The organism is Sorangium sp. So ce124 (genome assembly GCF_051525235.1).
In the GTDB taxonomy this organism is placed as follows: domain Bacteria; phylum Myxococcota_A; class Polyangia; order Polyangiales; family Polyangiaceae; genus Sorangium; species Sorangium atrum.
Genome location: NZ_CP150312.1, coordinates 4285640 through 4400982, shown reverse-complemented (window position 1 = coordinate 4400982; position 115343 = coordinate 4285640). Strand labels below are relative to the sequence as shown.

At 72.0% G+C, this 115343-nt stretch carries 79 protein-coding genes and 2 tRNA genes (2 of these 81 running past the window's edge); 29 read left to right on the top strand and 52 right to left on the bottom strand.

Annotated elements, in window-relative coordinates; genetic code table 11:
- From WMF19_RS16610 to WMF19_RS16590, 5 genes are all read right to left on the bottom strand, one after another.
- Positions 1-1331, bottom strand: the 5' portion of a protein-coding gene (locus tag WMF19_RS16610; protein WP_437900019.1) for an ATP-binding protein. 1033 nt of this gene lie to the left of the window's left edge; the window shows 1331 of its 2364 coding nt (coding positions 1-1331); it begins with the start codon at positions 1329-1331; its stop codon lies off the left edge, out of view.
- Between the two features lie 209 nt (positions 1332-1540).
- On the bottom strand, positions 1541-3511 hold the full coding sequence (locus WMF19_RS16605; protein ID WP_437900018.1) for a S8/S53 family peptidase: 1971 nt from the start codon (positions 3509-3511) through the stop codon (positions 1541-1543).
- Complete coding sequence (locus WMF19_RS16600) at positions 3508-4611, bottom strand: hypothetical protein (protein WP_437900017.1); 1104 nt, start codon at positions 4609-4611, stop codon at positions 3508-3510. The genes WMF19_RS16605 and WMF19_RS16600 overlap by 4 nt, the downstream gene beginning before the upstream one ends.
- A 156-nt stretch (positions 4612-4767) precedes the next feature.
- Positions 4768-5076 carry a hypothetical protein gene (locus WMF19_RS16595; protein ID WP_272097998.1) on the bottom strand — a complete coding sequence of 103 codons (309 nt, stop codon included), beginning with the start codon at positions 5074-5076 and terminating at the stop codon, positions 4768-4770.
- Between the two features lie 310 nt (positions 5077-5386).
- Entirely contained in the window at positions 5387-6859 is a 1473-nt protein-coding gene (locus WMF19_RS16590; RefSeq protein WP_437900016.1) for a DUF4178 domain-containing protein, read from the bottom strand.
- A 231-nt stretch (positions 6860-7090) separates the two neighbouring features.
- On the opposite strand from WMF19_RS16590, the gene WMF19_RS16585 reads away from it, so the two are divergent.
- From WMF19_RS16585 to WMF19_RS16575, 3 genes are all read left to right on the top strand, one after another.
- Positions 7091-8695 carry a polyamine aminopropyltransferase gene (locus WMF19_RS16585; RefSeq protein ID WP_437900015.1) on the top strand — a complete coding sequence of 535 codons (1605 nt, stop codon included), beginning with the start codon at positions 7091-7093 and terminating at the stop codon, positions 8693-8695.
- Between the two features lie 4 nt (positions 8696-8699).
- Entirely contained in the window at positions 8700-10337 is a 1638-nt protein-coding gene (locus WMF19_RS16580; protein ID WP_437900014.1) for an FAD-dependent oxidoreductase, read from the top strand.
- Positions 10338-10573: 236 nt separating this feature from the next.
- The gene (locus WMF19_RS16575) at positions 10574-11392 is read left to right on the top strand and encodes a PP2C family protein-serine/threonine phosphatase (RefSeq protein ID WP_012235416.1); all 819 of its coding nucleotides are present in this window, start codon (positions 10574-10576) and stop codon (positions 11390-11392) included.
- Between the two features lie 353 nt (positions 11393-11745).
- On the opposite strand, the gene WMF19_RS16570 is transcribed toward WMF19_RS16575, so the two are convergent.
- From WMF19_RS16570 to groES, 4 genes are all read right to left on the bottom strand, one after another.
- On the bottom strand, positions 11746-12513 hold the full coding sequence (locus tag WMF19_RS16570) for an MBL fold metallo-hydrolase (RefSeq protein WP_272097994.1): 768 nt from the start codon (positions 12511-12513) through the stop codon (positions 11746-11748).
- 4 nt (positions 12514-12517) lie between these two features.
- Positions 12518-13174, bottom strand: coding sequence for a Crp/Fnr family transcriptional regulator (locus tag WMF19_RS16565; protein WP_437329555.1), 657 nt, complete (start codon positions 13172-13174; stop codon positions 12518-12520).
- Between the two features lie 197 nt (positions 13175-13371).
- Positions 13372-15060 carry a chaperonin GroEL gene (gene groL / locus WMF19_RS16560; RefSeq protein WP_437900013.1) on the bottom strand — a complete coding sequence of 563 codons (1689 nt, stop codon included), beginning with the start codon at positions 15058-15060 and terminating at the stop codon, positions 13372-13374.
- A 68-nt stretch (positions 15061-15128) separates the two neighbouring features.
- Entirely contained in the window at positions 15129-15428 is a 300-nt protein-coding gene (gene groES, locus WMF19_RS16555) for a co-chaperone GroES (protein WP_437329553.1), read from the bottom strand.
- 624 nt (positions 15429-16052) lie between these two features.
- Between groES and WMF19_RS16550 the strand changes: the two genes are divergently transcribed.
- The 3 genes from WMF19_RS16550 to WMF19_RS16540 all read left to right on the top strand — a co-directional run bounded on the left by WMF19_RS16550 (position 16053) and on the right by WMF19_RS16540 (position 17102).
- Positions 16053-16126 (top strand) — tRNA-Gln (locus WMF19_RS16550).
- 39 nt (positions 16127-16165) lie between these two features.
- Positions 16166-16240, top strand: a tRNA-Glu gene (locus WMF19_RS16545).
- A gap of 151 nt (positions 16241-16391) precedes the next feature.
- Positions 16392-17102 (top strand): NUDIX hydrolase, encoded by a 711-nt coding sequence (locus WMF19_RS16540; RefSeq protein WP_437900012.1) that lies wholly within the window; start codon positions 16392-16394, stop codon positions 17100-17102.
- 32 nt (positions 17103-17134) lie between these two features.
- Here the strand turns inward: WMF19_RS16540 and WMF19_RS16535 are convergent, their stop codons facing one another.
- A complete protein-coding gene (locus WMF19_RS16535) occupies positions 17135-18106 on the bottom strand; it encodes a hypothetical protein (RefSeq protein WP_437900011.1) in 972 nt (323 codons plus the stop codon).
- Positions 18107-18681: 575 nt separating this feature from the next.
- On the opposite strand from WMF19_RS16535, the gene WMF19_RS16530 reads away from it, so the two are divergent.
- On the top strand, positions 18682-19569 hold the full coding sequence (locus tag WMF19_RS16530; RefSeq protein ID WP_437900010.1) for a DNA adenine methylase: 888 nt from the start codon (positions 18682-18684) through the stop codon (positions 19567-19569).
- A 31-nt stretch (positions 19570-19600) separates the two neighbouring features.
- Here WMF19_RS16530 and WMF19_RS16525 read toward each other — a convergent pair whose 3' ends face one another.
- The gene (locus WMF19_RS16525; protein ID WP_437329549.1) at positions 19601-19867 is read right to left on the bottom strand and encodes a hypothetical protein; all 267 of its coding nucleotides are present in this window, start codon (positions 19865-19867) and stop codon (positions 19601-19603) included.
- A 295-nt stretch (positions 19868-20162) separates the two neighbouring features.
- Here WMF19_RS16525 and WMF19_RS16520 point away from each other — a divergent pair, with 295 nt between their 5' ends.
- The 4 genes from WMF19_RS16520 (at position 20163) to WMF19_RS16505 (ending at position 28821) form a co-directional block, all read left to right on the top strand.
- Entirely contained in the window at positions 20163-24719 is a 4557-nt protein-coding gene (locus WMF19_RS16520; RefSeq protein ID WP_437900009.1) for a DUF2339 domain-containing protein, read from the top strand.
- A gap of 76 nt (positions 24720-24795) precedes the next feature.
- On the top strand, positions 24796-26034 hold the full coding sequence (locus WMF19_RS16515; RefSeq protein ID WP_437900008.1) for a choice-of-anchor L domain-containing protein: 1239 nt from the start codon (positions 24796-24798) through the stop codon (positions 26032-26034).
- 139 nt (positions 26035-26173) lie between these two features.
- Positions 26174-27067, top strand: a complete 894-nt coding sequence (locus tag WMF19_RS16510) for a LysR family transcriptional regulator (RefSeq protein WP_437900007.1) — start codon at positions 26174-26176, stop codon at positions 27065-27067.
- A 62-nt stretch (positions 27068-27129) separates the two neighbouring features.
- Positions 27130-28821, top strand: coding sequence for a right-handed parallel beta-helix repeat-containing protein (locus WMF19_RS16505; protein ID WP_437900006.1), 1692 nt, complete (start codon positions 27130-27132; stop codon positions 28819-28821).
- Positions 28822-28846: 25 nt separating this feature from the next.
- On the opposite strand, the gene WMF19_RS16500 is transcribed toward WMF19_RS16505, so the two are convergent.
- Positions 28847-29758: a helix-turn-helix domain-containing protein gene (locus WMF19_RS16500; protein ID WP_437900005.1), complete on the bottom strand. Its 912-nt coding sequence runs from the start codon at positions 29756-29758 to the stop codon at positions 28847-28849.
- A 155-nt stretch (positions 29759-29913) separates the two neighbouring features.
- Between WMF19_RS16500 and WMF19_RS16495 the strand changes: the two genes are divergently transcribed.
- Positions 29914-30969: an aldo/keto reductase gene (locus WMF19_RS16495; protein ID WP_437901640.1), complete on the top strand. Its 1056-nt coding sequence runs from the start codon at positions 29914-29916 to the stop codon at positions 30967-30969.
- 31 nt (positions 30970-31000) lie between these two features.
- Here the strand turns inward: WMF19_RS16495 and WMF19_RS16490 are convergent, their stop codons facing one another.
- From WMF19_RS16490 to WMF19_RS16480, 3 genes are all read right to left on the bottom strand, one after another.
- Positions 31001-31723 (bottom strand): type II toxin-antitoxin system RatA family toxin, encoded by a 723-nt coding sequence (locus tag WMF19_RS16490; protein WP_437900004.1) that lies wholly within the window; start codon positions 31721-31723, stop codon positions 31001-31003.
- Between the two features lie 344 nt (positions 31724-32067).
- Positions 32068-33633, bottom strand: a complete 1566-nt coding sequence (locus WMF19_RS16485; RefSeq protein WP_437900003.1) for an aminopeptidase — start codon at positions 33631-33633, stop codon at positions 32068-32070.
- A 196-nt stretch (positions 33634-33829) separates the two neighbouring features.
- Positions 33830-34942 (bottom strand): S-(hydroxymethyl)glutathione dehydrogenase/class III alcohol dehydrogenase, encoded by a 1113-nt coding sequence (locus WMF19_RS16480; RefSeq protein WP_437900002.1) that lies wholly within the window; start codon positions 34940-34942, stop codon positions 33830-33832.
- Positions 34943-35189: 247 nt separating this feature from the next.
- Between WMF19_RS16480 and WMF19_RS16475 the strand changes: the two genes are divergently transcribed.
- Positions 35190-36407: a hypothetical protein gene (locus tag WMF19_RS16475; protein WP_437900001.1), complete on the top strand. Its 1218-nt coding sequence runs from the start codon at positions 35190-35192 to the stop codon at positions 36405-36407.
- A 9-nt stretch (positions 36408-36416) separates the two neighbouring features.
- Here WMF19_RS16475 and WMF19_RS16470 read toward each other — a convergent pair whose 3' ends face one another.
- The gene (locus WMF19_RS16470; RefSeq protein WP_437901639.1) at positions 36417-37310 is read right to left on the bottom strand and encodes a serine/threonine-protein kinase; all 894 of its coding nucleotides are present in this window, start codon (positions 37308-37310) and stop codon (positions 36417-36419) included.
- A 740-nt stretch (positions 37311-38050) separates the two neighbouring features.
- Positions 38051-38497: a tellurite resistance TerB family protein gene (locus WMF19_RS16465; protein ID WP_272097975.1), complete on the bottom strand. Its 447-nt coding sequence runs from the start codon at positions 38495-38497 to the stop codon at positions 38051-38053.
- Positions 38498-38666: 169 nt separating this feature from the next.
- On the opposite strand from WMF19_RS16465, the gene WMF19_RS16460 reads away from it, so the two are divergent.
- Complete coding sequence (locus WMF19_RS16460) at positions 38667-39710, top strand: serine/threonine protein kinase (RefSeq protein WP_437900000.1); 1044 nt, start codon at positions 38667-38669, stop codon at positions 39708-39710.
- 42 nt (positions 39711-39752) lie between these two features.
- Here the strand turns inward: WMF19_RS16460 and WMF19_RS16455 are convergent, their stop codons facing one another.
- The 11 genes from WMF19_RS16455 to WMF19_RS16405 all read right to left on the bottom strand — a co-directional run bounded on the left by WMF19_RS16455 (position 39753) and on the right by WMF19_RS16405 (position 54397).
- Entirely contained in the window at positions 39753-41117 is a 1365-nt protein-coding gene (locus tag WMF19_RS16455; RefSeq protein ID WP_437899999.1) for a GNAT family N-acetyltransferase, read from the bottom strand.
- Positions 41114-42250 carry a D-alanine--D-alanine ligase family protein gene (locus WMF19_RS16450; RefSeq protein ID WP_437899998.1) on the bottom strand — a complete coding sequence of 379 codons (1137 nt, stop codon included), beginning with the start codon at positions 42248-42250 and terminating at the stop codon, positions 41114-41116. The genes WMF19_RS16455 and WMF19_RS16450 overlap by 4 nt, the downstream gene beginning before the upstream one ends.
- 536 nt (positions 42251-42786) lie before the next feature.
- Entirely contained in the window at positions 42787-44574 is a 1788-nt protein-coding gene (ftsH, locus tag WMF19_RS16445) for an ATP-dependent zinc metalloprotease FtsH (RefSeq protein WP_437899997.1), read from the bottom strand.
- 355 nt (positions 44575-44929) lie between these two features.
- The gene (locus WMF19_RS16440) at positions 44930-47311 is read right to left on the bottom strand and encodes a PAS domain-containing sensor histidine kinase (protein WP_437899996.1); all 2382 of its coding nucleotides are present in this window, start codon (positions 47309-47311) and stop codon (positions 44930-44932) included.
- 234 nt (positions 47312-47545) lie between these two features.
- Complete coding sequence (locus WMF19_RS16435; protein ID WP_437899995.1) at positions 47546-47971, bottom strand: DoxX family protein; 426 nt, start codon at positions 47969-47971, stop codon at positions 47546-47548.
- A 129-nt stretch (positions 47972-48100) separates the two neighbouring features.
- On the bottom strand, positions 48101-48949 hold the full coding sequence (locus WMF19_RS16430) for an ABC transporter ATP-binding protein (RefSeq protein WP_437899994.1): 849 nt from the start codon (positions 48947-48949) through the stop codon (positions 48101-48103).
- Positions 48946-49893, bottom strand: a complete 948-nt coding sequence (locus WMF19_RS16425) for an ABC transporter permease (RefSeq protein WP_437899993.1) — start codon at positions 49891-49893, stop codon at positions 48946-48948. Before WMF19_RS16425 ends, WMF19_RS16430 begins: the two co-directional genes overlap by 4 nt.
- Entirely contained in the window at positions 49890-51329 is a 1440-nt protein-coding gene (locus WMF19_RS16420) for an ABC transporter substrate-binding protein (RefSeq protein ID WP_437899992.1), read from the bottom strand. The genes WMF19_RS16425 and WMF19_RS16420 overlap by 4 nt, the downstream gene beginning before the upstream one ends.
- A gap of 4 nt (positions 51330-51333) precedes the next feature.
- Complete coding sequence (locus WMF19_RS16415; protein ID WP_437899990.1) at positions 51334-52317, bottom strand: HEAT repeat domain-containing protein; 984 nt, start codon at positions 52315-52317, stop codon at positions 51334-51336.
- A gap of 21 nt (positions 52318-52338) precedes the next feature.
- Positions 52339-52623, bottom strand: a complete 285-nt coding sequence (locus WMF19_RS16410; RefSeq protein WP_437329529.1) for a 4Fe-4S dicluster domain-containing protein — start codon at positions 52621-52623, stop codon at positions 52339-52341.
- Positions 52624-52663: 40 nt separating this feature from the next.
- Positions 52664-54397 (bottom strand): fumarate reductase/succinate dehydrogenase flavoprotein subunit, encoded by a 1734-nt coding sequence (locus WMF19_RS16405; protein WP_437899988.1) that lies wholly within the window; start codon positions 54395-54397, stop codon positions 52664-52666.
- A gap of 490 nt (positions 54398-54887) precedes the next feature.
- On the opposite strand from WMF19_RS16405, the gene WMF19_RS16400 reads away from it, so the two are divergent.
- Positions 54888-59372 (top strand): serine/threonine-protein kinase, encoded by a 4485-nt coding sequence (locus WMF19_RS16400; protein ID WP_437899986.1) that lies wholly within the window; start codon positions 54888-54890, stop codon positions 59370-59372.
- Entirely contained in the window at positions 59369-60655 is a 1287-nt protein-coding gene (locus WMF19_RS16395) for a patatin-like phospholipase family protein (RefSeq protein WP_437801859.1), read from the top strand. Before WMF19_RS16400 ends, WMF19_RS16395 begins: the two co-directional genes overlap by 4 nt.
- A 634-nt stretch (positions 60656-61289) precedes the next feature.
- Here the strand turns inward: WMF19_RS16395 and WMF19_RS16390 are convergent.
- The 3 genes from WMF19_RS16390 to WMF19_RS16380 all read right to left on the bottom strand — a co-directional run bounded on the left by WMF19_RS16390 (position 61290) and on the right by WMF19_RS16380 (position 64551).
- Positions 61290-61805: an HNH endonuclease gene (locus tag WMF19_RS16390; protein ID WP_437899983.1), complete on the bottom strand. Its 516-nt coding sequence runs from the start codon at positions 61803-61805 to the stop codon at positions 61290-61292.
- Between the two features lie 12 nt (positions 61806-61817).
- Positions 61818-62174 carry a hypothetical protein gene (locus WMF19_RS16385; RefSeq protein WP_012235381.1) on the bottom strand — a complete coding sequence of 119 codons (357 nt, stop codon included), beginning with the start codon at positions 62172-62174 and terminating at the stop codon, positions 61818-61820.
- Between the two features lie 64 nt (positions 62175-62238).
- Positions 62239-64551, bottom strand: a complete 2313-nt coding sequence (locus WMF19_RS16380) for a PilZ domain-containing protein (protein WP_437899981.1) — start codon at positions 64549-64551, stop codon at positions 62239-62241.
- Between the two features lie 281 nt (positions 64552-64832).
- Between WMF19_RS16380 and WMF19_RS16375 the strand changes: the two genes are divergently transcribed.
- The gene (locus tag WMF19_RS16375) at positions 64833-65189 is read left to right on the top strand and encodes a hypothetical protein (protein WP_272103839.1); all 357 of its coding nucleotides are present in this window, start codon (positions 64833-64835) and stop codon (positions 65187-65189) included.
- A 41-nt stretch (positions 65190-65230) separates the two neighbouring features.
- Here WMF19_RS16375 and WMF19_RS16370 read toward each other — a convergent pair whose 3' ends face one another.
- On the bottom strand, positions 65231-65440 hold the full coding sequence (locus WMF19_RS16370; RefSeq protein ID WP_437899979.1) for a hypothetical protein: 210 nt from the start codon (positions 65438-65440) through the stop codon (positions 65231-65233).
- Between the two features lie 143 nt (positions 65441-65583).
- Here WMF19_RS16370 and WMF19_RS16365 point away from each other — a divergent pair, with 143 nt between their 5' ends.
- Together WMF19_RS16365 and WMF19_RS16360 are read left to right on the top strand one after the other, a co-directional pair.
- Complete coding sequence (locus WMF19_RS16365; RefSeq protein ID WP_437899977.1) at positions 65584-66210, top strand: RNA polymerase sigma factor; 627 nt, start codon at positions 65584-65586, stop codon at positions 66208-66210.
- Positions 66203-67576, top strand: a complete 1374-nt coding sequence (locus WMF19_RS16360) for a FecR domain-containing protein (protein ID WP_437899975.1) — start codon at positions 66203-66205, stop codon at positions 67574-67576. The genes WMF19_RS16365 and WMF19_RS16360 overlap by 8 nt, the downstream gene beginning before the upstream one ends.
- A gap of 449 nt (positions 67577-68025) precedes the next feature.
- On the opposite strand, the gene WMF19_RS16355 is transcribed toward WMF19_RS16360, so the two are convergent.
- Positions 68026-70815 carry an RICIN domain-containing protein gene (locus WMF19_RS16355; protein WP_437899973.1) on the bottom strand — a complete coding sequence of 930 codons (2790 nt, stop codon included), beginning with the start codon at positions 70813-70815 and terminating at the stop codon, positions 68026-68028.
- A 1017-nt stretch (positions 70816-71832) separates the two neighbouring features.
- Between WMF19_RS16355 and WMF19_RS16350 the strand changes: the two genes are divergently transcribed.
- A complete protein-coding gene (locus WMF19_RS16350; RefSeq protein WP_437899971.1) occupies positions 71833-72876 on the top strand; it encodes an MBL fold metallo-hydrolase in 1044 nt (347 codons plus the stop codon).
- A gap of 57 nt (positions 72877-72933) precedes the next feature.
- On the opposite strand, the gene WMF19_RS16345 is transcribed toward WMF19_RS16350, so the two are convergent.
- A complete protein-coding gene (locus WMF19_RS16345; protein ID WP_437899969.1) occupies positions 72934-74832 on the bottom strand; it encodes a hypothetical protein in 1899 nt (632 codons plus the stop codon).
- A 274-nt stretch (positions 74833-75106) separates the two neighbouring features.
- On the opposite strand from WMF19_RS16345, the gene WMF19_RS16340 reads away from it, so the two are divergent.
- Together WMF19_RS16340 and WMF19_RS16335 are read left to right on the top strand one after the other, a co-directional pair.
- Positions 75107-76237, top strand: coding sequence for a hypothetical protein (locus WMF19_RS16340; RefSeq protein WP_437899967.1), 1131 nt, complete (start codon positions 75107-75109; stop codon positions 76235-76237).
- A gap of 156 nt (positions 76238-76393) precedes the next feature.
- Positions 76394-77986 (top strand): hypothetical protein, encoded by a 1593-nt coding sequence (locus WMF19_RS16335; protein ID WP_437899965.1) that lies wholly within the window; start codon positions 76394-76396, stop codon positions 77984-77986.
- 193 nt (positions 77987-78179) lie between these two features.
- Here WMF19_RS16335 and WMF19_RS16330 read toward each other — a convergent pair whose 3' ends face one another.
- From WMF19_RS16330 to WMF19_RS16310, 5 genes are read right to left on the bottom strand one after another with little or no spacing between them, the layout of a single operon-like run.
- Positions 78180-78758 (bottom strand): redoxin family protein, encoded by a 579-nt coding sequence (locus tag WMF19_RS16330; protein ID WP_437899963.1) that lies wholly within the window; start codon positions 78756-78758, stop codon positions 78180-78182.
- 3 nt (positions 78759-78761) lie between these two features.
- Positions 78762-81893: an efflux RND transporter permease subunit gene (locus tag WMF19_RS16325; protein WP_437899961.1), complete on the bottom strand. Its 3132-nt coding sequence runs from the start codon at positions 81891-81893 to the stop codon at positions 78762-78764.
- A 10-nt stretch (positions 81894-81903) separates the two neighbouring features.
- Positions 81904-83268 (bottom strand): efflux RND transporter periplasmic adaptor subunit, encoded by a 1365-nt coding sequence (locus WMF19_RS16320; protein ID WP_437899959.1) that lies wholly within the window; start codon positions 83266-83268, stop codon positions 81904-81906.
- Position 83269: 1 nt separating this feature from the next.
- Positions 83270-83599, bottom strand: a complete 330-nt coding sequence (locus WMF19_RS16315; protein ID WP_272103815.1) for a hypothetical protein — start codon at positions 83597-83599, stop codon at positions 83270-83272.
- A gap of 40 nt (positions 83600-83639) precedes the next feature.
- Positions 83640-84755, bottom strand: coding sequence for an STAS domain-containing protein (locus WMF19_RS16310; RefSeq protein ID WP_437899957.1), 1116 nt, complete (start codon positions 84753-84755; stop codon positions 83640-83642).
- A gap of 272 nt (positions 84756-85027) precedes the next feature.
- Here WMF19_RS16310 and WMF19_RS16305 point away from each other — a divergent pair, with 272 nt between their 5' ends.
- The 3 genes from WMF19_RS16305 (at position 85028) to WMF19_RS16295 (ending at position 90820) form a co-directional block, all read left to right on the top strand.
- Positions 85028-86323, top strand: coding sequence for a serine hydrolase domain-containing protein (locus WMF19_RS16305; RefSeq protein ID WP_437899955.1), 1296 nt, complete (start codon positions 85028-85030; stop codon positions 86321-86323).
- A gap of 415 nt (positions 86324-86738) precedes the next feature.
- Complete coding sequence (locus WMF19_RS16300; RefSeq protein ID WP_437899953.1) at positions 86739-88256, top strand: 3' terminal RNA ribose 2'-O-methyltransferase Hen1; 1518 nt, start codon at positions 86739-86741, stop codon at positions 88254-88256.
- Positions 88253-90820 (top strand): polynucleotide kinase-phosphatase, encoded by a 2568-nt coding sequence (locus tag WMF19_RS16295; protein ID WP_437899951.1) that lies wholly within the window; start codon positions 88253-88255, stop codon positions 90818-90820. Before WMF19_RS16300 ends, WMF19_RS16295 begins: the two co-directional genes overlap by 4 nt.
- A 95-nt stretch (positions 90821-90915) precedes the next feature.
- On the opposite strand, the gene WMF19_RS16290 is transcribed toward WMF19_RS16295, so the two are convergent.
- From WMF19_RS16290 to WMF19_RS16240, 11 genes are all read right to left on the bottom strand, one after another.
- The gene (locus WMF19_RS16290) at positions 90916-91671 is read right to left on the bottom strand and encodes a hypothetical protein (RefSeq protein WP_437899949.1); all 756 of its coding nucleotides are present in this window, start codon (positions 91669-91671) and stop codon (positions 90916-90918) included.
- A 475-nt stretch (positions 91672-92146) separates the two neighbouring features.
- The gene (locus WMF19_RS16285; protein WP_437899947.1) at positions 92147-93670 is read right to left on the bottom strand and encodes a cellulose binding domain-containing protein; all 1524 of its coding nucleotides are present in this window, start codon (positions 93668-93670) and stop codon (positions 92147-92149) included.
- A 979-nt stretch (positions 93671-94649) separates the two neighbouring features.
- The gene (locus tag WMF19_RS16280; protein ID WP_437329501.1) at positions 94650-96032 is read right to left on the bottom strand and encodes an MFS transporter; all 1383 of its coding nucleotides are present in this window, start codon (positions 96030-96032) and stop codon (positions 94650-94652) included.
- A gap of 320 nt (positions 96033-96352) precedes the next feature.
- Positions 96353-99361, bottom strand: a complete 3009-nt coding sequence (locus WMF19_RS16275) for an ATP-binding protein (protein WP_437899946.1) — start codon at positions 99359-99361, stop codon at positions 96353-96355.
- A complete protein-coding gene (locus WMF19_RS16270) occupies positions 99358-99633 on the bottom strand; it encodes a hypothetical protein (protein ID WP_272103784.1) in 276 nt (91 codons plus the stop codon). The genes WMF19_RS16275 and WMF19_RS16270 overlap by 4 nt, the downstream gene beginning before the upstream one ends.
- A 200-nt stretch (positions 99634-99833) precedes the next feature.
- Positions 99834-100796, bottom strand: a complete 963-nt coding sequence (locus tag WMF19_RS16265; protein ID WP_437899945.1) for a macrolide 2'-phosphotransferase — start codon at positions 100794-100796, stop codon at positions 99834-99836.
- A gap of 411 nt (positions 100797-101207) precedes the next feature.
- Complete coding sequence (locus tag WMF19_RS16260) at positions 101208-103562, bottom strand: pyridoxal-dependent decarboxylase (RefSeq protein WP_437899944.1); 2355 nt, start codon at positions 103560-103562, stop codon at positions 101208-101210.
- A gap of 167 nt (positions 103563-103729) precedes the next feature.
- Complete coding sequence (locus WMF19_RS16255) at positions 103730-104878, bottom strand: DTW domain-containing protein (protein ID WP_437899943.1); 1149 nt, start codon at positions 104876-104878, stop codon at positions 103730-103732.
- A 12-nt stretch (positions 104879-104890) separates the two neighbouring features.
- Positions 104891-105880 carry a methylmalonyl Co-A mutase-associated GTPase MeaB gene (meaB, locus tag WMF19_RS16250; RefSeq protein WP_437899941.1) on the bottom strand — a complete coding sequence of 330 codons (990 nt, stop codon included), beginning with the start codon at positions 105878-105880 and terminating at the stop codon, positions 104891-104893.
- A gap of 1 nt (position 105881) precedes the next feature.
- Complete coding sequence (gene scpA / locus WMF19_RS16245) at positions 105882-108530, bottom strand: methylmalonyl-CoA mutase (RefSeq protein WP_437899940.1); 2649 nt, start codon at positions 108528-108530, stop codon at positions 105882-105884.
- Positions 108523-108975 (bottom strand): VOC family protein, encoded by a 453-nt coding sequence (locus WMF19_RS16240; protein ID WP_437329491.1) that lies wholly within the window; start codon positions 108973-108975, stop codon positions 108523-108525. The genes scpA and WMF19_RS16240 overlap by 8 nt, the downstream gene beginning before the upstream one ends.
- A 125-nt stretch (positions 108976-109100) precedes the next feature.
- Between WMF19_RS16240 and WMF19_RS16235 the strand changes: the two genes are divergently transcribed.
- On the top strand, positions 109101-110045 hold the full coding sequence (locus WMF19_RS16235; protein WP_437899939.1) for a PAS domain-containing protein: 945 nt from the start codon (positions 109101-109103) through the stop codon (positions 110043-110045).
- Positions 110046-110064: 19 nt separating this feature from the next.
- On the opposite strand, the gene WMF19_RS16230 is transcribed toward WMF19_RS16235, so the two are convergent.
- The gene (locus tag WMF19_RS16230; protein WP_437899938.1) at positions 110065-111564 is read right to left on the bottom strand and encodes a M14 family metallopeptidase; all 1500 of its coding nucleotides are present in this window, start codon (positions 111562-111564) and stop codon (positions 110065-110067) included.
- A gap of 489 nt (positions 111565-112053) precedes the next feature.
- Here WMF19_RS16230 and WMF19_RS16225 point away from each other — a divergent pair, with 489 nt between their 5' ends.
- The 3 genes from WMF19_RS16225 (at position 112054) to WMF19_RS16215 (ending at position 114221) form a co-directional block, all read left to right on the top strand.
- Entirely contained in the window at positions 112054-112374 is a 321-nt protein-coding gene (locus WMF19_RS16225) for a hypothetical protein (protein WP_437899937.1), read from the top strand.
- Positions 112375-112525: 151 nt separating this feature from the next.
- Entirely contained in the window at positions 112526-113335 is an 810-nt protein-coding gene (locus WMF19_RS16220; RefSeq protein ID WP_437899936.1) for a class I SAM-dependent methyltransferase, read from the top strand.
- Positions 113336-113639: 304 nt separating this feature from the next.
- Positions 113640-114221 carry an RNA polymerase sigma factor gene (locus WMF19_RS16215; protein WP_437899935.1) on the top strand — a complete coding sequence of 194 codons (582 nt, stop codon included), beginning with the start codon at positions 113640-113642 and terminating at the stop codon, positions 114219-114221.
- A gap of 57 nt (positions 114222-114278) precedes the next feature.
- Here WMF19_RS16215 and WMF19_RS16210 read toward each other — a convergent pair whose 3' ends face one another.
- On the bottom strand, positions 114279-115343 hold the 3' end of the coding sequence (locus WMF19_RS16210) for a serine/threonine-protein kinase (RefSeq protein WP_437899934.1). The gene runs 3015 nt beyond the window's last position; the window shows 1065 of its 4080 coding nt (coding positions 3016-4080); its start codon lies off the right edge, out of view; the stop codon is at positions 114279-114281.

The following is a 115343-nucleotide window of genomic DNA, read 5'->3' as shown; positions in this document are numbered from 1 at the left end:
AGCCAGCGCGCCACCGTGCGCTCGACCGCGAAGGCGACCTCGTCGGGATCGGCGACGAGCGTCAGCTCCTCGCTGAGCTGCTCGACGGTGGGCTTGTACTCCGCGCGCGCCGGGAAGAGCTTCCGATCGCCCGCGCCGAGCGCGAACACGACGAGCGCCGCGCTGACGACGGCCGCTGGCGCCGCGACCTTGATCGCGCCGAGCAGCGGGAGGCCGGCGTACCCCGCGCACGCGGAGCAGAGGATCACCGTGAGCGCGACCATCATGCAGGCGATGATGACGCGCGTGAGCGGGCGCGACAGGAGCGCGCGGCTCCCCCAGAGGTCGTAGCGGATGAACGCGACGACGCTCGAGACGGGCGTGAGGGCGAGCGCGGGGATCGCGAACCACGCGAGCGTCGACGCCGGGGCGCCGAGCATGGCGAGCATGAAGCCCAGGGCGATCACCACGTGCGGCGGCGCCATCGCGAGGAGCAGCGCGCGCAGCGTGCGGCGGCGGTCGCCCTCCGCCGCGGCGAAGCGGAGGATCAGCGTGGTCGCGAAGAAGAAGAACGACGCCACGAACAGGATCGCGCAGACGCTCCGGAGCGCGACGGTGGTCCAGCCCATCGCGTGCGAGGCGAGCAGGGCGGCGGCGAGCAGGCCGCCGAGCCCGTGCGCGATCCGCGCGAAGACGGGGTAGCGCGCGATGAGCGGGACGTCGTCCGGCAGCCGCAGCGCGAGCGTGAAGAAGCTCATCGGGACGAGCGCGTAGGCGACGTGGAAGAACGGGACGAGGTGGCGCGAGCTGTGGTAGTCGAACAGCGCGAACTGGAAGAGCGCGGCGAACAGCGCGGCGCTCGCGAAGGCGCGGGCGAGCTTGCCGTGAGGGCTCGCGCTGAGGGCGATGAGCGCGGCGCCCACGTAGAGCGAGGCGACGACCATCAGCCCGCCGGCGTAGAACCACCAGGCGAGCGCGTCGAAGGGGACGAGGGAGAGCTCGACGTCGCGCAGCCCCTCCGCCGTCTCGACGCGGGCCTGCACCGAGCGATGCCCCTCGCGCGCCGCCCTCTCGACCGCCGCATCCCAGGCGCCGGCGCGGTAGCGCCCCGCGGTGCTCTCGAGGCGCCAGCCGTCGACCTCGACGACGCGATCCGGGTACCGGAGGCCCTTCTGGAAGCCCTCCCAGGACGGCAGGCCCACGCTCGAGACCACGCCGTCTGGATCGACGAGCACGCCGGGGAACGGGCGCTCGTACCAGCTCAGAGCGCTCCTCATCCCCGAGCCGCCCAGCACGAGCGCCGCGAGGACGACCACCGCGAGGAGCCAACGCCGATTCTCGATAGCGGGCATCGGGAGAGCCGACGGCGCGCAAATTGCGCCGCCAGCCACTCACGATACGCTGGAACTCCGGGTGAACCAACGGGCCTCGCGCGCCGGACGGCGTGCAACGCGCCCGGCCCCCGCGATCCTGGCGCCCCAGCAGCGCTACTACGCAATTATTATTACGTTTTCCCGCGGAGATGAGAGCGGGATCACCCCACGGCGGGACGGGAGCGCGCTCAGGCGGCGCCCTCGTGCGCGTCGCCGTCCGTGGCGTCCGCGAACACGACGTCGGCCAGCGCTCCGAAGCGAGACTCGACCTCGGCGACGGCGGCGGCGTCGGTCGCCGATCGCTCGAGCCGGTCGAGCACGGCGGTGATCTCGTCCCGCACGCGCGGCGAGGGCGGCGGCGCCGCGCGGCTCGCGGCGAGGGCGCGGACGAGGAGCGAGAGCTGCCGCAGCACGGCGCCGGCGCCGTGGGCGCGCCGGCGCCGGGGGTCGCCCGCGGTGAGGCGGGCGTGGCGCACGAGCGCGCAGACGCCGTGGCAGAGGCTCGGGTCGGCGAGCAGCGCCCGGACGGCCCAGCGCGCGAGGCGGCGCGAGTACAGGCGGCGGAGGAGCGGGCCCTCGGCGCGGGCGTCGTGCCAGATGCGCGCGGCGCCGTCCTCGCCGATGAGCACCAGCGCGAGCGCGATCGGATCTCCGGCGGCGAGGCAAGCTCGACCGGCGTCGATGCGGCCGTAGCCGTGCTTGGCGTTGTGGCCGTCGCGATCGCGCCCGTCGGGGAGCACGTCCCACGGGTCGGCGATCGGCTCGGCCGACGCGGGCGCCGCGGGAGGCACCGGGGCGAGCGTGCGCATCACGAGGGCGTCGAGCTCGGGCAGGCGGAGCGACGGGTTCTGCGACAGGATGAGGAGCAGCGAGCCCGCGGCGAGCGCCGAGGCCCCGCTCGACTCGGCGTGGCAGAGCCGCTCGAGCGCGGGGGTCGCGCTGGACGCGGACGGCAGCGGGCAGGCGAGATCGTCCCCTGGCGCGAGCCACCGCACCGCCGGGCCGCGGTTGGCGAAAGGGCGGCTCCGCCCCCGGCGGTCCCGCCAGAGGAACCACCCCTCGCCGCGGGCGCCCGGGCCGACGCAGAACACGCGCGGGTCGCTCGCGGGCTCGCCGAACCCGAGCGAGAAGCTCGCGTGCAGCGACTCGGGAGGGCTCGAGGCCTCGCGGCCGGTGGGGAACACGACGGGGCAGCCCCGGCCGCGGCGCCCGAGGCGGGCGGCGAACTCGAGCGCGTCATCGAGCATGGGCGTCGTCGAGCCCTCGACGTACGCGGCGCACACAACGACGTCGGCGCCGTCGCTGACCGCCTGGACGATCGCGACCGGCAGGGCGAGGACGCACGATCCAGGCTTCGGGATCAGGTAGAGCCGGGGCGACGCGTCCGGCGCGACGCCGCGGAACCCGCCGGGGCGACGGCCCCCGACGGCCCACGCGACCATGAACGCGCCGTGCGCCTGGCTGCGCGGCGGCTGCTCCATCATGACGAGCACCTCGCGCTCGAGGCCGAGCTCGTCGGCCGTCCAGGCGTCGTCGTCGATGACCCCGAGGCGCATCCCGGCGCCGCCCCCGCAGCGGCGGCGATCGACGCCGATCCCGCCGCCCTCGTCGCGCAGGAACCAGCGGCCAGGGGTGACGGGCTCGTCCTCGACCGACGCCCCGCGCGCTTTCCACCCCTCGGGGCGCGCCGCGGCGCCGGCGGCCGCGTCGAAGCGGGGGGCGACGGCGGCGCTCGGGCGCCGGGCCGACGCGACGTAGCGCACCGGCAGCGCCGCGGCCGAGAGCGCCGCGACGACGTCCGCGCGCCGCCCGCGATCGGGGGATCGGACGCGGAGCCAGAAGATGGGCGTCCGCTCGATGACGCGCTCGACCGCGACGCCAGACCAGCGCTCCCCGAGCGCCTCGGCGACCGCGTCGGGCGCGACGGGGCACCGCGAGGCGACGACGATGTCGAGGGGACCACCGTCGTCGTCGCCGGCGGCGGTGGGGACCGGGGCATAGCCGAAGTCCCACGGCGGGCGCCGCGGGCGCGTCCTGGGCGCGGCCGACGACGCGGGAGGCGGCGCGCTCTTGCGGCCGGGCGCCGGACGCGCGCGCGCGGACCCCTCCTCCGGAGAGCCCGCCCCCCCTCGCGCGGCCGCGCCGCGGCCGCGGCTCATGCCAGCACGGCCTTGGCCCAGGCGTTGAGCGCGTGGGCGCGGTTGGCGAAGCCGGGGCTCTCGGCCTCGCACCGCGCGAGCTCCTGGGCTTGCCCCTCCCTCCCCTCCGCCCAGGCCGCGACGCGGCGAGCGCCGAGCACGGCGGCCCGCCGCCGCGCGGCGCGGAAGCACCGGCGCTCGCCGTCGAGCATCGCCGCGAGGACGCCGGACTCGAGGACGATCCGGCGGACGGGGAGCAGGGACGAGGGCGCGTCGGGGATCGGCGGCTCGCTCTGCGCCTTCGGCGTCACCGCGATCCCCCAGGGCGGCGTGCCGAGCGGCCCGTACGCGACGGCGCCGCGGTGGCGCGGCTCCGAGGCGCGCTCCCGATCGCGCTCTTCGGCCTGGGGCTCTCCGTGCGCGCGCGATCGGAGCTCCGAGGCCAGGACGACGGCCCAGGCGCCGCCTCGCTGGTAGTCGTCCTGCCAGTCCATGACGTCGTCGTGGAGCTGCAGCCCGAGCCACACCGACGACAGCAGCCGCGCGAGCACCTCGCGCCGCTCGGCCGTCCAGCCGGCGGCGTGCGCGAGGGCGATCGACGCCGGGAAGCCGACGCTCTGCTTGCCGAGGGAGAGCGCGTAATAGCGGCTGAAGCCGGCGGGCCCGCCGCTCGCCAGGAGGCTGCGCTCGGTCTCGATGGCGAACAGCGTCGCGTCGTCCGCGCGCGCGAAATCGATGGCCGGGTCGTCGACGCCTGGCGCGACGCGGCGGAGCGCGTCGTCGCGCGCCCGCCGAGCGTGCGCCAGGATGGCCTCGAGCTGCCAGGTCGGGCGGACCTGCTTGTCCTTGATGCGATCGGTGCCGAACGCCTCGATGACGGCGAGCAGGTGCGCCAGCAGCGCGTCCTGCACCGTGGCCCCGCGGACGCCCGGCATGGCCTCCGCGAGCAGCGCGGGCGCGGCCAGCGTGATCTCGTTGCTGAACACGGCGCTCCAGGGCACGTCGCGCGACGGGGACAGGCCGAGCGTGTAGGCCAGCCCCTGCGCGTCGGCGTGCAGCATCCCGGGGAGGGTCCGCCAGAACGCCTTGTAGAGCTCGTCCACCCAGAGGGCGTCATCCATGCGCGGGCACCTCCATCGCCCCGCGCGCCGCGCCGGGCTCGGCGCTCGCGGTGCGCGGCGCGCTCCGGGCGCCGGTAGATGGCACCGGGGCAGAGCCGCGCCGGTGAGACGTACGCCGATGGCGGTGCAACCCCGCCTGTCGCCTGCGCCGCAGCATCAATAGACGTTCGACTCCTTCCAGGGCGACAGGCACACGTTGAAGCGCTCCTCGACCACGATCGCGCGCCACTGGAGCACCTGGGAGGCGCTCAGCCCATCAAAGAAGCCGCCGATCCAGGAGCGGATGCGGCCGTTGAGCTGCGCGCGGATCCTGGCCGCGTCCACCGGCTCCTCGTCTGCCTCGGGCGCGACGACGTAGAGGGCGAGCAGCTGCTTGAACTCGTCGAAGTACTCCTGGTTTCGGAGCAGCGAGATGTAGAGCGCACGCAGCTGTGCGTGCGGGTCGATCGAATTCACGGTTTGCATGGGCCTCCGCCGCCGGCCCACCGCCGGCGTCGGACGGCACATTGCACGTCACGGGCCGCCGGTGACCAGCGCGTAAGCCATTGAAATCATTCGATCGCCAGCGGCGGCCGGCGGCGGTCGATACCCGAAACCGACCATCATCTGCCCGAATCCGACCGCTCCGCTCGACGCGATGTCGCCTTTCCACGGAGGTGGACATAGACATGTCCAGTGCTGCTCGTGCCCGACACGACACCAGCCGGGATCGTAAAAGGCGCTCCGGCGCAGGCCGTTTATTTCATACACAACCGAATCGATCAGTGAAGCTGGATCACTTCCCACCGCCGAAGCTCGGGCTGCCCCCACCGCTCGGAATGAAGATGACGCCGCCGCCGCCCCCACCGCAGTCGCTGAGCGCGATGAGAATGAGGAGGACGACGATCAGGACCACGACGATGACGACGACCGTGCCGGCGCTGGCGCCCGTCCCGCCGCCGAACGAGGGGCTCGGCGGTGGCGGCAGGTGGAAGGCGGCGGCGAGCTCCTTCCCTGGAAGCCGTGAGCAGAATGACACGCTCACCTCGGTCGGGGCCTGCTCGATGCTGACCTTGCCGCCTTCGCCCTCGTACTCCGTGGCCTGCACCGCCTCGCCGATCTCGACCTTCCAGTAGAACTCGCCGATGACGTATTCCACCTCGGCGTGGACGCTCTGCTTGAGCGCATACGTCCGCCCCTGATAGCTCGCCGTCGAGCCCATCGGCTGGACCTCGCCGGGTGAGAGAGGCGTCACGAGCTGCCACGCGCCGTCCTCTTCCATGAGCCACAGGTAGCCGACGCTCGGCCCGCCGTAGAGCAGGTACTCCCGCCAGCGGTAGCGCTCGCCCTCCACCGTGCAGCCCCGGATGACGAAGCCGATGCAGAGCACGCGCGTGCCGCGGAGCTGGCCCTCGGCCCCGAGCGGGACGTACGGCTCCATGGGCGGCCGTGGGACCTGGCCGAGCGCGACGAGCGCGCCCTTCGTGAGGTCGCTCGCCGTACCGCAGTACCGGCAGACGATGCGCTCCGTGGTGCCGGGCGCGGCGAGCGGAAGGTTGCCGCCGCAGTTCGGGCAGGCGACGGCCGACACCTGCGCTGTGGGCTGGTCCACAGGGGCGCCGGTGTCGAGCTTCATCACGGCCGGGTCGATCTGCCGGCCCAGGTAGAGCTTGGGCGGGATCATCCGCCCGTCGCCGTAGTCGAGCGTCCCGAACTCGCCCCTCGGCCCAGCGATGTCGACGAAGCCCGTCACCACGCCCGGCGCGGCGACGTAGGGCATCTCTCCTTCGGCGGAGATCACGCGCCGGCTGCCGACCTCGACGACGGTGAACATGCCGTGCCCCTCGAGGTGGACACGGCCGCCCGGCTGGAGGGAGCTCCACTGCGGCAGCCCGTTCAGCGGGAGCGGCGCCTCGGTGGTGGCGTACCAGCGCCCCTGAGCGAAGGCGACCCACGTCCAGCGGCCGCTGGCCGGGAACGCGATGAAGATCTCCTGCCAGGGCGCGCCCGGCGCGCTGGCCCGATCGAGCTGGACGCGGCCGTCGACAACGAACGGCTCGTTGCCCCAGCGCCCGGTGACCCCGAGCTGGAGGGGCGTTGGTATATCGACCAAGTCGGCGACGCGCCCGACGGCGCGGAGGTCCCGATCGGTGCGCGCGACGACGAACTTGCAGTGCTTGCACACCTGCGCCATCGCGCCCGCGAAGCGAAACGTGATCGGCGCGCCGCAGGAGGGGCACGCGGCTGCTCGGTCGAAGGGCGTGCTCACGCGAGCACCATACTAGAAGCCTCGATGACGGAAGAGGAAGCGTTTCAGGTGCGCTGGTCGACGTGGCACGTGGCACGTCGCACGCAGCACGTCGTGCATGCCGCGCGTGGCCGCGCGCCGCACGCCGCACACGGCAGCTCGTCAGCGCGCGGACGCTCGCCAGAGCTCACCGGCGCGCCGACGAGCCCGAACAGGCTGTGGTCCAGCGCGAGCGGTGCTAGGACCGCGCCGATGCCGGCCACCGAGGAGAGCCCTGCGGGAGCTCGGGGCGCCCCTCCCGGGGACGCTCCGGCGCCCTTCCCTGCGGCGCAGCCGCTGCCCCGGCTCGTGCACCCGGCGCTCCTCGCGAGCGTGTTCGTCATCGCCACGTCGGGGCTCGTCTACGAGCTCATCACCGGCACGCTCGCGAGCTACGTCCTCGGCGACTCGGTGACGCAGTTCAGCTTCGTCATCGGCCTTTACCTGTTCGCGATGGGGATCGGCTCGTACCTCTCCCAGTACATCGAGAGCCGGCTCCTCGAGCGCTTCGTCGAGATCGAGCTCGGCCTCGCGCTCGTCGGGGGGCTCTCCGCGCCGATGCTCTTCCGCGTGTACACGGCGCTCGGTTCGTTCCGCGCGCTGCTCTACTCGCTCGTGCTGCTCATCGGGGTGCTCGTGGGGCTCGAGATCCCGCTGCTCATCCGGCTGCTCAACTTCTCGCTGGATCTCAAGCGGCTCGTCGCGCGCGTGCTCACGCTCGACTACATCGGCGCGCTGGCCGCGAGCCTGCTCTTCCCCTCGCTCCTCCTGCCGCGCCTCGGGATCCACCAGACGAGCCTGTTCTTCGGCATGCTCAACGCGGCCGTCGCGATCACGAGCACGTTCCTGTTCCCCCTCGATCGCGCCGTCGTCGTCCGGCTGCGGGCGCTCTGCCTGATCGTGATCGCCGGGCTCGGGGTCGCCTTCGCGCTCGTCTCGCGGTTCGTCGAGCGCTCGGAGGCGCTCTATTTCGGGGCGCCCATCGTCTACGCGGCGCAGTCGCCCTACCAGCGCCTCGTCATCACGAGGAGCCCGCGCACGACGCGCCTCTTCCTGAACGGCAACCTCCAGTTCTCGTCGGACGACGAGCACCGGTACCACGAGGTGCTCGTGCACCCGGCCGTCGCCGCGCTGGGGCGCGAGCCGCGGCGCGCGCTGATCCTCGGCGGCGGCGACGGGCTCGCAGCGCGCGAGCTGCTCCGTTACCCGTCGATCGAGCAGATCCTGCTCGTCGACCTGGACGGCGCGGTCACCGGCGCCTTCCGCGATCTGCCGCTCGCCGCGGAGCTGAACCAGGGCTCGCTCCGCGACCCGCGCGTCGCCGTCCGCAACGAGGACGCGTTCAAGTACCTCGAGGAGTCGACCGAGTCGTTCGATCTGGCGATCGTCGACTTCCCCGATCCGGGCAACTACGCCGTCGGCAAGCTGTACACGGACGCGTTCTATCACCTGCTCCGGCAGCGGCTCTCCGTGCGCGGGCTCGCCGTCGTCCAGGCGACGTCGCCTCACTACGCGCGCGAGTCGTTCTGGTGCGTCGTGACGACGCTCGAGGCGGCCGGCTTCAAGACCGCGCCGCTCCACGTCTACGTTCCGAGCTTCGGCGAGTGGGGCTTCATCCTGGCGGGCGGCGAGGGGCTCGCCGCGCCCGGCGCCCTCCGGATCGATCCGTCGAGGCTCCGCTACCTCGACTCGAGCGGCCTGCCGGAGCTCTTCCGCTTCCCTCGCGATCTCGGCCGCGTCGAGGCGCCGATCAACCGGCTGAACGACCAGAAGCTCGTCTCCGTGTACACGCGCGAGTGGGCCGAGTGGACCCGGTGATCCGGTGAACCGCCGCGGCTTCCTGAGCTCCGTGGCCGCGGGCTGGGTCGTGCACACGGCCTCGCCCGGGCGCGCGCCGCTCGCCGGCGAGATCGTGGGCGCGGCCCACGGCGCGGGCCACCTGCTCCGCGGCGGCCCGCTGCCCGCGGCGAGCGGCCCCGCCGAGCGCGCGGACGTCGTGATCGTCGGCGGCGGGGTGAGCGGGTTGTCGGCCGCGTGGCGGCTCGCCGGCGCCGGGCTCGATCTGCGGGTCCTCGAGCTCGAGCCGAGGCCGGGCGGCACGAGCGCGTGGGGCGACGACGGCGTCGTGCCGTACCCGTGGGGCGCGCACTACCTCGCCGCGCCGAACGTCGAGGCGCGCGCGACGCTGCGGCTGCTCGAGCAGATGGGCGTCGTCACCGGGTGGGACGCCGCGGGGCGCCCCACGTTCGATCCGCGGCGGCTGTGCCACGCGCCGGGCGAGCGGCTGTTCTACGAGGGCGCGTGGCACAGCGGCCTCGCGCCGCTCGACGCGCTCTCGAGCGAGGCGCTGGACGAGCTCGAGAGGTTCCATGCGTTCGAGGAGGAGCTCACGGAGCTCACCGGCAGCGACGGGCGCGCGGCGTTCCAGATCCCCCTCGATCGCTCCTCGCGCGACCCCGAGCTCCTCCAGCTCGACCGGATGAGCATGGCGGCGTGGCTCGATCGCGAGGGGTACCGCACGCCGTTCCTTCGCTGGTACGTGCGCTACGCGATGCTCGACGACTTCGGCGGCGCGCCCGAGGAGATCTCGGCCTGGGCGGGGCTGCACTACTTCGCGGGGCGCAAGGCGCGCGCGCCGGAGCTCGCGGGCAGCCGCTATCTCGTCTGGCCCGAGGGCAACGGCCGGCTCGTCAAGGCGCTGCTCGAGCGCGCGGCGCCGCGCGTGTCGCTCGGCGCGCTCGTCACGTCGGTGCGCCCGCAGCCGGGCGGCCGCGTCGAGATCGACTACGTCGACGTGCAGCGCGGCGAGGCGCGCCGTGTCGAGGCCCGCGCGGCCATCCTCGCGGCGCCGGCGTTTGTCGTGCGCCGGATCTTCGCGGGGAGCGCGGCGGGCGAGCTGCCGGAGCGGATCGCGTCGGCGTGGCTCGTGGCGAACCTGCACGTCGAGCGGCCCATCGACCCCAACCACGCGTGGGATTCCATCCTCTACGGCGCGGAGGGGCTCGGCTACGTCGACGCGCGCCACCAGCTCACCGATCTCGCGGCGGCGACGACGCAGCGATCGCGCCTCGAGACGCCGGTGCAGCGCACCGTGCTGACCTACTACCGCGCCTTCGGCGGGCCGGACGTGGCCGCCGCGCGCGCGGCGCTGCTCCGCGCGCCGTGGGAGTCGCTCGCCGACGGCGTGCTGCGCGACCTCGCGCCGGCGCACCCGCACCTGCGCGACGACGTCGAGCGGATGGACGTCATGATCTGGGGTCACGCGATGCCGCGCCCGCGCCCCGGCTTCCTCGGCCCGCGGCCGTTCGAGCCGCGTTGCGCGCTCTCCGAGCGCGTCGCCTGGGCTCACGTCGATCAGCCGGGGATGGCGCTCTTCGAGGAGGCGCACGCCTGCGGCGTGCGCGCCGCCGAGACGATCGCGGCCTCGGCGGGGATCGCGATCGGCGAGAGCTGGCTCTGAGCTCGAGCGCTCGTCGCCTCAGCGCGCCGCTCCGCGAGGAACCCCACGTCCTCTCTCATCTTTCAAGAGCAAAGTGTGTCCGGCGAACGAGCGCCTCCGGAACCGTCCTCCACCCCTGCCGCCGGCCGCTTCCGGCGGCCATGGAGCGGTCGCTGTGGGAGATCCGGCCCAGGATTTCAGCTTTGCCCTCGCCTTGAACTTGCGCTGCCCCCCTGCTCCGCGTCTACTCTCTGCCCATGTTGCGGACCCGGTTTGCCGGGATGACGGATACCGGGCTCCTCCGGGACCACAATGAGGACAACCTCCTCGTCAGCGAGGAGTACCGTGTCGTGGCCGTGGCGGATGGAATGGGCGGACACCGCTCGGGCGATGTCGCGAGCCAGCTTGCCGTGAGCACGCTCTCGGACTTCCTGTCCGTGACGGTGGGGAGGGACGCCACCTGGCCCTTCCCTGCCGACCCGAACCTGACCGAGGAGGAGAACTACGTCGTCACCGGCCTCAGGCTGGCGAACCGGCGCATCTTCGATCGCTCGCTGAAGACGCTCGCCGACTTCGGCATGGGCACGACGATCGTGGCGGCGATGTTCTCCAAGGACGCCGAGCACGTGACGGTGGGTCACGTCGGGGACAGCCGCTGCTATCGCCTGCGCGACAGCCAGATCACGCAGCTGACCCGCGACCACTCGCTCGTCAGCGACGCGGCGCACATGGCCCCGTGGATGACCGAGGAGGAGGTCCGGCAGCTTCCGGCCAACGTCATCACGCGCGCGCTCGGCATCCGCGAGGACGTCCTCGTCGATCTCGTGACGGACGAGACGCGGCACGGTGACGTGTACCTCCTGTGCTCGGACGGCCTGTCCGGGCTGGTGAGCGACGATCAGATCCTCGAGCTCGTGATGTCCAGCGGCTCGCTGGACGCTGCGTGCAAGGCGCTCATCGATCGGGCGAACTACTTCGGCGGCACCGACAACATCACGGTCGTCCTCGCCCGCGTCGAAGAGGTGCCCGACGGCAAGCGCCCCTTCAACGACGAGCCCACGCAGGAAAGCCGCTAGCCCGCGCCACCGCGCTCTCAGGGCCCCCCCACGGCGAGACGGCTGGCCCCCCACCACGTAGCGGCTCGCCCCCTCCTCGAGGCGCGCCCTCTCTCTCGGAACACCCACAGGCCCGAGGGGGCTAGCTCGCCGCGCGCGGTGCGCACGGGCTGTTGTCTGAGCCCGATTGACGCCCTGTGTCCGGCGCGCGCAGCGCGTCGGGCACAGGGCGTCCAAGGCGAGTTCAGCCCGTGCGCACCGCGCGCGGCGAGCTAGCCCCCTCGGGCCGGGCAGCTCGGCACCACGCTCCCATCGACCCCGGCGCCCCCATCCACCCCAGCGCCCTCCCTCCCGCCGAGCCGCCGATGCGTCGGCTACAGGACGAAGTGATCCATGAGCTGAAGGACCTCCAGGTTCAGCCCCTTCAGCGCGGCGCACTCCCGCTCCACCTCGGCCTGGAAGACCGGCTTGATGTGGTAGAGCATCGTCGGCAGATCCCTCGGCGCGCGGAACTTCTGGAGCTCGACGGCGAGCGTCTGCGGCGTGTGATGGCCGCTCACGGTGGCGAGGCGCTGCTCCCGGTTGGGGAAGCTGACCTCCATCAGCAGCGCGCGGAGGTCCTGCTGCTGGTTCAGCACCTCCCACAGCCGCTCCGTGGGCCCGGTGTCGCCGCTGTACGCGATCGCGCCGCCGTCCCCTTCGATCACGAACGCCGACGCGTCGATCGTGTGCGTCACGTGGACCGCCCGCACGAGCCGCCCGGCGACCGGCGTGGGGCGCTCCGGCTTGAGCTCGAGGTACTGGATGGTCGGCTGCCCGGCGCTCGGGATCACCGCGAAATCGGGCCAGAGCACGTTGTTGAAGAAGTGCTTCTTGAGCGTGCGCAGCGTCTCGCGCGTGCCCGCGATCACGAGCGGCGGGCACCCGAGCTGGCAACGGTTGTCCGCGATCGTGGCCAGGTCGCGGATGTGATCGAGGTGCGCATGGCTCACGAGGCACGCCTCGATCCGCGCCTGGTCCTTCACCTCGAGCCCGCTCGTCAGCGAGCCGGCGTCGATCGCGAGGACGTCGTCCACGACGAACGCGCACGTGCGATGCCTGGGGGTCTCACCGCCGTGGCAGCCGATGACACGCAGCTCCACTGGTTCAGCTCTCTCCGCCGAACTTCTGCGGCATGTCCAGGAACTCGATGAAATCCCGGAACCTGCGCATGTCGGTCACCATGATCGCCGCGGGTGCAGGCGGCCCGTACGAGAGGAGCCTCAGCCGGCGGAGCCGCTTCATCACCTCGTCCACCGTCTCTTGCTCGACGTCGACCTCGCGCGCGATGTCCTCGGGAGAGGAGCGGACGCGTATGCCTTCAGGCGTCTCCTCCCCGAAGGCCTCGGCGTGACGCGCGAGCGCGAGCATCACGCGCGCCTTCGGGTCACGGTGCATGAGGATCTCGACGAGCGAGTTCGCCGCGTCGAGCCGCTTCGCCAGCTTCTTGAGGAGACGGAGCGCTATCTCGACGTCGCGCTGCAGCATGACCTCCAGCTTCCGCGCGTCGATCACGAGGCAGCGGGACGGCTCGCTCACGGTGGCCGTCGCGTTCCGGGGCTTGCCGTTCAAGATCGCCATCTCGCCGACGAACTCGCCGGGCCCGAGCACGGCGAGCACCTTGTCCTCGCCGGCGACCGACTTCGTGATCCGCACGGCGCCCGACTGGATGACGAACATGACGTCGCCGGAGTCCCCCTCACGAAAGAGCACGTCGCCCGGCACGTACTCGCGGCCATAGCGGGCGAACGACGACTCCGACATTGCCCGGGAGTCTAGCGCCCCACGTGACCGCGGGTCAAAAACCCGGGCAAGAGCGCTGGCCCTCACAAAACTCGAGGGGTCCCCCCAAGCCACCATGCTTTGGAGGACCCCTCGGCCCGCTTCGTCGGGAGCAGCGCGCTCAGCGGGCCGGCGCCGCGCGGAGGCGGCGGCAGCCCGAGAGCGGCGCGGACAGGCGATCAACCCATGTCGAAGTCGCCCATGCCGCCCATGCCGCCCATACCCCCCATGCCGCCCATACCCCCCATGCCGCCCATGCCGCCGGGAGCGCCGCCGCCAGCGGCCTTCTCCTTCTTGGGCTTCTCGGCGACGAGGGCCTCGGTCGTGAGCATCAGCGCGGCGACGCTGGCCGCGTTGGAGAGCGCGTGCCGCACGACCTTGGCCGGATCGATGACGCCGCCGGCGAGCAGGTCCTCGTACGCGTCGGTCGCGGCGTTGTAGCCGAACGTCGGCGCGCCCGACCGGACCTTCTCCGCCACCACCGTGCCGTCGATCCCCGCGTTGTGGGCGATCTGGCGGAGCGGCGCCTCCACGGCGCGGCGCACGAGCCGCACGCCGACGTCGCGCTCGTCGTTGAACTTGAGCGATTCCAGCGAGGCGGCCGCCCGGAAGAGGGCCACGCCGCCGCCGACCACGATGCCTTCCTCGACGGCCGCGCGGGTCGCGTGCAGCGCGTCCTCGACGCGCGCCTTCTTCTCCTTCATCTCGGTCTCGGTCGCCGCGCCGACCTTCACCACCGCGACGCCGCCGGCGAGCTTCGCGAGCCGCTCCTGGAGCTTCTCGCGATCGTAGTCGCTCGCCGTGTCCGCGATCTGCTTGCGGATCGCCTCGATGCGGCCCTTGATGGCGCCCTTGTCGCCCTGGCCGTCGACGATGACGGTGTTGTCCTTGTCGATCTCGACGCGCTTGGCCGTCCCGAGGTCGCGCACAGTGGCGCTCTCGAGCTTCTGGCCGAGGTCCTCCATGAACGGCGTCGCGCCCGTGAGGATGGCGATGTCCTTCAGCATGTCCTTGCGGCGATCGCCGAAGCCGGGCGCCTTCACGGCGGCGACCTTGATCGTGCCGCGCAGCTTGTTCACGACGAGCGTGGCGAGCGCCTCACCCTCGACGTCCTCGGAGAGGATGAGCAGCTCGCGCCCCTGCTTCACCACCTGCTCGAGCAGCGGCAGGAGGTCGGCCATGGCCGAGATCTTCTTCTCGTGCACGAGGATGAGCGGGTTCGTGAGCACCGCGGTCATCTTCTCGGGGTCGGTCACGAAGTAGGGCGAGAGGTAGCCGCGGTCGAACTGCATGCCGTCGACGGTCTCGAGCTCCGTCGTCATGCGCTTGTTCTCCTCGACCGTGATCACGCCCTCCTTGCCGACCTTCTCCATGGCGTCGGCGAGGATCTGGCCGATCTCCTTGTCGCCGTTGGCGCTGACCGTGGCGACCTGGGCGATCTGGTCCTTGTCCTTGGTCGGCTTGGCGGCCTGCTGCACGGCCTCGATGACCTTCGCGACCGCCGCGTCGATGCCGCGCTTCAGATCCATCGGGTTGTGGCCGGCCTCGACGAGCTTGAGGCCCTCGCCGAAGATCGCCTGCGCCAGCACCGTCGCCGTCGTCGTGCCGTCGCCCGCCTTGTCGCTGGTCTTCGAGGCGACCTCGCGCACCATCTGGGCGCCCATGTTCTCGAGCTTGCCGGCGAGCTCGACCTCCTTGGCGACCGTGACGCCGTCCTTCGTCACGACCGGGGAGCCCCAGCTCTTCTCGATGACGACGTTCCGCCCCTTCGGCCCGAGGGTCACCTTGACCGCATCGGCGAGCGTGTTCACGCCCTTGAGGATCGCGGCGCGGGCGCCGCGGCTAAAAACGATCTGCTTCGCAGCCATGTCTCAATCCCCTCGCGGCCGCGCGGCCGCGTGTACAAACGCTTGCGTTCGGTTGCCTCAGGCCTGGTTCACGTCCCGGCGGACTCGGTCACGGCGAGCACGTCGTCCTCGCGGATGAGCACGTGCTCCTCGCCGTCGAGCTTCACCTCGGTGCCGCTGTACTTGCCGAACAGCACCTTGTCCCCGACCTTCACATCGAGCGGGCGAACCTTGCCGTCCTTCAGGACCTTGCCGTTGCCCACCGCGACCACGCGCCCCTCGATCGGCTTCTCCTTCGCGGCGTCGGGGATGATGATGCCCCCCTTGGTCTTCGTCTCGCTCTCGACGCGCTTGACGACAATCCGATCCTGCAGCGGCCTGATTTTCATGCTGGCTCCCTCGTCCTCGGCTTGTTGACTGACCATCGGCTCGCCGGAGGTCCCGTTCGCCCCCCCGCTGGGGCATTCCGCCCGCACGACAAGAGCTAAGTGCCCGAGATCGCAGTGTCTTGGCACTCTCCTAGGCCGGTGGCTAAACCGCGGCCGAAAGTAAATCAGTCACCCGGCGCGTCAAGGGCACGCAGCAGAGAGCCGCGACTTTTCCGGAGCCGAGAGTCCGGAGGGGCGAAGCCGAGATGTCTGGAGAAGCGACGCCGAGGGAGCGATCGCGACGTCGTGAAGCCTCCTCCAGGGACGACCCCTCCTCCGGCCAGGGACGAGCCCCCTCTCCGACATCACGCAGGGCACGCTGTAGACAACCTGGACGGATCATGGCGACAGCGCGGCGTGCGACGACGACGGACGGCATGCAACGAGGGCGGAGCGGGTTGAGCGAGGGGAGCGAGGGGGTCGAGCAGCGGGAGGCCTTGCTGAGCCCCGCGAAGCGCACGAAACGTCGGGGATTTTGGTGCCGAGCATTTTTCTTCGTCGGGTCCGATTTTGAGCGCTTGACAATCCAGGCAGCCCAAGTAGATTCCGCGGCCCGTGGCGCTGATGAACACGGCGCTGACCCCTTGGGGGATCGTCTAACGGCAGGACGCAAGATTCTGGCTCTTGCTATCAAGGTTCGAATCCTTGTCCCCCAGCCAGGCCGCTCAGCTCTGCTGTCGGTCTTCTCCACAGAACAAGGTCCCATCGTCTAGCGGTTAGGACATCGGCCTCTCACGCCGGTAACGCGGGTTCGATTCCCGCTGGGATCGCCACTTTCACACCCTTTCGCCTCGTTTCCTGCTGCTTCCGCTCGATGCTCGTGCGTCGAGCACGACGCGAAGCACAGCGTCATCTGACGAGCGCGCGAGCACGCAGAGCAGCAAAGACGTCTTGCGGCGTTCACGTTGCGCTACCCTCCGGCGCATGGCCGCGCAGGACGTAGAGGAGCTCTTCGATATCCTCGATGACGGCGGCCGGCCGCTCGGCGTGCGCAAGGCGCGCGGGCTCGTTCACCGCGACGGCGACTGGCACCGGAGCGTTCACGTGTGGGTGCTCCTCGAGCGGGGGCCCGATGGCCGGGAGCTGGACATTCGCCAGAGCGCCGCGGATCCCTGGGTGCTCTTCCAGCAGCGCAGCCCGGACAAGGACACCTGGCCCGGCGCGCTCGAGGTCGCCGTGTCGGGGCACTACCGCGCCGGAGAGGATCTCGCGGGGGCGCTGCGCGAGGCGGAGGAGGAGATTGGCCTGCCGCTCTCGCCGCGCGATGTGGTCCGGCTCGGCACGCGCCGCAGCCAGGACGATCACGCGCCCGGGATCGTCGACCGCGAGCTGCAGGACGTGCTGCTCGCGACGACCCGCCGCGCGCTCGAGGAGCTGCGTCCCGATCCGCACGAGGTGACCGCGCTGCTGTCGCTCCCGCTCGACGCGGCGCTGCGCCTCGTCCGAGGCGAGGTGCCCCGCGCGACCGGCCTCGTGCGGCGGCCGCCGGACGCCGCGGGCGCGGTGAAGGTCGAGCCGCGCGACGTGCGGCTCGATGAGTTCGTGGTCGCGCGCGACGGCTACTTCGAGCGCGCGCTCGACACGATCCGCCGGCGCCTTGCTGGCGACGCGCCGGCCCCGTGGCTCCTCGGGTAGGACGCCGGCGCTTTCTCCTCGCGTCCGTGCCGTCAGCCTGAGCCGCGGCGCGCGTCCGACGGCCGCCGGGGCTTCTCGGGAGGCAACGCCGACGCGACGAGGAACCCTTCAGCGCGGTGCGGGGCGAGCCCGCAACGCGCGTTCATGCGCTTGGCGATCTCGTCGCCGGCCCTGACGAGCGCATAGAACCACCGGATCCCGAAGCGATCGTGCCCTTCCCGGAGCGCCGCCGCCTGGAGGGGAGCCCCGAGCCCCCGTCCGCGGTGGTCCTCGCGCAGACAGGTGCAGATCGGCATGGCCGTCCACGACGGCGCCTCGTCCACGTCGGAGATCCAGAGCGGCGGGGCGCCCAGCAGCCCGAGCTGGGCGAGCGCCTCGCGGCCGCCGACCTCGGCAGGCTGCGGCCGCGTCACGACGCACAGGGTGGTGCAGCCGATCAGCGCGCCCGCGCCGTCGCGCAGCGCGAGCGTCAAGGAGCGGCCCTCGCCGCCGCGCAGGTACCACCCCGGGAGCGGCGCGTGGCCGCTCTCCGCCTGGAGCTCCTGGATCGCGCGGATCGAGGCCTCGTCGTCGTCCGGCGATACCCTGGACAGGCGCAGGCCCGGCGGGAAGGCGCGAAACCGGCCGAGCCCCTGCACGGCGGCACGCACCTCGCCGGCCGGGGCGCCCATCACCGAGAAGTCCTCGTCCACGGAGAGCCCCGCCTGGCGCAGCGACGCCGAGAGCGCGGCGAGCTCCGGACGGGGGGCGTGCAGGAGCACGCGCTCGAAGCAGCGCACGAGCGCCTCGCGCCGCTCCGGCGGCGTCCGCTGGGCGTGCAGCAGGATCAGCGAGCGCCCGTCGGTGGCGATGCCGTCCTGCTCGCCGATCCAGTCGCGGGCCGCGTACAGGATCCGCTGAGCACGGTAGTCCGCAGCTTCACCGAAACACCCCGGTCCGTCCGCCGGAGCGGGGCCGCGCTGCTGCGGGGCATCGTCGCGATCGAGGTCGAAGGCAAGCATCATGGCGGCATCCCTCCTGTCGAGAAGCAACGGCGGCTTCCACGAATGGCGGCCCTCGAGGAGCCGCCACCCGGCGCGGGACGCCCGCGCCCAGCGCCCGGGCGAGCCCTTGCCGCGCCGCGCAGGTCCACCGGCGAGATGGCCTGACGCGGCGGTGCGCGAATGCGGGAGAACTCCGCTCCACCAGCGGCTGTGCAGCCCGCGTGTCGAGACTTCAACTTATCCCTGCTCGGCGATCGCGCAAGCGGCGACATGCCATGATCCGGGCAGCGCTCCAGCCGGGACACGCCCGCTCACGCACGCTTACAAGCAATTGGAATCACTAACGAATCAGGCCAACATCCACCGTCACCCACAAGGCACCTCGCCGCCCGACGGGGCCGCGGCGTGGACATAGAACGACCTAGCCTGGAGAGACGCATGGCCCCGGGCACCCGCGCGTCGGGGGCGGACCGGCGAGGGGCGCCGGACCAGGGGGCTCGCGCTCGCTCGCCGTGGCCTTCGGTGGTTGAGGACGGTGGCCTTCGGTGGTTGAGGACGATCGCGCGCCCTGGTAGGTTGGCGTCCAGTATTGCGCGATGACCACCGCCCTTGTCACCCAACCCGACGACGACACGCCCGTGATGCCACGTCCGTTCCTCAAATGGGCGGGCGGCAAGGGCCAGCTGCTCCGACAGTTCCAGCCGCTCCTCCCCGCGTCGTACGGGCGCTACTTCGAGCCCTTCGTGGGGGGAGCCGCGCTCTTCTTCTGCCTGCAGCCGGAGCGCGCGACGCTGACGGACGTCAACGCCGAGCTCATCGACTGCTACCGGGCCGTGCGCGACAGGGTCGAGGAGGTGATCGCCGCGCTGGGCAGCCACGCCTACGAGGAGGCGCACTACTACAAGGTTCGCGACGTCGATCCCGCCTCGCTCACGCTGCCCGAGCGCGCCGCGCGGACCATCTTCCTGAACAAGACGGGGTTCAACGGGCTCTACCGGGTCAACAGCGCCGGCCGCTTCAACGTGCCTTTCGGCCGCTACGTGAAGCCGGCCATCTGCAACCCGCCCCAGCTGCGGGCCTGCTCGGCGGCGCTGCGGGGCGTCGAGCTCGAGGTCCGCGACTTCGAGCGCGTGCTCGACCACGCCCAGGAAGGCGATTTCGTGTACCTGGACCCGCCGTACTCGCCCGTCTCGTCGACCGCGAACTTCACGTCCTACAGCGCGGGCGGCTTCGGCTTCCGCGACCAGGAGCGCCTCGCTGCGCTCTTCGCCGAGCTCGACGGGCGAGGCGTCCAGGTGATGCTCTCGAACTCCGATGTTCCGGAGATCCCGCCGCTCTACAAGCGGTTCAAGATCGACCGCGTCGCGGCGCTCCGGAGCATCAACGCGAAGAGCGACGCCAGAGGCCGCGTGGGGGAGATCGTGATCCGGAACTACGGGGCCAAGCGGAGCCGCAAGGCGGCGTCCGCGGACAAGGCGGGCTGAGCCCGGCGCCGCCGCGCGGCGCGCGGCTCACTCAATCGACGGTCTTCCCCTCGTGCTTCTTCGGATCGGGGGCCGCGCGCTCCTCGGCGTACGCCATCGCCACCTCGATCTCCTCGTGGATCTCGGGCGAGGTGACCTTGTTCCCCGAGGGATCGACGGCCTCCCACACGAAGCCGCGGAGCTCACCCGGGCGCTCGGGTATCCAGCGGACCCGCAGGGTCCAGCCGTGCAACTCGGCCGTATAACCGCCTTCCTCGTGATCCCGCTGCCATGCAGAGACGGTCGGGTGCTTCACCATCGCGAGGTCTCCGGCGCAGAAGGTCGAGAGGACAGAAGAACTGTTCCCGAATGGCCGCGCTCCCCCCCCGAGCAACGCCGCCGTCCGGGAACACGGGGAAGATAGCAGGCGCCCGGCGCACGGCGATCAGGCAGGCGTGTGTTCCTCATGCGGAGGCACCTTACCCGAATCCCAGCGCGCGCCGAAAGGTCCTCGCCTTCCGATGGGGCCGTCAGCGCGAGCAGCGTGAACAGCACAGGCATCATCGCGCCGACGGGCGGCGCCTGCGACGCGCACCGCATGCTACGAAGCATGCATGGGGGCAGGAATCGTCGTCGTCTTCGGGCTCGCGCTCGTCGGCTATCTCCTGGTTGCCCCGCTCGTCGCCTTCGTGTTCGCCGTCCGGGCCAACCGGCGCAACGAGGACCTGCTGCTGCGGATCCACGCGCTGGAGCACCGGGTGGCCGAGCTCTCCGGGCATCGTGGCCGCGCAGCGCTCACCGCAGCGGCGGAGAGCCCGCGAAGCACACACGACCTGGAGCAAGAGAGGATTGCCCAGGGCGCGATCCCGCCCCCAGCGGCGGCCCGGCCCGCGCTCGACGCCGAGGGCGCAGATGCACCGCCCGCGCTCGACGCGGCGACCACCGGCGCGCCGCCCGCGCTCGACGCGGCGACCGCCGGCGCGCCGCCCGCGCTCGACGCGGCGACCGCCGGCGCCCCTCCTGGGATCGCGGATCCGATCGCCACCGCGCCCCCGGCGGTCGCGTCCACGGCGTTCGCCGCCGCTTCGACCACGGCGCCCCCGGACGTCGCGTTCCCCGGCCCCACCGCTCCTCCGCCGCCTCGCGCGGCGCGCCCCGCGGCGACGCTCGAGGCGAGCGCGTTCGGCGCTGGCTCGCCCGCGCATCGCGAAGCCCAGGAGCGACCCTCCATCGAGGAGCGGCTCGGCCTCACCTGGCTCACCCGCGCAGGCGCGACCACCTTCTTGCTCGGCGCGCTCTTCTTCTTCAAGTACGCCTCGGACAACGCCTGGATCGGGCCGTTCGGGCGCGTCGCGATCGGCGCCGCGACAGGCGCCGCGCTCCTCGCGATCGCCGAGGTGATCCACGGGCGCGCGCAGCGTCGTTTCGTCCACACGCTCATCGGCCTCGGCCTCTCGGTCCTGATCGCGTCGGTGTGGGCGAGCGCCACGCTGTACGAGCTCGTCCCGATCCCCGCCGCATTCGCGGCGGACACGGTGCTCCTCCTGCTCGGCGCCGGCCTAGCGCTCCGCCACCGCGGCGAGGCCATCCTGATCCTCAGCCTCGTCGCCGGATTCCTCAACCCCGTCGTGCTGTCGACGGGGCAGGACCGTCCGCTCGTCCTGTTCGGCTACCTCCTGCTCATGACGAGCGTCGTCCACGCCGTCGCAGCGAGGCTCGGCTTCCGCGTCGCGCCGTGGCTCGCGATCGCAGGCCACACGGCGCTGTTCTGGGGCTGGTACGCCAGGCACTTCGACGCCAGCGCCGCCCCGGCCGGCGGAGACGCGGACGCTGCGCAGTGGCTCGACTCGCCTGCGCAGGCGCTCCCGGGGCCTTACTTCGCGCTCGCCGCGCGCGCGGCGCCCCTCGCGTTCGTCGCGCTCGCCACGGCGCAGGGCATCCTGCGCGCGCTGTGGCTGCGCCGCGCGCCCGCCATGAGCCCCGACCGAAGCGTCCCGCCGACCGGGGCGGAAGCGACCGGCGTCCTCCGCGTCGCGGCGCGCGCGGACGCGACCGCGACCAGCATCGCCGCGCTCGTTCTCGCGCACGCGGGCGCGGCCGCGCTGCTCTTCGACGCGCCGCGCGCGCTCACGGCCGCCGCGATCACGCTCGCGCTCGCGGCGCTGGTCGCCCTGCGCGCGCCCGACGATGGCGCCTGGCTGCTGGCGCCGATGGGCGCAGGCTTCCTTTCCTTCGCCGCGACGTTCGCGGACGCGCCAGCCGCGCATCGCACGACGCTCGTCGCGCTGATCGCGGCCTGGACGCTCGTCTACCTCGCGGGGTGGCTCCGCGGCGGGGCCGGGCTCGCGGGCCAGCTCGATCGGAAGACCGCCATCGCGTGCTCCGCCGGCGCGGCGCTCTTCGCCTGCACGGCGGGCATGCTGCTGATCGAGGCCGACGCGGCGCTCTTCGCGCTCGCGCTCGCGCTCGCGGCCGCCCTCGCGGCGTGGACGGCCGCGCGCGCCGCGCTCCCCGCCCTGCTCCTCGCCGCGGCGATCCTCTCGGCAGGCGCGCTCGCCGCGGCGGCGCATTTCGCGATCGCGCCGGCGGACGCGGGCGCCTCGGCGTCCATCGATTCCGCCGGCGCGGTCGGCGCCGTCGACGCCGTCGACGCAAGCTTCCTCGGCGCCTCGGCGCTCGTCATGCTGGTGTTCCTCGGCGCCGCGGGCGCCTCGGCGCGGCGCCCGCGCGAGCCCGGCGCGCCGGCGCTCTCCTGGTCCGACGCGCTCGCCGCGTGCGTGGCGACGCTCGGGTTCGTCGCGGCCGCGCTCGGCGCCACGCCGGAGGACACGCCGACGCTCCGCGCGCTGCTCACCGCGGGCGCCGGCGCCCTGGACCTGGCGCTCGGCGCCGCGCTCCTCCGCGCGGGCGTGACCCGCGCCGAAGCCGCGCCCCCCGCCGATCGCATCGCCCTGCTCCTCGGACAGGCGCTCGCCCTGTTCGCCGCGTCCGCCGCGTTCGGGCTCGGCGGCGCGACGGTGACCGTGATCTGGAGCATCCTCGCGGCCGTGGCGGCCGCGATCGCGGCGCGCACCGGCGAGCGGGTCTGGCTCGCCGTCACCCTGCTGCTCTTCGCCGCCGCCCTCACGCGGGCGCTCGTCGTCGATCGGGCCGAGGCCGAGGCGCTCGTGACGACCTGGTTCGCGACGCGCGGCCGCGACGGGAGGATGGCGGTTCCCGTCCTGCTCAACGCGAGGACCTATGCGTTCGCGGGCGTGAGCGCCGCCCTGCTCGCCGCGGGGCGGCTGCTGTCGCGCGCGGCGCTCGCCCGCCCCCTCGACGCCGCACGCGCCGAGCTGCGCGGCGCCGCGGTCGCGGCGCTGGGCGCGGGGTATGCCCTGCTCATCACGACCGTCGTCCTCGAGGTAAGGAGCGCGATCACCGCGCTCCCCGCCGCCCCCCCTGCCCCGCTCGACGCGGCCGAGTTCGCCGAGCTCACCGTGCAGCACCGCGCCGCCCTGGAGGGCCAGCAAGGCAGCCTCGCGATGGCGACGACGCTCGTGCTCGCCCTCGCGGCGATCGCGCTGCTCACCGCGGGGTTCGCGGCGCGCGACGCCTTCCATCGCTACGCCGGGCTCTCCCTGTTCGCCGTCACCATCGCGAAGCTCGTGGCCTGGGACGTCTGGCACGTCGAGCGCATCTACCAGATCGCCCTCTTCACGGGCGTCGGGGCGCTGCTCGTCGGCGGAGGGTTCCTCTACGCGCGGTTCGGCCGGCGCCTCGTGACGCTCCTTCGCGCCGGATCGCGGGGCGCGGCCGGGCCGCTCGCGCTGCTCGCGGCGATGACCCTCGCGCGGCCCTCCGAGGCGCAGACCGGCGCGGCGCTCCCGATCGAGAAGCACGCGCTCGTCCGGCCCATCGAGGGCGTGGACGCCGCCGGCGATCACCGCGTCGACGTCGATCTCGACCTCTACCGCGAGAGCCGCGCAGAAGAGCTGCTCGCCGACGTCCGCATCGCCGGCCCCGACGGCGCCGAGGTGCCCTACGTGCTCCGCGAGCCAGGCGCCGCGCACTCGTCCGGGCGGATCGCGGCCACGATGCTCGATCCGGGGGTCGACGCCGCCGGCGTCGCGCAAGCGACGTGGGCGCTCGACGCGCCCGGCACGCGCCACTGCCGCGTCGAGCTCAGCGTCATCGGCGGCAGCTTCCTCCGCGAGGCGCGGGTCGAGACCGGCACGGATCCGAGGTCGCTCAGCGAGGTCGCGCGCGGCGCCTACGTGTACCGCATCCCCCAGGGATCGGAGACGGTCGAGCACCTGTCGGTCCGCTATCCCCTCTCGCGCGCCGCCCTGGTCCGGATCCGCCTTGTCCCCGAGGGCGCCCCGGCGCGCGACGCGGCCGCGGACGTCCGGATCACGGGCGGCGCCGTCTCGTGCGAGACGCAGGCCCCCGCGGAGTTCCCCGCGCTGCTGCCGCTCGCGATCGTCGAGACGCAGCGGGACAGCGAGGCGAAGACGACCCTCGTCACGCTCGACGCCGGCGCCGACGGCGCGCCGCTGGAGGCCGTCCTCCTCGACGTCTCCACGCCGGAGTTCAGCCGCCGCGTCGACGTCGCCTCGACCACGTACCGCGCCGTCTGGCCGGCCGTGGGGAGCGGCATGATCCACCGCATCCGTCCGCACGGAGAGTCAGGGCCCTCGCTCGCGTCGACGCGCATCCCGTTGAACCCCACCCGGAAGCGCTTCCTCCGGCTCACGATCCACGACGGTGACTCGGCGCCGCTCTCCCTCTCGGGCGCGCAAGGCGAGGTGCGGGCGCGCGAGGTCGTGTTCCGCGCCGCGCAGCCGGGCCCGCACCGGCTCTACGTCGGCGACGCGCTCGGCAAGCGCCCAAGCTACGACCTGGTCGACCTCCTCGACCACACCGTGCGCGAGCGTCCCCCCGCCGCGAGGCTCGGCGCCGCGGCCCCAAACCTTGCGCTCGGCGCCGCCCCTGTCGCGCGCGACCTCCCGTTCACCGAGCGGCACCGCACGGCGATCGGGGGCGCGCTGGCCGTCGGGCTGCTCGCGCTCTCGCTGTGGGCCGCGCGGCTCCTGAAGCGAGGGGAACACGAACAAGGAGGACAAGGGGCGCCGCCCGACGACCCCACGCCGCCACGGCAGCGCGCAGCAGACAGCGAGCCCAGGCCGTGATGTGCTCGCATGTTGCCGTGGGTCGCCGGGAGCACGGCGCTCCGGCGTTGGGATCGACCATCGAGGTGGATGCACCATGAGAGGCGGGCGCTTCGTCTATTTGGGTCTCTGCGCGAGCATCGGGGCGGCGCTCTGGTCCTCGGGCGCGTGCTCCGCGACGGCGCACCTCCAGCAGGCGCCTGGCGAGGGCGGCGGGGGCGCGACCAGCGCCACGACGGCGGAGGCGGGCGCCGGCGGAGCCACCGGTACGACGGGCTCCTGGGCTGATTTCGGCGACGGTGGCGCGCCGACGGAGGACGGGGCCTCACCCGACGAGGACGGCGACGGGTTCACCGTCGAGGACGGCGACTGCAACGACGGCGACCCGAACGTCAACCCAGGCGCCGTCGAGGTCGTGATCACGGAGCCTGACCAGAGCGGCGCGGTGCCCGAGCCAGTCGACGAGGACTGCGACGGCGTGATCGACAACGCGCCGACGGCCTGCGACAGGAACATCGCTCCCGCCGACTTCGACGCCATCCACGGGGCCCACGCGATCGACCTCTGCGCCAAGGCGTCGCCCGGCGACAGGAAGTGGGGCGTGCTGAGCGCGCAGTACGTGCGCGGCGACGGCTCGCCCGCGGCGCCCTCGCCCGCTGTGGGCGTGCTCGACTCCTTCGGCCCCAACGTGCGCCCGCAGGGCGGGACCCGCCTGCTCGTCCTGTCCTCGGGCCGCGCCCGGATCGCCCAGTGGCCGGGCGCGTGCAACGCGGACAGCTGCAAGAACTACGGAGCGGGCACGGCGCCGCCCGGCTTCCCGCAAGACAACCCCGCGTGCTCTCCGTCGGCGAACATCAACGACGACATCGCCCTCGAGCTCGTCATCCGCACGCCGACGAACGCGACCGGCTACGAGTTCGCGTTCAAGTTCTACACCTTCGAATACCCGGAGTTCGTCTGCGACGCCTTCAACGACCAGTTCGTCGCCCTGGCGACGCCGGCCCCGCCAGGGTCGCTCAACGGCAATCTGTCGTTCGACAGCGTGGGCAACCCCGTCAGCGTCAACATCAGCTTCTTCGAGGTCTGCGAGGACTGCCCGCTCGGGACTGACGAGCTCGAGGGCACCGGCTTCGGGCTCTGGAACGACGCCGGCGCGACCGGCTGGCTTCGGACGCAGGCCCCGGTGACCGGCGGCGAGGAGCTCAAGCTCCGGTTCATGATCTTCGACACCGGCGACGACAGGCTCGACTCGACCGCGCTCGTCGACGGCTTCAAGTGGGTCGCGAACGGCGGCACCGTCCCGCTCGAGACCGCGCCCGTCGAGGATCCCCGGTAGCGCCCCGGGGTCCGGACCACCCGAGCCCTCCGGAGCACGCGCGCCGGCCGCGCCGCGCGCCGGCCGCGCCGCGCGCCGTGGCCGGCGCGATCCCGGTTCTCTTGGTCAGGATTGTTGCGCTGGACGATACAATGCCGCCATGCTGCTCCCTTCCTTGGAGAACCTCGCCTGCTTCGAGGCCGCGGCGCGGACGCTGAACTTCCGGACCGCAGCGCGCGCCGTCGCGCTCAGCCCCGCCGCGTTCGGGCAGCGCATCCGGCAGATCGAGGAGCAGGTCGGCGCTCCGCTGTTCGAGCGCACCACGCGCCGGGTGCAGCTGACGCCGCGCGGGCTCGCCTTGCTGCCGCGCGCCCGCCAGTGCCTGGCGCTCGCCGAGGACTGCCTCCGCAGCGCGATGCGCCCCGCGCCCGCGCCGGTCGAGCTGACGCTCGGAACGCGGTTCGAGCTCGGGATGTCGTGGATCGTCCCCCAGCTCGGCACGCTGACGCGGCGGCGCCCCGAGCTGACGCTCCACCTCTATTTCGGCGCCTCCGACGACCTGCTGAGGCGCCTCCACGACCGCAGCGTCGATTGCGTCGTCACCAGCGCCCGCTGGAGCGCCACGAGCCTCGCGGCGGAGACGCTGCACGAGGAGCGCTACGCGTTCGTCGCCTCCCCCAGGCTGCTCCGGCGCGAGGCGTTCGCCCGCCCGGAGCACGCGTCGCGGCACTGCCTGCTCGACATCGACCCGACCATGCCGCTGTTCCGGTACCTCGCCGATCAGGCGGGCGGCGCCGGCTGCTTCGCGTTCGCGCGGCACCGCTGGGTGGGGCTCGGCGCCGCCATCAAGGCGCTGGTCCTCGCCGGCGAGGGCGTCGCCGTGCTGCCGCGCCACATGGTCGCCGCCGAGCTCCGCGGCGGCAAGCTGAAGCGGATCCTGCCGTCCGCGCCCCTCGCGCGCGATCATTTCCGGCTCGTCTACCGGCGCGACGACCCGCGGAGCTCGCTCTACGCGAAGCTCGCCGAGTCGCTGCGCGCGGTGCCGATCCAGTGAGGCGCGCGCTCGCCGGCGCCGCGCGGAGCAGGGTGAACGGCGTAGACTCCCGACCGAGGACCATGAGCGATCTCCCCGGCGCCAGCGCGCGCCTCCCCGCGACGCCGATCACGGCGCAGGACATCAACGGCGGACCGGACCCCGAGCGCCGCGTCCCCTTCATCATCACGGCGCCCGGCGTGTACGCCCTCGTGGAGGACGTCGACTGGGTGGCGCGGGACGCGAACGCGCGGGCCATCACGATCGCGAGCGACGACGTCACCCTCGACCTGGGCGGCAGGACGCTGCGGCAGATCGACCCACCGGCGCCCGTCATCGCCCCCGACCCGGGCGCGAGGCCTTGCCGGGGCGAGGTCGTCTCCGGGAACGTCGGCGTGTTCGCCGAGGGGAGGGCGCGGCTCGTCATCAGGAACGGCAGCGTGCTCGGGATCCAGGGGGTCGGGATCGCCGCCAGGGCGTGCAGCCAGCTGGATCTGCTCGATCTGTCGGTCCGGCGCTGCGGCGGCGACGGCGTGATCGACACGGGCTTCCTGTGCCGCAACGGCGGGATCTTCGTGATGGGCGCCCGGGACGCGGCCGGCGGCGTCGCCTTCGCGGAAGGCATCCGGATGATCAACTGCGTGTGCTCGGAGAACACGAGCCGGCTCGATTTCGTCGTGACGCTGGGCGCGCTCGTCCTGTTCTGCGACGACGTGCAGGTCAAGGAGTGCGTGTTCAACCGCACGGCGAACACCAGCGCCCAGCCGAGCGGCGTGCAGTTCAACGTCGTCGGCGTCGACTTCGTCATCTGCCGCAACGTGCTCGTGGAGGACTGCGAGGCGCACGACAACACGTCGGGCGGAGAGCCGGCCGGCTTCTTCGCGTGGGGAGAGAACTACAAGTTCCTGCGCTGCAGGGCGAACCGGAACTTCACGCTCACCGGGAACCGCGCGTGCGGGTTCAACATCTCGACCACCAGCAACCTGGAGATGGTCGAGTGCGAGGCGGACGGGAACTACAACGCGAACCCGGCCGCGTCCGCCGATGGGGTCAAGGATTTCTCCGCGCTCGGCTTTCGCATCGGCAGGGCGGTGTACCGCGGGCTGCTCGAGGGCTGCCGCGCGATCGGCAACCACGGCGCGAGCGCGAACGCGCCCGCCGGCGGCTTCGCGCTCCACTCGACCCGCCACGTGGTGCTGAGGCGCTGCGTGGCCGTGGGGAACAGGAACGCGAGCGGGACCGCCGAGGACGACGGGCTCGCGGCTGGGTTCATCGCCTCGACGCCGCTCGCGGATCCGCAGGGCGGCCTCGTGGGCGGCGAGGGCAACGCGTTCGTCGACTGCATCGCCGACGGCAACACCGTCCACCGCGCGCCCCTGTTCGTGCAGCCGCCGGCCCCCCCGGTCGACGCCGGTCCGTCGCGCGGCGACCCGCAGAAGGGCGCGGGGTTCCTGCTCGAGCGGCAGAGCGACGCGAGGATCATCGGCTGCCAGTCCGCGAACAACGACGGCAAAGGGATCTGGCTGAGGGCCTGCGCGCGCGCGCTCGTCGAGGGAAACACGCTGTCGAGGAACGCGCTCTTCGGCATCCAGAACGAGGATCCCGCAGGGCTCAGCGTCTTCACGGGCAACCGGGCGCATCTCAACGGGTCCCGGCACCGCCACAACTACGTCGGCCTGCCGCCGGGCACGCCGGTCCGCAAATGGACGCTCGGCTCCCCTCCCCTCGACGGCCCTCCGGACGGGATAGCCAACCTCAGCACCCGGCTGCCCTGAGGGGTCCTCGAGCGCCTCGCGGCGATCACCGGCCACGGGCGAGCGCGCCCGGGGTGATCCCGAACCGCCGCTTGAAGAGCCGTGTCAGGTGGCTCTGGTCGGCGAAGCCGAGCGCGCCCGCGAGCTCCCCGATCGGGCGGCCGCCGGCGAGCAGCGCCTCGCGGGCGCGGTCGAGCCGCCGCCGCGTCACGTAGGCGAGCGGCGGCTCCCCCAGCGCTCGCTTGAACTCCCGCGCCATGTGCGCGGGGCTCAGCCCGGCCACGCCGGAGAGCGCCTCCAGCCCGAAATCGTCGCCGAGGTGCGCCTCGATGTAGTCGAGCAAGCGCCGCAGCGTCGCAGGGGACAGCCCGCCCCGAGCCGGCCGCTCCGGCCGGGCCGCATGGCGGGCGCCGAGCCGCGCCGCGAGCCCGGAGAGCATCGCGTCCGCAAAGAGCGCGCCCGTGGCGCCGCCGCGCGAGACCTCGACCAGCAGCGCGCGCAGCACGTGCTCGATCTGGGCGTCCACGAGCCCCACGCGGGGCTCGAGCAGCAGCTCCCGCACCCCGGCGAGCCGCGCGAGCCGCGCTGGGTCGAGCACGAGCGCGCCATAGATCGTGGCCTCGCTCACGCGATGGGAGAAAGGCACCTCCGCGGGCTGGAGCCAGAGGCTGCCGGGCGGCATCTCCACGCGCTCGAAGCCGCGCTGGCCCTTTCGCTCGAAGCGCAGCGGCGCGTCCGCGAGGTTGATGGCGATATAATGGCCAGCGACGGCGAGGTGGTCTGTCTCCCAGGACGGGTTCACGCCTAGCTCGGCCACCATGCCGGTCCAGCGCAGCGAGCGGCTGGACGCGCGGATCTCCGCCTGCCGGAGCGCCTCGATGGGCTCGCGGGTGCCGGCGCGGACGAACGGGATGGCGCTGCGGGAGGCGCGGGAGGCGCGAGTGGCGCGGGATGCCATTGGAGAGCCGGCCCAGCATGCGCCTGCGGCGCGGGGCCGGTCAACGCAGCAGCCGGGTTCCAGGGAGCGCAGCGGCGTTCTATAGCGCCCTTCCCGCCCGCCCTAGGCTGCCCGTCGCCGGGCGACGACTGCGCCCGAGGAGGACGACCATGGAGATGCGTTACAAGCTGCTCGGCGGCAGCGGGCTCAAGGTCTCGGAGATCAGCCTTGGCACGATGACCTTCGGCGAGGACTGGGGCTTCGGCGCCTCGGCCGAGGCGTGCCGCGGCATCCTCGAGGCGTACCGCGCCCGCGGCGGCAACTTCATCGACACCGCCAACAAGTACACGAACGGCAGCGCCGAGCGGATCGTCGGGGAGCTCGTCCGCGGCGATCGCGGCGCGTGGGTCATCGCGACGAAGTACTCGCTCTCGATGAACGACGCCGATCCGAGCGCGAGCGGCAACGGCAGGAAGAACCTTGTCCAGTCCGTCGAGGCGAGCCTCAAGCGCCTGGGGACGGACTACATCGATCTGCTCTGGGTCCATGCGTGGGACTGGACGACGCCGGAGGCCGAGCTCATGCGCGCGCTCGACGACGTGGTGCGCGCGGGCAAGGTGCTCTATGTCGGCATGTCCGACGCGCCTGCCTGGGTCGTCTCCCGGGCGAACGCGATCGCCGAGCTCCGGGGCTGGTCGCAATTCATCGGCATCGAGATCGAGTACAGCCTGATCGAGCGCACGGTGGAGCGGGAGCTCGTCCCGATGGCGTCCCGGCTCGGCCTGGGCGTGCTCGCGTGGGCGCCCATGGCCGGCGGCGTGCTCACGGGCAAATACACGCGGGGTGGCGGCAAGGACGCCGCGCGCGCGGCGATGAACCAGGGGCGCCTGGACGACCGGGGCCTGCGCGTCGCGCGCGCGGTCGACGCGGTGGCCGACGAGCTCGGGTGCTCCTCGGCGCAGGTGGCGCTCGCGTGGCTCAGGTCGCGCCCGGCGCAGGTCATCCCCATCATCGGCGCCCGGAAGCCCGAGCAGATGCAGGACTGCCTGGGCTGCCTCGACGTCGTCTTGCCCGCCGCGGCCCTCGAGGGGCTCGACGCGGCGAGCCGGGTGCCGCTCGGCTTTCCTTACGAGTTCCTGGGCGACCCCGGCACCGAGCGGGTCGTCTACGGCGCCACGGCGGCGCGGCTCGACGTGCCCAACCCCGTCCGGCGGCTCGCCTCGGGCGGGTGACGCCGGCCTCGCCGCCTCGATCGCGCGCGCGTCAGCGATTCCCGTCCTGCGCCTGCTCGACGCGCGCCCGAATGGCCCCGACGGCGCGCGCCGAACCGTCCAGGTTCTCCGCGTTGAGGAGGCTCTTCGGCAGCGGCAGCTTCGGCCGGAGGAACACCTCGAGGGACAGGCGCGTCGACTGGGCGTCGATCTTCTCGAGCCGCCAGGTGGCCTGGAGATCTTGCACATTGCCGGAGATGAAGCGGGACGCGTACGTCTCGACGCCATCCTCGACGACCGGCTTCTGGATCTCGATGCGCGCCCACATCGTGACTGCGCCCGAGAGGGCCGAGACCTCCATGTAGAGATCCCACCCGCCCGCGGGCGTGCGCCCGAGCAAGCGGCACTTCTTGTAGTGCGGCATGAACTCCGGATAACGCTCGAACGAGAGCACCGCGGCGCGCACGCGCTCCAGCGAGCCCTTCACGACCACCGTCGACCGTCCACGCGCAAATCCGGTGCTTCCTATCGGGACTGCCATGCTCGTGATCCCGGTCGTATCGGGCGCCGGCTGCGCGCTCTCGGCCTGCTCGCCGTCGCTCGTGGCGGCCGGCAGGACATCGCCTCTGGCGCGCTGTGCCGGCAGGCGCGGTACATCCAGGTTGATCCCCGGTTCCCCCGTGCTGCACGCGGCGGCCGCGAGGGCGAGTCCCCCGGCGAGCGCGCGCGGGATCGGTGCGCGATGGCCGGTCGTGGTCGAGCGAGTTCTCCGCATGGAGGCCCAGCTTGCCAGCGACGTGCCGGCCGCCCCCATCGCCCGATGATACCGTGCAACACATCCGCTCGGGCCGCCCCCGTCCCTGCCACCAGGAACGGATCACCCGCCCATCGAGCGTGGAAAACACGAGCCCTCTCCCGATTCTCCACGAGAGCGCGGAGCCCCTGTCTGGTCCTTCCCGCCCTACCGATTCGTCCCGCCTCTCCCCCCCAAGCAAACGTCAGCGGGGCTCACCCGCACAGGAGACGGGCCCAGATCGGCGTTTTCGGCGCGGAAGCGTACTCTTGTACGCTGAGCACCGAAAACGTCGAGGTGGGCCCGTATCCGAAGCGGGTGAGCCCCTACGACTCGCCGGAGAGATAGGCTGTTAGGCTCGGAATGGGGACGCCTGTCGGGCGGCCGAACTGCCAGTCCGCCGACTCGACCCCGACGCCGCCGATGTCGAGGTGGATGAACGGCAGCGCCCCCCCCTTGAGCCCCGAGGCGATGTCGAGGAACGCGAAGGGGAACTGGTGCCCGCGCGGCGTGTTCACCGAGGCGAGGCGGTTCGAGGAGACCACGTCCTCGGCGCTCGACCGGGGCGCCACGAACGTGTAGTCCTCGCGCCGCGGCCGGACGCGCTCCATCGGCTCGCCCCAGCGCTCCGCGAGGACGTCGAGCCGATCGAGCTCCTCGCGCGCGGCGGAGTTGCCGATCGCGCCGGTATAAGGCCCATGGGCGCGGTAGACGTGCCCGGTCAGCGTCGCGACCGAGAACACGATAGGGTCCGCCGCGCCGCTCATGGCGAGCTCCCGCGAGAGCGCGAGCAGGTCAGCCAGGATGAGGCGCCCCTCGGCGTCGGTGTTGCCGATCCGCACGCGCACGCCGGCGCGGCTGCGGATGATCTCGTCGCTCACATAAGACTCCTCGCCGATGCTGTTGCGCACGAGCCCGAGGAGCCCGACGATGCGCACGCCCTCCAGGCCGAGCGCCGCGGCCGCGCGCACGAGGCCGGCGACCGCGCCGGCGCCGCCCTTGTCCCGGGACATCCCGGCCATGTGCCCGTCGGTCTTCAGATCGACGCCGCCCGTGTCGTAGGTGACGCCCTTGCCCGCGAGCAGCACCGTTCGCCGGATCTCCCCGCGAGGCCTGTAGTCGAGCCGCACGACGCACGGCCGGTGCCGCTCGACGACCCGCGACGCCCGCGAGACCGCGCTGATGAGCGGATAGTCATCGACGTTGCGCTCGATCTTGACGAGCACCCCCGTCCTGGCGAATGCCGCCTCGCACATCTCGGCGACGCGGCGGGGCGCCATCCGCTCCGGCTCGGTGCCCGTGATGTCGCGGCAGAGCGCCCGACCGACCTCGATGGCCGCGATCTCGCGGGCGCGCGCCTCCGACAGCCCGAGCACCGCGACCGACTCGGCCGAGCGCGGGGCCATCTCGGCCTCGCGCGCCTCGAGCGGCGTCCACTGGCTCCCGAGCGCGGCGAGCGCGCCCACCTCCACGGCCCGCGCGAACCGCGGCGCAGCGCCCACCGGAGCGCGCACGACGAGCAGCGGCCGGCTCGCCCCCGCGTCCACCGCCCGCGCGAAGCCGGCCGCCGCCGCCTCCGCGACGGAGCGGACGTCATCGACGTCTTCCGAGAGCGGCCCCATCGGCGCGAGCACCAGGCGCCCGCCAGGCACCCCCGGCGCCGGCAGGACGAGCGGAGCACACTTGCCCTCGAGCGCGGAGTCGACGCGCGCCGCAGCCTCGACCACCGCGCCCACGGCGGACCCGAGCCCCCCCGCGTACTTCGCGATGGGCGATGGCGCGACGAGGACGACAGCATCGCAGGCCGCGATCGCCGCGGTCGACTCCGCGAGGGCGTTGGCGGGCAGCCCCGCCAGGGAGGTGACATGGACCATGGCGGCGAATGATGTCACAGGGGTCAGCATTTTTGCAGCACCCGTCGCCGCCGATAGGGCACCGACACGCGCCCCGAGGAGCAGGCCTGGCGCGCGCGGGCATGGCGCGCGCGCCGCGCTCGGCGCGCGCCATGCCCGCGCGCCGAGCGGCCTAGTGCGCTCGTCCGCCCCTGCGGTCACGCGCGAGGCGGCCCGCGTCGAGCTCCGCGCAGCTTCAGGAGAAGAGCACGACGCTGCGGATCGACTCGCCTTCATGCATGAGGTCGAAGGAGTGATTGATGTCGTCGAGCGGCATCGTGTGGGTGATGAGCTCGTCGATCTTGATCTTGCCCTCCATGTACCAGTCGACGATCTTGGGAACGTCGGTGCGCCCCTTGGCGCCGCCGAACGCGGTGCCCTTCCAGACCCGCCCGGTGACGAGCTGGAAGGGGCGCGTGGCGATCTCCTCGCCGGCCCCCGCGACGCCGATGATGATGCTCGTCCCCCAGCCCTTGTGGCAGCACTCGAGCGCCTGGCGCATCACCTTGACGTTGCCGATGCACTCGAAGCTGAAATCGGCGCCGCCCCGGGTCAGATCGACGAGGTAGGGCACGAGATCCCCCGCCACCTCGTTCGGGTTGACGAAGTGGGTCATGCCGAACCTCTCGGCCAGCTCGCGGCGCTTCGGGTTGATGTCGACGCCGACGATGATGTCGGCGCCGGCCATCCGGGCGCCCTGGATCACGTTCAGCCCGATGCCGCCGAGGCCGAAGACCACCACGTTGTCTCCGGGCCTCACCTGCGCGGTGTTGATGACGGCGCCGATACCCGTCGTCACGCCGCAGCCGATATAACAGACCTTGTCGAACGGCGCGTCCTCGCGGATCTTGGCGACGGCGATCTCGGGAAGGACGGTGAAGCTCGAGAAGGTCGACGTGCCCATGTAATGGTGAATCCGCTCCTTGCCGATCGAGAACCGGCTCGTCCCGTCCGGCATGAGCCCGCGCCCCTGCGTGGCGCGGATGGCCTGGCACAGGTTGGTCTTTCCGCTCGTACAATACGAGCACTGCCGGCACTCGGGTGTGTAGAGGGGAATCACGTGATCGCCCTTCTTGAGGCTCTTCACGGACGGCCCGACGTCGACGACGACGCCCGCGCCCTCGTGGCCGAGGATCGCGGGGAAGAGGCCCTCCGGATCCTTGCCTGAGAGCGTGTAAGCGTCGGTGTGACAGACGCCGGTCGCCTTGATCTCGATGAGGACCTCGCCCTCGCGAGGGCCCTCCACCTGAACGTCCTCGACCGTCAGCTTCTCGCCGGCCTTGTGGGCCACGGCTGCGCGCGCTTTCATGATCGGTGGTTCTCCTCCCGCAAGCGGGGCGTTCGGGGCCGAGCGGCGCCCGAGCCCCTCCAATAGCCGGGCGGGGAAGCAGGTTTCAAGGGGGACCCCGCTGGCGACGCCCCGCGCCGCCCGCCGTCCAGCCTGCCCGCATCTCGCCGCCCGGCCTGCCCGCAACTCGCGGCCCGCTCGCTGCCCGCGCCGCCACCCGAGGATGGCGTTCGCGTGACAGCACGCGTACGATCACCCCGCTGTCCTTATGAACGCACTCCGTTGCCCACCCGGTCTCCGCGCGCTCATCGCAACAGCCGCGCTGGTCCTCGTCGCCTGCTCCGGCGTGAGCTCGCCTGCTGGCGGGGCGTCCGGCAAGGGCGCTGGCGGCGCGGGCGGCGGTGGTGGCGAGAGCGCCCCCTCCGACGGTGGCCACGGAGGACAGGGAGGCGGTCCGGGCGACGCCATGGAGTGTGTCGACGAGTGCCCCGCTGAGAGCGCGGGTATCACGATCGGCTGCAAGAAGCGCTTCATGTTCGGAATGAACTATGCGTGGCACAACTTCGCCGGCGACTTCGGCGGCATCGCCGCGTGGGGCAAGCGCGGCGTCGCGGCCGAGGCGGAGACGCACGCGAAGAACCTCGCCGACATCCGTGCTCACGGGGCGAGCGTCGTGCGGTGGTGGATGCTGCCGGAGATCCGGGGCGAGAGCGTCGTCTTCGACACGAGCGAGAACCCGACAGGCCTCGGCGGGACGACGCGGCGCGACGTCCAGAAGGCGCTAGAGCTCGCCGAGCAGGCGGACGTCAACCTGGTGTTCTGCCTGTTCTCCTTCGACAACTTCCACCCGACCCGGCTCGACGCCGACGTGAAGACCGTCGGTATCACCTCCATCGTGAAGGACGCGAAGCGGCGCGCGAAGCTGATCGACAAGGTCGTCCGGCCGATCGCCAAGGCCGTGGCGCAGAGCCCCTACCAGCACCGGATGGTCGCGTGGGACGTGATCAACGAGCCCGAGCTGGCCATGACCGGATCGAGCCCGGACGACGGCCCTCGCTACGAACCCGACCCCCAGGTGGAGCCGATCGAGCACGCGCAGATGGCGGCCTTCCTCGGCGACACCATCCGGGCGCTGCGCGCGGAGAGCGCGGCGCTCATCACGATCGGCTCGGCGTCGATGAAGTGGGCGCGATCCTGGCGAGACACCGACGTCGACTTCTACACCTTTCATATCAACGACCGGGTCAACCTGTACTGGCCATACAACCAGTCGCCCAAGGACTACGGCATCACCGACAAGCCCGTCATCATGGGAGATTTCCCCATCGCCGGCCTGGCCACGGCCGCCTTGCCGACCCTCCTGGAGAGCTGGTACAGCCACGGATATGCGGGCGCGATCAGCTGGGCCTACAGCGACGCGACCACGACCGAGCTCGACGCGATCAAGGCCTTCTCCGACGCGAAGGGCTGCGACGTGAAGTACTGAGAGCCCCGCTCAAGAGAGCCAGTAGTCGACGAGGGACGCGCCCGTCACGTCGTGGGCGACCCCGGCCGCGATCGCCCACTGGGCCAGCGCGCGGCCCAGCGCCGCCATGGTAGGGAAGCGCCCTTCGGGGTCCTTGGCCAGGCCGCGCTCGATGATCTCCCAGAGCCGCGAGTGCAGCTCGAGGGCCTCCGGGCGGGGCGGGGCGGCGCGCAGCACGTCGTGTACGATGGAGATGCTGCTCGGGCCGCCGAACGGGCGGCGGCTGCTCACGAGCTCGTAGAGCACGACGCACGCGCTCCACACGTCGCCGCGCGCGTCCGACTCCTGCCCGCCGCGGACCTGCTCGGGCGCCATGTAGGCCGGGCTCCCGACCAGCGTCTCGCTCCGCTCGTCGCCCGCCGCGCGCACCGCCGTGGAGGCGATCCCGAAGTCGATCAGCTTGGGGACGGTGCGGCGGCCCTCGCGCACGAGGACGATGTTCGCCGGCTTCACGTCCCGGTGCACGACCCCCGCGCCGTGCGCCGCGCCGAGCGCGCCGACCACGGGAAGGAGCAGCTGGACCGCGGAGATCGGCGACATCGCGCCCGACTCGGCGAGCACCTGGGCGAGCGACCGGCCCTGGAGGAGCTCCATCACCGCGAACGGCTCTCCCTCCTCCGTGAAGCAGAGATCGAAGATCCGCACCGCGGCGCGGTGCGACACCCGCGCCGTCGCCTGCGCCTCCCGGGTCAGCCGCGAGGCGGCCTCCGGGACGGCGCAGTCGCGACGGATGAGCTTGAGCGCGACATCGAGGCTCAGGGCGAGATTCCGCGCCTTCCACACGGCGCCCATGCTGCCCTCTCCAAGGAGCTCCGTGAGGCGATAGCGCCCCCCGAGGACGTCGCCTGGGGCGTAGCGCCGCAGCGCGGCGGAGCGCGGGTCGATCGCGGGGACCGCCCGGGCGGCAGCCGCGGGCGAGCCGGCGAGGCCGGTCCGCAGCGTGGCGGGCGGTACGCTCGCCGGGGTGGCCGGAGCGTCGCTCGGCGCCTCCAGCGGCGCGACGTCCCCGCCGTGACGGAAGGCCGAGCCAGACGGCCGCGACAGGCGGCCCGACGTCCGGAGGTCGACAGGCTCGAACGGAGGGCGGTGAGACGAAGGCCAGCGCGGAGACCGCGGCGAGCGGTACGCACGCTGAGAGGCTCGGCCCCCACTCGGAGGGCGGGATCGATTCGACGCGGGATCCATCGAGGCGCCATGTGGCGTCGTGGAGCTGTCAGTTCGGTGGCTGTCCATGTCCTTTGCTCACGGGTACTGCAAGGAGCAGGCCGATGAAAATCGCCGCAGATCCGCCCCTTTCCCGCTCGCCGCGGCGCCGAGATTGCGGTGTGGAGGCATCAGATCGGCGCCCGCCGCCATCGGCTCGCCCGGGGGCAGCGCGCCGTCCGCCGCGACCGGCGCGCAGCGCGTCGTCCGCCGGCGCGGTCCCGGGACGAGCGCGCGACCGATCCGTCGGCGCAACGGTCGTCGCACGACGCATTCCCTGCGCGCAACACCGGCGCTCTACGGGTACATCGACGGTGGATGTCGGTCTGGATCCCGAGTGCCAGCGAGGCACCACCGGGGGCGCGCCGGGGTCGCCGCGGCGCGGTCACCCCTCGCGCCGCTCAGCGGGCCGAGCCGGGCACGACGCGCCCCTTGAACGCGATCGGCACCTCGAGGGCCCTGGCCGCCTCGACGAGCAGCGCGTGCTCGCTCTCGTGGATCACGCCGTCGGCGGCCACGAGGCGGACGGCCAGCTCGATCGCGGCCTCGCGCATCCGCACGTCGGGCAGGCGGGCGCGCAGCGCGGCGAAGCGGCCGCTCCTGCCCTCGTCGCGCACCGAGCGCTCGATGATGGAGATGAGCGACTCGACGAGGTCGGCCCCGACGCGCCCCTCGCTCATGGCCGCCACGTGCCGCGCGAGCTCGGCGCGCTCGGCCTCGTTGATGGAGCCGTCAGCGTATGCGGCGAGGAACATGATCTCGACCATCGCCTCGAGCCTGCTGATCTCGAGGTGACGAAACGAAAGCTGCGTTTCTTCCATCATGAGGTGCTCAGGATAGCGTATCACGGCCGCGCTTGACACAGCGCCCCTGGGCCCGCCCGGTAACGGCGCTCGCCGCGTGGCAACGGCGCTCGCCGCGCGGCAACGGCGCTCGCCGCGCGGCAACGGCCTCCGGCAGCGCGCGGCGAAAGTTCTCGTCGAGCGCGACGCCGGTCGGTGCTCAACTCTCCCCACCATGAGCACCACCACCCCGACCGACCTCTTCCTGTCGCTGACTCCGCACAAGGTGATCGAGGCCGTCGAGGCCGCGGGCGTCCCCTGCAACCGCGTCTGCTACCCGCTGAACTCGTTCGAGAACCGCGTCTACGAGGTCGAGCGCGAGGATCGCACCCGCGTCATCGCCAAGTTCTACCGGCCGGGGCGCTGGACGCGGGAGCAGATCCTCGAGGAGCACCGGTTCCTCGCGGAGCTCGCGGACGCCGAGATCCCCGTCTGCCCGACGCGCCCGTTCCCCGGCGGCGAGACGCTCAAGCAGATCGACCACATCCCGTACTGCCTCTTCGAGCGCATGGGCGGCCGCGCCCCCGACGAGCTCGGCGACGAGCTGTTCGTGCGCCTCGGCAGGCTCGCCGCCCGCATCCACAACGTGGGCGCGGCCAGCGCCGCCGAGCACCGCGTCCGGCTCTCCGCCGACACCTACGCGCGCGAGGACCTCGGCTGGCTCGTCGAGCGCAAGCTCATCCCCGCGGCCGTCGAGCGGCGGTACCTCGCGGCCGCGCGCGCCGTCGCGGACGTGGCCGAGGAGCGCCTGCGCGGCGTCGACGTGCACCGCATCCACGGCGATCTGCACCCGGGCAACCTGCTCCTGCGCGACGGCGCGCTCCGCGTGCTCGACTTCGACGACATGGTCGTCGGCCCCGCCGTGCAGGATCTGTGGCTCCTCCTCCCCGGCCGCGACGAGGCCGCCCGGCAGCAGCGCGAGCTCTTCATCGAGGGCTACGAGGAGCTCCGCCGCTTCGACCGCTCCACCCTCGGGTTGATCGAGCCCCTCCGAGGGCTCCGCATGATCCACTACGCCGCATGGATCGCGCGGCGGTGGCACGACCCCATCTTCCCGAGGACCTTTCCGCACTTCGGCACGGAGGCGTACTGGCGCGAGGAGGCGAGCTCGCTCGAGGAGGTGCTCCAGCTGACGCGCGCCGGGGACGCGGGCGGCCCCAGCGGCGGCGCGGACGAGCCGCCGCCGAGCGGGGGCAAGTACTTCTGGGACCTCAACTGATCCCGCCACGAGCGCCCGCCGCCGCGCGCGCGGCGCGGGCGATCAGAGGCGCTTCAGCACCAGGATCAGCCGCCACGCCGCGGCGTGCTCGAACGGCACGTCGACGTTGAAATCGCCGAGCGTCGCCACCAGCGAGAGCTCCGGCACCCGCTCCGCGACGCGCCGCCACCCGGCGAGGTCCGGGATGTACCACGTCACCTCCTGGCGGATCGACGAGAGCTCCCTCGGCGCGCCGCCGTTGCGCCGGGCCGAGCACACCACCTCGAGCGTCACGGGCACCACGCGATCGGGCGTCGACCGCTCGATGTGGATGCGGAACCGCGCGTCGATCGACTGCTCGCCGCGCAGCTCGGTCCACTCCGTCCTGTTCACGCCGGACGGCGTGAGATCGGCGGGGTGGGTCGCCTCGATGACGTGGACGCCGCCCGGCAAGAGCAGCGAGGCGGCGAGCCGGAGGTGGCGCTCGAGCGCCGCCGGTGTGGCCAGCTGGTGGATCGCCGAGAGCGGCACGAACGAGAGATCGACCGGCGCGACGTCCGGGCGCTCGTCGAGCTCCGCGCACGAGAAGCGGATGCCCGCCCCGGCGCCGCGGGCGCACGCGGCGCGCTCCGCATAGGCGATCATCGCCGCCGAGCCGTCCGCGCCGGCGCAGCCGACGCCGAGCTCGGCGAACGCCTCCAGGTGCCGCGCGGGCCCGCAGGCCCACGAGAGGACGCGCTGCACCGGGCGGCCGCCGAAGCGGCGCGCGCACGCGAGCAGGAAGTCGCGCTCGGCGGCGTAGTCGCGGTAGCCGAACGCCGCGTCGTAGAGCGCAGGCTCGCCCGGCGGCCGCGTATCGCTGCGCGCGGGCGCCTCGCCGCGCGCGGACGTCTCGCCGGCCGAGGGCGCCGCCGAGGCGCGCGCCGGGGCGACCCGCCTCGTGTAGATGATGAGATCATCGCCCGGCGCGTAGAAGTCGGCGAGGACCGCGGACCGCGTGAACTGCACCGCGTCGTAGAAGCGCACCGCCGCGCCGTGCCCCTCCCGGCTGCCCGTCTCCACGCGCACGAGGCCGCCGCCCTCGCGCGCGATCTCGCTCTCCATCGTGGACACCAGCCCCCGCGCCACACCCGACCGGGCGAAATCGGGCGAGGTCGCGATCCAGTACAGGTCGTACGTGGACTGCGTCATCGGCGTGCGGCCGTAGCAGAGGTACCCGAGGAGCCGCGGCGCCCCGTCGCCGCCCGGGGCGCCCTGGAAGCTCAGCACGAACCGGTAGCCATAACCGTCCGTCGAGGGCTGGCCGAGCGTCACGTCGACGAGCTCCAGCGCCACCGCGCGCTCGTCGTCGGTGAACGCCGGGACCGACTCGAGCAGCGCCGCGATGAGCGGCCGATCTTCCGCGCGGAGGCCGCGCTGGGTGATCACGGCGCCTCGGGCGCGGCGGCGAGGGCGCCGCGGGCAGCGGAGCGCGCCGCGGCGCGGCCGCGCGCCGGCGCGCGGCCGCGCGCGTGAAGCAGATCGTCGTGGCGCGCGCCGCGGGCGAGCGCCGCGCGGAGGATCTCCCAGACGACGTCGGCGTACGACAGGCCGGCGCGCGCCGCCGCCCGCGCGAAGCCGGCGTCCGGCGAGAGATCGCAGTTCGGGTTGACGTCGATGACGTACGGCGTGCCGCGCTCGTCGAGCCGCACGTCGACGCGGCCGTAGTCGCGCAGCCCGAGCACCTCGAACGCGCGGCGGCCCACGGCGACGACCCGGCGCAGATCGAGCGGCCGCAGCACCGCCGCAGAGGAGGGCGTCCCGATCGACGCGGCGGTCTCCGGGCGCCACTTCGACTCGTACGTGATCACGTGCGGGTGCCCCTCGGGCAGGCCCTGGAAGGTGACCTCGCCGGGCGGCAGCACGCGCGGCGTCGGCCACCCGAGCAGCGAGACCGAGATCTCCCGCCCGTGCACGTAACTCTGCACCACCACCGGCTGGCGGCACTGCGCGACGACCGAGGCGACCTGGTCGCGGAGCGCCTTGCGATCGTGGACGACCGAGCCCCGATCGATCCCCATCGAGCCGTCCTCGCGCTCCGGCTTGACGATGACCGGGAACGCGACCTCCGGGATGCGATCCGGGCCTTCGACCCGCACCGTCGCCGGCACGCGCACGCCGGCGCGCGCGAGGATCCGGTTCGCCTCGGCCTTGTGCAGGCAGCTCCGGAGGGCGACGTGATCGCTGCCCGTGAAGCCGAGATCGAGCCCCGCGAGCAGCCACGCGCACATGACCTCGTGGCGGCTGTCGCCGTCGAGCGCCTCGCACAGGTTGAAGATCACGTCCGGGCGATGGTCGCCGATGGCCGCGAGCACCTCGCTCGGCCGGAGCACAGGCCGGTGCGCCACGCGCACGCCCGGAGCCGCGGCGAGGGTCGCGAGCACACTCTCCGCGACCACCGCGCTGCCGTCCTCGCGACCGAGCCGGAGCCGACCGCTCCCCACCCGCTGCGCGAGTGGCGGCTCATCGACGGCTTCCTCCGGATCTCTGTTGGACAGGATCAGTATCCGAGGCTCAGGCACCGCACGCCTCCGAGCCTGCGCGGGGCAGGAGAGCCCGCGACGGCCGCGCCGAGCTCAGGGAGCGGCCGGAGAGAGGCCTGGCCATCAGCGAACGCGGAGGGGGTGCCCTGTCGAGAGACACGCGAACGAAACGGAATCCATGCATGCAAGTGGCCACACTTCACCAGCTTGCCCGGCATTCGCAAGGGGAGATTTGCCATCTCCGGACGGAAAGGAAGGCGCGACGCGACGCGGCTCAATGCCCCCGCGCCGGGTTCGGATCCGGCGCGCGCAGCCGTGAAGCGAGCTTTCCGAGCACAACGTATCTCGGATAACAGGCGCTTCACACGCCGGCCACACGCGCGGGAGCGTCGGAAGCGTCGAAGACGAGAAAAGATGGCTGAGCTGCGGGGGGAGTTGGGTCGAGTCCGGCGGCGAGAGGGTCGAGTCCGGCGGCGAGAGGGAGAGCGCCGGACGCCCTCACGGCGAGCGGGGCGGCCTGTCGCCGAGGACGCCTGAAAGGACTTCCCTTCCCGGCGTCCTCGAGCCTCCGCCGGTCAGGCGGCCTGGCCTTCGGGGCGCGGCCTGCGATCGGCCGGGAAACAGGCGTGGATCTCGTCCATGCCGAGCGTCTCCTTCTCGAGGAGCGCCTTGACGAGCGCCTCGATCTCGCCTCGCCGGGACCTCACGATCTCGACGGCGCGCGCGAGCTGCGCTTCCGTGAGCGCCCGCGCCGTCTCGTCGACCCGGTCGAGCAGCGCCGGGCTCCGCGAGGGGTGCCCGTCGCCGACGCAGATGGGGCCGAGGTGGCTCATGCCGAGCTCCGCGACCATCTTCCAGGCGATCGTCGAGGCGCGCTGGATGTCGTCCGAGGCGCCCGCCGTCATCGTCCCGAGGATCACCATCTCGGCGGCGCGGCCGCCCATCAGCATGCAGATCTGATCCTCGAGGTACTCTTTCCGGTACATCAGCCGATCCTTCTCGGGCAGCGCCTGGGTCACGCCGAGCGCGCGGCCCCGCGGCAGGATCGACACCTTGTGCACGGGATCGCAGCTCGGCGCGAGGAGCCCGACCGCGACGTGCCCGGCCTCGTGGACGGCGGTCGCATAACGCTCGTCCTCGTCGACGAGCACCCCCTTGCGCTCGAGCCCCATGAGCACCCGGTCGCGCGCGCGGTCGATGTGCGTCGGGTCGACCGCGTCGGCGCCCTCGCGGGCCGCGAGGATGGCCGCCTCGTTCAGGAGGTTGGCCAGGTCGGCGCCCGAGAAGCCCGGCGTGCCGCGGGCGATGTAGCCGAGGTCGACCTCGCCCTGGAGCGGGATCGGCCCGGCGTGGACGTTGAGGATCTCCTCGCGGCCGCGCACGTCGGGGAGCGGCACGGTGACCTTGCGGTCGAAGCGCCCCGGCCGGAGCAGCGCCGGGTCGAGCATGTCGACGCGGTTGGTCGACGCGATCACCACGATGCCGGTCTCGTGGTCGAACCCGTCCATCTCGACGAGCAGCTGGTTCAGCGTCTGGTCGTGCTCCGCGGAGGCGGAGTCGCCGTGCCCCTTCGCGCGGGCCCGCCCCACGGCGTCGATCTCGTCGATGAAGACGATGCACGGCGCGGACTTGCGCGCCTCGGCGAAGAGCGCGCGGACACGGGAGGCGCCCACGCCGACGAACATCTCCTGGAAGCTCGACCCAGACGCCGAGAGGAACCTCACGCCCGCCTCGCACGCGACGGCGCGCGCGAGCAGCGTCTTTCCGGTCCCGGGCTCGCCCGTCAGCAGCACGCCGCGCGGCGGGCGGCCGCCGAGGCGCGCGAAGCGATCGGGGCTCTTCAGGAACTCGACCGTCTCGGCGAGCTCCTGCTTGACCTCGTGCATCCCCGCGACGTCGGCGAAGCGCACGGACGCCCGCGCGGCCCCGGCCTTGACGTCGGAGAAGACCTTCGGGCTGCGCCGCCGGCTCACCGTGAAGAGCGCGAAGCCGACCACGGCCAGCACGACCACCGGGAGCACCGCGGACGCGGCGCGCGACGGATCCTCCCGGGAGGCGAAGTCGACAGAGGCGCCGGCGCCCGCGAACCGGGAGACCAGCTCCTGCCGGAGCGTCGGCTCGTCGACGACGGCCGTTACCGCGGCGCCGCCCGCTTGACGCACGAGGAAGCGATCCCCCGTCACCTCGACCGCTGTCGCCTGCCCTGCCTGCGCGATCTGGAGGAGCTCGGTGTACGTCGCCGCACGTTGCGCGGACGACTCGCGCGCCGCGCGCAGCGCGAGCCCGAGCGTGACCGCAAGCACCACCCCCATGAACCCAAGCACCCAGAGCCGGCGCCCCGCGGGCCCCAGCCGCTTACTCACCTGCAAGAACCAGGAATTCACTGCTGCGCCACCTTACTGCCCCGGCGTCGGGCCGGAGCGGATCTCAGGTGTAGCAAGGATACGAACCTCAGGAAGTTCCTTCTGCAATCATTCTGACGATCTGAGCCGTAGAAACCTGCGAAAGAATGGCAGCACCGCAAAACGGAATACGGACAACGTACAGCGGCAGGACAAACGTCTCTTCAATCCTAGGAGGACCGGGAGGAACGATTGACGAGCTCGCCGGCCATGGATTGACGAGCTCGCCTGAAAGCCGCTTTTCGAGATGGGGCCGCCGGTGGAGCAGGAAGCAGGAGAGAGGCGCAGAGAGGGGCTGAGAGGGGTTGTCTGCGCGCTACGCCCCGACGGCTCGCGCGGTATCGGGCGCGAACGGCAGCGAGAAGCGGAATGTCGTCGCGCCGCCGGGGCTGCTCTCGACGGAGATGGTGCCCCCGTGGGCCTCCACGAGGCCCTTCGTGATGTAGAGGCCGAGACCCACGCCACGGACGCTGCGCGGAACGGCATCGGGCGCGCGCCAGAAGCGCTTGAACAGGTGCGGGAGGGACGCCTCCGGGATACCGCCGCCCCAGTTGGTCACCGCGACGCGCGCGCTGCCCGGCCCGGCGTCGACAGCGACCACGATGTCCCCCTCCGGCCGACCGTATTTGGCGGCGTTGGAGAGCAGGTTGGTTACGATCTGCTCGATCCGCCCTGGGTCCGCCAGGACGGCGGGCACCACGCCCTTCACCGCCAGGCGCACGGCGTGGCCCGCGGTCACATCGGCCGATTTCTCGAGGATCTCGCCGAGCTGCGCGCGGAGATCGACCGGCGAACGATCCAGCGTGAGCTGCCGCGCCTCGATCCGCGAGGCATCGAGGAGATCGTCGATCATGCGGCGGAGCCGCTCGATGGCCGAGGTGATCCTGTCGAGCTGCTTTCGGCAGTCCGCGACGGGCCGCTCGCCGGCTGCGCGACCCAGGAGCTGGCTCGCGGTCGCGATCACCTGGATGGGCTGGCGGAGATCGTGAGCGATGACGCCGATCCACTCCTGGCGCTGCCGCTCCATCTCCTTGAACGCCGAGATGTCATGAAAGACGGCGACGGCGCCCTGGAGCTCACCGTCGTCCGAGCGCACCGGCGCAGCGTTGACCAGCACCGGAACGAGCCCCCGGTCGGCGCGCCGCAAGAGCGCTTCGACGCCCGTCACGGCCTCCCCGCGCTCAAGGGCCCGGATCAGCGGGCGCTCCTCCCAGACAAGGGGCTCTCCCGCCGGCGTCCTGTGCTCGAAACACAGCCGGTTGCCCCAGGGATCGGGTTCGTCCTCGGCGCTCGACGCGTACTGGAAAGCCAGCTTGTTGCAGCTGATGAGCCGCCCCTCGGCGTCGACCAGGATCGCCGCTTCGGGCAGCTGCTCGACGACCGCCTCGAGCTGCGAGCGGAGGCGCCGCTCCGCCTCGTGCGCCCTCGCGACCTCGGCCTCCATCGCCTTGCGTCGCCCGATGTCGCGGCAGATCGTCGAGACGCCGGTGACGCGGCCCGACGCGTCCACGATCGACGACACGGTGACCTCGATGTCGATGGTCTTGCCGCCCTTGGTCCGGCTCACGGCCTCGAAGCGCTCGACGCGCTCGCCGCGGCGCAGGCGCGCGAGGACGGCCTCCGCCTCGCCGGCGCGCTCGGGCGGGCACAGGAGGGGCAGCCTCTTCCCGATCGCCTCGCAGACGCAGTAGCCGTAGAGGCGCTCCGCCGCCGGGTTCCAGCTCAGGATGGTCCCGTCGAGGGAGGTGCCGATCACGGCGTCGTCCGAGGCCTGCGCGACGGTCGCGAGGAAGGCGCGCGCCTCCTCGGCGCGCTGCCGCGCCTCGTCGAGGAGGTTCATGCGCGCCGCGCTGACCCAGAGCATGGCCCCGAGCAGGAGCGTCGTGATGGCGGAGGCGAGCGATAACGACGCCGCGATGGGGTACGCCCCGCGATCCGCGCCGAACAGGAAGAGGCGACCGATGACGAGCGGAACGAGGACGACGTAGGGCAGGAAGCGCCGCAGCAGCATGCCTCCGGACCGGCCGGCCGTCAGCGTGGCGAACGCCGTGCAATCGGGCCGCGCCATGAGGAGCCCGGCGCAGAGGGCGAGGTGCGCGATCGCCGCGTGGAGCGCCATGCCCGTGAACGGAAATAGCGGCGGCAGCCCGTAGAAGTAGCCGACGCCGAACACGTAGCCGGTCAGCGCCGTCAGCGCGAGCGCCGCGGCCAGGAGCGCGCTCCATTCCGAGAACAGGCACGCTCGCCGCGTCTTCACGCGCAGCGAGAGGAGCGAAAGGCTGATCAGGACGCAGCAGAGCGCGGTGTTCGGCGGGGGCCTGCCGGGGAACTTGCTCGGGAAATCCACGCGCCCCCCGAACAGCACGCGATCGACGCCGAGATCCCAGGCGAAGATGTACTGCGCGAGGACCGCGAGGCCGAGCGCGAGGACGACGGCGGCGCATGCCTGCCCCAGCCGGCGTGAACGCGCCGGACACTCTCGCACGCCCAGCGCCCAGAGCGAGACCCCCGCCAGGACGAGGGCAACGGCGGTGTTGGGCACCATGCGCGGCAGGCCGTCCGCGATGGCGACGAGGGCGGTCGACCCGATCCACCAGCCGAGCAGCGTCACGCACCCAACGGCGAACGAACAGGTCGCTGCGATGACGACACCGCGTCGCGCGCTGCTCGAAGGCGCCATCGCCTCGGCGTCTCTCATCGGGTCCTCCCGACCGGAGCATAGTGTGGGGACGGCGCGGCTTCACATGCGCAATTCAAACGCGCACATTGGCCGGCGCACACGCTGTCCACCCCAGATGGATCACAGGGCGCTCCAGCGCGCGCCGACGTCATCCGCCCGGCCGGACGCCGCAGGGCAGCGCGGCTCAGATCGGCCGCGCGAGATCGAGCGGCGACGCCCTCGCGCAGATCGGGCGAGGGCGCGCGCGAGCGCTCAGCGCTTCGGCCCGAAGATCGCCGCGTCGGCGGAGAGCCTCCCTGGCCCGACGAGGAGGAGCGCGAGGGAGATGCCGAGGTAGACCGCCGCCGCCTCGTAGGAGTGTCCGCCCATCGAGACAAATGGATCGCCCTGCGACACGTGCATCGCGACCGCGACGGCCATGGTGGCGGCGATGCCCAGCGACGCGAGCGGCGTCAGGAGGCCGACGATCCAGGCAAGGCCGCCCCCGAACTCCGAGAGCGCGGCCAGCGCCTGCAAGAACCCTGGAACGGGCGCGCCGGCCGGCATCCAGCCGAAGGGGTGCTGGATCTTCCCCCAGCCGTGAAACATGAACGCGACGCCAATAACGACGCGAAGCGCGAGCAACCCGACCGAGGCCGAGAACGGCACGTCGGTCACCCCCAGGAATCTCTTGAACATCGGGATCACTCCTCTCGGCTCGGTAGTAAGGAGGAACGCCCGGGACATCAAGCGCGCAAAAGAGGGCCGGAGCCGCCGGACCCGGAACGCCGCGCCACCGCGGCCCGGGGCCGGGCGCCGGCCCGCGCCTCACGCGCCGGTCTGGGCCTCCAGGTCGTGGCGGTGCGCGGCGGCCGCGCGCTCGTCGCGGAGGGCCTCGAGGCACCGCCGCTTGATCGCCGCGAACTCGCCGGAGCCCACGATCGCCGCGGTCCTCGGCCTCCCGAACGGCACCGCGATCTCCGCGCCGACGCGGCAGGGGCGGCGGGTCATCAGGGCGATGCGGTCGGACAGGAAGATGGCCTCGTCGATGTCGTGCGTGACGAACAGCACCGTCGTGCGGACCTGGCGGAAGACGTCGAGCAGCAGCTCCTGCATCGAGAGCCTGGTCTGGGCGTCCAGCGCGCTGAACGGCTCGTCCATTAGCACGACGCGCGGCTCCGTGATCAGCACGCGCGCGATCTCCACGCGCTGCTGCATGCCGCCGGAGAGCTGCGCCGGGTAGGCGTCCTCGAACCCCGACAGCCCGACCAGCGAGAGCAGGCGCCGGGACGCCTCCCTGCGCTCGCGCTCGGGGACGCCGCGCACCTTGAGGCCGAAGCCGACGTTGTTCAGCACCGTCTTCCAGGGGAGCAGGGAGCTCTGCTGGAAGACCATGCCGCGCGCCGGCCCCGGCCCCTCGACCCGCTCGCCGCCGACGACGATGCTGCCGCGCTCCGGCGCCACGTACCCGGCGACGGCGTTCAGGATCGTCGACTTCCCGCACCCGGACGGGCCGAGGAGGCTCACGAGCTCGCCGCCCTCGACGCGGAGGTCGAGATCCCGCACCGCCTCGACGCGGCGGGCGCCCACCCCGAGCGCCACGGACAGGCCGCTGATCTCCACGGCGCCCCCCGGGCTCTCCCGGCGCGCCGCCGCGCGGTTCGCGTCGAGCGTCATCGGCCCTTCTCCTGGGGCTGCTGCCACGGGGTGAGCCACGCGCCGAGCCGCAGGACGAGCGCGCTGCTGAGCATGCCGAGCAGGCCGATGAGCAGCATGCCGAGGACGATGTCCGGATAGCGCTGCAAGTTGTACGACTCCCAGGTGAAGTAGCCGATGCCGTACTGACCCCCGATCATCTCGGCGGTCACGAGGCAGAACCAGGACGTCCCCATGCCGATGCTCATCCCCGTGACGATGCTCGGCAGCGCGCCCGGCAGGACCACCTCGAGGAACAGGCGGAGCGGGCGCGCGCCCAGGCTGCGGGAGCTCGCGATGAGCCGCGGATCGAGGGCGCCCACGCCGTGGATCGTCGCGATCAGGATCGGGAACAGCGCCCCCATGTACGTGATGAAGATCATGCTCAGCTCGGCCGACGGGAACATCAGGATCGCGAGCGGGAGCCAGGCGACGCCCGGGATGGGGCGCAGGATCTCGAGCGGCGGCAGGAGGGTGTCCTCGGCGAGCCGCGACCTGCCGATGAGGAGCCCGAGCACGACCCCCGTGGCGCCCGCGGCGGCGAACCCCGCGAGGACGCGGAACACGCTGTTCCCGAGGTGCTGCCAGAGCTTCGGCGAGGCGAAGAGCTCCCGCGCCGCGGCGAGGACGTCGGTCGGCGCAGGCACGTTGAGGAACGTGACGACGCCGAGATCCGCGCGTGTCGTCGACGCCCACTGCCAGAGGCCGACGCACACCGCCACGGACAGGGCGCGCAGGAAGGCGCGGCGGAGGTCGCGGCGCGGGCGCCCCTCGCGGCGCGCGCCGCCCGGCGCGGGGGACGCGCCCCGCCGGGCCGCGCTCGCCGGGGCGGACGCAGCCTTCGCGCTCGCCGGGGCGGGCGCGAACGCCGCGCTGCCGCCGAGCTCCGCCCCGGCCGACGCGCTGCGCTCGGAGATCATCGTCATGGCGCCGCCGCCGTGAGCTTCGCGCGCTCGGTCTGCAGGGTCGCGAAGTCGACGACCGCCGCGCCGTTCTCCGCGGCCCACCGCTCCGCGTCCTCCTTCGCCAGGAACGCCGACAGGCCGCCGTCCGGGCGCCTCGCGTACCACGCGCGATCGGCGAGGAGCTTCACCCCGCTCGCGCGATCGTGCACGAACACCGCGCGGATCTCCTTGCCCTCGGTCTTCAGCTGCCCCAGGGCGGCGAGCGCCGTGCCGGGGCTCGCGTACGCGCGCACCTTCGGCTCGCCCGCGACCCAGATCTGCGCGGCCAGCGTCGGCTCGGCGATCGGCTCCCCGGACAGCGCGTCCTTCCCGGACAGCGGGAGCTTCGCGTAGCTCGCGAGCCGCGCCTCGTAGTCGAGCCCGAGCTCCGCCGCCGCGCGCCGGATGTACCGGTCGTCCACGAACGTGCCGACATCGAGGGTCGTGTCCGTGCGCTTCAGCAGCGTGAGCGTGTCCACCGCCACCTGGAGGGCGCGGCGGACCTCGGGCTTGATCGTGAAGTCCCGCGTCTGGATGCCGAGCGGGCCGTGGAACATGTAGGCGACCTCGGCGTCCACCCCGGTCACCTTCTCGATGAGCTCGCTGTATTTCTCGGGCTCCTCCGCGAACAGGCGGTCGGCCTCGAGCGCCGCCTTGAGGAAGGCCACGACGATCTCCGGGTATTTCTCCGCGTACGCCTCGCGCACCAGCACGCCGTGCACCGTCGGCACCTTCACGCTGGAGCCGTCGTAGATCTTCCTGGCGAAGCCGCGGAAGGGGAACAGCTCCGCGAACGGGACGAAATCCGCGTGCGCGTCGATCTTGTTCGCCTTGAGCGACGAGCCGCCCACCTCCGGCGACTGCGAGACGAGCGTCACGTCCTTGTCCGGGTCCCAGCCGAGATCGCGGATCGCCCGGAGCAGCATGCCGTGGGCCGACGACCCGAACGGCACCGAGATCTGCTTGCCCTTGAGGTCCTTCAGGCCCTGGACCGGGGAGTCGCTCGGCACGACGATCCCGTTGCCGCTCCCCAGCGCGCTGCCGGAGAGCGTGGCGATGAAGTGGCTGCGGCTCCCCTGCTTCTGGAACGCCACGCCGTTCAGCACGCCGGGGAAGTCGGCCATCGCGCCGATATCGAGCTTCTCGGCCACCATCTCGGTCGTCAGCGGCGGCCCGGAGGTGAAGTCCTTCCACTCGATCTCGTACGTGACGTCCTTGTACTTGCCGTCCCTCGGCAGGTGCTTCTCGAGCAGCTTGAGCTCCCGGATGAGCAGCCCGCCGGTGGCGCAATTGATGGTCGTGTCCTGCGTCCCGATCGCGATCCGGATCGTCTGCTTCGCCTCCGGCTTGCACGACAGCCCGGTGAGGACCGCAGCGAGCAACGTGAGGAATGCGAGCGCGCGAAGTGCCCTGGTCATCGGTTCAATCCCTCGCAAAGGTCTCATGTCGTCCTGTCCCCGCCCGGATGGCATCGAGCGCGCGGCCGGCCGCCTTCCGCACCTCGACGTCGGCGTCGCCGAGCAGCCGGCGGAGCGGCGCCTCCGCGGCCGCCGCCTCGATCTCGCCGAGCGCCTGCGCGGCCGCCTTGCGCAGATCCGCGAGGTCGCTCCCGAGCAGACCGACCAGGTCCTCCGTGGCCGAGGCGGCCCGGAGCCGCCCGAGCGCGAGCGCCGCCTCCTTCCGGACCTGCCAGGCGCCGTCGTCGAGGGCGCTCCGGAGGTGCGGCGCCGCGAGGCCGTGCGCCGAGCGGCCGAGCACGATGGCGGCCTCGACCCGGACCCGCCAGTCCGGATCGGAGAGCAGCCCCACGAGGTCCTGGACGAGCGCGGTATCGCCCCGCGCGCCGAGCGACTCGAGCGCGCCGATCGCGACCTGCCGCACCCGCGCGTCGGGATCGCGCAGGCTCGGGCGGAGCGCAGGCGCCGACTCGGGCCGCCGCAGGTAGGCCAGGGAGAGGACCGCCTCGCGCCGCACCTCGGGATCCGGGTCGCCGAGCGCCCCTTCGAGGGGCGCGAGCGCCCGCGGGTCGCGGATCTCGCGGAGCGCCACGATCACCGAGGTGCGGACGAACGGGCTCGTGTGCCCCAGCGCCTCGATGAGGTGCGTGGCGGCGTCCGCCCCGCGGATCTCCCGGAGCGCCGTGGCGGCCGCCTCCCGCACGCGGGCGTCCTCGTCGTCGAGCGCCCCGACGACGGCGGGCACCGAGCGGGCGTCGCCGAGATCCTCGAGGTGCCCGAGCGCGAGCGCCCGCACCGTCGGATCCTCGTCGCGGACGGCCGCGATGAGGGGGTGGATGATCTCCGGATCCGAGAGATCCTCTATCTGCGTCAGCGCCAGCTGGCGCGCGCCGGGGTCGGGATCCCCGAGGATGCCCTCGAGATCCCGCGCGAGCGAAGGCTGTGTCATGTCGTCTCTGCCGTGGGGTCGTTATCGGATGAGAAAGGGGATCTTCACGGTGATGGCCTCTTTGGGGCAATCGATCTCGCACGCGAGGCAATACCAGCACTCGTCGTAGGCCATGTGGGCCTTCTTCGTCTCGGGATCGATGGCCAGGCAATCGACCGGGCACGAGTCGATGCAGATGCGGCAGCCCTTGATGCACGACGCCTCGTCGATGACGACAGGCAGATCGAGCCGCACGGCGGCCTCGGCGTGGCCCACGGACCTGGCGCTCTGCGCCTTGACGGATTCGCGGTTGAGCAGGTGACCCATCGCTTGATTGACCTCGTGTTCTCGCGTTCTCGGGCGCTCGTCAGACGGACGCGCGCGGCTCCTCGGCCTGGATGCGCAGGCGGTGGTAGGCCGTGCGCTCGCCGTCGTCGATCGGGAAGAGATAAGGCTCCACCGGCCTCTTGAAGGCGACCATCTCGCCGCGCTCGTCCTTCTTCAGGTTCACGTGCGTGAACCAGCGCTGGTCGTCCATCTCGGGGTAATCGAGCCGGTAGTGGTAGAGGCCCCACCGGCTCTCGGTCCGGTACAGCGACGCGCGCGCCGCCATCTCCGCGCAGTCGCGGATGAAATGGCACTCCATCACCCGCATGAGCTCGTGGGGGCTCTCCGCGGTGACCTCCTCGAGCTCCTCCTTCGCCCGCAGGAAGTACTCGAGCCCGAGCGTCATCTTGTTCCCGGTCTTGGGCGGCTGGAGATAATCGTTCACCAGGCGCCGCACCTTGTATTCGTACTGGTGCGGCGGCACGCCGCTCCGTCGAGAGAGCGGGGCGAGGATGCGCTCTCGCTCGGCGTCGACCGCGGCGGCGAGCGGCTCGACCGCGGGCGCGCGCTCGAGGTAATCGAGCGCGCTCTGGGCGCAGATCTTCCCGTAGGTGAGCGCGCCGAGCAGGTAGTTGTGCGGCACGCACGCCATGTCGCCGGCGGCGTAGAGCCCGGGCACCGTGGTCTCGCCCTTCTCGTTGACCCAGACGCCCGACGCGCTGTGCCCGCTGCACAGGCCGATCTCGGAGATGTGCATCTCGACGAGATCGCTCGCGTAGCTGTGCCCCCTGCCCTCGTGGAAGCGCCCGCGGCTCGGGCGCTCCGTCTGGTGCAGGACCCGCTCGACCTCGGTGATCGTCTCCGGGGCGAGGTGGGTGAGCTTCAGGTACACGGGGCCGTTCGCGGAGTGGAGCTCCCGGTAGAACTCGAGCATCATCTGCCCGCTCCAGTAATCGCTCTCGATGAAGCGGTGCCCCCGCGCGTTGACCGTGTGCCCGCCGAGCGGGCCTGTCACGTACGCGCACGCCGGACCGTTGTAGTCCTTGATGAGCGGGTTCACCTGGAAGCACTCGATGCCGGAGAGCTCGGCGCCCGCGTGGTACGCCATCGAGTAGCCGTCTCCCGCGTTCGACGGGTTCTCGTACGTCCCGTGGAGGTAGCCGGACGCCGGCAGCCCGAGCCGCCCCGAGGCGCCGCAGCACAGGATGACCGCCCTCGCCTTGATGATCTCGATATGCCCTTCCCGGGTGTCGAAGCCGATCACCCCGGCGACGTGCCCGTCGGTCACGAGGATCCGCGTCGCCATCACGCGGTTGACGACCTTCACGCCGGCGCGCTTGACCATGCGCGTCAGGATCTTCTTGAGGTCGTAGCCCTCGGGCATCGGGAGCACGTAGCTCCCGTTGTGGTGGACCTTCTTGACGTCGAAATCGCCCGATCGTGTCTTCTGGAACTTCACGCCCCAGGAGTCGAGCTCCTGGATCATCGCGAAGCTGTTCCGCGCGTATTCATAGACGGCGCGCTGGTTCACGATGCCATCGTTGGCCACCGTGATCTCCTTCACGTACTGCTCCGGCGTCGCGTGCCCTGGTAGGATGGCGTTGTTCAGACCATCCATGCCTATCGCGATGGCGCCGCTCCGCTTGATATGCGCCTTCTCGAGGAGGACAACCCTCCCCCGGGGCAACCGCTGTTGCGCCTCCACCGCTGCAGTGGAGCCTGCGCTGCCGCCGCCCACGACGACGACGTCCGCCTCTGTCACGCGAATGTCCATTACAAGCCCTCAAGGTTTCAGGCGCGCGCACACGACGACCCCACCGCCTCTCGGCCCAGTGGCCAACGGCCAGCGGCCGGGGTCGGACGCCCGGCGTCTCTCATCACAGACGCGGCGTCCGTTTTAACAGACGGCCTGTGCTTCGGCAACAGCTTTGTTGTTGCTGGCGCAGCAGCGGCCGGGTGTCGGGCGCCGTGGGAGGGTGCCTTGCAAGCGAGACGTCAGGGCCGGGGTCTGGCGGCGCCGCCATCGCAGATGTGCGGCGCGCGGGCGGGCTCACTCCCGGCGGGGATCCCCGAGCCACCCAGAAAGATTCGCCTTTCCACCCTGGTTGTCTCCCCGGAGACGCGGGCGGGACGCTACCATGCGGGTCAACCCGTCGTCCTTCCATGGATCGGGGGAACCGAGCGCGGACCTTGTTCAACACCGGTCACCCGATTCACCGCGCCCGGCGCCTCCCAGCCAGGGCGCCCGCGCGCCGCTTCGCTGCATGGCCAAGCACCCGTCCCAGCTCGCCGACCTAGAGATCCAGCGCCGCCTGGGCGCTGGCGGCATGGCGGAGGTCTTCCTCGCAAAGAAGCGGGGCGCCGAGGGGACGTACAAGCTCCTCGTCGTCAAGCGCATCCTCCCCGCGCACGGGGCCTCGCGGCGCTTCCGCGCGATGTTCGTGGAGGAGGCCCACCTCGCCACGCGCCTGAACCACCCGAACATCGTCCAGGTCTACGAGTTCTCCGACCACGGCGAGGACGGGCTGCTCCTCTCGATGGAGTACGTCGAGGGCTTCGACCTCGGCAAGCTGATGCGGGCCGCCCAGCAGAAGGAGTCGCGGATCCCGCCGCTCGTGTCGGCGTTCATCGTCTCCGAGGCGGCGAAGGGGCTGCACTACGCCCACGAGCGCAAGGACGAGGGCGGCATGCCGCTCGCGATCGTCCACCGCGACGTCTCGCCGCAGAACATCCTGCTCTCGCTCGAGGGCGTCGTGAAGATCGCCGACTTCGGCATCGCCAGCGCCAACCTCTTCCGCGAGGAGACCGGCGTGCTGAAGGGCAAGTTCGGGTACATGTCGCCCGAGCAGGCGCGCGGCGAGCGCGTCGACCGGCGCAGCGACATCTACGCCCTCGGCGTCGTGCTCTACGAGATGCTCGCCATGCGCTCGCCGTACGGCAAGCTCGACGACGAGGCGCTCCTCCAGGCCGTGAAGGAGGGCCGGTTCGACCCCCCTTCAGCGCACGCGCGCGACATCCCCGTGGAGCTCGAGGCGATCGTGATGCGCGCCATGGAGCGCGAGCCCGAGGCCCGCTTCCAGACCGCGCGCGACCTGGCCGGGGCGGTCGCGCGCGCGCTGCTCGCGCGGCAGGAGCTCGTCGACAACGCCTCGGTCGAGCAGACCGTCGCCCACCTGCTCGGCCGCGACCGCGCGGAGGAGGCGCGCGAGGGCGCCGCGCGCCGCGCGGAGGGCGCGGAGGGCGCGGAGGAGCAGCCCGCGGACGACGGCTCCGTGGCGCAGCCGCAGACGCTCGCGGCGGTGCCGGCCGCGCGCACGGGCGGCGACGCCGAGGGCACCGGCGCGCCGCGCGCCGTGCGCGAGGTGCGCCACGTCGCCGTGGTCACGCTGCGCATCGAGGGCGTCGACGCGCTGCTCGGGGCGCAGGGCCGGCTCGCCGGCAAGCGCAGCGGGCGCTCGATCCGCACGACCCTCGACGCGATCGCCTTCAAGCACGGGGCGATCTGGTCGTGGGAGTCGCACGCGAGCGCGCGCGCGGTGGTCGGGCTGCTCGCGAACCCCTCGCGCGCCGCGGCCGACGCCGCCTCGCTCGCGGTCGACGTGCACGAGGCGCTCGCGGGCGCGTCGGAGGACCTGCCCGTCGAGCTCCGCGCCGCGATCGGCATCGTCCGCGGCATCGCGTACGGCGAGCGCGACGAGCAGGGGCACCTCATCAACCACGCGCTCAAGGAGCCCGCGAACTTCCTCGCCGAGCGCATCGGCATCCGCACCCCGTTCGGCAAGACGTGGGTCGCGGGCGGCGTCTACCGCCTCGTCCGCCGCGACTTCCGCTGGGGCGACGCGCCCTCGCTCGACCTCGACGACGCCCGCGGCTACCCGGTCCCGCACCAGATGCGGCTCTACGCGCTGCAGCGCCCGCTCACCCGCGAGGAGCGGATGGCGGAGATCGCGCTCTCGCCGAACGACCTCGTGGGGCGCGACGCGGAGCGGGCCGATCTGCACGCGGCCTACCACCGGGCGATCTCGCCGCCCGTGAAGGGCAACGTCGAGCCGCCCGCGCGCTTCGGCGAGAGCGAGCCGCCGGGGAGCCGGCAGAGCAAGCCCCCGAGCCGGCCGAGCAGGCCCTCGAGCCCGCCGGTCGGCGCGCTCCGCGGCCAGTCCGTGGCGCGCGTCATCGTCGGCGAGATGGGCATCGGCAAGAGCGCGCTCATCTCCACGTTCCTCTCGGAGCTCCCGGGCGACGCGCGCGTGCTCCACGTCGAGTGCTCGCCCGTGAAGAGCGAGCTGCCGCTCGCCACGGTCTGCGACGTGCTCCGCGACGTCACCGGGATGGGGCTCGACCACGCGATCGACGACGCGTCCCACGTGATCCGCGCCCTGCTCGGGCCCATCGCGCGCTCGCCCCTCGGCGCGCGCATCGTCACGCGGCTCGCCGAGCTCGTCACGGGCAAGCAGCTCGAGCACCCCGAGGAGGACGCGGCCGCCTACGGCCGCGACGTGGTGGTGCGGGGCGTGAAGTACCTGCTCGGCTCGCTGGCGCGGCACCAGCCGCTCGTCGTCGTCATCGACGGCCTCCAGTGGGCCGACCGGCCGAGCCTGGAGCTCCTCTCGGAGCTCCTGAAGCAGCGCGCGGAGCGGCTCCCGGTGCTCGTGCTGCTCCTCACGCGCCCCGAGGAGCGCGTGACCCCGTTCATCGAGGGGCTCGTGCGGATCGAGCTCCGCGGCCTCAGCGCCGAGGAGCAGATGCGCCTCGTGGAGGCGCGCCTCGGCGTGCGCGACGGGGTGGCGACCGTCTGCGGCGAGCTCGTGCCGCGCGTCGCCGGCAACCCGTTCTTCCTGCTCGAGATGATCGACGCGCTCCTCGAGCGGGGCACGCTGGAGATCGTCGAGCACCCGGGCGGTCGGCACGAGCTCGTGCGCCACGACCGGACGGGGGATCGCGGCGAGCCGCTGCCCTCGACGCTGGAGCAGCTCATCGGCGACCGCCTGCGCGAGCTGCCGCCGGCGGAGCACGACGTCGTGAACTGGCTGGCGGTCGCGGGGGGGCCGCTGCTCAAGGACGACATCCTGAACCTGACGCGGCTCGCCGACGACGAGGCGGTGACGCGCCTCTGCGCCCGCGGACTGTGCGATCGCCGCGCCGGGGCGGTCGACTTCCGGCACCCGCTCGTGCGCGACGTGGCCTACCTCGCGCTCGACGGCGCGAGCCGCGTGCGCATGCACCGGCGGCTCGGCGAGCACCTCTCGACGACGCCGCTCGCGCAGGGGCTCTCGGCGGCGATCGTGGCGCAGCACCTCGCGCGGGGCGAGGCGCCCGCGCAGGCGGCGGAGCTCTACCTCGACGCGGCGCGGGCCGCGCGCGCGGGGCACCAGGCGCAGCTGTCGCGGCGGTACTACGAGCGGGCGCTGTCGCTCCTGCCGGCCGGCGACGCCCGCGTGATGATCGCGCACGAGGCGCTGGAGGCGATCTTCCGCCACCTCGGCCGCCGCCGCGACCGGCGGCGGCACCTCGCGGCGCTGCGCCAGCTCGCGAAGGAGAGCGGCCAGGCGCGCTGGGCTGCGCTCGCCCTCGTGCGCACCGCGCGGTTCGACCTCGACGACGGCTACCTCGCCCGCGGCCTGCCGGTGGCGCAGCGCGCGGCCGAGATCGCGCGCATCGCGCGCCGGCCCGCGCTCGAGGTCGAGGCGCTCACGATCCTGTCGGAGGTGCTGCGCGAGCTCGGCGACATCCAGGGCGCGATCAACGCGGCGGATCGCGCGCTCCGGGTGACGCAGGCGGGCGGGCTGACGCCGCGGGCGCGCGCGGAGGTGCTGCGCACGAAGGGGGTGCTCCTGCGCCGGGTCGGCCGCGTGCAGGAGGCGGTGGAGGCCTACGCCGAGGCGATCGCGGTGTTCCGCGCGGTGGGGGCGCGCCGCAGCGAGGCGCGCGCGAAGAACTCGCTCGCGGTGGCGATGTTCGTGCTCGAGCGGTTCGAGGACGCGATCGCGGTCGGGCTCTCGTCGATCTCCATCGATCTCGCGATCGGCGGCCGGTTCCAGATCGCGAAGACGCTGAGCAACATCGGCCACGCGTACGCGAAGCTCGGGGACGTACCGCGGAGCCTGGCGTACATGAAGCGGGCGCGCGAGGCCCACGAGCGCTATGACGATCAGGACGCGCGGGCCGACACGCTCCTCTGCTCGGCGGGGATCCTCCTCGAGGCGGGCGACGTCGACGCCGCGCACACGCTCTGCGCCGATGCGGGCGCGCTCATCGCGGTGACCGGCAGCGTCTACGACATGATCCACGAGCGCAACGTCCGCGGCCTCCTCGCGAGGGCGCGAGGCGACATCCAGGGCGCGATCGCGAACGCCTCCGAGGCGCGGCAGCTCGCCGAGTCGCAGGGGCTGATGAGCTACCACGCCCACGCGACGGCGATCGAGGCGGCGTCTCGGGTGGACGCGGGCGAGGTCCACTCCGGGGTGCTGCTCGCGCGGACGGCGCTCGGCGCGGTCGAGGCGGGCAGCTCGGAGTACGGCATCGAGGTGCGCGACCTCTGCTGCGAGGCGCTGCAGAAGGGCGCGCCGGCGAGCTCGACGGACGCGTACTGCCGCGCGGCGGCGCACGTGCGGAGGGTGGCGGGCTACATCCGCGACGCGCGGCTCAGGGCGCTGTTCCTGGAGCGCACCGTGGTGCGGCGGGTCCTCGCCGCGGAGGCGGAAGGTCCGGCGGCGGGGCACGACCCGCTCCGCCGCGGGGAGATGGCATGACGGGAACGGGCGCGAGGACCGGGGCGAAGCAGCGGCGCAAGGTGGCGGTGATCCTCTCGGGCGGCGGCGCTCGGGGGGCCTACGAGGTCGGGGTCCTGTCGTACGTGCTCGACGCGTTCGCCCGCCTGCGCGGGGCGCCGCCGCGCATCGACATCCTGTGCGGGACGTCGGTGGGCGCGGTGAACGCGTGTTACCTGGCGGCGCACCTCGACGATCCGACGCTGGGGGTGCGTCGCCTCGTCAACCTGTGGACGCAGCTGAAGCTGGAGACGGTGCTCGGCTTCGGGGTCCGGCAGGCGATCTCGATGCCGAAGCTGCTGTTCGGGGGCGGGTCGGAGGGGGTGGGCCTGTTCGACGTGTCGCCGATGCAGCGGCTCGTCGAGCGGGAGATCCCGTGGCGCGCGATCGCGCGGACGCTGCGCCACGGCTACCTCTCGGCGGTGAGCGTGTCGGCGACGGAGATCGGGACGGGCCGGACGGTGATCTTCATGCAGACGGGCCCGGACGGGGCGCTGCCGACGACGGCGCCGCCGCGGACGATCATCCGGGGGGCGCTGGTAGGCCCGCAGCACGCGCTCGCGTCGGCGGCGATCCCGATCCTGTTCCCGCCGGTGCGGATCGGCCGCGATCTGTACATGGACGGGGGCGTGCGGCAGAACACGCCGATCGCGCCCGCGCTCCGGCTGGGGGCGACGCACGTCCTGGCGATCGGGCTGTCGCGCGAGGTGCGGAGCATCGACGCGGGGGACAGCGGCAAGCCGCCGGGGATGGCGCTCGTGCTCGGCAAGGTGCTGAACGCGTTCCTGCTCGACCACATCCAGACCGATTTCGAGGTGCTGACGCGGGTGAACCACATGATCGAGGACGGGGAGCAGGCGTTCGGCCCGGATTTCCTGCAATCGATCAACGGCGCCGCGGCGCTGCGCGGGGCGCTTCCGTACCGGCGGGTGGAGACGCTGGTGGTGCGGCCGAGCGCGGATCTCGGGCGCCTGGCGGCGGAGCACGTCCGGGCGGGCAAGCTGCAGGGGGGGCCGGCGATGATGCGACGGCTGCTCTCGCTGGTGGACGTGGGCGCGGAGAACGACGCGGATCTCGCGAGCTACCTCCTGTTCGACGGCTCGTTCACGCGGAAGCTGATCGAGCTGGGGCGCGCGGACGCGGAGGCGAGGCGGCACGACGTCGCGGACTTCTTCGGGAGCGCGGCGGAGGAGGCGGAGCCGAGGCTGTCGGACAGCGCGGAGTGGTCGATCCCGCCGCCGGTGGGGCCGGGGAGATCCGTGTAGCAGGGGGGCGGCGGAGATCGGCGCTGGGGGCGTGGGACGGCGGGAAGGAGGGAGTGCCGAGCTGCCCGGCCCCCGTGGAGGGTGCTCGTCGCGCGTGGCAGGGACGGGCAGAACTCGCCTGAGACGTCCTGTGCCCGGCGTGCGGAGCACGCCGGACACAGGACGTTCGTTGGGCTCAGACAACTGCCCGTCCCCGCCACGCGCGACGAGCACCCTCCACGGGGGCCTGCCGTGGCTGCCATGGATGGGGGACCAAGGAGGACCTGCGGCGACGTGGGCTCGGAGCGCGGGCAGTCGGCGCATGGCGGGGCCCCGGCAGCCCCGAAGGCGAAGTATCTCGGGGAAAACGATCTCGACGAGACCGTCGAAGATATCGTCTTGTGAGTGAGATGCTTATCGAGGGACACGGCGTCGACGTGCAGGCGCTGGCCGACAACCCGCATCGTCACGGCGTCGAAGCCGGCCTTATCGGCGAAGGGAAGCGCCGCCCGCAACACCTGAACCCGCAACAGAGACATGCGCAGGTCGGCCCACCGCCAAGCTCCTGCGCATCCCTGCAGCGGGTCCATCAACCTGACAGGCGACTTCTTCCTCTGAGGAGGAGAAGAAGTGGCCGAACCCGGATTCGAACGGTTCAGGGCTCCCAGGGGCGCCCCTTCGACCGGCGCTCGATCTCATCCGCCGTCGATTCCAGCGCCGCACGCAGATCGAGCACCGCACGCTCCAGCTCCTCGACGCGCTGGCGGCTCGCCGCGAGCTCAGCCGTGAGGGTCACCTCCGCTTGCCGCGCGCGCCGATAGGCCACGAGCTGTGGGCGATTCAATCGCATGCGGTGGACGAAGAACTCGCCTGCGGGGGTGAGGCCAACGAGGTGTCCGTCGCTCTCGTGCAGGTGCTGCGCCAGATTATCTCGCCCGGGATGAAGCAGGCGGACATAAGGAGGATCCCGCTCGTGCCAGTAGGCGCCCTTGTGCTCGTTGCACCTGGCGCAGCAGTAGACGAGGTTCGCCACGTCGTCAGTACCTCCATGCGCGCGCGGGCGATGGTGGTCGACCGTCAGGGTGGCCCCGACCGCATCCTCGTGCACCCCGCAGTACGCACAGCGTGCTCGAAAGCCCTCCCGGACCAGCGCGCGTAACTCGTCGGCCACGCGACCACACCCTCAGCGGGCAGGGGCGAGATCGTGCCCCATGAGGCGCCGGTAGTCCTCCGCCAGGGCCGCGTTCTTCTCCCGTAGCTTCTGGAGGTAGGCGGTGGCATCTGCCAGGAGCCCTTCCTGCTCGGCCACGATGCGCGCCAACGCGTCAGCCTGGGATTCGAGCTGTGCCTTCTGCGCCGCGAGGTCCTCCGCGCGCGCCGCCGCCAGCTCCATCGCCGGGCGCAGCGCGTCGGCCTCTTCCGCGTCGAGATCCTCGAACAGACGAGAGAGCTCCGCGCGCTCGGGGTCCGTCAACGTCCCCCGCGCCTCGGCCGCACGGAGCGCCTGGAAACGCCGGCTCTTCTCGTCGTTCCACCGCACCCCAGGAGAATGCCACGCCGACGACGGCGCGCCAAGTTGGCTAGTTCCGCCCGGCCCGCGCCCCTCAGCGCTCCTTGTCCTTCTTGCCGCTCCCCTTCCCGCCCTTCTTCTTGGCGTCGTCGGTCTTCTTCTTCTCGTGCTTCTCGTTCTTCTCGGGCTTCGACTTCGACGCCACCTTCTTCGACTCGCCGCGGCCGAGCGAGATCTCCAGGCGATCGCCGCGCGCCTTCGCCTTGTACGCGGGCACGCCGTCCTTGAACTGCAGGGTGATCTCCGCGCCGTGCGCCGTGTTGACCACGCGCACCGACGCGATGCGCTTGTCCTTGCGGGCAAGGCCGTTGCCCGACGACAGCGCGCGCCGATCGGGCAGCGATACCGTGAAGCCCATCGCGCCGGCCGCGCCGTTCAGCTCCTCGATCGGGCCGTCCATCTTCAGCTTCAGCACGATGGGGTTCCTCACCGACCCCTGCCCCCACTCCCGCGGCCCCTCCTTGTCCCCGTCGTCCGCCGATTCCGCCTCGTCTTCCTCGCCCGGGCCGCCCGGGACCGCCACGCCCGGCGCGAGCGCATCGCCGGCCAGCGCGCTCGGCTCCGCCGGCGGCGTCGGCGGCACGGGCTCCGTCGTCGACAGCGGCGTCGCGCCGAACAGCGGGACGTTCGCCGTGAGCGCGCCGCCCGGCGCCGCAGCCGGCCCCGCGGCCGCCGCGAGGGCAGGCGCGCCGGAGGACGCCGACGCCGGCAGCGCCGGCGCGCCCGCGGCCGATTCGGCCCCGGCCGCGGGCGCGTCGCCGCCCCGCAGGCCGAAGAAGCGGGCCGCCCCGAACACCACGAGCACCGCCGCCAGCCCAAGGAAGCTGCCGACCGCGGCCGCCTTCTTGTTGAAGCGCGGCGGCTCCCCGCCCTCGCCCGCCGCCTCCTCGGGCTCCTCGCGCACCAGCCGGCGACCGCCGGACTTCAGGGCGCCAGCCGGCGGCGGCGCCGTCTTGCGGCGCGGGCCGCCGTCCTTGCCCGACCCGTCGGCGTCGCCCGCGCGCTCGGCGCGCCGCGCCTTGATCCTCGCCACGATGCCCGCCATCGCCGTGGCGGCGCGCGCCCCGGCGCCGGCGAGCGCGGGCGCGATCTTGCCCGCCACCGCCTTGCCCGCCATCGCGGCCTTCTCGCCGACCTCGCGCAGCCGGCCCGGCTGCGCGTCGGCGGCCGCCTCGGCGCCCTCCTCCTCGGCCTCGCTCCGCGCGGAGGACGGCGCCCCGCCGTCCACGGAGGGCGGGGCCGCCTCGGCCCCCGCGCGCGCCTCCCGGGCCGAGAGCGCCGGCGACACGTCGCTGTCGTGATCGTCGTCCGCGTGGGCGGCCGCGCCGCCGCTCGCGCTCGAGAGGGCGCGCTCGCCCCGAGGCTCGGCCGCCGGCGCCGAGGAAGGCCGCGCAGCCGCGCGCTCGCTCTGATGATCGCGCGCCGGAACCGTCGGCGCCGAGGAAGGCCGCGCAGCCGCGCGCTCGCTCTGATGATCGCGCACCGGAACCGTCGGCGCCGACGACGCCCGCGCAGCCGGGCGCTCGCCCTGCGGCGGCAACGACGGTGCCCGCGCCGGCGCGCCGGCGTCGTGGGAAGATCGCCCCGGGGGGAGCGCCTCGGGCGACGAGGGCCGCGGCCGCGGCGCCTTGGCCGCGCGGGGCGCCTCGTAGCACAGCGTGACCACGAGCTGCGGCACGCTCGTCGCGGGGTCGACCTCGACCTTCACGTGGTCGATGTACGCCTCGCGGCGCGTTCCCTGATCGACCTCCTCCAGCTCGAGGGAGCGGCCCACCTTGAGGAACTCCAGGTTGGAGCCGACCTCCAGGTCGTCGAGCCCGCCGCCGCGCACGCGCGCCTTCATGGGCGAGCCCAGCCCGTCGATGTGGAGCCGCACGCGGGCGCCCCGCTGCGCCGCCCCGGGCGACGCGGCGCCGGCCTGGACGGCGAGCGCCGGCGCGGGGCCCGCTGCGCCCGCGTCAATCGACGAGCACATCGCGCGCACCGCCTCCTCCGACTCGGCGTCGAGGCCGGTGAAGCGCAGGCCGAACTCGCCGCCGCGCGCCTGCTCGGCGCGCCAGCAGACCTCGCCCTCGACGACCAGCTCCTTGCCGAGCCCGTCGAACCGGCAGATCAGGGCGTCGCCGACCCGCGGCAGGTACGCCGTGCGCAGGCGCATCCCGTCGGGGGACATGTCGATCGACTCGGCCTCGAAGCCGCCGCCCGACGTCTCGCCGACCGCAACGAGCGCCTCGATGCGGACCCGCTGCCCGGCGCCAGCGCGCCGCTCGCCGCCGCCCTCGCGCTCCCTGTCCAAGGATTCCGGCGCCTTGCGAACGCCCTCTCCCTCTGCGCCTCGACCGTTCATACGCCCATTCCTCCGCCGCGAAGCCGCGTCCGCCGTCGCGAGCCCTCCGCGGTAGCAGAGGGCCCATTGGCCGGCAGTACGGCGTAAGCCCCGCGCTGGCCAAGTTTTGGAGGCTCCGGCCACGCGCCACGTGCGCCACGTGCGTCATGTCAAAGCGCGCCGCCGTGATGCGCAGCGTTGCGGCTCGGGAGGGCGGGAGGCGGTGTGCGATGGACAGCAGGCAGCGATTGACCGCTCGCTCCACCTGGCGCTCCGGGGGGCAAACGTGGGAAACTCTCGCGATGGGCAAGGACGAGCCCCCGCAGAACCAGGACACGCCCGCGCCCGCGGCGAATCAGGATGTCGTCTTCATCCATAGCCCCGTCGAGCAGGGGGAGGGCTTCCGGGTGATCCGCAGCCGGGAGGACCGGCTCGAGATCGGCGAGCTGCGACCCACCGAGCACGGGCGCCCGCTGAACGGGGAGCTCGTGAAGCTGACGCAGCGATCCGAGCACGCGCGGCTCTTCGACGTGGAGGTGCTCCTCCCGGGGCCGCGCGAGTCGTCCCGGTCGGGCCCCGCGCAGGTCGCGACCGACGCCTACCGCTCGAACTGGGAGGCGATCTTCGGCCCGCGAGAGCCGAACAAGCTCGCCAACTGAGCGCCAGCCTCGGTCCGCCCTGCCGGGGCAGGCTCCAGCGCTCATCGATATCCTATCCTTCCCGCGCGACCGGCGGTTCCCGGCGCGGGCCCGGCGCCCCGCACGAGCGTCGCGGCGACGCAGCTGTCCACGCCCTTCACGCCCGTGATGTCCAGGACGACGACCTGCGCCGACGTGCCCGCCACGCCGCTCATCGCCGTCTCGAGCGCCTCGACCCCCCGCGTCCATGGTCCCGAGGTAGCGCCGCCCACCACGCGCTCCTCGTACCGAATCTTGAGCCGCGGAGGCCTCCCGGGGAACACTGCTGGGCGTGGTCCAACCCCGCCGGTCGACCGTCCCGCCCTTGACAGCGGTCGCGCCCTTCACGCAAAGGCGGGGGGTGCAGGCGCTACCGTTGGCCGCGACCGACGACGAGGCGCTCGCGCGCGCCGCCGCGCAGGGGCACCCGGGCGCCGCGCCGATCCTGTGGCAGCGGTTCGCGCCGCTCGTGCGCCGGATCCTGACGCGCACCCTCGGGCCGGGCGACGAGGTCGACGACCATGTGCAGGACACGTTCCTGCGCTTCTTCCGCGTGGCCAAGGACCTCAGGGATCCTTCGCTGCTCTCGAGCTTCATCGTCGGCATCGCGGTGCGCGTGGCGCGCGCCGAGCTGCGGCGCAGGCGCGTGCGGCGCTGGCTCCAGCTGTCGCCCTCGGGCGAGCTCCCGGACATGGGGGGCGCGCAGCAGGATCCTCAGGGGCGCGCGGCGCTCACGCGGCTCTACCACATCCTCGACCAGGTCGACGACAGGTCGCGGACGCTCTTCGTGCTGCGGTTCATCGAGGGGCTCGAGCTCACCGAGATCGCCGCCGCGCTCGGCTGCTCCCTGGCCACGACGAAGCGCCACCTCGCGCGCGCGTCCCATCGGATCCTCACCGCCGCGGAGCGCGATCCCGCGCTCTCGGCCTACCTCACCAAGGCCCCGCAGGACCTCGATCGGCCCGGGACCCTCCCCGCCGACGGAGGAGAGCGCGATGAATGAAGCGGAGAAGCTGAGCCGGCTCGCGGACCTCGTGCGGAGCGGCGTCCCCGCGGACGTCGACGCGGCGCACGACGCCGCCGAGCGCGCCCGCTTCGTGGAGGCGGTGAGCCGGGGTACGGGCCGCGCGGGAGCCCTGGGCCGCGTGGGCGCGTGGCTGCGCGCCTCGCCCCTGTGGAGCGCGCTCTCGGGGCGGCCGCGGTGGAGCTTCGCGCTCGCCGGCGCGGCGGCGCTCGCGCTCGCGCTCGTCGCGCTCTGGCCGGCGCGGCCGCTCGACTATGCCGTCGAGGGCGCGCCTTCGACCGCAGGGCGGTACATCGCCGCGACGGCCGGCGGAGAGGCGCGGCTCCGCTTCACGGACGGCACCTCCGTCGCGCTCTCGGCGGGCAGCGCGATGCGCGTGGTGGACGTCGACGCGGCCGGGGCGCGCATGCTGCTCGAGGACGGCCGCGCGTCGCTGCGCGTCACGCGGCGGCCGAAGGCGCGCTGGTCCATCGAGGCGGGGCCGTTCGCGGTGCTGGTCACCGGCACGGTGTTCGACGTGTCCTGGAGCCGCAGCGACGGCACCCTGCGCGTCGATCTGCACGAGGGGAGCGTGACCGTGCGCGGGCCGCTCGCGCCCGACGGGCTGCCGCTCCGCGCCGGCCAGCGGCTCGTGGCGCGGATGCGCGAGGGCGACGTGCAGATCTCGAGCAGCGACGCCGCGAGCGCGGCGGACCCGGCGCCGGAGGTGCTGCCGCCCGCGGGCACGGCGGCGCAGCCTCGGGAGGAGAAGATCACCGGACCTGGCGACGCCGTGGTCGGCGACGCCGGGGCCGTACGGCCGGAGGGCTCGCGGGCAGAGGGGGCGCCCGCGAGCCCTCCGACCGACGGTGCGGGGCCGGCGGCGCCGGCCGGCGCCGCGGCGGCGCCGAGCTGGGCCCAGCGCGTGGCGGCGGGAGATTTCCGGGCGGTCCTGGCCGAGGCGGAGCAGCGCGGCCTCGGGGGGGTGCTGGAGCGCGGCTCGCTGGACGACCTGGTCGCCCTCGGGGACGCGGCGCGGTACGCGCGGCGCGGCGACGTGGCGCAGCGCGCGCTCTCCGCGACGCGCAAGCGGTTCCCGGGGACGAGCCAGGGCAAGGCGGCGGCCTTCCTGCTCGGCCGCCTGGTCGACGACGGCGGCTCGCCCGGGGCGGCCGTCGCCTGGTACGACACGTACCTCACCGAGTCGCCGGGCGGCCCGTTCGCGGCCGAGGCGCTCGGCCGCAAGATGGTGGCGGTCGAGCGCACGGCCGGCCGGGCGGCGGCGCGCCCCATCGCGGAGCTCTACCTGAAGCGCCACCCGCGCGGCGCGCACGAGCCCGTGGCGCGCGATCTCCTCACGCCGTGAAGCCCGGCGGGATACGAACGCCGGTCTGGCATTCATCGTTTGATCCCGTCGGGAGAACGTTCAGGTGGGGTGCTTCCCCCCACAAGCGTCAACCAGGCTTCGAGCGACGTTCGCCTACATCCGAACGTTTACGTGGTCGTTTACGTAAACGTTTACGTGGTCGTTTACGTGGTCGTGGTCGTGGTCGTTCACTGCCTATCGTTGACGACCACGACCACGACCACGACCACGTAAACGTTCACGACCACGTAAAACGTTCACGTCGCAAACGTTCACGTTGGTGACGGATGGGGGGTGGAGGCGGCGGGAGCGGGCGTCGTGCCCTGACCGTGACCGAACGAGCTTGGCCAACGCCTATGGGGACTTACCCCACCCTGCCAGAATGATGGAGCCGCCACGAGACACCAAGATTTGGAGACCAGGGGCGAGCTCGCGCGTGGAGGCGCTAGCTAGTTCGAGCGGCTCAGCGGGTACTTGTAGAAGTTCTGTGCCCACTCGATGGTCCAGATCGTCGGCTCCACATACACGTTCTTGTCCGCACCGAGGGCCATCCCCCGCTTGATCTTCCCCATCGCCGTCAGGAAGACCTTGCGATCGTCCTCCATGCGCGGCCGCATCACGGTCGACGGCGGATACAGCTCCTTGACCTGAGCGACAGTCGCCGCGTCGTTGATCCACCCGTCGACCCCGTGCTCGCCCTTCGGGAGGCGCGAGCCGCCGGCGTCGAGCCAGTCGCGCAGATCGTTGTTGCCTCGGTTCATGCCGTCGGCGTGGCAGCCGATGCAGGAGCTGCCGGTGTTCAGGCGGCGGTCCTGGGTGGCGAAGCCCACCGTGCTGTTGATCTGCGCGTCCGTGGCGCTCCGCTGGAGCCGCGGATCGCGCACGATGTTGACGAAGGCGTCGACGCGGCGCTGGTTGATGCCGCCCCAGAGGGAGTACCCCTGCAGGCCGTTCGGCAGATCCCAGATGACCTCTTCCGCCGACTGCTGGAGGCCGTCGGTCCCGGTGTAGTAGCGGCAGTTGATGTAGCTGCCGCCGGCGTAGCTCGGCGCTCCGTCGCACCCCTCCGGCTCCGTGCCGTTCGGCTGAGCCAGCGTCGCGATGAAGCTGTAGTTGCTCGCCGAACCGCCGGCCCCGCTGATGAACTTGGGGATCGGGTGCGCCCAGAAGGGGAACCGGATCTGGCCCGTCTCGTACGCCTGCTCGATGGTGGTCACGCCGTCGAGCTGCCCGCTGAAGACGTCCCACGTCTTCCAGTAGTACCCGCCGCTCTTCGTCTTGGCCCTGAAGTACATGCGGGAATCGACGGTGATGGCCTGCTTCGTGAGCATGTATTCGTACGACTTCACGCCCGCGTCGTGGTTGACGCCGAGCTCGGCCTCGAGATCCTGCGCGTACCAGGGGATCGCCATGATGGAGTTGTAGACGTCCGGGCGCGTCAGCGTGTAGACGAGCTGACTCGCCTCGATGTAATCGGTCTTGAAGCCGTTGACGTTGGGCGGGAGCACCTGGCTGTCCGTGGCGCCCTCCACATTGCCGGCGAGCACGCGGCCCCAGACGAGCCTGGCGAAGCTCGGATCCACCTGGACCGTCGAGGTGTACCTGTAGCGCTCCCTGAACGTGACGTCGGAGCCGACGGGCTCACCCAGGTAGTTGACGGAGGTCCTCCCGAAGAAGACGTCGTCGTCCGATCCGCCGAAGTGGAGCTTCGTGACCCCCTTGTTGTAGCCCCAGTAGTTGCGGGTATCGAAGCGGTAGACCATGCCCTTTCCGTTGATGTCCACCGGATTGACGATCGTGGGGGCCCAGCGCGCGGTCGAGTTCAGGGCCTTCGACAGACCCACGCGGGCCACGTTGAGCTCCTCAGCGCTGACTCCCGCGTTGTGGAGCTCGTGCAGCGAGGCGTACTTGATGAACTCCGCGTCCGCCGCGGCGACGGTGGCCTTGTCCGTCGCGATCCACGCCTTGACCTGATCCTCGGTGACCTTCTCGCCGGCGGCGACGGGGCGCGGGGTGGCCGGCAGGGTCGGCGCGACGGCGTTCGCCCACGCCGTGACGGCGTTGAGCATCTGCGTGTTCGCGTCCTTGCAGCTGGTTCCGAAGCAGTTGTGCCGATCGATGCCCATCCGGACGACGAGCTTGGAGTCCGCCGGCTTCTTGAAGTTGACGCGCGTGAGCGCGTACTCGTGGGCCAGCGCCGGATCGACGTCGGAGTGCATGGGCGCCTGGGCCTTGCCCGTCGAGCTGTGGCAGCCGGAGCAGTTGGCGGTCAAGAGCGGGTAGACCGTCGTCTTGAAGGCCTCCAGCGACGCGGCCATGTTGAAGTTCATCTCCTTCGGAAGGCAGACGGCCTCGACGTTCTTGCCGCCCTTCCCGTCCGGGATCTGGCTATAGCCGAGCGTGCAGCCCGACGCCGGGTTGACCCCCGTGTCGGCGTCGCCGCCGCCAGCGCCACCGGAGCCGCCAGCGCCACCGGAGCCGCCAGCACCGCCGGAGCCGCCCGAACCACCGACGCCGGTGCTCGCGCTGCTTGAGCTGGTCGAGCTGCTTGAGCTGGTCGAGCCGCCAGCACCACCAGCACCACCCGCGCCGCCTGAACCACCGACGCCGGTGCTCGCGCTGCTTGAGCTGCTTGAGCTGCTGCTCGCGCTGCTCGAGCTGCTGCTCACGCTGCTTGAGCTGCCCCCCACGACCTTGAACGTGAACTTCTGGTTGTCGCCGTTCGCCCAGCTGTACTGCTGGAGGCCGGCGCCATCTGCGGTCGATCGCCCGATGACGTCGAGCGCCTTGTTGCTGTTTCGGGCCATGATCCGCTGGGCGTTGTTGCCGACATCCACGAACGAGAATTGCTGGCTCGTGGCGTTGCCGCAGCTGGATTGGACGACGGTGGCACCGTTCGCCGTCGATCCACCGTTGATCCCGAGGCAGAGGCCGCTGTTCACGTTCTTCAGCCGGAAGTATCCGCCCCCCGCGGACTCCGCCCGGAACTGCTGTCGCGTGGAGCCATTGCACGTCGCGATCTGCGCAGCTGCCGAGCTCGCCGTGCTGCCCCCCCGTATCTCGACGCACTTGTTGCTCTGCACGCCGACGAGCGTGTAGACCGCGTTCGGATCGATCGTAAGGCTCTCCCCGAGCGCGTCGCCTTCCTCGCTGCCGGTGTCGTCCAGACCAGCGATGCATGAGACGGCGAGAAGGCTCGTCGCGGAGGCAAGCAAGGCGCTCCTTGATGCGAATCTCATGTTGTTCTCCTCTGTCAAGTAAGAATACGGTCTATCTACAGCTCGACGCTGCCCTTGCGCTGGTCAGGGGCTCTCGACACGCAATGCGCGATGGAGGCTCCGGAGGGACGGCCGCGGTGGTCATCGGTCATCGTCCCGCCAGGGATCTCGATCACGAGGTGCGGAGCTGGAGGACTCGTTCGACAGGCGGTCAGGCACCGCTAAGAGGATTACTCTTGTCGCGTATCGGGTTCCGAGTCAAGCCAATCATGCGTCCCGCCGCGTCATTTGCACGTTCGTTTGCATGGTAGTTCGCGTGAACGTTCACATGGTAGTTCACGTGATCGCTTGCGTGGTCGCTCGCATGATCGTTCACACGATCGCTTGCGTGGTCGTTTATAAGCCCGCGTAAATACACACAAATATGCGCATCTCTGCGCCGATCTCCCGTCGCCGACTCTCTTCACTTTGGCGCGCATCTGTCCATCTCTTTCAATTTGCCGGCATTTATGAACGACTATTTACGAAGCCACGACAACGGCAGTTGCTGGCCAATAGTTTGTGCCGCGATGTCCTACATCGACCGAGACATTTGGCTTCTCACGCCCTTTTCGCCCGTGTCACTGGACGGGTCGAGTCTCGCCTGAACGAGAGTCGCCGCGGCCCCCTTGGATCATCGGATGACCAGGGCTTCGCCGTGCGTCGATTCCTGCACAAATCCAGGCAGGTCGCTCCCCCGAGGCGGTACCGGGAGGGGCACGGGGCGAATCGCCGCGGGGCCAGGGCGAGGAGGGCGAGGAGAAGGCCTCAGGCGATGGTCAACATTGACAAGTTCAGAACAATTTGTCAAGTTCAGGCCTTGACGGTCTGCACGCCGATCGCAAAGCTCGTCCGGTGCGTGAGCGAGCCACCCTGTCCGAGCGCGCGCGCCGCCAGGCGGAGCCCACGCTTCCTCCGGCGACCGGGCCGCAGGATGGTCGCCTTCAAGGTCGTGTTCTGTCTCGCCGGGCACCGCGCCTGGCAGGAGGTCGTCCTCTCATGAACGATTCACGGCGTCGCAAAGGGCTGCGGCTCGAGCGGGCGCGCGCTTCAGCTCAGTTCAAGGACGGCAAGTTCGAGAACCCTTCGGGCGCCGGTCCCACCATGACCAAGGGCTCGACGCTTCCCGTGCTCGGCGAGTTCTTCTTCCGCCGCGGCCGGCGGGAGCCGCCCGCGCCGCTGCCCGTCGTGAGGCCCCACGAGACCTGGGCCCGGCAGAGCGACACCGGCCTGCGGGTCACCTGGCTCGGCCACAGCACCGTCCTCCTCGAGCTCGATGGCCGCCGGGTCCTCACCGATCCGGTGTTCGGCGAGCGCGCCTCGCCGGTCTCCTTTGCCGGCCCGCTGCGCTTCCACCCGGTCCCGGCCGCGCTCGACGAGCTGCCGCCGCTCGACGCTGTCCTGCTCTCCCACGACCACTTCGATCACCTCTGCGCTCCGACGATCGAGGCGCTGGCCCGCACGCGCGTCCCCATCGTCACGCCCCTCGGCGTGGGCGCGCTGCTCGAGGCGCTCGGCGTCGACCCGGCGCGGATCACCGAGCTCGACTGGCACGAGCGCGCGGAGATCGGCGGCGTCCGCTTCACCGCGACGCCCTCTCAGCACTTCTCCGGCCGCGGGCCGACCAGCCGCAACGCGACGCTCTGGGCTTCATGGGTCATCGAGACGGAGCGGCGCAAGGTCTTCTTCTCCGGCGACACCGGGCTGTTCCCCGGGTTCGAGGACATCGGCGAGCAACACGGCCCCTTCGACCTGGTGATGCTCGAGGTCGGCGCGTATCACCCTGCGTGGGGGACCATCCACCTCGGCCCCGAGAACGCGCTGACCGCGTTCGAGATGCTCGGCGGCGGCACGCTCCTGCCCGTCCACTGGGGCACCTTCAACCTCGCCCTCCACGACTGGGACGAGCCGGCCGAGACGCTGCTCTCCCTGGCCACCGAGCGCGGCGCGCGCGTGGTGACCCCCCAGATCGGCGCCGCGTTCGAGCCCGAGCGCGTCGGCGCGCCGACCCCGTGGTGGCGAGCGGTCGCCGGCCCGCGGTGACGGACGGCGGCCAGCCCCGTTCACCCGGAAGGCCGCGTCGCGCCACGTCACGCGCGGTCACGCCGCCCGGGGCCTCGCCTCGGGCGAAGGCGGAGTGAGCTGCTCGACGGTGTACGCGTATTCGTAGGTCTTGCGGAACTCGCGCCAGCTCCGGAGCTGCGGCATCCACTCGTCGTCCCGCAGCGCGCTCAGCAGGAGCAGGATGCGCGACTCGGAGGACAGCCGTACCACGGCGTCGCGCGTCTCCTTCACGGCCATGCAGAGCTCGAGATCGGTCGCCGTGCGGATGCCATGCGCCTTGAGCCTCGAAAGGATGCTCGACGGCGCGTTCCGGGCCGGCTCGGCCTCGTCTCGCGCGTGGAGATACAGGATCGCCTGGTCCACGAGGTCGACAAGGCGCGAGGCCGGGATGCGCGTGCGCAGGATCAGCTCGATGAGGTTGTGGTGCGCGAGGTTCTCGATGTTCTCGATGCCCTCCTCGAGCAGGCGCGCCTTGTCGTAGAGCGTGATGCCCTCGAGGTGTGTCAGCGGGTCGCGGTCCTTCAGGGTAGGGACGAAGAAGGTGACCATGCGCGTCTTGAGCAGGTCATGGAGCACGGCGAGCCCAGTGTCCGGGACGATGCCAATGAAGAAGGCGAGCACGAGCAGATGCCAGGGCGCGTTGTCGATGGGCGCCGCGCCGCCCGAGGGCGAGGCGCCCTCGAACGTCTTGCTCATGACCCAGGCCAGGATCGTGGCGATGATGATGCGCACGGAGATGTGGCTGTACGCCTTGGGCCCGAGATCCGCCCGCACATAGCGGCGGAATACCATGTTGAGCGCGAAGAAATACGTGCCGAGGAACGCGAATGTGAACGCGGTCCGGTTGGGGATGAACAGGGTATGGAGCTCGACCGGCTTGTCGCCCAGCGTCTCGGCCACGGACGCCACCGTCGGCAGCGCCGAGATCACCCAGCCGACGGAGAGGAGGAAGGTGCTGAGGATGATCGGGACGAAGAACAGCGGACCGCGCCGGGTGTCCAGCGCCTCCTTCATCAGCGGCGAGTAGGCCCGCTCCGCCTCGTCGATCGTGCGGAGCGCGGGGTCGAGCCGCAGCACGTCGCGGTGGAACTGCTCCTTCACCACGTTCCTGCGCTGCTCCGCGAACAGGAAGAACAGGAGCGCGGGCAACGTCGCCGCGGTGCCGATGAACAGCGCGAAGAGGAGCAACAATGCCATGCTGCGCATCGATTGCTTGAAGATCTCGTGAAGCTGCTTCTCGGCCTGCAAGAGGACCGTGGCGGCGGGGATGCCGAGCCCCACCAGGCACACCGCCAGCATGCCGATCGCGCGCCAGAACTGGTCGCGCAACATCAGCGCGGTGCTGCGATGGCGATGCTGGGCCCAGCGCTCCAGCGACGGGAACACGGTGAACGCGATCATCCCGACGCCGACCGCGCCGAAGGTCAAGCGGGCCCAGCCGTCCAGGGTGACCATGAACAGCAACGTCAGCCCCCCGAGGAGCAGCACCCCCGCGATGGCGGCGGCGTCGAGGCTCGGCTCCTCGACGTGGAGCGGGGCGCGCTTCTCCACATAACCACGCTCGAGCCAGACGCTGAGATCCAGCCCCTGCGCCGCCGCCTCGGTCGTGCGCACCACGTCGAAAGGCGCCACGACGAGATCGCTGCCATCGCGCCTGATGCAGATACGGCGGGCCGTCTTGTTGACGAGCTCGATCTGCTCGGCGGGCGGCGGCTGCCGCAGGTCCCCTCGCCGGCAGGGCGGCGGCCGGGCCTGCTCTCGCCTGGAGGGCGGCTGCCCTGCTTCCGGCGAGGCATCCGTGGGGCCTGACTGCGCCTGCCGCCCGCCGGCCGTCGGACCCACGAGCACCGGCGGAGCGTCGTCGCGCTTCGACTCCGAGCCGTTGTGTTGGCGCGACGGCAGCTGCTGCAGATCCTCGATCTCCCCATCTGCCATGGCGTTTCCCTTCGGTCTGCGCGGCCGCCCCTGATCCCTGCGGCGGCGTCTCGACGGCAGGGTGGGGCCCAGTCGAGCATATTCACATCGACGCTCCTCCGCGAGAGCGCGCCGCATGGTGGAGGTCCTCCCAGCCGTGGTCCGTCCGGACGGACGCCGCCGGATCCCCATGGCTCGGCCCTTCGGGTACGTCGCCGGGCCCCTGCCCCCGCCCCCTCCCCCTTCGCTGCGATGCGCCTCCACCCCCGCTGGCGATCTGATAGACCCCTGGCGCGTGCGCTCCCTCACTCTCCTGCTCTGGTTCCTCCTCGCGTCGGCGCCCGCCGCGGCGCGGGCCGACGCGGCGCCGCCTGGCGCGCCTTCGCAGAAGGCGGAGGCGGCCGCGTCGCGGGTGGTGATCGTCGAGGCCGGCGTGGACGATGCGCTCGTGCTCGAAGCAGCCACGCGGCTGCGGGCCGAGCTCGGCGCGGCGGGGTTCGAGGTGGTGCGCGTCGTGCGAGCGCCCGAGGGCGACCCGCGCGCAGGGCTGGAGCGCGCCGCGAAGGAGGCCGGCGCGTTCGCGGCCGCGACGATCGTCCGCTCGCGGACGGGCGCGACCGCCGACCTCTGGATCGTCGACCGGGTGACGCAGAAGACGGTGGTGCGCGCCGTGGAGGCGGCCGGCGCGTCGGCGCCCTCGGTGATGGCCGTGCGCGCGGTCGAGCTCCTGCAGGCGAGCCTGCTGGAGGCGAGCCTGCAGGAGCCGCCCCGGCGCGCCGCGGAGGGCGGCAGCGCCGCCGTTCCCGACGACGTGCAGCGGTGGATGGCGCCGGTCCGGAGGCGGGCCGCCGGGATGACCCCTCCGCCTGGGCAGGCCGGGGTGCTCGCGGGCGTCGGCGTGGAGGCCGGCTTCGCGGCGCTCCTGAGCGTGGATGGCATCGGGCCGGCGCTGGGGCCCGCGCTGCGGCTGTCGTACGGGGTCGGCGCGGACGGCCACGGCGGCGCGCTGCCCGCGGGGCTCGCGGCGCGGCTGACGTTCGCTGGGCCGACGCTGGGGCCCACGCTCGAGGGCGAGCTCGGCACGGTGTCCGTCCGTCAGGAGATGGCCTTTCTGGAGGCGGTATGGGCGCTGGACACGGGCGGCGCACTCTCGCCTGTGCTCTCGGCCGGCGTGGGCGGAATTCACCTGTTCGTCAGCGGTGATCCCCTGCCGCCGCTGCGGAGCGCGACGGGCGATGTCTGGTCGGTCGCCGCGGCCCTGGGCGGGGGCGCCGGTCTGCGCCTGACCGACCGCGCGACCCTCCTGGTGGATGTACACGCGATCTTCGCCGAGCCCCGCGCCGTCGTGACGCTCGGCGGCGAGCGGCTAGGCACCGCGGGGAGACCGACGTTCGCCGGGTTTCTTGGGCTGCTCGTGCGGCTCTGAGGCTTGGCCGCGCCCGGGTGGCCCCCGGCGGGGGGTACAGCGAACGCCGGCAAAGGCGGTTTGCCGATGTTGGAGAGGCGCCGATTCCGGTACCGTCTGTGAATCAGTCGATGGCGCGCCCGATGGGGGCGCGGCCTCCTGGTTCGGGTGACAGCGATGAGAGTGCGAAGATTTGCGGCGGCTTTGCTCACCACGGTCGCCGTCTCGACAGGATTTCTCGGCTGCTCTGACGACTCCGACGAAGGCCCCGGAGGAACATCGACGAGCGACGGCGCGGGCGCGGGGAGCGACGGCGCGGGCACGACGGGCAATGGCGGCTCCAGCGACGGCGGCTCCGGCGACGGTGGCCCTGGCGACGGGGGCTCCGGCAGCGGCGACGGCGGCTCCAGCGCCCACAGCGGCGCCGGGGGCGGCGACGGCGGCTCCGGCGACGGCGGCTCCGGCGAGGGCGGCTCCGGTGAAGCGCGCGGGCTCGGCGCCCGGTGCGCGAAAGACGCGGACTGCGGCCCGCGCGGCCACTGCTTCACGGAATCTGGCGACGACCTCTTCGGCGGAGGCCCGGCGGGCGGGTACTGCACGACCGCGTGCGAACAGGACAGCGACTGCGAGGGCGAAGGCAGCGCGTGCTTCGACGGCCTCTGCTTTCTGGGCTGCGCCGCGGGCGAGCCCCCGCTCATGAGCATCGTCGACAAGCTCGATCCGGCGAAGTGCCACGGCCGCGAGGAGCTGCGCTGCGAGGACATCGATGACGTGTCCGTGTGCCTGCCGAACTGCGGCTCCGACAGCCAGTGCGGCGGCGGCCGGGTGTGCGACCCCCGGATGAACGTTTGCGTCGACGAGCCCACGCGAGGGCTGCCCACAGGGGCCCAGTGCGCGATCAAGGCCGACGGCACGGATCCCTGCGCGGGGTGGTGCATCGAAGTCGGCACCAATCTCGGCGTGTGCGCCGGCCTGTGCGGGCTCGGCGGGGACGCCGCCAACGAGGACTGCGGAGGCCTGGAGAAGGGCCTCTGTGCGTATCCTTTCGCGGACGAGCCCGGGGTCGGCGACGTCGGTATGTGCACCAACGCGTGCACGAGCCACAGCGACTGCTTGCTGCCGACCTCCGCGTGCGTGTTCCTTGGCGTGGAGACCAATGGATTCTGTCTCTTCGGCGTGACGAAGTGCCCGAGAGGCCAGTCGTCCTGCGCGGACGGCGAGGTCTGCACCCTGACGCCCAAGGGCCGTCTGTGCCTCGACGAGAATTACCCCCTGGAGGACCCGGGCACAGGCGGTGCGGGTGGCGGCGGCGGCGCCGGTGGAATGGGCGGCGCGGATGCCGCGAGCAGCACGAGCAGCACGAGCGGCGCGGGCGGCGCGGATGCCGCGAGCAGCACGAGCGGCGCGGGCGGCGCGGATGCCGCGAGCAGCACGAGCGGCGCGGGCGGCGCGGATGCCGCGAGCAGCACGAGCGGCGCGGGCGGCGCGGGCGGCGCGGATGCCGCGAGCAGCACGAGCGGCGCGGGCGGCGCGGATGCCGCGAGCAGTACGAGCAGCGCGGGCGGCGCAGGCGGCACGGATGCCGCGGGCGGCGCAGGCGGCACGAATGGCGCAGGCGGCACCGATGCCTCGGGTGGCGCAGGCGGCACGAATGGCGCAGGTGGCACGAGTGGAGCAGGCGGCACGGATGGCATCGGCGGCACGGATGCCTCGGGTGGCGCAGGCGGCTCCCTCGATGGGTCGTCGGTGTCTGCCGGGGGCGCCGAGTAGCCTCGGGTTGGGCACTTATCTCGTGAAGCCTTCCCGCTAGGCCGCCAGGCGAACGCTCGCGTGCGTGCGCATGCGCACAAGCGTTTGTAATTGCTAATTATTTTCATTCGATGCCAGGACCCGGCAGAGAGCGCTCCGTCCTCACGCAGCAGGCGGCGTGGCCCTCGCCAGGGATTTCCCGGGGGAAGCGCGATCAGGGCGCTGGCCGCTCCTGTCCAAGGAGCAGCGTCGTCGCTTCGGGCGCACGCCAGTCCCTCGCGCCCGTGAAGCGGAGGGACATCCTGCCGTCCGCCTCCACCAGGAAGGTGTCGGGCAACGTCGAGACCCCGAACCGCCGCTGCACCGCAGGAGATCCGGCCCGCACGACGCCGGGAGGGACCTCGCCCCCGAAGAAGGCGCGCACGACGTCCCAGTTCTCGTCGACGCTCACGGCCACGAGCTGGAGCCTCCCGGCCTTCTCCAGCTGCCGGCCGAGCTCCAGCAAGCGCGGGAGCTCGGCGCGGCAGGGGGCGCACCACGTGGCCCAGAAGTGGAGCAGCACCGGCCGGCCGCGCAAGGCGGTCGCGCGAAGCAAGGTCCCGTCCGGCTGCTCGAAGGTGGCGTCCGGTACGGGGTCGGCTGCATGGAGCCGCTCGTACGCGAAGGGGCGACTCGGCCGCTCCGCGTCGTGGCGACGCTCCACGGCCCAGTAGAGCCCCATCGCGAGCGCCTGGACAAGGACCAAGACGCCCGCGGTGACGACGATCGCGCGCAGGTGGGAGCGCGCTGTCATCGGCTACTCCGCCGCAGGCGACAGGGCCGGGCCAGCGGGCCGCGGAGGCTCGGAGGCGCCCGTCTCGCCGGCGGCGTCCGCGCGGAGCCTCCCGCCGACCACGCTGTAGAGCGCCGGCAGGACGAGCAGCGTGAGCAGCGTGGAGGAGATCACGCCGCCGATCACGACGGTCGCGAGCGGGCGCTGGACCTCGGCGCCGATACCCGTGTTCAGCGCCATCGGCACGAAGCCCAGGGAGGCGACCAGCGCCGTCATGAGGACCGGGCGGAGTCGCCGCTCGGCTGCCAGCTCGATGGCGTCCCGCACCGGCATCCCGGCCGCTGTGAGCTGCCGGATGGTCGAGACGAGCACCATGTCCCCGAGCACCGCGACGCCTGAGAGCGCCACGAACCCGACGCCCGCGGAGATGCTGAAGGGCAGGTCGCAAAGCCAGAGCGCGACGACGCCGCCGATCGCGGCGAACGGGACGCCCGTGAAGACGCGGACCGCATCCAGGAGCCGCCCGTAGGTGAAGTAGAGCAGCAGCAGGATCAGCCCGAGCGCGATGGGCACGACGACGAGCAGGCGCGCCTGCGCCCGCTCGAGGTGCTCGAACTGCCCGCCGAAGCGGACGTAATAGCCGGGCGGGAGCTCGACCTCGTCGAGCCTCGCCCTCGCCTCCTCGACGAAGGTGCCCACGTCGCGGCCCCGGACGTTCGCCTGCACGACGATCCGGCGCTTGGCCCACTCGCGGTTGATCGCGGCCGGCCCCTCGGTCGTGCGGATCTTCGCGAGCCGCGCGAGCGGGATGCGCTCGCCGCCGGCCGCGGTGACCAGGATGCGGCCGATGGAGGCGGGGTCCTCCCGGTAGCGATCGTCGATGCGCAGCACCACGGGGAAGCGGCGCTCGCCCTCCTGGAGCTGCCCCACCTCCCGCGCGCCGAGGGCCTCGACGACATCCAGGACGTCGGCGGCCGCGATGCCGTGGCGGGCGATGGCGGCGCGGTCGACCTCGATCTCGAGCACGGGCTGGCCTGTCACCTGCTCGGTCACCACGTCCGCGGCGCCGGGGATCTTCTTGAGGGCGGCCTCGATCTCGCGCGCCTTCTGCTTGAGCGTGTCGAAGTCGTCGCCGAACAGCTTCACCCCCAGATCGGCCCGGATCCCCGCGACCATCTCGTTGACCCGCATCTCGATCGGCTGCGTGTAGATGACGCGCATGCCCGGCATCCCCGAGAGCTCCGACTCCATCGCCTGGACGAGCTCGTCCTGCGTGGCGGCGCGCTTCCATGCCTCTCGCGGCTTGAGCGTGATGAACATGTCCGACAGCTCGAGCCCCATCGGGTCCGTCGCCACCTCCGCCGTGCCGGTGCGGGTCCAGACGCGCTCGATCTCGTCCGGAAACCTGTCGAGGAGGATCCGCTCGAGCTGGGTGCCGTAGCGGATCGACTCGCCAGCCGAGACACCCGAGAGCCGCACGGTGTTGGCGACGATCGTCCCCTCACGGAGCCGCGGCACGAACTCGGCGCCGAGCCGCGTCGCGAGGAAGGCCGCGTTGCCGAGGAGCAGCGCGGCGCCGGCGAGCACCGCCCAGCGCCACCGCAGCGCGAGCTGCAGCGCGGGCCGGTAGGCCCGCTTGAGGAGGCGGACGAGCACGTTCTCGCGCTCCTTCATACGCCGCGGCAGGAGCAGGCTCGCGAGCGCCGGCAGGAGCGTGAGCGACAGGATCATCGAGCCGATGAGCGCGAAGATGACGGTGAGCGCCATCGGCCGGAACAGCTTCCCCTCCGCCCCCTCGAGCGCGAGGATCGGCAGGTAGACGATCATGATGATGAGCTCGCCGAACATCGTCGGCTTGCGCACCTCGATCGAGGCGTCGCGCACGACGTCCGTCGTGCTCCGGTCGCTCGCGTCCTCCGAGAGCCGCCGGACCGAGTTCTCGACCATGATCACCGAGCTGTCGACGACGAGGCCGAAGTCGATCGCGCCGAGGCTCATCAGGCTCCCCGCGACGCCCGCGCGCAGCATCAGATCGAAGGCGAAGAGCATCGACAGCGGGATGGCCGAGGCCACGATGAGCCCGGCGCGGAGGTTGCCGAGGAAGGCGAAGAGCACCGCGACGACGAGCAGCGCGCCCTCGAGCAGGTTCTTCTCGACGGTGCCGAGCACCTTGTCGATGAGCTCGGTGCGGTCGTAGACGACGGCGACGTCGACGCCTCTCGGGAGGCTCTTCTTGACCTCCTCCAGGCGCGCCTTGAGCCGCGTCGTGACGTCGTGGCTGTTCTCGCCCATCAGCATGAAGCCGAGGCCGAGCACGACCTCCCCCTGGCCGTCGGCGGTGACCGCGCCCCGCCGGATCTCGCGCCCCTCGACCACCCGGGCGACGTCGCGCACGCGGATGGGCGCCCCGCCCTTGGCGGCGACCACGATGTCCTCGATGTCGCTCACGCGCGTGGCGATGCCGATGCCCTGGATCAGCGCGGACTCGCCGGCCTGGTCCAGGTTGCCCCCGCCCACGTTCGCGTTGTTGCGCTCCAGGGCTTCGGAGAGGTCGTGGAGCGAGAGCCCCCGCGCCGTGAGCTCCGCCGGGTCGACGAGCACCTGGATCTGCCGCTCATCGCCGCCCCACGCGTTGACCTCGGCCACGCCGCGCACCGAGCGGAGCTGCGGCGCGATGACCCAGTCGTGGACCGTGCGCAGCTCGCTCAGCGACTTGCCCTTGCCGGTGACCACGTAGTGGAACACCTCACCGAGCCCGGTGGCGACCGGGCCGAGCTCAGGGCGATGGATCCCCGGCGGCAGCGTCACGGTCTGGAGCCGCTCCATGACGACCTGGCGGGCCAGGTAGATGTCCGTGTCGTCCTCGAAGCGGGCGGTGACCTGGGAGAGGCCGAAGCGGGAGAGCGAGCGGACCTCTTCGAGCCTGGGCAGGCCCGAGATCGCCTGCTCGACAGGGGCGGTGATCTGGCGCTCGATCTCGACGGGGGAGAGGGCAGGAGCGACCGTGTTGATCTGCACCTGCACAGGCGTCGTGTCCGGGAAGGCGTCGATCGGCAGGCGGCGGAACGCGAGGAGGCCCGCCAGGGAGAGGCCGATCGAGGCCAGGATCACGAGGAACCGGTGGCGGAGCGACCAGGTGATGACGGCGTTCAGCATGGCCTGCGCCTCAGTCCTCACCGCAGCAGCCGGCGCCGATGCTCTCCTTGAGGGTCTCGGTCTTGAGCAGGAAGCTCCCCTCGGTCGCAACCTCCTCGCCCGGGCGCACGCCCTTGGTCACCGCGACAAGGTCGCCCTCCGTCGCCCCGATCTCGACCCGCCGCGCCTCGAACTGGTCGTCCGCGAGCCGCACGAACACGAGCTTCACGGTCTTCGCGCGCTGCACCGCGGCGCGGGGCACCACGACCGCCGCGCGGGACGGGGCGAGGATGCGCGCCCGGCCGAACATGTTGGCCCGCAGCGCGCCGCCCGGGTTCGCGAGCGGGACGCGCGCCTTGGCCGTGCGCGTGGCCGGATCGATGGCCGGCGCAACGTACGTGATCTCCCCTCTGAGCTCGCGCCCCTCGATGCCGTCGACCTCGATGACCACCGGCTGCTTCGGCGAGACGGCCGGTAGATCGGTCTCGGGGACGTCGAGCTCGGCCCACATGCTCGAGACGTCGACCACCTCGAACAGGGTCTCCTCGACGCCGACCAGCCTGCCCACCGTCGCCTTCCGCTGCGTCACGACGCCGGCGAGCGGGGTCGTGAGCGTGTAGCCCCCGCTCCCGCCCGCGCTCGCGCCCACGACGGCAAGCGAGGCCGCGAAGGAGGCGCGCTCGGCGCGGGCGGCGTCGAGCTCCTGCTGCGCGGCGAGCACGCTCCGGCGCGACGAGATCCCCTCCTTTTCGAGCTGCTCCTCGCGCTTCAGGTTCTCCTCGGCGATCGTGAGGCGCGACTGCGCGCTGGCCAGCCGCGAGCGATCGGCGCCCACGTCGGCGCTGTCGATGATCGCGAGCGGCGCGCCCTTCTTGACCTCCGCGCCGACGTCCACGTGGAGCTGCCGGACGACCCCCGGGGCGCGGGCGTTGATCTCCGCCACCTTGAGCGCGTCGTAGACGATCCTGGCGGTCACGGGGATGCCGCCGCCGCCCTGACGCTCGACGGCCTTCGCGGTGAGGATCCCGGCGAGCCGGGCCGTGTCCTTGGCCTTGAACTTGACCTTCGTCCCGTCCGCCGGCGCGCCGTCGCTCGCCACGTCGGCCGCCGGCTTGCCTCCGCGCTCGGGGTGGCAGATGGGACAGATGGACTCCGGGAGCTCGTGCTCCTTGCACCAGTCTCCCTTGGCCTGGAAGACGGGGACGAGCTTCGGGTTGCACTTCGTGCAGAGGGCTTCCAGCACGCCGTGCTCCTTGCACATGGCGCCCTCGACGGCCGACGCCGCGCCCCGCTTCGCCCCGGCCTTCTCCGCCGCGGCGTTGTCGGTCGCTTTGCCTCCGCAGCCCGGGAGCGCGGCGAGGAGCAGGAGCACCGCGATGCCAGCGCGGCCTGGCACGTCAGCTCTCCTTCGGCGGCCGGACGATCTTCAGATCGGGATTGCACTTGAGGCACTGCGACTCGGGCAGCCCGTGCTCGGCGCACCAGTCCCCCGTGGCCTTGAAGGCCGGGATCAGATCCGGGTTGCAGCGGGTGCACTGCGACTCGGGCACCTGGTGCTCTCCGCACCAGTCCTCGTGGGAGCCGGGCTTCACGTCCGCGGGGGCGTGCGCCGCGTTCGCCTGCGTCTGCTCAGGCGCGGCCTTGCCGGCGCTCGGCGCCTCCTTCGAGCACGACGCGGCGCCGAGGGCGAAGACGCAGATCAGGACCGAGATGGAACGAAGCTTCATGGGCCTTTTCTCTTGGTTGTTCGCGACGTCACGCGACTCTTCACACCCCTGCAGCCTTGTCCGAGAGCGATTGGATGCACATCCGCAGCCCCTCGCGGAGGTTCCGCAGCGTGGTCACGGCGGACAGCTCCAGGCCGAGCGACGTGATCAGCGCGGCCACCGCGGGGCGCACGCCCGTGATGACCCCCTTGGCGCCGAGCAGCTCGACCGCGCGGATGATCCGGATCACGTGATCGGCGGTCTCGCCGTCGATGCTGTCCACGCCGGTCATGTCGAGGATCGCATAGCGGGAGCCCGTCCTGACGATGGCGTCGAGCAGCTCCTCGGTGATCACCCCGGCCCGCACGCCGTCGAGCGTGCCGATCAACGGGAGCGTCAGCACGCCGTCCCACACCTGGATGATCGGGGTGGCGAGCGCGCGGAGCTCGTGCTGCTGCCGCTCGATCAACGACAGCTTGTCGCGGAGCTCCTGCTCGGTCCTCTGGAGCTCCTCGGCGATGCGGGCGCGCTCCTCGACCTCGCGCTTCAGCTTGTGCAGCGCGATGGCCAGATCCGTCTTCGTCGCCCGCTCCTCGTCGAGCAGGCTCTGCAGCCGGTCCTCCAGGCTGGTCGTGGAGGGGCGCACCGTGAACTCGTCGTGGGCGTCGCCCCGCGCTGCGAACGACGTCTGCTCGACGTCGCACTCCTCCCCAAAGAGCCGGGTGCAGAGCCCGGCCAGCTTGCCCGCGATCATGCTGCTGCCCCAGCAGACATCGAGCTCCTTCTGGTAGACCGACTCCCACCCGTTCACCACGCGGAAGCGGGCCTCCTTCCGCTCCCGGTCCAGGGAGAGCACGTGCCACACGCCCCAGCCCGCCGTGGCCGCGCCGAGCCCGAGCGCCTTGAAGCCCTCCTCGAACGTCGGATAACCGGAGATGTATTTCCAGTCGTCATCGATGCTGAGCCGCCCCCCGCTCTCCACGGCGAGGTTGAAGCGCTCGGTCCCCGCCATCCGCTGGAAGCCGGACATCAGGCCAACCACGCTGCTCGGCAGGAACATCGACACCGAGGGGACGCCGGCCCAGGTGCACTGCCCGTTCTCGAGATCCCACTCGATCGCCATCCCCTCGACGACGACGCGGATCCTCTTGTCCAGAAGCTCAGAGCTTGTGCTCATAAATTCTCCGAGTCCACGAGCGCGCCCGCGCGCCCGCCGCAGTGTACCGGCTCGACCCGGCGCGCGTCGCCCTCGACGGGCGAGCCACGGCTGGCCTCGATCCGGCCAAGACGGCGCTCCGGGGCTCGGGACGCGCTGCCGCCGCCCCCACGTGCTCGTCCCGCGGAACCCGCCGCTCGTGGCCGAGAACCTGGCGCTCGTCGGTTCGTCCCTGATCTTCGCGAGCTCGGCTGGCAGCCTGGCGCGGCATGAAACCAATCTCGCAATGGCTTATGGCAGCCGGCCTTGTCACGCTGGCTGTCCCACAAACTGGGTGCAGCGGGGAGTCGCCCGCACTTCCCAAGCGGGACGAGCTCCGCGAGGAGCTCGAGCGTCGCCTCTCGGACGCGGCCGCGGCCGGGTTCTCCGGGTCGGTGTTGGTCACGGTCGACGGGGCCGAGGTGCTCGCGCGCGGCTACGGCTTGGCGGATCGAGACCACAACATCCCCAATGTCGCCGGCACGGCGTACGACTTCGGCTCCGTGATGAAGGACCTGACAGCGACGGCCATCTTCAAGCTCGAAGGCGACCACAAGCTCGCCGTCACCGACTCGCTCGCGACCCTCTTCGATGACGTGCCGGCCGACAAGGCCGAGATCACGCTCGTTCAGATCCTCCAGCACCGCGCCGGGTTCGATGAGTACCACGACACGGAGGGTGACTTCGAGCCGATGACGCGGCTCGAAGCACGCCAGCGGATCTTCGCGCAGGAGCTGCTGTTCGAGCCGGGGAGCGACGAGGAATACTCCAACTCCGGCTACACGCTGCTCGCCGATGTCGTGGAGACCGTCTCGGGACGAGCGTTCACGGACTATGTGCGCGACGAGCTCTTCGCTCCCGCCCACATGCAACAGAGCGGGTTCTTCGGTGACCCGCTCTGGGAGCGGGTCGACACCGCGATCGGATACGACGCCTCGACCTTCGGGGAGAACGACCCCGCCGGATGGCCGTACACCTGGTCGCTCGTCGGCAATGGCGGGCTGGTGACGACCGTCTCCGACCTCGAGCGCTGGCTGGTCGCCGTCTGGAAGGGGGAGGTGCTCGGTCCGGCCGCGTTCGAGTCGTACGAGGCGCATTACCTCTCGGGCGGCGCCCACGACCTCGAGGGCAAGACGGTCTACGCCGCGGCCGGAGCCGGCGACTATGGCCTTGGGGGGGTCGCGATCGACTGCCCGGCGGCGAACACGCGCGTGATCCTCGGGACGAACACGTACGACGTGTTCGACATCGAGGGCTTCGGGCTCGAGCTGGGGAAGCTGGTCCTCTCGACCGAGAGAGGCGAGCCGAGATCCGAGAGGGAGCGGGCGAAGTCGAGGCCCGACGTGTCTCCAGGGCGATCGACGAGCCGGATATCGACGAAGACGGCGTCGATGCCGAGCTCGATGCGATCGAGCGCCTCTCGAGCAGCCTCGACGTTCGTCAACGCGGCGATGGTTCCGAATCTCCCGGTATCGCGCAGCAGCTCCACGAGGAAGGTGTTGGCGATGGATCTGGCGATCCCGGCGGTGAACGCGAGCACGACGAGCTGACGCCAGATCGGCGCGCGCTGCGGTCCGATGCGGCGCGCCGCCAGCGTGAGCGCGCCGAGGACCGCCGCGACCCACACCGCGATGCCCAGCCCGCGCCAGGGTTCGAAGCTTCCCTGGTCGATCCAGCCGAGGAGCCAGAGCACGGCCGTGGTGATCACCACGGCCTTGCCGACGTGGGCCTTTCCCTCGCTTGCGGGCTCCCGCGCCACCCGTTCGACACTAGCAGCGCCGGGTCCCCCCGTGTCGCGGACCGAGCGGTCGCGCGCCGCTCGCCCGCGATCTCGCTCCATCGCCGGTCCCCGGGCGGCGAGAGATTCCCTGTCTGCCGCGCTCGGGAGCGGCGCTCGCCGCGCGGCGGGCGCACAGCGGCCGCGATTGTGGCGAGTCGCTCCGCTCACGTAGACTGCGGCCCCCGATGCTCCTCACGCTCACCACCACGCACAGGCCGGCGACCGATCTTGGCTACCTGCTCGTCAAGAACCCTGCGTACACGCAGTCGTTCCCGCTGTCGTTCGGCAAGGCGCACGTGTTCTATCCCGAGGCGACCGAGGAGCGGTGCACAGCGGCGCTGCTGCTCGACGTCGACCCCGTGGACCTCGTGCGCGGGCGCGGCGCGGGCGAGCCCGGGACGCTCGCGCAGTACGTGAACGACCGGCCCTACGTCGCCTCGTCGTTCCTCTCCGTGGCGATCGCGCAGGTCTTCGGCTCGGCGCTCGGCGGCAAGTGCCGCGACCGCCCGGAGCTCGCCGACGCGCCGATCCCCCTCTCCGCCACGATCGAGGCCCTGCCGTGCCGCGGCGGAGAGGCGCTGCTCCGGCGGCTCTTCGAGCCGCTGGGCTACGAGATCGCGGCCGAGCGCCTCCCGCTCGACGAGACGTTCCCGGAGTGGGGCCAGAGCGCGTACCTGCGCGTCTCGCTCGCGAGGACGTGCCGGCTCAGGGAGCTGCTCGCGCACCTCTACGTGCTCGTGCCCGTGCTCGACGACAAGAAGCACTACTACGTGGGCGACGCCGAGGTCGACAACCTCCTCGCCAAGGGCAAGGGGTGGCTCGCCGAGCACCCGGAGCGCGAGGCGATCGCGCTCCGCTACCTGAAGCACAGCCGGCCGCTCTTCCGGGCCGCGCTCGCGCGGCTCGTGGCCGACGACGAGGCGAGCCCCGAGGAGGCCGAGGACGAGAAGGCCGCGCCCGAGGACCGCGGCGAGGCGCGGATCAGCCTCGACGAGGCGCGGCGCGAGGCCGTGGTCGCGGCGCTCCGCCGGGCCGAGGCGAGGAGCGTGCTCGACCTCGGCTGCGGCGAGGGCAAGCTGCTGAAGCGCCTCGTCGACGAGCGCGTCTTCGAGCGCGTGGCGGGCGCCGACGTCTCCATGCGCAGCCTCGAGATCGCCAGGAACCGGCTGCGCCTCGACGACCTGCCCGACAAGCAGCGGCGGCGCATCCAGCTCTTCCAGGCGTCGGTCACCTACCGCGACGCGCGCTTCTCGGGCTACGACGCCGCGACCCTCGTCGAGGTCATCGAGCACGTGGACCTCTCGCGGCTCGGCGCGCTCACGCGCAGCGTCTTCGAGCACGCGCGGCCGCGCGTCGTCCTCGTGACCACCCCGAACGCCGAGTACAACGCGCTGTTCGAGGGGCTGCCGCGCGGCGCGCTCCGCCACGGCGACCACCGCTTCGAGTGGACGCGCGCCGAGTTCCACGCCTTCTGCGAGGGGGTCGCGGCCGCGCACGGCTACGCCGTCGAGCACCTGCCCATCGGCCCGATGGATCCCTCGCTCGGCGCGCCGACGCAGATGGCGATCTTCACGCGCGAGGGCGGCGGGGGCAGCGCGGGCGGCGCCAGCAGCACCAACGGCGCGGGCGGCGGAGAGGCCCAGGACGGCGGCGCGGGCGGCGCGGGCAGCGCCCTCGCGCAGGCGATGGAGGCGGCGTCGTGAGCGAGCAGGCACCCCTCATCGTCCCTTCCCTCTCGCTGGTCGTGCTCGTCGGCGCGTCCGGCTCCGGCAAGAGCACGTTCGCGAGGGCGCACTTCAAGCCGACCGAAATCCTCTCGTCGGACCACTACCGCGGCGTCGTGTCCGACGACGAGAACGATCAGTCCGCCAGCGCGGCCGCCTTCGAGGTCCTGCACTTCATCGCGGGCAAGCGGCTCGCGTCGGGGCGGCTCGCCGTTGTCGACGCGACCAACGTACAGGCGGACGCGCGCAGGCCGCTCGTCGCGCTCGCGCGCGAGCACCACGTGCTGCCGGTGGCCATCGTGCTCGACATGCCGGAGAAGCTCTGCCACGCGCGCAACGCCGGCCGGCCAGACCGGCAGTTCGGCCCGCACGTCGTGCGGGGCCAGAGCCGCGAGCTGCGCCGCTCGCTCAAGGAGCTCCGGCGCGAGGGCTTCCGCTACGTGCACGTGCTCTCCTCGCCCGAGGAGGTGGCGGCGGCCACGATCGAGCGGCAGCGCCTGTGGACCGACCGCCGCGACGAGCGCGGGCCGTTCGACATCATCGGCGACGTCCACGGCTGCTTCGACGAGCTTGTCGAGCTGCTCGAGGCGCTCGGCTACAAGCTGGAGGGGCTGCCGGACGCGCCGCGCGCGTTGCACCCCGAGGGCCGGCGCGCGATCTTCCTCGGCGACCTCGTGGACCGCGGGCCGCGCTCGCCCGACGTGCTGCGCCTCGCGATGGCGATGGTCGAGTCGGGCGCCGCGCTCTGCGTGCCCGGCAACCACGACGTGAAGCTGCTCAAGAAGCTGCGCGGGCGCGACGTGAAGCCGACGCACGGGCTCGAGCGGACGCTCGAGCAGCTCGAGGCGGAGACGGACGCGTTCAAGGCGAAGGCGGCGGACTTCATCGACGGGCTCGTCAGCCACTACGTGCTCGACGACGGCAACCTCGCGGTCGCGCACGCGGGGGTGAAGGAGGCGTTCCAGGGCCGGGGCTCGGGCGCGGTGCGCGAGTTCTGCCTGTACGGCGAGACCACGGGCGAGACCGACGAGTACGGCCTGCCCGTGCGGTACAACTGGGCCTCGGAGTACCGCGGCAAGGCGATGGTGGTCTACGGCCACACGCCGACGACGGTGGCCGAGTGGGAGAACCGCACGATCTGCATCGACACGGGGTGCGTGTTCGGCGGCGCGCTCACGGCGCTCCGCTACCCGGAGCGCGAGCTCGTCGAGGTCAAGTCGCGCCGCGTGTACTACGAGCCCGCGAAGCCGCTCGCGCCGCTCGCGGGCGAGCCGAAGGCCGGATCGCGCGGGCAGGCCTACGACGTGCTCGACATCGACGACGTGCGCGGCCGGCGCGCGATCCGGACGCGGGTGCACGGCATGGTGACGATCCGCGAGGAGAACGCGGCGGCGGCGCTCGAGGCGATGAGCCGCTTCGCCGTGGATCCTCGGTGGCTCATCTACCTGCCGCCCACGATGTCGCCGAGCGAGACGTCGAAGGACGGGGGCCTGCTCGAGCACCCGCGCGAGGCGTTCGCGTACTTCCGGCAGAACGGCGTGGGCCGCGTCGTCTGCGAGGAGAAGCACATGGGGTCGCGCGCGGTGCTCGTCGTGTGCCGCGACGAGGCCGCGCGGCGGCGGCGGTTCCGCCTCGACGAGGGGCCGCTCGGCGTGTGCACGACGCGCACGGGCAGGCCGTTCTTCTCGGACGAGGCGCGGAGCCGGGAGCTCATCGACCGGGTGCGGGCGGCGATGGATCGGGCGGATCTGTGGGCCGAGCTGCGCACGGACTGGGTCTGCCTCGACGCGGAGCTCCTGCCCTGGTCGGCGAAGGCGCAGGATCTCCTGCGCGGCCAGTACGCCGCCGTGGGCTCGTCGGGCCGCGCTTCGCTCGACGCGGCGGTGCGGGCGCTGGAGAAGGCCGCCGCGCGCGACGAGAGCGCGCGGGTGCTGCTCGAGCGCCACGCGGCCCGGAAGGCGGCGATGGACGGGTACGTGGCGGCTTACCGGCGCTACTGCTGGCCGGTGCGGTCGCTGGCGGACATCCGTCTGGCGCCGTTCCACCTGCTCGCGAGCGAGGGCGCGGTGCACGCGGCGCGGGACCACGGCTTCCACCTGCGGCAGCTCGCGCGGCTCGCCGAGGTCGATCCGGCGTTCTTCGTGGAGACCCCGCACCGCGTGGTCGACCTCTCGGACCCGCAGAGCGAGGCGCAGGCGGTGGCCTTCTGGACGGAGATGGTCGAGCGCGGCGGCGAGGGCATGGTGGTGAAGTCGTGGGAGTGGGTCGTGCGCGGCCCGCGCGGGCTCGTCCAGCCGGCGATCAAGTGTCGCGGGCCGGAGTACCTGCGCATCATCTACGGGCCGGAGTACCTGATGCCGCAGCACCTCACGCGGCTGCGGAGCCGCAGCGTGTCGGGGAAGCGCGCGCTCGCGCTGCGGGAGTACGCGCTCGGCCTGGAGGCGCTCCACCGATTCGTGGAGGGCGAGCCGCTCCATCGCGTGCACGAGTGTGTGTTCGGGGTGCTCGCGCTGGAGAGCGAGCCGATCGATCCGCGGCTGTGACGGGGGTCGGCCAGACGCCTGGCTATCCATCGCCAGACGTCTGGCCGTCGACCTCGGCGGCGACGATCCCGAGGAAGGCGCCGCGCCGGTGAGGCTCAGGGCACGGCCATCTCGAACGCCACCGCGTAGTTCGGCTGCGCGGTCCCCGTCATCGATCCGACGAAAGGATCGGAGTCGCGCAGCTGGCCCGAGCGCCACGTCCGGCCGGAGAACGCCGTCCCGTCGCTGGTCATGGCGTAGCCGACCCAGACGCCCGTCGCAGGGAGATCGTTGCCGACCGTGATGCGCACGGTGTCGCCCGAGATCGCGACGGAGCTGATCGGGATCCTGGTGCTCGCCGTGCGGACCTCGAACCCGCGCCCCTGCGCCCACTCGGTGAGCGCGCTCTGGTGCGGCGCGGGGAGCGAGCTGTCCCAGGCGAGCGGCGGCACGGGCACGTGGAAGTGCACCGTGATGACGCGACCGCTGCGCTCGACCCGCGTCGGCTGGAGCGGCTGCCAGTCACGGCCCTGCACGACCTTCTCGTTGTAGATCTGCCCGAGCTTCTCGCCGAGCCGCTCGTACCCGATCGCGGTCATGTGGATGTTGTCGCTCGCGTACGGGTACTGGTACTTCGGCCCGGAGCAGATGATGTCCCCCGGGCGGTCGATCCCGGCCTGCCACTGCGCGAGCGTGGCTGCCGACCGCTGGTTCGAGCCGCTCGGATAGGCGTGCTGCTGCGACACGAACATCGGGATCGATCGGGTCTGCCCGGTCAACGGCTTGAGATCGGCGTTGTAGTCCGACCAGAGCTTGATGAGGTCGTTCTTGTAGCTGGAGCTGCCGGCGTCCGACTCGCCGTGAGTGATCACGATCGCGCCGACGCCAGGCAGCAAACGATCGAGACTGAGCCCCAGCTCAGCAAGCTAGCAAAGCGCATAAATCTTCTCCTGAAAGCGGCCGAGCGGGCCGCAAGCAAACTCCATGAGTTGCCACGTTGGACCCGCGGAGGACACAGAGCTCCTTCGCGGGGAGGCGGGTAAACTCCCCTACCATGCCGGAACGATGAAACCGCCAAGACGCCAAAAGACGCCAAGATTCTTAAGATTTTTCTTGGCGTCTTTTGGCGTCTTGGCGGTTCAACATCCCCACCTTCGGCCAAAGCCCCCGCCACCCCTGCGCGCTCTCGTCCGTGCCCTCTGTGCCTCGTCGATTCCTTCTCTCACGAGGCCAGAAGCGAGCTCCAGCCGCTCGGCGACAGAGCGCTCCGCGGCTGACTCGGGTCCGGATTGCTCGGCCCGCGCGCATCGCGGCGGGAGGGGGCCCGCGGGGCGCGGGCCCGCTTCGTCACGGCGACAGCGTCACGGACTTCGCGTCGAGCGCCACTTCGTAGTAGCCGTGCGGATCCCAGCTCAGCGGAACGCCGTTCTGCTTGAGCGTGCCGCCGTTGACCGTCACGCGCAGGTACTTGCCCGGCGGGAAGTGGTCGGGCAGCTGCCACGTGTAGGTCGTCGCGCCGCCGGACGTCGAGGAGGAGGCGGAGGAGACCGCCTTCTGGCCGCGCCAGTAAGCGCCGACGTTGACCACGCTGTCGAGCCACATGTCGCCGAGCGCCTTGGAGTGCTTGACGTGATCGACGAAGGCCTGGAGCTGTACGGGCTGATAGGCGCCATCGGAGCCGCCGGTGAAGCCGTGCACCAGGACGGTGCGCCACTTCTTGGCGTCCCGCGCGCTCGTGACCTGCTGATCCATCGTCGCCGTGGAGGCGCCGGTCGGCGGGATGTAGCAGGGCAGCGTGAACGGATCGGTCGAGTCGTTCGGGCCGATGAGGTTGTTGGCCACGCCGCGGTTGATGAGGAAGCGCGTCCTGGCGATGCTCGAGTACACGGACGAGCCGTTCGGAGCCGCCATCGTCCACACCTTGGTGCCGAACCTGCTCTCGATGAACTGCGTCGCGGCGTCCGTATCGGCGCCACTGTCGTTGCTCGAATGGCTCTTCGTGTGGTTGCCGAGCTCGTGCCCGTCGTTCAGCGCCCTTTGCCACACCGAATTGGTCGATTCCGTCTTGCCGGTCTGGAGGTAGAAGGTGAACGGAACGTCGAGCGCGTTCAGCGTGTCGTAGTTCTGGATCTGGCTCGAGTTCGAGTCGTCGAACGTGTACGACACGGCGCCCGTGAAGCCGGCCCAGTTGATGACCCTGAACCCGCCGGCCGCGCCCGACGGCTTCGCGACGTTGCTGGGCCCGGGCGGCGTCGGAAGGCCGGAATTGACCATCGGGCCTCCACCGCTGCCGCCCGAACCGCCGCTCCCGCCCGCGCCTCCGCTCCCGCCCGCGCCTCCGCTCCCGCCTCCGCCTGAGCTGGCCGAGGTGCTGCTGCTCGAGCTGCTCGAAGCGCTGCTGGAGCTGCTCGAAGCGCTGCTGCTGGAGCTCACTGACGTCGAGCCGCCGTTCCCGTTGCCGTTGACCGACGTGATCGAGGGCTTCCCCGTGCCGTTCGCGCAGAACCCCCAGGTCGTCGACGCTCCTGCTCCCAGCGAGCCGTTGTAGCTCTCGTTGGTCGCGTTCAGCGTCCCATTCGACTGCGTGACCCGCGCGTTCCACGAGTTGGCCAGCGCCGCGCCGTTGAGCCCGATCGCCAGTCCCCACGAGGTGCTTGCCTTCGAGCTCCCGTTCTTCACGGTCACGTTGGCGCAGTACCCCGTCGGCCACTGCGACTGGTACGACAGCTCCGCCGACATCGTCCCGTCCGAGCTGAGCAGCTCGTCCTCCAGCGACAGGATCTCCTCGTCGTCTGGAGACGAAGCGATGCAGGCAGCCAGGCAGCAAGCGATCGAAACCAAGCCGAAGCTCAGCGAGCTAGCAAAGCGCATAAATTTTCTCCTAGGAGCGGCCGGATGGCCGCAAGCAAGTTCCGTAAGATGCCACGCCGACGCGCCGCGCGCAAAGCAGATGACACGGCGCGCTCAACCTATCTTTGTTTCGCAGCCCCCGATTTCCAGATTCCCGACGAGAGACCCTTCGATCACACCACGTACCGAGTCAAGCACAATTGCTCTCTCAAGCAGGCGATACATCAATACCATGCTGTGGTTCGATGTAACGAAGAAGCACAGTGCACATCGGAGGCCTTGAAGCCCATCAGCAGCAACAAAACTATTCATCGACGCGATTCACCAACATCGCGTCTCCCACGGTCATCCAGGTTCCTTCGAGAGAAACTATTTGAACCATGGGTACACAGAGCACACACGGGTGCACTTCTCTGTGCCCTCGCGACCTCTGTGGCTCGTGCTCGAAATCAGGGCCGCGCTCGAGCGACGCGGTAACAGAGCGCCTCTCAGCCGAATCGCCTCGTCGCCCAGGCTCACCCCATGCCGTCCCACATCCCGTAGGCCCCCGTGAGGTGTGGTCGTCGCGCGCGGCACGGACGGGCTGATGTTTGAGCCCAAATGACGTCCTGTGCCCGACGTGCGCAGCACGTCGGGCACAGGACGTCCCAGGCGAGTTCAGCCCGTCCGTGCCGCGCGCGACGACCACACCCCACGGGGGCCGGGCGGTTCGCCGAGGCCTCCCGCGCCACCGGGCCCGAGCCCCCACCAGCTATGCGTGGACGATGCCCGGCGCCTAGAGAGCCGAAATGACAGGTATATTACGGAGATAAGGTGAGCGCGGAGATTCGAGGAGATGCCTCAGCTCCACAGGCGCATCCGCGTCGTTCGGCTCGCGGCGGCGTACCTTCGTATGCCTCGCTCCGGAGCCTGACGGCTGAGCCCGTATCTCACGGATCTGCAAGGAGCAAGAGGCGGCGGACAGCACGCGAGCAGCGCTCCGTCCGCCGGGAGATCGCCGTCAAGCCGGGCGATCGAGCTCGTCCCAGAGGCGCACGTCGCTCCGCTCTTTCAGGAAGAGCCCGCCGACGACAACGGTGATGAGCGCCACCGCGATCGGATAGAGGAGCCCCGCGTAGATGTTGCCTGTCGCGACCGTCACCGACGAGGCGATGAGCGGCAAGAGCCCGCCGAACACGCCGTTGCCGACGTGGTACGGGATCGACAGCGACGTGTAACGCACCTTCGCAGGGAAGGCCTCGACCAGGTAGGCCGCGATCGGGCCATAGACCATCGTGACGAACAGCACGAGCACGAACACGAGCGCGGTGAGCACGACCGGGTTGTCCGCGTTCTGCTTCATCGCCCAGAACACGGGGAAGAAGCCGATCGCACCGCACAGGTTGCCCGCGAGCATGATCTTCTTGCGGCCGATGCGATCCGAGAGAGAGCCGAAGAACACGAAGAACGGCATGCCGAGGGCGAGCGCGGCGGCGACCACGATGGTGGCCGTGACGAAGGGGACCTTCAGCGTGTTCTGCAGGAAGTAGAGCGCGTAGAACTGCCCCGTGTACCAGACCACGCCCTGACCGGCCGTGGCGCCGAACAGGGCGACGAGGATGACCTTCCAGTTGCGCTTGTTGCCGAGGCTGTCCTTGATGGGCGCGGCCGACGTCTTCCCCTCGGCCTTGAGCTTGGCGAAGATCGGCGACTCCTTGAGGCGAGTACGCACGTAGAAGGACACGGCGACGAGGAACACCGACAGGAGGAACGGGATACGCCAGCCCCAGTCCTTGAACGTGTCCTCGCCCACGACAAGGCGGGTCCCGAGGATCACCGCCAGCGAGACGAACAGGCCGAGCGTCGCCGTGATCTGGATGAACGAGGTGTAGAAGCCGCGCTTCTCGTCGGGCGAGTGCTCGGCGACGTACACCGCCGCGCCGCCGTACTCACCGCCAAGCGCGAGGCCCTGCACGAGGCGGATCAGGACGAGCGCGAGCGGGGCGAAGAGCCCAATCTTCTCGTACGTGGGGAGGAGGCCGATCACCGCCGTCGCGCCGCCCATGAGCAGCAGCGTCACGAGAAATGCGTACTTCCGGCCGACGATATCGCCGACGCGCCCGAACACGAGCGCGCCGAACGGGCGGACGACGAAGCCCGTGGCGAACGTGCCGAGCGTCAAGAGGAAGCTCGCGGTCGGGTTGTCCTTCGGGAAGAAGTGGGTCGAGATGATCGCGGCGAGACTCCCGAAGATATAGAAGTCGTACCACTCGATCATCGTACCGCCAGCGGACGCGAAGATGACCTTCCAGAGCGTGGAGCTGTCGACGACCTCACGCCCGGCGGCCGCGGGGGCCGGGCTCGTGGGGTTCACGGCGAAGGTTTGGGGAGACGTCTGTGCCATGGGAACGGTTCCTCGGAGGAGTTCCAGCGCTTGTCGAGAGGGCCGGAGACGGGCTTACAGGCGCGCCGAGCGGTAAAGAGGCAGCCAGGGTGTCATTCATGGCTCGTCCTCCCTCGCACGCGATGGCGGAGGAGGGGCCGGGCAGCGCGCGGGGCGATGCCCCTGTCACCCCCGGCTCGCGGAATGCTGCTCTCTTTGATCTGAATACCACGCAAGCAGCCTTGAGAATACCTGTTCGTCCACGGGGCAAGCACGTTGGCAGGCTCGTTCGGCCACGTCTCGTTACGATCGGTAACACCCGACGTCCCGCGCCGACCGCTTCACCCCGCGCCCGCGAGCGGCAGCCGGACGACGACCGTCGTCCCCCGCCCCACCGCGCTCCGCAGCGCGAGGGACCCGCCGTGATCCTCGACGATCGAGCGCGAGAGCGGCAGGCCGAGCCCCGTGCCGCTCGGGTCGCGCTTCGTCGTCACGAACGGCTCCAGCACCGCGGCGAGGAGCTCCTCGGGGATGCCGCTGCCGTGGTCCTCGACCTCGACAACGATCTGGCCGGCCTCGATCCACCCTCGGACGGCGATGAGCGCGCCGGCCTCGGACGCGTCGCGGGCGTTCGCGAGCAGGTTGACGAAGACCTGGACGAGCTCGCGCCGGTCGCCGATGACGACGAGCGAGTCGGGACAGGCCTGGTCCACCCGGACGTGGGGCGCCGCGCGATCGAGCCGGATGAGCCGCACGGCCTCGGCGACCACCTCGGAGAGCGCCACGCGCCCGACCCGCGCGCGCGCGCCCTCGCCGGGCTTCGGCACGGCGCCGGTGCGGCTGTGGTCGAGCAGGGAGCGCAGGATGGCCTCGATGCGCGCCGCCTCGCCGAGGATGAGGCCCGCCCGCGCGCGGATCTCGTCGCTGTCGGACTCGGCGCGGAGGTTCTGCGCGAGGCAGGCGATGCCGGTGAGCGGGTTGCCGACCTCGTGGGCCACGCCGGCGGCGAGGCGGCCGAGCTGGGCGAGGCGGTCGCGGTGGGCGAGCTGCGCCTCGAGCGCGCGCTGCTCGGTGCGGTCCTCCACGAGGAGGACCACGCCCCCCGAGGCTGCGCGCGCGTCGAGCGGGTCGAGCGCGGCGCGGTGGACGCGCAGCGAGCGCGCGCGGCCGGCCACGTGCGCCTCGATCTCGTCCGCGCCGCCCTCGCCCGCGGAGGCGGCGCGGGCGGCGCGCGCGAACAGCTCCGCGAACGGGGCCGGCAGCCGGTCGAGCGGCGCCCCGACGAGGTCGCGCTCCTCGGCGCCGACGAGCGCCTCGAGGCGGCGGTTCACGAGGCTGATCGCGCCGTCGGAGCCGACGGCGCAGACGCCGAGGGGGAGCTGCGCGAGCACCGAGCGGAGCCAGCGCCGCAGGAGGTCGAGCTCCTTCGCGGCGCCGACGAACGTCGTCGTGGCCTCCCCGCGCGCGAGGCGCCGCTCCAGCCACCGGAGCTCCTCGGTGAGCGCGCCGCTCGCCGCTCGGCTGCCGAACGCCGCGGGGGCGGCCTGCGCGTCCGCCTCCGCGACGGTCCTCGCGAGCACCGGGCCGACGAGCGGCGACAGGTTGCGGTGCAGGCGCTCCTGCAGCGCGTGGAGCTCCGTGGACCGCGTCTCGTCGCGCGGGATGTCGAGCTCGATCCGGGCGCGCGTGACCTCGAGCGCGGCCGCCTCGCGGCCGAGCAGCCGCGCGAGCCGCTCCTCCAGCGCGCCGACGCTCGAGGCCACGGTCGCGCGCTCGACCGACGGGCCGATCTCGCGGCGCGTGCACAGGCGCGCCGCCTCGCGCTCCTCCTCGGCCGGGGGGCGCAGGAGCGAGACGAGCCCGAGCGTGGCGCCGTTGACGGCGAGCGACACGAACGTGGGCAGCGACCAGGTGTCCGTGACCGTCACGTACACGGCGGGGTCGGCCCGGCCCGCGCCCTCGCGCAGGAGATCGAGCCACCCCGGGTCGAGCCCGGACAGCTCGGGCAGGAAGGGCGCGAGGCAGGTGGCGGTCCAGGTGCCGATGCCGGCCACGAGCCCGGCGAGGAACCCGGCGCGCGTCGCGCGCTCCCAGAAGAGCGCGGCGAAGAGCCCCGGCAGGAACTGCGCGAAGGCGACGAACGACACGATGCCGCTCTCGACGAGCAGCCCGCGGTGCGGCTGCGCGCGGTGGAAGAGCCACCCGCCGGCGAGGATGACGACCAGGAGCCCGCGGCGGAGCCACAGCACGCGCGCGTAGACGTTGCGGCGCAGCGTCCTCCGGGCGAGCGGCAGGAGCAGGTGCGTGGCGCTGGCGCTCGCGAGGGCGACGGCCGTGACCATGACCATGGCGCTCGCCGCGGAGATGCCGCCGATGAACGCGGCGAGGGCGAGCCAGCCCTGGCCGAGCAGCTGCGGCACGAGCAGCACGTAGCTGTCGGCGGGCTCGGCCGGCGCGAGGCGGGTCCCGGCCCAGAGGACGGGCAGGACGGGCAGGTTGAGCGCGAGCAGGAAGAGCGGGAAGGCCCAGGCCGCCTTGGCGAGCGCGCGGTCGCCGGCGCCGCTGGCGAACGCCATGTGCCACTGCCTCGGCAGCAGGAAGGCGGCGGCGAAGCTGATGACGAGCATCGACGTCCAGCCGCTGTCCTCGCGCACGGGGCGGCCGAGCGCCTCGACCTCGGCGGCGTGCTCGCCGAGCCAGCCCGCGAGCCCGCCCGCCCCGCCGAACACCCCGAGCACGGCGACGAGGCCCACGGCCGCGAGCACGGCGAGCTTCGCCGCCGACTCGAACGCGACCGCCGCCGCGAGGCCGTCCTCCCGCCCCTGCTCGGCGGCCGGGCGGGCGCCGAAGAACGCCGTGAAGAGCGTGAGCAGCGCCCAGAAGACGGCGCCCACGGCCTCCTCGTGCCCGGGCCCGGAGAGCACGCGGACCGACTGCTCGGTCGCGCGGAACTGCTGCGCGATGTAGGGCACGCTGGCGACGAGAGAGAAGGCGGCGACGACCGCCCCCGCCGCGGGGCTCTGGAAGCGGAAGGCGAAGAGGTCGGCGAGCGAGGAGAGGCGCTGCTCGCGCGTGATCCGCAGGACGCGCGACCAGAGGAGCGGGGTGGCGACGCACGCGAGCGTCGGGCCGAGGTAGACAGCGAGGAAGACGAGGCCGTGGCGCTGCGCGAAGCCGACGCCGCCGTAGTAGGTCCACGACGAGGCGTAGACGCCGAGCGAGAGGGCGAGGACGAGCGGGTGACGCGCGAGCGCGCGGGGGATCCGCTCGCGCTGCGCGGCGAGCGCTATCGCGGCGAGCACGGCGAGCCAGGCCACCGTGGCGAACAGGAGGACGCCGACGTCGATCACGGCGGCCCTCGATCACGGTCACCGGGCGCGGAGCCGCCGCGCTCGCGCTCGTCGCGGGGGGGCTCGCCGCGATCGCGGTCAGCGCGATCGGCGCGCGTCGCGAGCACGGCGAGCGCGATCAGCGCGGCCCACACCGCGAAGACGGCGGCGACCGCGAGCAGGCCGCGGGCCCAGAGCAGCCGGGCCGGCGATACGAGGAGCACCGTGCCCAGCAGCATGAGCACGAGCGCGCGATCCGCCGCACCGGCATCCGCGCCGTGTCCTCCGCTCATGCGGAGAGGCTACCCAGGGCCGGAGCGGCTGAATACGCGCCGCAGCACAACGCGGCGCATCATCAGGGCGCGGCGGCGCGCGGAACGACGCCGGAGAGCGCGCGGGCCGCGCCGAGGTCCCTTCGGACGATCGAGGCGCGACGCGGCCCGGCGCAGCGGTCCCGTGCGCGCCCGGCCGTGCCCTCGGCGCGCGCCTCCGGTCATCCGCTCTCGACCGCGAGCCCGGGGACGAAGCTGCGCGCGTGCTCGATGACGCTCTCGTTGCCCGAGTCGACGCCCCACTTCGCCGCCAGCGCGGGCCACGCCGCCCAGCGCTCGGCGGCGTGGGCCGCGAGGCCGGGCCACGTGGCGCCGCCGGCCGCCTCGAAGCGCGCGATGAGCGCGTCGAGCACCCCCTTGCCGAAGGCGCCGGCGAAGAGCGCGAAGTCGCCCGAGGGGTCGCCGAGGTGGGCCTCGGTCCAGTCGAGGATCCCGGTGAGCCGGCCGCCCTCGTCGACGAGCATGTGCCCGGGGTGCAGGTCGCCGTGCACGAGGGCGAGGTCGCGCGGCCAGATGGCGTCGTCCGCGAGCCAGCGCTGCCAGCGCGCCCACAGGACGTCCGGGGGCGCCAGCACGGCGCGCGTCTCGTCCATGGCGCGCGCGAGGGCCTGGCGCGCGTCGTCGATCGGCTTCACGGGGACGCCCGCCGCATCGACCTCCGCCGCATCGATGCGCTGCAGCGCGGCCAGGGCCTCCGCGACGGACGCGATGAACGCCGCCGAGGGCGCCGCCGGGTCGACGCGGTTCCAGCGCACGCCCGCCTCGGGATCCACGGTCACCGCGGGTACGTCGACGAGCCGCGGATACGCGATCACCTGATCGGTGTGCACGCGCCAGTCGGGCACGGCGACCGGCAGACGCCTGCGCACGAGGGCCAGCACGCGGGCCTCCACGCGCGCAGACGCGACCACCGCGAGGCGGCGCGGCGTGCGCACGACCCACGGCACGCCGTCCTCGTCGCGGGCGTGCACGACGAGGAAGTCGAGCCCGCTCGTATCGAAGTCGGCGTGGGACGTGACGAGACGGAGCCCCTCGCGGCGCGCCGCATCGAGGAGCGCAGCGACGGAGTCGATGGGCGCAAAGGACGAAGGAGACGTGGACGGGGTACTGGTACGTTCGGTCATGAGAGCGAGCCTCTTCGCGCGCCACCTTTCCAGGGCGGCGCGCGTGGATGGGGAAGACTCGCGGCGCGAGCTCACGACCGGCCAGGCGTGCGTGGCATGCTCCTTCCGGGCTGCCGGGCGTGAGGCTCCGCGCCCCGGTCTTCCGCGTGATGAGGGAAGACAGGGCACGGACGGGCACCCGCGCGCTCGCCACGCCGACCCGGCCATGCCGGGGCTACGGGGAGGACGAGGATGCCGGGCTCAGCGCAGCCGGATGAATGCCACGGCCGGAGCATCTCACGCGGCGCCTCGGGCCGCAACGGCGTTCAGGGCGCTTGGCTCGACGCTGGCCCAGCGGCACGGCGGCACGGCGGCGCCGCGAGCTCCCGGCTCGGCCTCGAGCCAGGCGGCGAGGGTCCGCCTCCGCCTGGCTCACCCCCTCGCCTCTCTCCCCGAGAGCTTCGCCTTCACCAGGAAGTGCGAGAACGCCCCGAGGAACTCGCTCACCGACACACTGCCGTTCCTGTCGAGGTCGCAGACCTGCAAAAACTCGTCAACTTCGCTGTCGTGGAAGCCCTTCTCGCGAAACTTCGCCATGATCTCGGCCACGTCCAGGGTGCCGTCCCGATTCGTGTCGATCTCCTCGAAGGCCTGGAGCATCGAGTCCCGCATCATCGCTTTGAAGATCGCATCGCGAAGCTCGAGCTCCAGCACATCCAGGATGCTCCCCTCAGGCGACTCCAGGAGCCAGGGCGCCATCATCGTGGACCTCAGCACCGTGACCGTCGAGCCCTGCGACGCCGAGACCCCGAGGCGCCGCTTGTAGTCCTCGATGAAGACGTTGCCGTAGTGCTCCTCGCTGAAGTCCGTCGTGCTCACGATCATCCGGTAGTGATAGATGTCGTCCCCGGGCGCGATGCTCAAGAGATCATAGATCGCCTTGTTCAATCGGTTCATCATTTCGAGGCTGGTGTTGATCGAACCGTCTGGGTGCTTGAAGTTGACGGCGTAGGTGAGGATGTTCTGATCGGGACCGAGCTCCGGCAGCACCGCCATCGCCTCGGGGTCGGCCAGGAGCTCCTCGAGGCTCGGTCGGTCGATGCGCTCGCGGATGAACTGCAGCTCGCTCTCCACGTCGCCGCCCCCGATCTCGGCTGGAAGCCGCGGGACCGGGACGATGATGAACCGATCTTCCCGGCGAGCCAAGCAGAGGAGCCGCGCGTAGAACCTCTTGCAGTTGAACAGGGCCTTCCGGTGGAGCTGCCCGTACCCGCTCCGGGTGGGCCGGATGACCTTGTGGCTCAGGTAGACCGCCGCCACCGCGGCTCCTGGCTTCGACCCTTCGAGCCCATAGATGCCCACGGTCGGCTCCGCGTCCCCGTGGACGATGTAGGGGGCCTTGAACGTCACCATGTCGCGCATCGCCGAGTTCCGGTAGCAGAGCGCCCCGGCCGGGTACGGGACATAGCCCGACTTGTGCGGGTCCACCGTGATCGAATCCGCCCGGCCGAGCGCCGAGAGCTGCGCCGTCACGTACCTGCTCATCCCGATCTCGGCCGCAGGCCCCGAGGGCGCGTCCTTCGCGCGCGGCCCCTCGTCAGGGCGGAGGATCGAGGCGAAATAGCCGCCCCATGCGGCGTCTGCGTGGACCGTGAACGAGAGCCCCTCCTTCTGGAGTCGATGGCGCAGGTCGAGGATCGCCTTCAGCGGATCGACAGCGCTCTCCTCCGTGCTCCCGACGACGCTCACCACCGTGTAGACCGGCCGCCGCTCGTCGAGGCAACGCTTCAGCGTCGCCTCCAGCGCGGAGAGGCTCATCCGCGCGTCGCAGTCCACGGGGATATCGAGCACGTTCGCCGAGCCGATGCCCAGCACGGCCGCTGCCTTGGGGAATGAGTAGTGCTTCGTGGCGGGGACGAGAAACACAGGCGAGCACGGCAGGTCTGCCCCACATCGCCGGTAGAGCTCCTGGATCCCCAGGTGCTGGAGGGAGTGGCCCGCCATCGCCGCCGTGATCGTATCGCTCGAGATGCCGTACTCCTGCGTGAGGCGCGCGGGCAGCGCGAGAATCTCGTCCACCTTGAGGTTCAGGAGCGACCAGGCGTCGAGGGCGCCGAGCAGCGCGCGCCTGCCGTCGCACGTGGTCACGACGAGCTCACGCGCCGCCGAGAGGCTCGGCTCGGATCTCAGCGCGTCCCGGAGCGACAACGGGTAGAATTTCAAGTTCCTGGAAGACCAGATCGCCTCGATGTTCGCGACCGTGCCGCCGCAAGTGATGTGTCCCCAGGGTCGAATGGCCTTCTCGCCGGCGCCCTCGTCCGGCAGCGAATAGCCGAGCATCCGGCAGAGATCGTCGCCCACGAGCATCTCCAGGATCGTGGTCGCCGTGGACCCTTCGAACGCGACGTTGTTGGGGTTGTAGAGCATCGCAGCGAAGTAGCCGAGCACGCTGGGGATCGAGGTATCCCAGTTCATGTGCCCCTGGTACCGATCGCTGAAGAAGGGCACCGATTTCTTGAGGAACGACATGAGCGACCGAAAGCTGTCCTTCAGCGAATCCATCGCGTGGAGGTAGGACGGGTGCCGCTTGGACTGCTCGGTGATGTGCGTTGGATCCTGCGGGTGGAAGTTCCGTCGCCAGAACGAGTGATCCCGGACGGCCTCCACGATGAGCCTCTCGAACTCGTCAGCGTTCTCGGCCTTCGGGCCCAAGAACCACGCCTCCGGCGACCTCGTCCCGGCCCCCTTGAGGAACGGCCCGTCGCCGAATTGAAAGTATTGTTTCATCCTGGATCTGTCGTTCGACGACCGCCCGTCCATAAGGATTTCGCTCCTCTTCGCTCGCCGTCTCGAGGGAATCTCGCAACGAAGGTGGCCAGACGGTACAGGTCACCTTGGCCACGGTCAAGCCGGCGCGATCCGTGTTTGCAGACGGTTTTGACCCGTTTGTCTTTCTAGCTGTCTGGTGCCGAGTCCTCCCCCGCGAGGTCGAGCAGGCGCGCGAGGACTACCTCGAGCCACCCCAACGCGCGCCCGCACCGACCGGCGCCCCACGGCGCCGGCTCCCCGGCCCGGAGCGCCCGCGCCCCGTTGGCGATGCCGCCGGGACGCCGCCCGAGGTGCCGCGCGCAGAGGTCGCGCAGGTCGAGGAAAGGCGGGCGCCGGACGCCCTCCTGCGCGAGCACGTCCACCGTGAAAGAGCCCCAGGTGCCCAGCACGCCGTCGCCGACGAAGGCGCGGAAGCGGGTCAGGGCAGCGCCCGCGTCCTCGCCGTCGAGGAGGCGCGCCTCGGGCACCTCGAGCTGGTGCGCGACGCTCGGGCCCAGCGGCCGCCGCGGGCGCAGGAACGCCTCGAAGCGCTCGCCCGACGCGCGGCAGGCCACGAGGTGGACGAGCTCGGATGTCGGCTCGGCCGCGCCCGCGCCCGCCGGCCCCCCGGAGCTGGCCCCGCCGTCGACGAGCACCAGCCTCTCCGGCTCGGCGAGGTAGGGGCGCAGCGGCGCGAGCGGCGAGGCCGCCTGCGCGCGCCGCCGCCGCGGGGCCTTGCTCCTCGCCTGATGCTCGATCTGCCGGTCGACCATGAACGTGAAGGCCCGCAGCATCTCGTCGAAGCGCGCGGGCTCGCCCTCGAGCGCGCCGAGCGCGCTGGCCACCGCCTCGACCGTGGCGAGGCACTCGGGCCGCGGCTCCTTGCGGATGCGGTAGTTGCCCGGCGCGCGGGGCGTCACGCCGATGCGCCGCACCGAGGCCAGGCGCGGGTTCAACGCGAGCATCTTCCTCGCCTGCCACCACGTGCCGTCGACCACGATGAGCGAGCGCACCGGCGCCCCGCCCGCCGCGGGCGCGTCGCCCCCGGGGAAGAGCACGGCCGTGGTCGGATCGCTCGCGAGGGCGGCGATCCGGGCGTCGTCCTCGAAGACCACCCCCTCGTGCAGCTCGGAGTTGGGCAACGCCAGGTGGGTCATGAGCGCCGTGCCGATGCCGACCTTCCGCTCGCGCGGGTGCTGGAGGAGCACGACCCGGGTCCTCGTCGGCAAGGAGGGCAGGAGCGCGCAATAACAGACCGGACGGGGGCGCCGGCAGCGCCAGCAGACATCGCGCATGGGAGGGCCCCCTTATAGGCCGCGCTGGCCCCAGGCCTCCAGCAGCTGCCGCGCGGCGCGCAGCGGGCTGAGCGATCCCGACTCGACGAGCGCCTCCACGCCGGACAGGCGCTCTCGCACGGCAGCGCTGCGCAGGAACGCCTCCCGCAGGTGCCCCTCGATGAGCTCGAACAGCCAGCGGCGCGCCTGCCCCGCGCGGCGGCGCAGGAGCCAGCCGCTGGCCTGCATGTGCGCGCGGTGGCGCAGCACGTTCTCCCATGCCTCGCTGACGCCTCGGCCCTCCTGGGCCGAGCAGACGCCGACCACTGGGGCCCAGCCGTGAGGCGCCGGAGGGAACAGGTGCAAGGCGCTCTCGTAGTCGCGGCGCGCTCGCGCCGCCCTGTCGACGTTCCCGCCGTCGGCCTTGTTGATGATCACGAGATCGACGAGCTCCATGATGCCGCGCTTCACGCCTTGCAGCTCGTCGCCGGCCCCGGGCAGCATGAGGAGCAGGAAGCAATCCGTCATGTCGGCGACGGCGACCTCGGATTGCCCGACACCCACCGTCTCGACGAGGATGTTGCGGTATCCCGCCGCCTCGCAGAGCACGATGGCCTGGCGCGTGGCCCGCGCCACGCCGCCGAGCGAGCCGCCCGACGGGGAGGGCCGGATGAAGGCCCGCGGGTCGCTCGCCAGCCGTGGCATCCGGGTCTTGTCGCCGAGGATGCTCCCGCCGTGGACAGGGCTGCTCGGGTCGACAGCGAGCACGGCCACCGCCTCCCCCCGGTCGCGCACGAGGTGAACGCCGAGGGCGTCGACGAACGTGCTCTTGCCGACCCCGGGCACGCCGGTGATGCCTAGGCGGGTGGCGCCGCCGGCGTGAGGCAGGCAGCGCTCCAGGATCTCCTCGGCGAGCTCCTGGTGGCGGGGGAGCGAGCTCTCGGCCAGCGTGATCGCGCGCGCGAGCGCCGCGCGGTCGCCCGCGAGGAGACCGTCGACGAGCTGCCTAGGGCTCGCCTTCAACCTAGCGCGCCTCCTGCGACGAGAGGCTCCCAAGGAGCGTCCGGACGATCCGCGCCGCGGCCTCGGGGATGACCGTCCCGGGCCCGAAGATCCCCGCGACGCCGCGCTCCTCCAGATACCGGTAGTCCTGCGGCGGGATCACGCCGCCCGCCACCACGAGGATGTCCCCTCGGCCCGCCTGCCCGAGCGCTTCGATGAGCTGTGGCACCAGGGTCTTGTGGCCGCCGGCGAGCGAGGAGACCCCGACCACGTGCACGTCGTTCTCGACGGCGTGGCGGGCCACCTCGTCCGGGGTCTGGAAGAGCGGACCGATATCGACGTCGAACCCGAGATCCGCAAAGGCGGTGGCGATGACCTTCATCCCCCGGTCGTGCCCGTCTTGACCCATCTTGGCGACGAGGATGCGCGGGCGCCGGCCCTCGAGGGCCGCGAACTGCTGGACGAGCGCCTCCACCTCGCGGCCGGCGGCCGCATCGCGGATCTCCGCGCCGTACACGCCGCTCACCGTGCGCACCGGGGCCTCGTAGCGGCCGAAGACGCGCTCGAGCGCGTCGGAGATCTCGCCGAGCGTCGCGCGGCGGCGCGCGGCGTCGACGGCGAGCGCCAGCAGGTTCCCCTCGCCCGTCTCGGCAGCGCGGGTGAGCGCGGCGAGCGACTCGCCCACGGCGGCCTCCGCGCGGGCGGCCTTCACCTCGCGCAGCCGCGCGAGCTGCTTCTCGCGAACCGCCGTGTTGTCCACCTCGCGGAGCTGGATAGGCGCCTCTCTCTCCAGCCTGTACGCGTTGACCCCGACGATGATGTCGCGGCCCGCGTCGATCCGGGCCTGCTTGCGGGCCGCCGCCTCCTCGATGCGCAGCTTGGGAAGGCCGTTCTCGATGGCCTTGACCATGCCGCCCAGGGACTCCACCTCCTGGATGAACTGCCACGCTCTCCGCGCGAGCCGGTCTGTCAGGCGCTCGACGTGGTAGGAGCCGCCCCACGGGTCGATGACCCGGCAGATATCGGTCTCCCGCTGCAAGAGGAGCTGGGTGTCGCGCGCGATCTTCGCCGAGAAGTCCGAGGGGAGCGCCAGCGCCTCGTCCAGCGCGTTCGTGTGAAGCGACTGCGTGCCGCCGAGCACGGCCGCGAGCGCCTCGATGGCCGTCCGCGTGACGTTGTTGAACGGGTCCTGCTCGGTGAGGCTCCAGCCCGACGTCTGGCAGTGGGTCCGCAGCGCCATGGTCTTCGGGTTCTTCGGGTGGAACCCCTTCACGATCTTCGCCCACAGGAGCCGCGCGGCCCGCAGCTTGGCGATCTCGGTGAAATGGTCCATCCCGATGCCGAAGAAGAACGAGAACCGCCCGGCGAAATCGTCGATATCCATGCCCGACGCGATCCCGGTGCGCAGGTACTCGAGGCCGTCGGCGAGCGTGTACGCGAGCTCCAGCTCGGCGGTCGCGCCGGCCTCCTGCATGTGATAGCCGCTGATGCTGATCGAGTTGAACCTGGGTGTCTTCTCGGCGGTGTAACGGAAGATGTCGGCGACGATCCTCATCGACGGCGCCGGAGGGTAGATATACGTGTTCCGGACCATGAACTCCTTGAGGATGTCGTTCTGGATGGTCCCGGAGAGCAGCTCGGGGCGCGCGCCCTGCTCCTCGGCGGCGACGATGTAGAAGGCCATGATGGGGAGCACGGCGCCGTTCATGGTCATCGACACGCTCATCGTATCGAGCGGGATCTGGTCGAAGAGGATCTTCATGTCCTCGACGGTGTCGATGGCCACACCGGCCTTCCCCACATCGCCGACCACGCGCGGGTGATCCGAGTCGTAGCCGCGGTGGGTCGCGAGGTCGAAGGCCACCGAGAGCCCGGTCTGCCCTGCGGCCAGGTTGCGGCGGTAGAACGCGTTCGACTCCTCGGCCGTCGAGTAGCCGGCGTACTGGCGGACGGTCCACGGGCGGACCACGTACATGCTGGTATACGGCCCGCGCAGGAACGGCGGCGCGCCGGCGGAGAAGCCGAGGTGATCGAGCGACGCGACGTCCGACGGGGCCGCGCCAGGCTCCGGGATCTCCCTCGTCTCGCCGAGCTGCCGCATCGCCGCGCGCGCGAGGCTCCGCGAGAGCTGCTCGATGGTCCAGCAGCCGGCCGCAGGGCTGTCGCCGGCGTCGAAGCGGGCCTCCTCGCGGAGGATGACCCGGGCGTTGCCGAGCAGGCGCTCGGGCGGCGTGACCACGATGTCGTCCGCGCCGCCCGCGATGGCCGCCATCATCCCGACGATGCCGCGGAGGAGGTTCTTGTGCTCCTCGTCGCCAGGGACCGCGGCCGACGGGATGACGGCGGTGATCGTGGCGCCCGGCCGCAGGAGCTCGGCCAGGAGGCGCGCCGCGCAGAGGCGGGCGATCTCCAGGAAATAGCTGCATCCCATCGTGAAGCGCAGCTCCGGCGCGCCGCTCCCGAGCTCGGCGACCAGCGACGCCACGAGCGGGCCGCCCGTGGCCGGCGGGAGCGAGGGGCTGTCCGGCGCGAAGATCGGCGGCACGAGGAGCCCCTCGGCGCTCGCCCAGGAGAGGTCGTCCGCGGTCTTGCCCTTGAGATCCCGGTGGAGCGCCTGCTTCCACGTCGCGAGCGCGACCGGCGCGAACTCGGCGAAGAGCCTGTCATCCATGGGACTGCACGACCTCGATGAGGTGACCGAACGGCGCGTCGTCGCGCGATCGGGGGTGCACGAAGAAGATCGTCGTGCCCCGGGAGCCCGGCCGCGGCGCCGCGTCGATGATGCGGAAGCCGCGCGCCTTGAGCTCGTCGAAGGCGGCCTGGACGTCGCTGACCCTGTAGGCGACGTGGGCGAAGCCCCCGCGACCGCCGTTCTTGTCGATGAGCTTCTGGACGGGAGACTCGGCAGAGAGCGGCTCGAGGAGCTGGACGTGGTTGTCGCTGTCGCCGATGCGGAGCATCACCTCGCGGACCTGATCCGTGCCCCGCACCTCCTCCCTGTGCACTTCGCGGAAGCCGAGCATCTCGTACGCCTTCACCTGCGCGTCGAGCTGCCCGGCGGGCACCGCCATGGCGATGTGGTCGATGAACAGAAACCCGGGAATCTGGTCTTTCATGGGCTCTCGTTGGGTCGGGAGGCCGGTCGGGGCTGCAGGGGCCGCCCGTGTCGAGGGGCGCGCCGTGCGCGCAGCTTGAGCCGCGAAGCGGGGCGGCGGCAAGAGCCGCGCGACGGGCTGCGGGCGTGGGCCGGGGTCGCTATAGACTCGCGACGACGCGCGAGAGCGCGAGCGCGCCCTGGGCAACAGAGGGGGGAGCGTGCGACATGAAGGGACGGGATCACGACGAGCTCGTCGCGGAAATCGAGCGGCTGCGCCGGCGCGTGAGCGAGCTCGAGAAGGACAGGGGCCGTCGCGACGCGGGGGTGGAACGGCTCGCAGACTACGTGCGGCTCCTGACGAGTTACATGCCGGCGGCGGTCGCGCTGTTCGACCGCGACATGCGTTACCTGCTGACGAGCAGGCGCTGGCTCGAAGACTATGGCCTCGCGCCGCGCGAGATCACCGGCCTCTCGCACTACGAGGTCTTCCCCGAGATCCCGCAGCGATGGAAGGACATCCATCAGCGCTGCCTCGCAGGGGCGAGCGAGCGCCACGAGGAGGACTCGTTCCAGCGGTCCGACGGGCGCGTCGAGTGGGTGCGCTGGCAGGTCTTCCCGTGGCATGACGAGCGCGGGGGGATCGGCGGCATCATGATGTTCACCGAGGTCATCACCAAGCAGAAGGAGCTCCAGGATCGGCTGCGTGCGCAGTCTGCCGCCCTCCGCGAGCTGTCGACGCCGATCATCCCGATCTGCGATGAGGTGCTTGTCCTGCCGCTCATAGGCACGATCGACGAGCGCCGCTCGCAGCAGCTGACAGAGGCGCTCCTCAACAAGATCTCCGACAAGGGAGCGCAGATATGCATCGTCGACCTCACGGGCGTCTCCGCCTTCGATACGCGTGCAGCGAGCGCGCTCGCGCGGATCGCGCAGGCGGTGCGGCTGCTCGGCGTCGAGGTGGTGTTGACGGGCATCCGGCCCGAGGTCGCTCAGGCGTTGATCGCCTTGGAGGTGGAGCTCAGCAGCATCGTCACGCGCCGCGACCTCTCGCATGGGATCGCGTTCGCGATGGCGGCCAAGAAGCCCTGACCTCCCGACCCATCCGGGCTCACCGTACCCGCCACGCCGGGTGCTCGTCCCCGATGGCGGGCGCCTCCACCAGGCCGTTCTCGACCGCCCCGTCGTCGCTCTCCGGCTCGCACAGGTACACGGCGATGGCGCCGAGCGGCTGCTCGGTGTCGACCCGGGACCAGCCCTCGGGGGCCCGCCGGGCCTCCTCGCGCCACCGCACCGACACCTCGCCGACCCGGGCCGCCTCCAGGATCGCCCGTCCGCCCTCGGCGCCGAGCGACGCCACCCGGGCGACCTCGACGTCGTGGATGCCCCCGGCCGGCTCGACGCGGAGGCCGTGCCGGCGCAGGGCCTCGGCGATCGCCGGCGGCACGAGGTACGCCCGCGGCCGATCCACCACGGTGGTCCCGACGAACCGCGCGTGGTGCGGGATCCGCAGGGTGACAGGCTGGCCGTCGAACGCCCGGGGGCTCCGCGTCAGGATGTCGATCGGGGCCCCGGTCGGCTCGAGGCGGTACCGGACCGCGACGCGCTCCGGCGGCCGGGCGCTCGCGGCCACGACCTCGCGGACCGCGTCGGCGTGGGCGGCGACCCAGGAGAGGGCCTCGATCTGCCACGCCGAGGCGGTCTGGACGCGCTCCTCGAACGGGAGATAGCTGTAGCACTCGAGGAGCAGGTCGAGCCGCCCCGTGAGCCCGCGGTAGTTCGAGCCGAACCGCGGGTGGTGCGGGTAGGTCATCCAGCCGAGGCCGACGGGCGAGGCCGGGTCGACCTCGCCGTCCGCGTCGAGCACCCGCTCGTCCTCGACGAAGTTGCCGTACCAGCCGCTCTCGAAGCCGCGCCGCCGGACCGCGGCGATCACGTCGGGGACCAGGCGGTCGCGCACCATCGCGATCGGCTCGGGGCGGCCGGACTCGATGGTGTGCGGCACGTCGACCGTCATCTGGAACCGGTGCACCGACCCGTTGGTCGCGTGGTTGTCGATCGTGAGATCGGGCGCCCAGGGGATGCACACGCGCTGCTGGAGCAGGCGCATCTCGGGCGCGGCCTGGCGGAGGTAGTCGCGGTTCAGGTTGATGCCCTGGCTCTGGGTGCGGGTGCCCACGACGGGACCTGGCTGGCCGGTGAGCTTCTTGAGGTCGAGGCGGCGGTTCCGCGGGTCGAGCGCGTCGTTGCCATCGGCGTTGAACAGAGGAACGACGAGGAGCACGAGGGCGTCGAGCCAGTCCGGGTGGCGGCCGTCGAGCAGATCGCGGACGAGCGCGAGGCTGGCCTCCTTGCCCTCCACCTCGCCGGGGTGGATCCCGTCGAGCATCAGCACCACGGGGCGCCCGGCGCGGCGGGCCTCGTCCGGGGATCGCACGCCGTCCTTGGACAGCACGAGGAGCGGCAGCTCCCTCCCGCCCGGGCTGGTCCCGAAGGTGGTCACGTGCAGGCGCGGGTCGTTGCGGCCTTCGAGCGCGCGGACGAACCGCATCACGTCGGCGTGCAGGGAGGTCTCCCGGAATCCTGTGGCTTCCGCGCGGGTGAGCAGCATGGGCCCGATCTCTACCCCACCGCCCGCAGGAGGGGGCAGCGATCAGCGACGACCGCGCGACGACCGCGCGATGACCGCGCGCCCGCCGGAAGAGCCCGGACGTGTGGTGGTGTGGCGGGTGTGGTGGACGAAGCGCCGGAGTCCTCGTCCAGGCTGGTCAGATCGACAGGACAGGATGCGACCCGAAAGCGTGGAAGGCTCGGCAGGCGCGTCAGAGACGCATGTCTTCCCTTTGCCACGGTCGCCGGCGCCCGCGGTCCGCGCGCGGTGCACACGGTGACCAAACGCTCAAAGAACGGATTGTCATTTTGGCAGGATGAGCCATTGTACAGGTGGCGGACTTGTCAGCTTTGGCAGAGCGGCGCAAGAAGCCCCTCGATCCATGCGCTGGTTCCAGCGGATGGGTGCTGGCACGACGCTCGCATTCGCAGGAGTTGTCACAGGGACGCTGGCAGCGAGCGGGCGCTCGCGAACGAGGCAGGTAGCACGATGTTGAAGATCCTCCGGAAGTTGAATGAAGGGAGCCTCCTCCAGCGCACAATGATGCATATCGCGGTGCTCGTCGCTGGATCTGCGAGCGTCGTCGCGCTGACCAGCGTGCTGCTCGTGTCGACCGCGAGGACCGTGCTGCCGCGTCACGACGCGGCCGAGGGCGGCGCCGACAAGGCAGATGAGGAGCAGAGCGCGGACTCGGATGCTGATTCGAGCTCGTCGGAGGCGGCTGCGAGCCCCGCCGGCGCGAGGGGCGCGCCGAAGGCGCTGGCGCAGGCGCGCGTGGCGAGTCGACGCGAGAGCGCGGTCGCGCGGTGATCACCACATCACATCATCACGGCATCTCCCTCGCGCGAACGCGCGGCGGCCGTCGCCTCGCCGCGAGGGCGTGAGCGCCGGCCAAGGGAACGCCGCGCCAGGACGCCTGCGGCTGGATCCGCTCGGCGCGGACGTGGTAGCACCTCTGCCGATGACCCAGCCTCCGAGCCCCCTCGCCACCCCTGTCGCGTGGAACATGGTCGCCGACGACTACGCGGCCGACATCGTCCCTCACTTCGAGAAGTATGCCGCCGACGCGCTCCGGCTCGCCGGCGTCGGCCCGGGCGCCCGCGTGCTCGACGTGGCCGCCGGGCCAGGCACCCTGTCCCTCCTCGCCGCCGGGGAGGCGCGCGTGACCGCGATCGATTTCGCCCCCGCGATGGTCGAGCAGCTGCGCGAGCGCGCCGCGCGCGCGGGGCTCGCGGTGGACGTCCGCGTCGGCGACGGCATGGCGCTGCCCTTCGAGGACGGCTCCTTCGACGCCGCCTTCTCGATGTTCGGGCTGATGTTCTTCCCCGACCGCGACCGCGGCTTCCGCGAGCTCCTCCGGGTGCTGCGCCCCGGCGGCCGCGCCGTCGTCGGGAGCTGGGCGCCGATGGACAGGACACCCCTCCTGGGCGAGCTCTTCTCGGCGATCGGCGCCGAGCTGCCCGGGCTGCCCTTCGGCGAGGGCAAGGCGCCGCTCGGAGACCCCGACGAGTTCCGCGCCGAGATGGAGGCCGCCGGGTTCCGAGATGTCTCGGTGCGAGAGGTGGAGCACTCCCGCGAGTCGCCCTCGACCGAGGAGTTCTGGCGCTCGGTCTGCCGGACGAACGCGCCTCTGGTGCTCCTGCGGGACAAGCTGGGCGACGAACGATGGGAAGCGTTCGGCAAGGCGATCCTCGGCAGGATGCAGGCGCGGTTCGGCGACGGTCCTCAGCAGCTCTCGATGACCGCCCTCCTGGGCGTGGGCACGCGGTAGCTAGCGGGCGCGGTCGACGACGACCTGAGCCCACCGGCGCCTCGGCCTGCGCTCCGATGGGCGCCGGATCCACCTTCAGGCGCGCGTGCTCGCGCGATGCCGCCGGAACGGGTGGCCGGATCACGCCGGAATACGCAGGTGAGCGCTCGGCGCTCGCCGAGAGCGAAACCGCTGCGATGCTCTCGCGTACCATCAAGCGAGCGCGCAGCGCGCCGGCGCGGGGTCCGGCGGCCTGGTCGTGGAGTGAAGGCGCCTCGCGGCGAGCGCTTCGTGGCCAATCTCGAATCTACTCGCAGGTGACTCGATGGCTGAGCAGGCGACGACGGCGCAGATCGACGACCTCATCGATCGGCAGGACTGGCCGGCGGCGGCGACCGCGATCATCAAGGCTCATGGACCGGAGGTGCTCCGCTACCTGCGAGGCGTCCTGCGCGACGAGGAGCACGCCCAGGAGGTCTTCTCGGAGACGTCCGAGAGGCTGTGGACGAGCCTGCCCTCCTTCCGCCGCGAGGCGTCGGTGCGCACGTGGGCATACCGGCTGGCGTGGTGCGCCGCCGTGGACCACCGCCGCCGCACCGCGCGAAGGCGAGAGGAGCGGCTCTCGACGGAGGACGTCTCCAGGATCGTGCAAGAGGTCTGCGAGAGCACACCGTCGCTCCTGAAGACGGGCGCCCAGGACAAGCTCGTCGAGATCCGGGCGAGCCTCGAGCCGGAAGAGCGCTCGCTGCTGCTGCTGCGCGTCGAGAGCGAGCTGCCCTGGTGCGAGGTGGCGGACATCATGTCGGCGGGCGGCGTCCAGGTCGACGCCGCGGCGCTGCGCAAGCGCTTCGAGCGGCTGCGCCGGAAGCTTCACGACCTGGCCAGGCGTCACGGTCTCCGGCCGTGAGCAGGCGCGGAAGAAGGCCCGAGGAACGACCCCGATCGGCTGCCGCGGGGCCGGCCGTCAGTTTGCCCGCCACTGCCGCGCGAGCTCTCGAATACGAGCATGCGACGGCACCTGGCCGAGGAAATGCGTCCGCGCCGCGCCGTCCGCGATCCGGGCGGCCCGCGCGTCGAGCTCCTTCGATGCGGCCTCGATCGCCGCGCGCGCGGCGTCGAGATCCCCGTCGGCCGCGCGCGCTTCCGCCGCGGCCAGGCGAAGCCGGAGCTCGCTGCTGCCGGCGCCGCCCAGCGCTCGGATGAGTTCGAGGCCCTCCTCCGCCACGGCGCGCGCCTCGGCGTTCCTCTTCTGCCCGAGCAGCGCTCCGATATGCACCACGAACGCGGGTGGCGACATCCCCGGCATCACGCGGAGCGCCTCGCGGCACCGCCGCGCGCACGCCTCCGCAGCCACCGGATCACCGCGGCGCAGGCTCACGCGGGCGAGCGCAGAACAGGCGATCGCGCCGTAGAGCGTGGTGCCGGGGACCCGGTTGAGGATGTCTGTCGCCAGCGCCGACGCCTCATCCAGGCGCTCGGGCACCCCTCGCTCGGCGAGCAGCAGAGAGAGGTGCATGGCGACGTACGCGAAGCTCACGGTGTCTCCGAGCTGCTCCGCTGCGGTGATCCCCGCGCGGAGCGTCTCCTCCGCGGCCCGGAGCCCGAAGAGCTCGGCCTGCGCAACGCCGAGCCCGGCGCGCGTGCAGGCCACCATGCGGCGGTCTCCCGCCTCTTCGAACCAGGCGATCGCCTCCTGAGATGCGACGAGGGTGCCCCAGGGATCGGCCGAGAGGACGTAGCCGTGGAAGGACGTCGCGTATTTCAGCCAGCCGTGGGCGCTCGCGTCCGGGAGCGCGGCGTCGGCGCATATCCGCTCCATGCGCGCCAGGACGTCACGCGCGGAGTTCCGCGCGCCGGCGCAGCTCCAGGTGACGGCGAGGCTCGACGCGGCTTGCACGTAATCGGCCTGCGCGTCCGCGGTGGGCTCGACGCTCGAGAGCGCTCGCGAGCGCGCCGCGAACTCCTCCGGCGGGAGCCGCTGGAGCGCGACGAGGCACATGGCTGCCATGAGCTGACACCACCGCCGTCC

What these genes read in the sequence shown, in the direction of transcription:
- WMF19_RS16600 (WP_437900017.1), bottom strand. Translation starts at nt 4,611, where the DNA reads ATGGATGACGCCCTCTGGGTGGACGAGCTCTACAAGGCGTTCTGGCGG.
- WMF19_RS16355 (WP_437899973.1), bottom strand. Translation starts at nt 70,815, where the DNA reads ATGAGATTCGCATCAAGGAGCGCCTTGCTTGCCTCCGCGACGAGCCTT.
- WMF19_RS16285 (WP_437899947.1), bottom strand. Translation starts at nt 93,670, where the DNA reads ATGCGCTTTGCTAGCTCGCTGAGCTTCGGCTTGGTTTCGATCGCTTGC.
- WMF19_RS16300 (WP_437899953.1), top strand. Translation starts at nt 86,739, where the DNA reads ATGCTCCTCACGCTCACCACCACGCACAGGCCGGCGACCGATCTTGGC.
- WMF19_RS16440 (WP_437899996.1), bottom strand. Translation starts at nt 47,311, where the DNA reads ATGAGAGACGCCGAGGCGATGGCGCCTTCGAGCAGCGCGCGACGCGGT.
- WMF19_RS16525 (WP_437329549.1), bottom strand. Translation starts at nt 19,867, where the DNA reads ATGGTGAAGCACCCGACCGTCTCTGCATGGCAGCGGGATCACGAGGAA.
- WMF19_RS16575 (WP_012235416.1), top strand. Translation starts at nt 10,574, where the DNA reads ATGTTGCGGACCCGGTTTGCCGGGATGACGGATACCGGGCTCCTCCGG.
- WMF19_RS16380 (WP_437899981.1), bottom strand. Translation starts at nt 64,551, where the DNA reads ATGAACGGTCGAGGCGCAGAGGGAGAGGGCGTTCGCAAGGCGCCGGAA.
- WMF19_RS16220 (WP_437899936.1), top strand. Translation starts at nt 112,526, where the DNA reads ATGACCCAGCCTCCGAGCCCCCTCGCCACCCCTGTCGCGTGGAACATG.
- WMF19_RS16400 (WP_437899986.1), top strand. Translation starts at nt 54,888, where the DNA reads ATGGCCAAGCACCCGTCCCAGCTCGCCGACCTAGAGATCCAGCGCCGC.
- WMF19_RS16535 (WP_437900011.1), bottom strand. Translation starts at nt 18,106, where the DNA reads ATGATGCTTGCCTTCGACCTCGATCGCGACGATGCCCCGCAGCAGCGC.
- WMF19_RS16280 (WP_437329501.1), bottom strand. Translation starts at nt 96,032, where the DNA reads ATGGCACAGACGTCTCCCCAAACCTTCGCCGTGAACCCCACGAGCCCG.
- WMF19_RS16405 (WP_437899988.1), bottom strand. Translation starts at nt 54,397, where the DNA reads ATGGACATTCGCGTGACAGAGGCGGACGTCGTCGTCGTGGGCGGCGGC.
- scpA (WP_437899940.1), bottom strand. Translation starts at nt 108,530, where the DNA reads ATGGATGACAGGCTCTTCGCCGAGTTCGCGCCGGTCGCGCTCGCGACG.
- WMF19_RS16510 (WP_437900007.1), top strand. Translation starts at nt 26,174, where the DNA reads ATGCTGCTCCCTTCCTTGGAGAACCTCGCCTGCTTCGAGGCCGCGGCG.
- groES (WP_437329553.1), bottom strand. Translation starts at nt 15,428, where the DNA reads ATGAAAATCAGGCCGCTGCAGGATCGGATTGTCGTCAAGCGCGTCGAG.
- WMF19_RS16335 (WP_437899965.1), top strand. Translation starts at nt 76,394, where the DNA reads ATGAGAGTGCGAAGATTTGCGGCGGCTTTGCTCACCACGGTCGCCGTC.
- groL (WP_437900013.1), bottom strand. Translation starts at nt 15,060, where the DNA reads ATGGCTGCGAAGCAGATCGTTTTTAGCCGCGGCGCCCGCGCCGCGATC.
- WMF19_RS16585 (WP_437900015.1), top strand. Translation starts at nt 7,091, where the DNA reads ATGCCGGCCACCGAGGAGAGCCCTGCGGGAGCTCGGGGCGCCCCTCCC.
- WMF19_RS16410 (WP_437329529.1), bottom strand. Translation starts at nt 52,623, where the DNA reads ATGGGTCACCTGCTCAACCGCGAATCCGTCAAGGCGCAGAGCGCCAGG.
- WMF19_RS16520 (WP_437900009.1), top strand. Translation starts at nt 20,163, where the DNA reads ATGGGGGCAGGAATCGTCGTCGTCTTCGGGCTCGCGCTCGTCGGCTAT.
- WMF19_RS16230 (WP_437899938.1), bottom strand. Translation starts at nt 111,564, where the DNA reads ATGCTGCTCACCCGCGCGGAAGCCACAGGATTCCGGGAGACCTCCCTG.
- WMF19_RS16315 (WP_272103815.1), bottom strand. Translation starts at nt 83,599, where the DNA reads ATGAAGCTTCGTTCCATCTCGGTCCTGATCTGCGTCTTCGCCCTCGGC.
- WMF19_RS16425 (WP_437899993.1), bottom strand. Translation starts at nt 49,893, where the DNA reads ATGACGATGATCTCCGAGCGCAGCGCGTCGGCCGGGGCGGAGCTCGGC.
- WMF19_RS16475 (WP_437900001.1), top strand. Translation starts at nt 35,190, where the DNA reads ATGAACGCACTCCGTTGCCCACCCGGTCTCCGCGCGCTCATCGCAACA.
- WMF19_RS16395 (WP_437801859.1), top strand. Translation starts at nt 59,369, where the DNA reads ATGACGGGAACGGGCGCGAGGACCGGGGCGAAGCAGCGGCGCAAGGTG.
- WMF19_RS16310 (WP_437899957.1), bottom strand. Translation starts at nt 84,755, where the DNA reads ATGAGCACAAGCTCTGAGCTTCTGGACAAGAGGATCCGCGTCGTCGTC.
- WMF19_RS16415 (WP_437899990.1), bottom strand. Translation starts at nt 52,317, where the DNA reads ATGACACAGCCTTCGCTCGCGCGGGATCTCGAGGGCATCCTCGGGGAT.
- WMF19_RS16265 (WP_437899945.1), bottom strand. Translation starts at nt 100,796, where the DNA reads ATGACCGAACGTACCAGTACCCCGTCCACGTCTCCTTCGTCCTTTGCG.
- WMF19_RS16495 (WP_437901640.1), top strand. Translation starts at nt 29,914, where the DNA reads ATGCGTTACAAGCTGCTCGGCGGCAGCGGGCTCAAGGTCTCGGAGATC.
- WMF19_RS16490 (WP_437900004.1), bottom strand. Translation starts at nt 31,723, where the DNA reads ATGCGGAGAACTCGCTCGACCACGACCGGCCATCGCGCACCGATCCCG.
- WMF19_RS16595 (WP_272097998.1), bottom strand. Translation starts at nt 5,076, where the DNA reads ATGCAAACCGTGAATTCGATCGACCCGCACGCACAGCTGCGTGCGCTC.
- WMF19_RS16605 (WP_437900018.1), bottom strand. Translation starts at nt 3,511, where the DNA reads ATGAGCCGCGGCCGCGGCGCGGCCGCGCGAGGGGGGGCGGGCTCTCCG.
- WMF19_RS16345 (WP_437899969.1), bottom strand. Translation starts at nt 74,832, where the DNA reads ATGGCAGATGGGGAGATCGAGGATCTGCAGCAGCTGCCGTCGCGCCAA.
- WMF19_RS16360 (WP_437899975.1), top strand. Translation starts at nt 66,203, where the DNA reads ATGAATGAAGCGGAGAAGCTGAGCCGGCTCGCGGACCTCGTGCGGAGC.
- WMF19_RS16515 (WP_437900008.1), top strand. Translation starts at nt 24,796, where the DNA reads ATGAGAGGCGGGCGCTTCGTCTATTTGGGTCTCTGCGCGAGCATCGGG.
- WMF19_RS16260 (WP_437899944.1), bottom strand. Translation starts at nt 103,562, where the DNA reads ATGAAACAATACTTTCAATTCGGCGACGGGCCGTTCCTCAAGGGGGCC.
- WMF19_RS16225 (WP_437899937.1), top strand. Translation starts at nt 112,054, where the DNA reads ATGTTGAAGATCCTCCGGAAGTTGAATGAAGGGAGCCTCCTCCAGCGC.
- WMF19_RS16565 (WP_437329555.1), bottom strand. Translation starts at nt 13,174, where the DNA reads ATGTCGGAGTCGTCGTTCGCCCGCTATGGCCGCGAGTACGTGCCGGGC.
- WMF19_RS16305 (WP_437899955.1), top strand. Translation starts at nt 85,028, where the DNA reads ATGGCAGCCGGCCTTGTCACGCTGGCTGTCCCACAAACTGGGTGCAGC.
- WMF19_RS16330 (WP_437899963.1), bottom strand. Translation starts at nt 78,758, where the DNA reads ATGACAGCGCGCTCCCACCTGCGCGCGATCGTCGTCACCGCGGGCGTC.
- WMF19_RS16435 (WP_437899995.1), bottom strand. Translation starts at nt 47,971, where the DNA reads ATGTTCAAGAGATTCCTGGGGGTGACCGACGTGCCGTTCTCGGCCTCG.
- WMF19_RS16420 (WP_437899992.1), bottom strand. Translation starts at nt 51,329, where the DNA reads ATGACCAGGGCACTTCGCGCGCTCGCATTCCTCACGTTGCTCGCTGCG.
- WMF19_RS16460 (WP_437900000.1), top strand. Translation starts at nt 38,667, where the DNA reads ATGAGCACCACCACCCCGACCGACCTCTTCCTGTCGCTGACTCCGCAC.
- WMF19_RS16325 (WP_437899961.1), bottom strand. Translation starts at nt 81,893, where the DNA reads ATGCTGAACGCCGTCATCACCTGGTCGCTCCGCCACCGGTTCCTCGTG.
- WMF19_RS16350 (WP_437899971.1), top strand. Translation starts at nt 71,833, where the DNA reads ATGAACGATTCACGGCGTCGCAAAGGGCTGCGGCTCGAGCGGGCGCGC.
- WMF19_RS16270 (WP_272103784.1), bottom strand. Translation starts at nt 99,633, where the DNA reads ATGAGCGGAGGACACGGCGCGGATGCCGGTGCGGCGGATCGCGCGCTC.
- WMF19_RS16530 (WP_437900010.1), top strand. Translation starts at nt 18,682, where the DNA reads ATGACCACCGCCCTTGTCACCCAACCCGACGACGACACGCCCGTGATG.
- WMF19_RS16480 (WP_437900002.1), bottom strand. Translation starts at nt 34,942, where the DNA reads ATGAAAGCGCGCGCAGCCGTGGCCCACAAGGCCGGCGAGAAGCTGACG.
- WMF19_RS16255 (WP_437899943.1), bottom strand. Translation starts at nt 104,878, where the DNA reads ATGCGCGATGTCTGCTGGCGCTGCCGGCGCCCCCGTCCGGTCTGTTAT.
- WMF19_RS16430 (WP_437899994.1), bottom strand. Translation starts at nt 48,949, where the DNA reads ATGACGCTCGACGCGAACCGCGCGGCGGCGCGCCGGGAGAGCCCGGGG.
- WMF19_RS16375 (WP_272103839.1), top strand. Translation starts at nt 64,833, where the DNA reads ATGGGCAAGGACGAGCCCCCGCAGAACCAGGACACGCCCGCGCCCGCG.
- WMF19_RS16500 (WP_437900005.1), bottom strand. Translation starts at nt 29,758, where the DNA reads ATGGCATCCCGCGCCACTCGCGCCTCCCGCGCCTCCCGCAGCGCCATC.
- WMF19_RS16215 (WP_437899935.1), top strand. Translation starts at nt 113,640, where the DNA reads ATGGCTGAGCAGGCGACGACGGCGCAGATCGACGACCTCATCGATCGG.
- WMF19_RS16540 (WP_437900012.1), top strand. Translation starts at nt 16,392, where the DNA reads ATGGCCGCGCAGGACGTAGAGGAGCTCTTCGATATCCTCGATGACGGC.
- WMF19_RS16240 (WP_437329491.1), bottom strand. Translation starts at nt 108,975, where the DNA reads ATGAAAGACCAGATTCCCGGGTTTCTGTTCATCGACCACATCGCCATG.
- WMF19_RS16505 (WP_437900006.1), top strand. Translation starts at nt 27,130, where the DNA reads ATGAGCGATCTCCCCGGCGCCAGCGCGCGCCTCCCCGCGACGCCGATC.